General features: G+C 62.7%; 78 protein-coding genes and 1 pseudogene. 23 read left to right on the forward strand and 56 right to left on the reverse strand.

Going from position 1 to position 87,259, the window contains the following annotated elements; translation table 11 throughout:
- Together WC509_04610 and hutH are read right to left on the reverse strand one after the other, a co-directional pair.
- Nucleotides 1-1,384 (reverse strand): hypothetical protein (locus WC509_04610; GenBank protein MFA5006723.1); only part of this gene is annotated, 1,384 nt, incomplete at its 3' end.
- The gene (hutH, locus tag WC509_04615; GenBank protein MFA5006724.1) at nt 1,377-2,903 is read right to left on the reverse strand and encodes a histidine ammonia-lyase; all 1,527 of its coding nucleotides are present in this window, start codon (nt 2,901-2,903) and stop codon (nt 1,377-1,379) included. The genes WC509_04610 and hutH, both read right to left, overlap by 8 nt.
- Before the next feature lie 218 nt (nt 2,904-3,121).
- Between hutH and WC509_04620 the strand changes: the two genes are divergently transcribed.
- Complete coding sequence (locus WC509_04620) at nt 3,122-3,430, forward strand: YerC/YecD family TrpR-related protein (protein MFA5006725.1); 309 nt, start codon at nt 3,122-3,124, stop codon at nt 3,428-3,430.
- A 10-nt stretch (nt 3,431-3,440) separates the two neighbouring features.
- Here the strand turns inward: WC509_04620 and WC509_04625 are convergent, their stop codons facing one another.
- The 9 genes from WC509_04625 to WC509_04665 form a co-directional block, all read right to left on the reverse strand.
- Nucleotides 3,441-3,821, reverse strand: a complete 381-nt coding sequence (locus WC509_04625) for a hypothetical protein (GenBank protein ID MFA5006726.1) — start codon at nt 3,819-3,821, stop codon at nt 3,441-3,443.
- Entirely contained in the window at nt 3,818-4,867 is a 1,050-nt protein-coding gene (locus tag WC509_04630; GenBank protein ID MFA5006727.1) for an oligopeptide/dipeptide ABC transporter ATP-binding protein, read from the reverse strand. Before WC509_04630 ends, WC509_04625 begins: the two co-directional genes overlap by 4 nt.
- Nucleotides 4,864-5,859: an ABC transporter ATP-binding protein gene (locus WC509_04635; protein ID MFA5006728.1), complete on the reverse strand. Its 996-nt coding sequence runs from the start codon at nt 5,857-5,859 to the stop codon at nt 4,864-4,866. The genes WC509_04630 and WC509_04635 overlap by 4 nt, the downstream gene beginning before the upstream one ends.
- Entirely contained in the window at nt 5,844-6,854 is a 1,011-nt protein-coding gene (locus WC509_04640; protein MFA5006729.1) for an ABC transporter permease, read from the reverse strand. Before WC509_04640 ends, WC509_04635 begins: the two co-directional genes overlap by 16 nt.
- A complete protein-coding gene (locus tag WC509_04645) occupies nt 6,851-7,849 on the reverse strand; it encodes an ABC transporter permease (protein MFA5006730.1) in 999 nt (332 codons plus the stop codon). The genes WC509_04640 and WC509_04645 overlap by 4 nt, the downstream gene beginning before the upstream one ends.
- A complete protein-coding gene (locus tag WC509_04650) occupies nt 7,846-9,708 on the reverse strand; it encodes an ABC transporter substrate-binding protein (protein ID MFA5006731.1) in 1,863 nt (620 codons plus the stop codon). Before WC509_04650 ends, WC509_04645 begins: the two co-directional genes overlap by 4 nt.
- Nucleotides 9,709-9,823: 115 nt before the next feature.
- The gene (locus tag WC509_04655) at nt 9,824-10,483 is read right to left on the reverse strand and encodes a hypothetical protein (GenBank protein ID MFA5006732.1); all 660 of its coding nucleotides are present in this window, start codon (nt 10,481-10,483) and stop codon (nt 9,824-9,826) included.
- A 69-nt stretch (nt 10,484-10,552) separates the two neighbouring features.
- The gene (locus WC509_04660) at nt 10,553-11,668 is read right to left on the reverse strand and encodes a hypothetical protein (protein MFA5006733.1); all 1,116 of its coding nucleotides are present in this window, start codon (nt 11,666-11,668) and stop codon (nt 10,553-10,555) included.
- Nucleotides 11,669-11,735: 67 nt separating this feature from the next.
- On the reverse strand, nt 11,736-13,061 hold the full coding sequence (locus tag WC509_04665) for a hypothetical protein (GenBank protein ID MFA5006734.1): 1,326 nt from the start codon (nt 13,059-13,061) through the stop codon (nt 11,736-11,738).
- Nucleotides 13,062-13,334: 273 nt separating this feature from the next.
- Between WC509_04665 and WC509_04670 the strand changes: the two genes are divergently transcribed.
- On the forward strand, nt 13,335-14,627 hold the full coding sequence (locus WC509_04670) for an L-serine ammonia-lyase, iron-sulfur-dependent, subunit alpha (GenBank protein MFA5006735.1): 1,293 nt from the start codon (nt 13,335-13,337) through the stop codon (nt 14,625-14,627).
- A gap of 148 nt (nt 14,628-14,775) precedes the next feature.
- Here WC509_04670 and WC509_04675 read toward each other — a convergent pair whose 3' ends face one another.
- From WC509_04675 to WC509_04740, 14 genes are all read right to left on the reverse strand, one after another.
- On the reverse strand, nt 14,776-16,644 hold the full coding sequence (locus tag WC509_04675) for a hypothetical protein (GenBank protein ID MFA5006736.1): 1,869 nt from the start codon (nt 16,642-16,644) through the stop codon (nt 14,776-14,778).
- Nucleotides 16,645-16,796: 152 nt separating this feature from the next.
- Complete coding sequence (locus tag WC509_04680; GenBank protein ID MFA5006737.1) at nt 16,797-17,480, reverse strand: DUF4956 domain-containing protein; 684 nt, start codon at nt 17,478-17,480, stop codon at nt 16,797-16,799.
- Nucleotides 17,470-18,198, reverse strand: a complete 729-nt coding sequence (locus WC509_04685) for a polyphosphate polymerase domain-containing protein (protein ID MFA5006738.1) — start codon at nt 18,196-18,198, stop codon at nt 17,470-17,472. The genes WC509_04680 and WC509_04685 overlap by 11 nt, the downstream gene beginning before the upstream one ends.
- Before the next feature lie 2 nt (nt 18,199-18,200).
- Nucleotides 18,201-19,928 carry a carbohydrate-binding domain-containing protein gene (locus WC509_04690; GenBank protein ID MFA5006739.1) on the reverse strand — a complete coding sequence of 576 codons (1,728 nt, stop codon included), beginning with the start codon at nt 19,926-19,928 and terminating at the stop codon, nt 18,201-18,203.
- 157 nt (nt 19,929-20,085) lie between these two features.
- Complete coding sequence (locus WC509_04695) at nt 20,086-20,820, reverse strand: OAM dimerization domain-containing protein (GenBank protein MFA5006740.1); 735 nt, start codon at nt 20,818-20,820, stop codon at nt 20,086-20,088.
- A complete protein-coding gene (locus tag WC509_04700; protein MFA5006741.1) occupies nt 20,817-22,376 on the reverse strand; it encodes a lysine 5,6-aminomutase subunit alpha in 1,560 nt (519 codons plus the stop codon). Before WC509_04700 ends, WC509_04695 begins: the two co-directional genes overlap by 4 nt.
- Complete coding sequence (locus WC509_04705) at nt 22,373-23,470, reverse strand: hypothetical protein (GenBank protein ID MFA5006742.1); 1,098 nt, start codon at nt 23,468-23,470, stop codon at nt 22,373-22,375. The genes WC509_04700 and WC509_04705 overlap by 4 nt, the downstream gene beginning before the upstream one ends.
- Nucleotides 23,362-24,627, reverse strand: coding sequence for a lysine 2,3-aminomutase (ablA, locus tag WC509_04710; protein MFA5006743.1), 1,266 nt, complete (start codon nt 24,625-24,627; stop codon nt 23,362-23,364). The genes WC509_04705 and ablA overlap by 109 nt, the downstream gene beginning before the upstream one ends.
- Before the next feature lie 6 nt (nt 24,628-24,633).
- Entirely contained in the window at nt 24,634-25,674 is a 1,041-nt protein-coding gene (locus tag WC509_04715) for an L-erythro-3,5-diaminohexanoate dehydrogenase (protein MFA5006744.1), read from the reverse strand.
- The gene (locus WC509_04720; protein ID MFA5006745.1) at nt 25,671-26,498 is read right to left on the reverse strand and encodes a 3-keto-5-aminohexanoate cleavage protein; all 828 of its coding nucleotides are present in this window, start codon (nt 26,496-26,498) and stop codon (nt 25,671-25,673) included. Before WC509_04720 ends, WC509_04715 begins: the two co-directional genes overlap by 4 nt.
- A gap of 4 nt (nt 26,499-26,502) precedes the next feature.
- Entirely contained in the window at nt 26,503-26,886 is a 384-nt protein-coding gene (locus tag WC509_04725; protein ID MFA5006746.1) for a hotdog domain-containing protein, read from the reverse strand.
- Nucleotides 26,883-27,533, reverse strand: a complete 651-nt coding sequence (locus tag WC509_04730; GenBank protein MFA5006747.1) for a 3-oxoacid CoA-transferase subunit B — start codon at nt 27,531-27,533, stop codon at nt 26,883-26,885. The genes WC509_04725 and WC509_04730 overlap by 4 nt, the downstream gene beginning before the upstream one ends.
- Before the next feature lie 4 nt (nt 27,534-27,537).
- Complete coding sequence (locus WC509_04735; GenBank protein MFA5006748.1) at nt 27,538-28,179, reverse strand: 3-oxoacid CoA-transferase subunit A; 642 nt, start codon at nt 28,177-28,179, stop codon at nt 27,538-27,540.
- A 1-nt stretch (nt 28,180) separates the two neighbouring features.
- Nucleotides 28,181-28,603, reverse strand: a complete 423-nt coding sequence (locus WC509_04740; protein MFA5006749.1) for a MaoC family dehydratase — start codon at nt 28,601-28,603, stop codon at nt 28,181-28,183.
- A gap of 936 nt (nt 28,604-29,539) precedes the next feature.
- Here WC509_04740 and WC509_04745 point away from each other — a divergent pair.
- Complete coding sequence (locus WC509_04745; GenBank protein ID MFA5006750.1) at nt 29,540-29,995, forward strand: nucleoside deaminase; 456 nt, start codon at nt 29,540-29,542, stop codon at nt 29,993-29,995.
- A 7-nt stretch (nt 29,996-30,002) separates the two neighbouring features.
- Nucleotides 30,003-31,199 carry an NADP-dependent malic enzyme gene (locus tag WC509_04750; protein ID MFA5006751.1) on the forward strand — a complete coding sequence of 399 codons (1,197 nt, stop codon included), beginning with the start codon at nt 30,003-30,005 and terminating at the stop codon, nt 31,197-31,199.
- A gap of 61 nt (nt 31,200-31,260) precedes the next feature.
- On the opposite strand, the gene WC509_04755 is transcribed toward WC509_04750, so the two are convergent.
- From WC509_04755 to WC509_04850, 20 genes are all read right to left on the reverse strand, one after another.
- A complete protein-coding gene (locus tag WC509_04755; protein MFA5006752.1) occupies nt 31,261-32,244 on the reverse strand; it encodes an ornithine carbamoyltransferase in 984 nt (327 codons plus the stop codon).
- A gap of 4 nt (nt 32,245-32,248) precedes the next feature.
- Nucleotides 32,249-33,472: a YgeY family selenium metabolism-linked hydrolase gene (locus tag WC509_04760; protein MFA5006753.1), complete on the reverse strand. Its 1,224-nt coding sequence runs from the start codon at nt 33,470-33,472 to the stop codon at nt 32,249-32,251.
- Nucleotides 33,473-33,476: 4 nt separating this feature from the next.
- Nucleotides 33,477-34,832, reverse strand: a complete 1,356-nt coding sequence (locus WC509_04765) for a pyridoxal-phosphate dependent enzyme (protein ID MFA5006754.1) — start codon at nt 34,830-34,832, stop codon at nt 33,477-33,479.
- On the reverse strand, nt 34,829-36,085 hold the full coding sequence (locus tag WC509_04770) for a threonine synthase (GenBank protein MFA5006755.1): 1,257 nt from the start codon (nt 36,083-36,085) through the stop codon (nt 34,829-34,831). The genes WC509_04765 and WC509_04770 overlap by 4 nt, the downstream gene beginning before the upstream one ends.
- A 1-nt stretch (nt 36,086) precedes the next feature.
- A complete protein-coding gene (gene ade / locus WC509_04775) occupies nt 36,087-37,796 on the reverse strand; it encodes an adenine deaminase (protein ID MFA5006756.1) in 1,710 nt (569 codons plus the stop codon).
- A 28-nt stretch (nt 37,797-37,824) separates the two neighbouring features.
- The gene (locus tag WC509_04780; protein ID MFA5006757.1) at nt 37,825-38,661 is read right to left on the reverse strand and encodes an FAD binding domain-containing protein; all 837 of its coding nucleotides are present in this window, start codon (nt 38,659-38,661) and stop codon (nt 37,825-37,827) included.
- On the reverse strand, nt 38,658-39,131 hold the full coding sequence (locus WC509_04785; protein MFA5006758.1) for a (2Fe-2S)-binding protein: 474 nt from the start codon (nt 39,129-39,131) through the stop codon (nt 38,658-38,660). The genes WC509_04780 and WC509_04785 overlap by 4 nt, the downstream gene beginning before the upstream one ends.
- Nucleotides 39,118-41,217, reverse strand: a complete 2,100-nt coding sequence (locus WC509_04790) for a xanthine dehydrogenase family protein molybdopterin-binding subunit (GenBank protein MFA5006759.1) — start codon at nt 41,215-41,217, stop codon at nt 39,118-39,120. The genes WC509_04785 and WC509_04790 overlap by 14 nt, the downstream gene beginning before the upstream one ends.
- Before the next feature lie 29 nt (nt 41,218-41,246).
- Nucleotides 41,247-42,323 (reverse strand): 4Fe-4S binding protein, encoded by a 1,077-nt coding sequence (locus WC509_04795; GenBank protein ID MFA5006760.1) that lies wholly within the window; start codon nt 42,321-42,323, stop codon nt 41,247-41,249.
- On the reverse strand, nt 42,320-43,624 hold the full coding sequence (locus WC509_04800; protein ID MFA5006761.1) for an amidohydrolase family protein: 1,305 nt from the start codon (nt 43,622-43,624) through the stop codon (nt 42,320-42,322). The genes WC509_04795 and WC509_04800 overlap by 4 nt, the downstream gene beginning before the upstream one ends.
- On the reverse strand, nt 43,621-44,925 hold the full coding sequence (locus tag WC509_04805; protein MFA5006762.1) for an amidohydrolase family protein: 1,305 nt from the start codon (nt 44,923-44,925) through the stop codon (nt 43,621-43,623). The genes WC509_04800 and WC509_04805 overlap by 4 nt, the downstream gene beginning before the upstream one ends.
- A 10-nt stretch (nt 44,926-44,935) precedes the next feature.
- The gene (locus WC509_04810) at nt 44,936-45,412 is read right to left on the reverse strand and encodes a nucleoside-triphosphatase (GenBank protein MFA5006763.1); all 477 of its coding nucleotides are present in this window, start codon (nt 45,410-45,412) and stop codon (nt 44,936-44,938) included.
- 62 nt (nt 45,413-45,474) lie between these two features.
- Entirely contained in the window at nt 45,475-46,104 is a 630-nt protein-coding gene (locus tag WC509_04815) for a hypothetical protein (protein ID MFA5006764.1), read from the reverse strand.
- Between the two features lie 10 nt (nt 46,105-46,114).
- On the reverse strand, nt 46,115-48,424 hold the full coding sequence (locus WC509_04820; GenBank protein ID MFA5006765.1) for a molybdopterin cofactor-binding domain-containing protein: 2,310 nt from the start codon (nt 48,422-48,424) through the stop codon (nt 46,115-46,117).
- The gene (locus WC509_04825; protein MFA5006766.1) at nt 48,421-48,873 is read right to left on the reverse strand and encodes a 2Fe-2S iron-sulfur cluster-binding protein; all 453 of its coding nucleotides are present in this window, start codon (nt 48,871-48,873) and stop codon (nt 48,421-48,423) included. The genes WC509_04820 and WC509_04825 overlap by 4 nt, the downstream gene beginning before the upstream one ends.
- Entirely contained in the window at nt 48,857-49,666 is an 810-nt protein-coding gene (locus tag WC509_04830; GenBank protein ID MFA5006767.1) for an FAD binding domain-containing protein, read from the reverse strand. Before WC509_04830 ends, WC509_04825 begins: the two co-directional genes overlap by 17 nt.
- A complete protein-coding gene (locus tag WC509_04835; protein ID MFA5006768.1) occupies nt 49,656-50,234 on the reverse strand; it encodes a nucleotidyltransferase family protein in 579 nt (192 codons plus the stop codon). Before WC509_04835 ends, WC509_04830 begins: the two co-directional genes overlap by 11 nt.
- A 181-nt stretch (nt 50,235-50,415) precedes the next feature.
- Nucleotides 50,416-51,348 (reverse strand): carbamate kinase, encoded by a 933-nt coding sequence (gene arcC, locus WC509_04840; protein MFA5006769.1) that lies wholly within the window; start codon nt 51,346-51,348, stop codon nt 50,416-50,418.
- Nucleotides 51,349-51,407: 59 nt separating this feature from the next.
- Entirely contained in the window at nt 51,408-51,872 is a 465-nt protein-coding gene (locus tag WC509_04845) for a hypothetical protein (GenBank protein ID MFA5006770.1), read from the reverse strand.
- 51 nt (nt 51,873-51,923) lie between these two features.
- A complete protein-coding gene (locus tag WC509_04850; protein ID MFA5006771.1) occupies nt 51,924-52,481 on the reverse strand; it encodes a GNAT family protein in 558 nt (185 codons plus the stop codon).
- Nucleotides 52,482-52,565: 84 nt separating this feature from the next.
- Here WC509_04850 and WC509_04855 point away from each other — a divergent pair, with 84 nt between their 5' ends.
- Complete coding sequence (locus WC509_04855) at nt 52,566-53,294, forward strand: hypothetical protein (GenBank protein ID MFA5006772.1); 729 nt, start codon at nt 52,566-52,568, stop codon at nt 53,292-53,294.
- Here the strand turns inward: WC509_04855 and WC509_04860 are convergent.
- Nucleotides 53,284-54,315 (reverse strand): SIS domain-containing protein, encoded by a 1,032-nt coding sequence (locus WC509_04860; GenBank protein ID MFA5006773.1) that lies wholly within the window; start codon nt 54,313-54,315, stop codon nt 53,284-53,286. The genes WC509_04855 and WC509_04860 overlap by 11 nt on opposite strands.
- Nucleotides 54,316-54,494: 179 nt before the next feature.
- Between WC509_04860 and WC509_04865 the strand changes: the two genes are divergently transcribed.
- Nucleotides 54,495-55,250 (forward strand): hypothetical protein, encoded by a 756-nt coding sequence (locus tag WC509_04865; GenBank protein MFA5006774.1) that lies wholly within the window; start codon nt 54,495-54,497, stop codon nt 55,248-55,250.
- A 51-nt stretch (nt 55,251-55,301) separates the two neighbouring features.
- On the opposite strand, the gene WC509_04870 is transcribed toward WC509_04865, so the two are convergent.
- The 6 genes from WC509_04870 to WC509_04895 all read right to left on the reverse strand — a co-directional run bounded on the left by WC509_04870 (nt 55,302) and on the right by WC509_04895 (nt 62,705).
- Complete coding sequence (locus WC509_04870; protein MFA5006775.1) at nt 55,302-56,606, reverse strand: MFS transporter; 1,305 nt, start codon at nt 56,604-56,606, stop codon at nt 55,302-55,304.
- Nucleotides 56,603-58,480: a beta-L-arabinofuranosidase domain-containing protein gene (locus tag WC509_04875; GenBank protein ID MFA5006776.1), complete on the reverse strand. Its 1,878-nt coding sequence runs from the start codon at nt 58,478-58,480 to the stop codon at nt 56,603-56,605. Before WC509_04875 ends, WC509_04870 begins: the two co-directional genes overlap by 4 nt.
- Complete coding sequence (locus WC509_04880) at nt 58,473-59,168, reverse strand: hypothetical protein (GenBank protein ID MFA5006777.1); 696 nt, start codon at nt 59,166-59,168, stop codon at nt 58,473-58,475. The genes WC509_04875 and WC509_04880 overlap by 8 nt, the downstream gene beginning before the upstream one ends.
- A gap of 29 nt (nt 59,169-59,197) precedes the next feature.
- Entirely contained in the window at nt 59,198-59,734 is a 537-nt protein-coding gene (locus WC509_04885) for a QueT transporter family protein (protein MFA5006778.1), read from the reverse strand.
- A gap of 57 nt (nt 59,735-59,791) precedes the next feature.
- Nucleotides 59,792-61,261, reverse strand: coding sequence for a leucine-rich repeat domain-containing protein (locus WC509_04890; protein ID MFA5006779.1), 1,470 nt, complete (start codon nt 61,259-61,261; stop codon nt 59,792-59,794).
- A gap of 145 nt (nt 61,262-61,406) precedes the next feature.
- Nucleotides 61,407-62,705: a hypothetical protein gene (locus WC509_04895; protein MFA5006780.1), complete on the reverse strand. Its 1,299-nt coding sequence runs from the start codon at nt 62,703-62,705 to the stop codon at nt 61,407-61,409.
- Between the two features lie 184 nt (nt 62,706-62,889).
- On the opposite strand from WC509_04895, the gene WC509_04900 reads away from it, so the two are divergent.
- From WC509_04900 to kduD, 8 genes are all read left to right on the forward strand, one after another.
- On the forward strand, nt 62,890-63,639 hold the full coding sequence (locus tag WC509_04900; GenBank protein ID MFA5006781.1) for a glycoside hydrolase family 88 protein: 750 nt from the start codon (nt 62,890-62,892) through the stop codon (nt 63,637-63,639).
- 79 nt (nt 63,640-63,718) lie between these two features.
- The gene (locus WC509_04905) at nt 63,719-64,369 is read left to right on the forward strand and encodes a bifunctional 2-keto-4-hydroxyglutarate aldolase/2-keto-3-deoxy-6-phosphogluconate aldolase (protein ID MFA5006782.1); all 651 of its coding nucleotides are present in this window, start codon (nt 63,719-63,721) and stop codon (nt 64,367-64,369) included.
- Complete coding sequence (locus WC509_04910; GenBank protein MFA5006783.1) at nt 64,366-64,830, forward strand: YhcH/YjgK/YiaL family protein; 465 nt, start codon at nt 64,366-64,368, stop codon at nt 64,828-64,830. The genes WC509_04905 and WC509_04910 overlap by 4 nt, the downstream gene beginning before the upstream one ends.
- A gap of 2 nt (nt 64,831-64,832) precedes the next feature.
- Nucleotides 64,833-65,855, forward strand: a complete 1,023-nt coding sequence (locus WC509_04915) for a sugar kinase (protein ID MFA5006784.1) — start codon at nt 64,833-64,835, stop codon at nt 65,853-65,855.
- Nucleotides 65,852-66,562 (forward strand): helix-turn-helix domain-containing protein, encoded by a 711-nt coding sequence (locus tag WC509_04920; GenBank protein MFA5006785.1) that lies wholly within the window; start codon nt 65,852-65,854, stop codon nt 66,560-66,562. Before WC509_04915 ends, WC509_04920 begins: the two co-directional genes overlap by 4 nt.
- Entirely contained in the window at nt 66,555-67,376 is an 822-nt protein-coding gene (locus WC509_04925) for a sugar phosphate isomerase/epimerase family protein (protein ID MFA5006786.1), read from the forward strand. Before WC509_04920 ends, WC509_04925 begins: the two co-directional genes overlap by 8 nt.
- A gap of 1 nt (nt 67,377) precedes the next feature.
- Complete coding sequence (gene kduI, locus WC509_04930; protein MFA5006787.1) at nt 67,378-68,214, forward strand: 5-dehydro-4-deoxy-D-glucuronate isomerase; 837 nt, start codon at nt 67,378-67,380, stop codon at nt 68,212-68,214.
- A gap of 22 nt (nt 68,215-68,236) precedes the next feature.
- Nucleotides 68,237-69,007 carry a 2-dehydro-3-deoxy-D-gluconate 5-dehydrogenase KduD gene (gene kduD / locus WC509_04935; GenBank protein ID MFA5006788.1) on the forward strand — a complete coding sequence of 257 codons (771 nt, stop codon included), beginning with the start codon at nt 68,237-68,239 and terminating at the stop codon, nt 69,005-69,007.
- Nucleotides 69,008-69,066: 59 nt separating this feature from the next.
- Here the strand turns inward: kduD and WC509_04940 are convergent, their stop codons facing one another.
- Nucleotides 69,067-69,783 (reverse strand): prolyl oligopeptidase family serine peptidase, encoded by a 717-nt coding sequence (locus tag WC509_04940; protein ID MFA5006789.1) that lies wholly within the window; start codon nt 69,781-69,783, stop codon nt 69,067-69,069.
- Nucleotides 69,784-69,930: 147 nt separating this feature from the next.
- On the opposite strand from WC509_04940, the gene WC509_04945 reads away from it, so the two are divergent.
- The 6 genes from WC509_04945 to WC509_04970 all read left to right on the forward strand — a co-directional run bounded on the left by WC509_04945 (nt 69,931) and on the right by WC509_04970 (nt 75,664).
- Nucleotides 69,931-70,545: a TetR/AcrR family transcriptional regulator gene (locus WC509_04945; protein ID MFA5006790.1), complete on the forward strand. Its 615-nt coding sequence runs from the start codon at nt 69,931-69,933 to the stop codon at nt 70,543-70,545.
- Nucleotides 70,526-71,392, forward strand: a complete 867-nt coding sequence (locus WC509_04950; protein MFA5006791.1) for an ABC transporter ATP-binding protein — start codon at nt 70,526-70,528, stop codon at nt 71,390-71,392. Before WC509_04945 ends, WC509_04950 begins: the two co-directional genes overlap by 20 nt.
- Nucleotides 71,385-72,101, forward strand: a complete 717-nt coding sequence (locus tag WC509_04955) for an ABC transporter permease (protein ID MFA5006792.1) — start codon at nt 71,385-71,387, stop codon at nt 72,099-72,101. Before WC509_04950 ends, WC509_04955 begins: the two co-directional genes overlap by 8 nt.
- 4 nt (nt 72,102-72,105) lie before the next feature.
- On the forward strand, nt 72,106-72,909 hold the full coding sequence (locus tag WC509_04960; GenBank protein MFA5006793.1) for a hypothetical protein: 804 nt from the start codon (nt 72,106-72,108) through the stop codon (nt 72,907-72,909).
- A 15-nt stretch (nt 72,910-72,924) separates the two neighbouring features.
- Nucleotides 72,925-73,062 carry a hypothetical protein gene (locus WC509_04965; protein ID MFA5006794.1) on the forward strand — a complete coding sequence of 46 codons (138 nt, stop codon included), beginning with the start codon at nt 72,925-72,927 and terminating at the stop codon, nt 73,060-73,062.
- Between the two features lie 130 nt (nt 73,063-73,192).
- Nucleotides 73,193-75,664 (forward strand): FAD-dependent oxidoreductase, encoded by a 2,472-nt coding sequence (locus WC509_04970; protein ID MFA5006795.1) that lies wholly within the window; start codon nt 73,193-73,195, stop codon nt 75,662-75,664.
- Between the two features lie 415 nt (nt 75,665-76,079).
- Here WC509_04970 and WC509_04975 read toward each other — a convergent pair whose 3' ends face one another.
- From WC509_04975 to WC509_04985, 3 genes are all read right to left on the reverse strand, one after another.
- Nucleotides 76,080-76,685, reverse strand: a complete 606-nt coding sequence (locus WC509_04975; protein ID MFA5006796.1) for a hypothetical protein — start codon at nt 76,683-76,685, stop codon at nt 76,080-76,082.
- A 17-nt stretch (nt 76,686-76,702) separates the two neighbouring features.
- Nucleotides 76,703-83,509, reverse strand: a complete 6,807-nt coding sequence (locus tag WC509_04980; GenBank protein MFA5006797.1) for a DNRLRE domain-containing protein — start codon at nt 83,507-83,509, stop codon at nt 76,703-76,705.
- Between the two features lie 528 nt (nt 83,510-84,037).
- The gene (locus tag WC509_04985; protein ID MFA5006798.1) at nt 84,038-84,268 is read right to left on the reverse strand and encodes a hypothetical protein; all 231 of its coding nucleotides are present in this window, start codon (nt 84,266-84,268) and stop codon (nt 84,038-84,040) included.
- Between the two features lie 982 nt (nt 84,269-85,250).
- On the opposite strand from WC509_04985, the pseudogene WC509_04990 reads away from it, so the two are divergent.
- The 3 genes and pseudogenes from WC509_04990 to WC509_05000 form a co-directional block, all read left to right on the forward strand.
- A pseudogene (locus WC509_04990) lies at nt 85,251-85,520 on the forward strand (helix-turn-helix domain-containing protein).
- The gene (locus tag WC509_04995; protein MFA5006799.1) at nt 85,484-86,482 is read left to right on the forward strand and encodes an IS3 family transposase; all 999 of its coding nucleotides are present in this window, start codon (nt 85,484-85,486) and stop codon (nt 86,480-86,482) included. The pseudogene WC509_04990 and the gene WC509_04995 overlap by 37 nt, the downstream one beginning before the upstream one ends.
- 165 nt (nt 86,483-86,647) lie before the next feature.
- Nucleotides 86,648-87,259, forward strand: a 612-nt coding sequence (locus WC509_05000) for a hypothetical protein (GenBank protein MFA5006800.1), incomplete at its 3' end; no start/stop codon positions are given.

The following is an 87,259-nucleotide window of genomic DNA, read 5'->3' on the forward strand; positions in this document are numbered from 1 at the left end:
TCGCGAGATCCTCGTCCTTGCCGGAGAGGCAGACCCAGCGGAACGGGCCGTAGCCGTAGTCGAACAGCACCGGACCCATGATGTCCTCGACGTACGAGGGGAGCGTGAAGCCGTCCTTGTCGTCGAAGCCGTTCCGATAGAGCCCGGGGGCACCGGCGTCCGCCGCCGCCTTCAGGAAGCTGTTCCCGTAGTCGAAGAAATAGGTGCCGCGATCGACGAGCGCGCGGATCGCCGCCAGATGGCGGAGGAGGCACGAATCGACGCGGCGGACGAACTCCGCCTTGTCCTCGGAAAGCAGGCGCGTGCGTTCGGTGAAATCGATCCCGGCCGGGCAGTAGCCGCCGTCGTGGACGGCGTGGCAGCTGGTCTGGTCGGAAAGCAGGTCGATCTTCTCGCGGTTTCGGACCGCGTGCTCCAGCAGGTCGACGACGTTGCCGGCGTAGGCGAGGGCGAGCGGACGGCGGGCCAGGACGGCTTCACGGGCGAGCGCGAACGCCTGTTCGGGCGTGTTCGCGACCCCGTCGACCCAGCCTTGCGAGAGGCGCGTCGCGATCCGCGAGGCATCGACCTCGGCGACGATCCCGACGCCGCCGGCGATCCGGACGGCCTTGCCCTGGGCGCCCGACATCCCGCCGAGACCGGAGGAGACGAAGAGGATGCCGGCGAGGTTCGCGTCTTCCGGAATCCCGAGTTTCGCCCGCCCGGCGTTCAGAAGCGTCGAATAGGTCCCGTGGACGATGCCCTGGGGACCGATGTACATGAAACCGCCGGCGGTCATCTGGCCGTAGTTCGCGACGCCGAGGGCGGCGGCGCGGTGCCAGTCCGCCTGGTTGTCGTACTGCCCGACCATCAGACCGTTGGTGATCGAGACGCGCGGCGCGGTCCGCGTCGCGGGAAAAAGGCCGAGCGGATGCCCGGAAAGGAGGACGAGGGTCTCGTCCGCCCGCATCCGTTCGAGATAGAGGCAGATCAGGCGGTACTGCATCCAGTTCTGGCAGACCTGGCCGGTCTCGCCGTAGGTGACGAGTTCGTAGGGATAGAGCGCGGTCTCGAAGTCGAGGTTGTTGTCGATCATGACGCGGACGGCCCGGGCCTCGAGGATCCCGCGATAGTCGTCCACCGGACGCCCGAAGATCCGTCCCTCGGGACGGAAGCGGTAGCCGTAGATGCGGCCCCGCGTCAGGAGTTCCTCGAGGAATTCGGGGGCGATTTCGCCATGCCATTCCTCCGGGACGTAGCGCAGGGCGTTCTCGAGGGCGAGGCGGATGTCCGCCTCGGAGAGGGTGAGTTCGCGCTTGGGAGCGCGCCGGATGCCCGAAACGAAGGTCGCGGGCGGCGGCAGGGTCGGGTAGGTCTCGCGAAGGGAGGGGACGGTCCTATTCATCGCAGGGTTCGCCCCCGTAGACCTCGCGATCGTAGTCCTCCGACCGGAGGAAGCCGTCGGCGGCCTCGATCAAGGGATACATGACGACGTCGCTTTCGACCTTCGGGATCCGGCGGCGGAACGCCGCGTGGGCCTTCGTCGTGAAGGCGCCGAGTTCCGCGGCGGGTCGCAGGTCGATCGCCTGGCAGGCGGACATCGTCTCCATCGCGATCACCTTGCGGACGTTTCCGACGATCTCGAGCGCCTTGCGCGCGGCGATCGTCCCCATCGAGACGTGGTCCTCCTGGTTCGCCGAGGAGGGAATCGAGTCGACCGAGGCGGGATGGGCGAGGACCTTGTTCTCGGAAACGAGCGAGGCGGCGCTGTACTGCACGATCATGAAGCCGGAATTGACGCCGCAGTTGGTCCCGAGGAAGGGCGGAAGCCCCTCCGAGAGCTGCGGGTTGACGAGCCGCTCGAGCCGGCGCTCGGAGATGTCGGCGAGTTCGGCGACGGCAATGCCGAGATAGTCGAACGCGAGGGCGAGCGGCTGGCCGTGGAAGTTGCCGGCGGAGACGGCGTCGCCCGCGTCCGGGAAGACGATCGGATTGTCGGTGACGGCGTTCATTTCCGCCTCGACGATGCCCTTCACGTAACGGAAGGCGCCGAGCGAGGCGCCGTGCACCTGCGGCGCGCAGCGGAGGCTGTAGGCGTCCTGGACGCGCTTCTCGCCGGGCCGGGTCAGATGCTTCGATCCCGCGAGGTTCGCGAGGATTCGTTTCGCCGAATCGATCTGCCCCGACTGGTTGCGGAGCGCATGGACGCGCGGATCGAGCGACGCGGGAATCCCGCCGAGAGCTTCGAAGGTGAGGCTGGCGGCGAGGTCGGCCTGGCGTGCGAGCCGGAAGCAGTCGTAGAGCGCGAGGGCGCCGATCGCGGTCATCGCCTGCGTGCCGTTGATGAGCGCGATTCCCTCCTTCGCGCCGAGCGACTCGATCGGAGCGACGCCTTTCTGCGCAAGCCCTTCGAGCGCGGGCAGACGCTTTCCGTCGACCCACACCTCGCCGAGGGCGAGCAGCGGCAGGCACATCTGCGAAAGCGGCGCGAGGTCGCCGGAGGCGCCGAGCGAACCCTTCTCGTAGACGACGGGAGTGATCCCCCGGTTCAGGAATTCGACCAGCTTCAGGACCGTCTCCGGGCGGACTCCCGAATAGCCCTTCACGAGCGCGTTGACGCGCAGGAGCATCATCCCGCGCACGGCGTCGACGGGAAGCGGGTTCCCGACGCCGCAGGCGTGGCTCATGATCAGGTTCTTCTGGAGGAGGCCGACGTCGCGCTTCGCGATCTTCACGTCGGAGAGCTTTCCGAAACCGGTGTTGATCCCGTAGACGGGAGTCCCGGCGTCGGCGACGGCGTCGACGAAGGCGCGGGCGATTTTCGTCCTTTCCATGCTGTCGGCGGAAATGGCGACGCCTTCGTTTCTGCGGGCGACGCGGATGAAACCTTGGAGATCGAGATCGGATCCGTTCAGATGGAGCATACGTTCACCTCGTGGTCGGGCGCAGCGCGCCCCGTTGTATGATAGCACCTTTCGCCCGTCCGCGCAAGCGCTTACTTTCCCGCACGACGTGCGGAAAGGCCGGCGGAGACCGCCGTATGGCGAAGATTCTCGTAAAGTTCCCGTCGGGTTCTTGACAGCGGAAAACCGTGCGTTTATACTGAAATCAGCGATGAAACGATGAAACGGGATGAGATGGAATGCCTTATGAATCGAAGTTGGCCTGCGCCGACGCCGACACCTTGTTCGAAGCGATCCTGAGCCTCAGAAACGCGGAGGAATGCTACCGCTTTTTCAGCGATCTCTGCACCGTCAAGGAACTCCGGGACATGTGCCAGCGGTTCCATATCGCGAAGCTCCTCGACCAGAAGGTCTCCTTCCAGATCATCATGAGCCAGATTCCCGCTTCGACCGCCACGATCGGGCGGGTGAACCGGTCGCTCAAGTACGGCGAGAACGGCTATCAAATCGTGCTGCCGCGTCTCAAGAAACCCGCATCGGGCCGATAGGCCCTTTTTTTTATGCCTCGGCGCGGAGGATCCGGGCGAAGCGGACGCCGAGCGCCGTGATCGCGACGCCGACGGCGAGCGTGACCGCAAGCGAGACGATCGTCGCGAGCGGCTCCGGTTCCGGGGTTTCGGTCAGGACCGCGACGATCCGCCACCCCAACAGCGGCAGGAAGGCCGAAAGCGAAAGGTAGACGCCGCGGAAGACGGGCCGGGCCGCGGGTCGGCGGGCGACGACCCGGCGGCGCAGGATCGCGAACAGGAAGATGCCCGCGTGCATCGCCGCCAGCACGAAGAGGAAGAGCGGGAAGGCGACGAAGCGGAGAAGGGTGACGCCGCCGACGACCAGCGTCGCCGCGGCAGCGTATCGCGCGAGCGCGGCGCGATCGGTCACTTCGCGGCTCCGGGTTTCGCCACCGGCCGGTCAAGACCGGCCCCGCGGGCGGTGTCGTCGAAGCCGCTGACGAGATGGCAGGCGACCGTATGGTCGGTGCCGACCGACATGACCGGCGGCGGGACGTCTTTGCAGCCTTCCATCGCGAACGGACAGCGCTGCCAGAACCGGCAGCCCGCCGGCGGATCGATCGGGCTCGGAATGTCTCCCTGCAGGATCACGCGATGGCGCTTCTCCTCGGGACGGACGTCGAGGATCGCCGACATCAGCGCCTTGGTATAGGGATGGCGGGGCGATTCGTAGATCTCCTCCACCGATCCGGCCTCCATCACCTTGCCGAGATACATGACGACCATCCGGTCGCAGATGCTCTTCACGACCGCAAGGTTGTGGGAGATGAACACGTAGGTGATGCCGAGCTTGTCCTGAAGGTCGATCAGAAGGTTCAGGATCTGCGCGTGGACGCTCACGTCGAGCGCCGAGACCGGTTCGTCGCAGACGAGGAACTTCGGCTTCATGATGATCGACCGGGCGATGCCGATGCGCTGCCGCTGCCCGCCCGAAAAATCGGACGGATAGCGCGGGAGGTCTTCCTCGGAGAGGCCGACGAGGGCGAGCGTCTCGACGACGCGCGCCCTGATCTCGTCCTCCGTGAGGCCGCCCTGGACGACGAGCGGTTCGGAGACGATCGCCTGGACGGTGAAGCGCGGATTAAGCGAGGAGAACGGATCCTGGAAGATCATCTGCATGTTCCTCCGGAGTTCGCGGAAGGCCTTCCGGTCGAGCGCGTTCAGGTCCTTCCCGAGGAAGGTCACCCTGCCGGCGGTCGGCCGGACCATGCCGACCATCGCGTTCGCGATCGTCGACTTGCCGCATCCGGACTCGCCGACGATGCCGAAGGTTTCGCCTTCGCGTACCGAAAGGGAGACGTCGGTGACGGCTCGGACCTTGCGCTTGCGGGAAAACGGCAGCCCTCCCTTGACCGGGAAGTCGACGGAGATTCCGTCGAGGTCGACGATGACCGGCCGATTGTCCTGTTCGTTCATGGGCGATCGACTCCCTTCGCGAGGAGCGGATACCAGCAGCGGAGCTGCCGTCCGTCCGGAGTCTCGAGCAGCGGCGGCACGTCCTTCCCGCAGAACGCGGTGGCGCGCGGACAGCGCGGATGGAAGTAGCAGCCGCGCGGTTTGTGGAGCGGGTGCGGAACCGTCTCGGGGATCTGGGTGAACTTGCGCTTCTCGTCCCCGAGTTTCGGGACCGAGGCGAGCAGCCCCTTCGTATAGGGGTGCTGGGGGGCGTTGAAGAGGTCGTGGACGGTCGCGCGTTCGACGATCCGGCCGCTGTACATGACGTAGACGACGTCCGCCGTGTTGGCGACGACGGAGAGGTCGTGGGTGATCAGGAGCTGGGCGACGTCGTGCTTCTTCTGCATCTCGTTCAGGACGTCGAGGACCTGTGCCTGGATCGTCACGTCGAGGGCCGTCGTCGGCTCGTCGGCGATGATCAGCTTGGGCATGCAGGCGAAGGCCATCGCGATCATCACGCGCTGGCGCATCCCGCCGGAAAGCTGGTGCGGATAGCTGTTGGCCCGCGATGCGGGTTCGGGGACGCCGACCAGTTCGAGCGCGCGGATCGAGGCCTTGCGGGCGTCATGCGCGTTCATGTGCTCGTGGCGGATGTAGAGTTCGTCGAGCTGGCGGCCGATCGTCATGACGGGGTTCAGAGCGGTCATCGCGTCCTGGAAGATCATCGCCATCCGCTTTCCGCGGATGTCCTGCATCTTCGCTTCCGAGAGGTCGCGGAGGTCTTCGCCGTCGAGCGTGAGCTCGTCGACCCTGACGACCGCCGGCGGCGTCGAAAGGAGCCGCATGACGGCGAGCGCGGAGACGCTCTTGCCGCATCCGGATTCGCCGACGAGGGCGACGCATTCGCCCTTGTGGATGTCGAGGTCGATGCCCTCGACGGCGCGCAGCACGCCCGCCGGGGTCGGGAAGACGACCTTGAGGTTTTTCACCCGAAGCATCAGTTCCCGTTCCATGGCCGGTTCCCCCTTTCGGCGTCCATCTGCGAGAAGACTTCCTCGAGACGGGCGTTGTCGAGATGACGGAACAGCTTGAAGAGACCGTTCGACTGCTTCATCCGCGGGTTCAGCATCTCTTCGAGGGCGAGGCCGATGCGCATGAAGCCGAAGACCGCGAGGAAGATGCCGATGCCGGGGGCGAAGATCCACCACCAGTGGCCGAAGAGGAGGGCGCCGCCGCTCTGGGCCTCGGCGAGCATCTTGCCCCAGCTGATCGCGGTCGGGTCGCCGAGTCCGAGGAACGACAGCCCGGCCTCCGCGACCATGATGCCGGCGCAGGAGAGCGCCGTCGACATGATGAGCAGGTGCGAGACGCCGGGGAGGATGTGGCGGAACATGATCCGGGCGCGGGACGCGCCGGCGAGTTCGGCCGCCTTCACGTAGTTCGCGTTCTTGAGGACGAGCACGAGCGAGCGGATCACGCGGGCGAGCCCGGTCCAGCCGAAGGCGGCGAAGATCGCGATGATCATGAGGTAGCTCCGTCCGAAGAGGTTGGTGAGGACGATGATGAGCGGCAGCGTCGGGATCACGAGCAGGATGTCGACGACGCGCATGATGACGGTGTCAGCGACGCCGCCGGAATAGCCGGCGAGGATTCCGAAGAAGGCGCCGATGAAGGCGATCGCGACGCCCGTCGTGATGCCGATGAGAAGCGAGACGCGGGTGCCGTAGATCAGCATCGAGAAGATGTCCTGGCCGGTCGTGATGGTCGTCCCGAGGAGATGTTCGAGGCTCGGGGCGAGGCCCTTGGCGGCGCGTTCGGTGACGTCGTACGGATCGTAGGGGGCGATCCACGGCGCGAAGACCGCGCAGACGACGAGGAGGGCGACGATCAGAAGGCCGACGCGACCCTTCGGGTGGCGCCAGACCGAGCGGAGGAACCGTCCGATCGGGGCGAGGAAGCGGAGGATCGCGGAACCCGCGGTCCCGAGCGTGCGGACGACGGCCTTCATCGGCGGTCACCCACGGTGACGCGCGGGTCGAGGAGTCCGTAGACGAGTTCGGTGACGAGGTTCGCCGCGATCGCGACCGCCGACATGAAGAGCATGATGCCCATCATCAGCGGATAGTCGTTGGTGGAGTTGGCTTCGAGGAACAGCGTGCCCATGCCGTTCCAGTTGAAGATCTGCTCGATGATGACCGCGCCGCCGATCAGGCCGCTGATCGACATGCCGAGCGAGGTGACGATCGGCAGCATCGCGTTCCGGAGGATGTGCTTGTAGAGAACCGTGCGTGGGGTCAGGCCCTTGGCCTTGGCGGTGAGGATGAAATCCTCGTTGGTCACCGCGATCACGCTGTTGCGCGTGCTCTGGCCGTAGGCGACGATGCCTCCGACCGCCATCGACAGGATCGGCAGGGCGGCGTTGTTCATGACGACCTTGATCGCATCCCAGCTCCAGTCGAATTCGGCGACCATGTTCGGGTTGGTGTAGGCCGGGAAGAGTTCGAACTCGAAGCCGAGGTAGAACGTCAGGATGAGCGCGATGAAGAACGCCGGCAGAGCCGTCGTGAAGGTCGAGGCATTGAGGAGGAGGGTATCCTGCCATCGCCCCCGCTTCCAGGCGGCGAAGGCGCCGATCAGGATTCCGAAGAAGAGGCTGATGACGAGGTTCGTGACCGAGAGCGCGAGCGTCCAGGGAAGGCGTTCGGAGATCAGGTCGGACACCCGCGGAGACCCCGAGCGGAACGACGTGCCGAGGTCGAACCGGGTGAGTCCCTCGAGATAGTTCAGGTATTGCTGGAAGACCGGCACGTCGAAGCCGTACTGCTCCCGGGTGGCCTGCTTGACGATCTCGTACTCGATCTCGGTCATGTTTCCCTGGGGCGGGTAGTACCGTGCGGCCGGGTCGTCGACGCCGAGCCGCGGGATGAAGAAGTCGAGGGTGATGACGACCGCGAAGACGAAGATCGCATAGAGGACGCGCTTGAGGACGTAGATCCGGTTCATGACGCATCCCTCCGTTCCAGGTTCTGCAGCGTATCGGTGTTGAAGACCGTGCTTCCCCGAACCGTGACGTATCCCTGGTAGCGGTCGGTCCGGGCGATCGAGAGGACGTTCGAGCAGTAGAGCGGGACCTTGTAGTATTCGTCGGCGATCATCGACTGGATCGCGAGGATCAGCTCGTACTTGTGCTCGAGGTCGAGCGTCGTCCGCATTTCGCGGATCAGGGCCGTGAGGTCCGGATCGCCGAAGCGGCCGTAGTTCGACGACGTTCCGAGCGTGACGAAATGGGCGAGGTACATGATGTCGAGGTTGGAGATCGTGAACGTGACCCCCTGGATCGTCATGTCGAACTTGGAGTTGTACAGGTACGTCTTCTCGGGACTCGAGCCCTTGGAGGCGAACTCGACCTCGATGCCGATCTTCTGAAGCTGGACCTGCAGGAAGGCGATCGTCTCCTGTTCGCCGACCGATCCGAGGATGTCGAAGGAGACGCGGGCGCCGTCCAGGGTGCGGTAACCCTCTTCGTCGCGCGTCGGCGCGACCTCGTCGAGGAGGGCGTTCGCTTCCGCGATCCGCGCCTCGAGCCCTTCCGGAAGGAGGATCGCGTCGGGGTTGTAGATCAGCGGGTTGGCGGTGCTCATGAGGCCGGCCGCGACCGTCGTCCCGGATCCATTCAGGATCCGCGAGATCAGTTCGTCCTGGTCGATCGCAAGCGCGATCGCGCGGCGGACGCGCACGTCGCCGAGCAGGTCGCGGATCGGATTCTTCTCGCCCGCGACGGGATTCACGTTCATCACGAGCGTCTGCAGGAACAGTCCGGGTGCGTTCGAGACGAACATGTGCTCTCGCTCTTCGAAGAGCGAGAGGTAGTTCGTCGAGATGGCGCTGTCGAGCAGGTCGATGTGACCCTTGAGGAGCGCGTAGATCGCGACGTTCAGCTCCTGGTAGAGGATGAACTTGATCGTGTCGACCTTGTAGAGCGCCGACCCGTCCTCCGCCGTCAGGGCGTAGTCCGCGCGGCGCTCGAGGACGATCACCTGCGCGTTCGACCGGTCGGCGTCGAGGACGTACGGTCCGCAGCCGACGGGATGGCCGTATTGCGCGAGCGTCGCCGCCGTCGGGTCCTTCGAGTTGAGCTGGTTCGTCGGCGTCACGATCGGTTCCCAGATGTGCTCCGGAAGGATCAGGATCGTCGAAAAGAGCGTTGTCACGGCACCCAGGACCTTGTTCACGTGGAGGTACAGGACGGTGTCCCGTTCTTCCTCGGAGATGGCGTAGCCCATGTCCGCGGCACCGTGGCCGTAGGTGAAGATGCCCTGTTCCACGAGCGTGCCGGAGGAGTATCCGTGCTGCAGGTCGCTCGTCCAGGCGAGCGCCCCCGCATGGTTGGACAGGGTGTTGTTGGTGGCGATGTCGAACGTGTAGTACACGTCCTCCGCCGTCACCGGCATCCCGTCGCTCCAGGTGAGCCCCTCGTTCAGGACGACCTTCACGGGAAGATAGGTCTTGTCCGCGGCGCCGTAGATGGCCTCGACGCGGTCGTAGTCGACCGAACCGTCTTCGCGGAGGAGCGGCTCGCCGGCATCGTCGACATAGTACCATTCCTTCGCGATCAGGCCCTCGAACAGGCCGGTCTCCTCGTTGTAGGTGAACAGGGTGCTGTAGAGCATGCTGGCGATCGTCGGGGCGATGCCGTCGCGCGACAGCCATGGCATGAAGGAGACGGGGAACGAAGAGGCGACCACGCCGGCGTAGAGCGTGTTCGAGGCGTCGGTCCGCCGTTCGTACTCGCTTGCCTGGCAACCCGCCGCGCTGAAGGCGAGAAGCGCCGCGAGGACGAGGAGCGCGCATTTGCGTTTCATGGGGATCGCTTCCTTCCTGGATAAGGGATTGCGCACGGGCCGGGGAGGAAAAGGCAGAATCCCGAAAGAACGAGGTTCTGCCTTCTGCGCGGGGCTTCGGTGCGGGGTTGTCGGGTCACTTCTGGTACGGATATTCCATCTGGGTGCCGAAGCCGTCCTTCGTCACGCAGTTGTCGTAGATCTCCTCGATCCGGAACACGTAGGCGGGATAGCGGAGCCAGCGGTTCATGTCGGGACGGTGGTAGACGTCGTGCTGCGCGTTCAGAAACTGCTGGTAGATCTCGCGCTTGCCGGAATCGGTCTCGTCGTGGATCTCCATCTTGCCGCGAAGCTCGTAGCTGATCATCGGCGGCTGATAGAAGAGCATCGTCGCCTCCGGATTGGCCTTGTAGTTGGCGTAGCTGTGCTTCTTCGCCATCTCGAGCGAGCCGATGCACGTGAAGTCGACGCGGTCGCGCGCTTCCGGGCCGTACATGTACTTGACGAGCAGGGCAAGGCCGCGGTCGCTGTATTCCTTGTCCTCGGGCGTCCAGCTCCGGATGTGCTCCATGTAGGCGGCGAGAGTCTTCTCGAGGTATTCCGGCTTCGGCATGAAGCCGATGCCCTTGATCGAGGCGTTCAGGCCGGCGGGGCCGTGGGAGATCAGGGCCGGGTCGTGGGAACAGAACGAGAGGAACATCTTCTCGTTGGACATCTCTTCCTTGTTGACGAGTTTCATGACGGTGTTCGCACGGGTGTGGAACGCCCAGTTGAAGAAGCTTTCTGCGGTTTTCATAGGATCCTCCTGTCGGTTATGGTGTGAGGCGCGTCCGCGCGACGGCGCGGACGCGTCCCGTGTGTTCGGTTATTCGACGACGACCGGTTCCGGAATCGCCAGCGTCCGGTCGGCGCGGCTGCCCATCGAGGACGCCTTGACGTTCAGGGTGAGGCTGCCGTCCGCATGGATCGTGCCGGGAAGGGCGGTTCCGCCTTCGGGGGTGATGGTGATGACGAGACCCTCGACCGTGAAGGTGCCGACCTCATCGAAGGTGTAGGGCTCTTCACCCATCATGAAGTCACTGTGGAACGCGTAGTTGCCGAGGACGTCGAAGGTGATCGTGTACTCGTAGACGACTTCGGATCCCATCGCGGACACGGTATGGGTGCCGGCGTAGGCGGTGTCGTAGGAAAGCGCGGTGACGGCGACGGTGCGGAGCGCTCGGCTGCCCATCGAAGAGGCCTTGAGGGGCAGGCTGAGCGTGCCGTCCTCGCCGATCGTGCCTTCGGCGGCGTCGCCGCCGTCCGGCGTGAGCGTGATCGCCAGGCCGGTGGCCGCATAGGTGCCGACCTCGTCGTAGGTGTAGGTCTCCTCGCTCATCACGAAGGCGCTGTGGAAACTGTAGGTGCCGTCGAGCGAAAGGACGATGTAGTAGTGGTAGACGACGGGGGTGCCCATCGCCGAAACCTCATGCGAACCGACGTAGTAGAGGTCGAATTCCAATTCGGTCGGCGCGAGCGTGCGCAGCGCGCGGGATCCCATCTCGGAGGCCTTGACGGGGGCGGAGATGGATCCGTCGGGGGCGACCGTGCCGGTCGCGGCCGATCCGCCTTCCGGCGTCATCGTGAGCACGTCTCCGGCGACCGAGTACGTTCCGGTCTCCTCGAAGCTGTAGGCTTCTTCGCCCATTTCGAAGACGCTGCGGAACGCGTATGCGCCATCGGCGAAGATCAGGACATAGTGGTAGACGACTTCGCTTCCCATCGCGCTGACGGTATGCGATCCGTAGTAGTTGCCCTCGACGACGGCGTCGGCGACGGTGGTGGTCGACGGGACCGTGGTGGTCGTGGTCGGCGCGGTGGTGGCGGTCGTGACGGCGGCGGTGGTGGACGCGGTCGTCGACGGTGCGGTCGTGGTCGTCTCGCAGGCGATCATCGCCGCGCAGAAGACGAGCCCGAGTAACAACATGATTGCCTTTTTCATCTGTTTGATCCTCCCGATCTATTTGTATTGTTTTCAGCCTTGGGGACAACGTTCCGCGACGGGACCGTCATTTCTTCAGGATGAAGCCGTAGGTGACTTCGCCGACGACGAAGTTGACGTTGAGTCCGGACGAGGAGATCACGCACTTGGTCGTGACCGCGCCGAACTTGAGGTTCACCGAGAGCGGGAAGCCGCCGACGGTGAAGGTCCCGGACTGTTCGAGGACGGCATCGCCGCCGGCCGCGGGGGTGATCGCGACGGTGTAGGTGCCGTCGGCGGCGAGGACGACGACGCCCTCGTAGTCGACTTCCTCGACGGTCGTCGTGCCGGTGAAGATGCCGTTCACGTAGTCGTGGTAGCCCTTCACGGAGGCGGAACCCGAACCGTCCGCCGCATCCGGCCATTCGACGGTGAGGACGTATCCCGAGAGCGTTCCGGTGCGCGAAGCACCTTCGGAAGGCTGGAGGGTGATCGCCGTGCCGGAGACCGCGAAGGTGCCCGTTTCGGTCCAGGGCGTCCCTTCCGGTTCGCCCACGGAGACCTGGTAGCCGCCGAAGCGGTCGAGCGCCACGACGACCCCGAGGGATCCTTCGGCGGTCATGCCGAGATAGGTTCCCGCATAGGCGTTGGTGGTGGCGACGCGGAGATGGCGCGACTCGCGGGCGGCCATCTCGGAGGGTTTGATCGCGACGTCGAGGCTGCCGTCCTGATTGATCGTTCCGGTCACGGTCTCCCCTTCCTCGGGCGTGAGCGAGAGGGTCGATCCGTCGACGGCGAAGACGCCGGACTCGTCGTAGACGTATTCCTCCCCGCCGGTCTCGAAGGTGCTCTGGAAGGCGTACTGGCAACCGCTCTTGAGACTGAGCGTGTAGTCGTACTCGACCGATCCGCCCATCGCCTCGACGGTATGGCTCCCGGCGTAGACGCCGAGCTGACTCTCGTACATGATGATCATCGCGTAGAGATGGTAGACGATTTCGGGGTTCTCCTCGTCCACGACCTCGTAGTGCAGGTTCGACGACCCGTACGGCAGCGCCGTGGCGAAGAGCAGGTTCCTGCCATCCAGGTGGAAGGTGCTCGTCTTCGGCGTTTCGGTGGTCGAATCGCTGTAGAGGAACATGTAGGTGTCGCCCATCGAGCCGATCGTGCCGTGACCCTTGTCGACGGTGAAGGTGCGGTCGGGCGAGAGCTGGAAGGTGTCGTCCTCCGAGATCCGCAGGTAGACGACGAGCGGCATCCCGAGGTTGGTGATGTCGATCTCGTATTCGCCGACGAGCGAAGGCCTGCCGGTGGTGGTGACGGCTTCGGTGGTCGTCTTGCCGCAGGCGGCGAAGGCGAGAAGCGCGAAGACGGCGAGAAGGAACGCAAGGAAGCGGTATCCTGTGGATTTCATGGTGACGGTCTCCTTTCCCGATCGCCGGACGCCCGTGACGAAGGGCGGCCGTGCGAAGCATCTGCTTTTGCGATAACACTACACCACGTGCGGGTGCGTGTCAATAATGTACGGAAAAATCGGTTCCCGATCGGGCGCAATCGCCGTCACCGTGTTACCATAGTGCTATGCCCGACGCCCTTTTCGCCCCCGGCGTTGACGGAGGGTGGCAACCGTGTTACGATGGAAGGCGGTTCCGACGCTTCCACCCCGGTCGGAACGGGAGGATCCCCGATGACCGGCACGAACCATGAACAGGCTTTCCTGGAACTGCTTCAGACGGAGATCGTCCCGTCGATCGGATGTACCGAGCCGGTCGCGATCGCCTTCGCCGCGGCCCTCGCCCGGCGCAGCTTCCACGCCCTTCCGGAACGCATGCACGTCCGCGTGAGCGCCAGTCTCTACAAAAACGCGCGCAAGGCGGTCGTCCCCCATACCGAAGGTCTGTCCGGAGTCGCCGCCGCGGCCGTCGCCGGTCTCGTCGGCGGCCGTTCCGAACTGGGACTTCGCGTCCTCGAGACGATCGGCGAATCCCATCTCGAGTTCATCCGGAAGTATCTCGAAACGCCCTTCTGCGCCGTCGAGGTCGACTCCGCCGATGCCGACTTCTCCTGCATCGTCACGCTCTGGTCGGGCGCGCGCAACGCCTTCGTGGTGCTCCGCGGATCGCACACGAACGTCGAACGGATCGAGGTCGACGGCGTCGTCCTGCCGACGGAACGCTTGGCCGACCCGATCGTCGGCCGGCGCTCCGACGTCTTCCGCGACGTCGCCTTCCGCGACCTGTACGAGTTCGCGAAGACGGTTTCGCTCGAACGCATCGAACCGATCGTGAAACCGCAGGCGGAAGCCAACATGAACATCGCCAGGGTCGGCCTCGAGCGCACCGAAGGCGCGCGTCTGGGCACGCTCTATCCGACCCTCGACCCGTCCCTCCTCGGCCGCATGAAGGCGGCGACCGCCGCCGCCATCGAAGCCCGCATGGCCGGCGCCCCCCTTCCCGTCTACATCAACTCGGGATCCGGCAACCAGGGCATCTCGGCTTCCGTCCCGATCGTCGTCTATGCGGCCGAATCCGCCATCCCCCGCGAACGGCTGATGCGCGCCCTCGTATTCTCCAATCTGGTCGCCCTCTACCAGAAGGCCCAGGTCGGAACGCTTTCGGCCTATTGCGGCGCCGTCGGCGCCGTCGCCGCCTCCGCCTGCGGCATCGTCCTGATGAACGGCGGCACGTGCGACGAGGCCGCCGCGGTTCTCGAGGACACCCTCGCGATCACCGCCGGACTGGTCTGCGACGGCGCGAAGGCCTCCTGCGGTGCGAAAGCCGCGCTCGCGCTCGAGGCGGCGGCCGTCTCCGCCGCGCTCGTGCGGCGCAAGGGGACGTTCGAGTCCTCGGAAGGAATCATCGGCCCCTCGGTCGAGGACACCGTCGGGACCGTCGGGAGAATCGCGCGCGAAGGCATGGCCGACGTCGACAAGGTTCTCGTCGACGCGATGTGCAGCCGCGACGGCATCCGTTTCCGCTGACCCTCCGGACGCACGGCTCGACGACAGGAAAAGGCGACCTCGCCAGGAGGTCGCCGGTCCGATCGCCCCGTCCCCGGACGGAGTCGACGGGATGAATCCGATCCATCGAAAGAACGCACGCATCGGCGACCGATGCGTGCGTTCTTTCTCATTCGGGCATGTGGATCATCAGCGGGCGCAGGAGCGCATACCCTCCCGACTGCCACGCGATGACGATATAGTAGTCCCCCGGCTCGAGATACACCCAGGAAGAGGCGAGATCTTCCGCGACGAGTTCGCCGGACGCCGTGAAAAGCGGCATCGCCGGAATGCTGCGGTCGTAACTCGGCACGTTCATGTTCCAAAGGATGTTGTACATCAGGGCGTAGTTCCCGGCGACGGTCACCGTGAAGCGGAACCGGACTTCCGGATACGTCGGACCGAGCATCGCGACGGGGGGCGTCGACCCGTTCGGGGAGGACGCCTCGACGACGGCCATCTCCGGCATCTGCGCGTAGTCGGTCGCCGCCGGTCCGCTCGGCACGAAGTCGACCGCGATGCGGTAGGCGAAGGTCTTCGAATGCGCCGACAGGCTCAGGATCACGGGTTGTCCTTCGATCACCGGCAGAAAGGTGCCGTGTCCGATCCCGATGTTCCAGGCGAATCCGTTGTACCCGACCCGGACCGAGACGCTGACGCCGCCGTAATCGACGCCGCTCAGGACGTAATATCCTTCCTTGCCGGACACGTCGAGAAGCACCGCGTCGCTTTCGTCGAGGCCGCTTTCGAACGCGCCGTCGATGTAGCCGTCGTCGTCGATGATCGGTTCCGCGATCGTGCCGACGTCGGCTTCGGGTACCTTCTCGATCGCGATCGTGTACTTGTCGGAGACGATGACGCGGGCGTTGAACCAGTAGTCGCCTTCCGCCTCGACCCGGAAGAAAGCAGGATTCCGCTCGATGCGGGTTCCGTCGCCGTCGAGCACGTACTCACGGACGAATTCATCGGCGTTGACGTGCCCCAGGGCGTAATATCCCGGCGTAAGGTGCATCCCGATCCAGTTGTCGCGGCCCTGACGCAGATAGGCTTGGACCCCGTCGCCTTCCGCGTAGGTCGTGAGCGCGTCCTCGATCCTGGAAGGAGCGTAGACGTAGTAGTCGGCGGAATCGTAGGCGAACCGTGTGACCGTTTCGGGGTAGGCGACCACGATCGCGTACGCATAATCGTAATAGTAGTACTCGTCGTCCGACATGTCCGCGTCGGGGATCTCGATGCGGTTGATCGCGATGTCGATCGAGAGTGCGGAGGAATCCGCCGAAAACGTGAAGTCGATCCTCGCCTCCGCATCCTCGCCCGGGTCCGGCGCGGACAATCCGAAGGCCTCGACGAAGCGGCGAAACGCCTGTCCGGCACTGACGGACGAGAGCGGCACGAGGAGTCGGTAATGGCCGGCATCGGAAGCCGTCACGATCGCCCCGGGGAACGAAACCGAAAGTTCGTCGCCTTCCCCCGAGGCGTCCGCCAATCCGCCCGGCGAGAGCGGATACGCCGTCGTCGTGAGGAATTCGTCCTGGCATTCGACCTTCAGGAGACGGTCTCCGGATGGTTCGACGAGCACCCACCCGGCGTACAGACCCGTCGCGAGGAAGTGGTAGGTGAGGGAGGAATGGTAGTAGAGTCCGGAAAGGTCTCGTTCCGCAAGGAAATCGATCCGGGCGACGGTCACTCCGATCTTGCTTTCCGTCGATTCTAGCTTGACGCGCATCGACGCCGTCTCGCGCATCGCGGAGTCGTCGGAGTGGGTCGTCCAAAACGCCGCGAGCTCGGCCTCGAACGCCGCCTCGGCCGGCGACATCGTGGTCATGACCTCGGTCGGCACGGTCGTCTGAACGGTGGTCTGAGCGGTGGTTTGAACGGTGGTCGAAGACGTCGTCGCCGGGACGGTCGTCCCGACGGGGGCGGACGTGGGGAACGAAGCGCAGCCGTAGAGCGTCGCTCCGATCGCGGCACAAACGAACGTCGACAGAATCCTTCTCATCGTCCACCTGCGCGGATCGCATCCCGGCAATGCACCCGATCCGCATCCCAGACGCCTTCAGTCTATCATCGATGATTTCGCTTGACAATCGAGTCCCGTGAAAAAGACGACGAATCGGCGAATATCTTCATCCGACGGGTCGTCCCGATCTTCTATTCGGTGACCGAGGCCTCGTACGCCGTCGTCAACATCACGGTGAGGTTGCCGTTCTTGACGCGCAGTTCGTCGATGAACTCCTTCTGGTCGGCGTCGGGCTTCATGTCGACGACGTAGGTAAGTTCGAACATCGTCCCGAATTCGGTCGTCCTGACCTTGTGCAGCTTCGCCTTCTTCGCGAACTTCCGGAAGGTCCTGTCGAACGCGTGGGCGTAGTTCAGGTTCTCGGGGATGACCACCTTCAGCTTGCAGTGGCCGTCGGCCGCGCGGTCGAAGCCGGACAGCGACAGTCCCGCGAGGACCGCCGCGAAGACGACCGTGACGATCGCCGCATAGCCGAGATAGCCGAGACCGCAGGAAAGGCCGATCGCGAGCGTGACGAAGATGTAGGCGACGTCCTTGGTGTTCGTCATCGTCGCCCGGAACCGCACGAGCGTGAAGACGCCGGCGAGCGAGAGCGCCTTGGCGATGTCGCTCTGCACGAGCAGGATCACCACCGCCATCACGGGCGGGAGGAGCACGAGGGTCGACGCGAACGAACGGTCGCAGCCGCCGTCGCGGTGGGTGAAGAGGCAGACGCCCGCGAGCGCGGCGCCGAGGAACAGGCTCGCAAGCAGGATCCAGACGAGGTTGGCGGCGGTGATTTCCGTCATGTCGAGGATGAAGACGCTACTGAACATGGTCGATGTCTCCGTTTCTTCGCGCCGCATAGGCGGCGCCGTATTTCGAGAAGCTGCGGCTGTACGCCTTCAGTTCCGAGAGTTCCCGCGCGAGCCAGAGCGGGTAGTTGTCGGCGGTCTTGATCTCCAGAAGCCAGGTTCCCGGCGGGAGGAGTTCCTCGCCGGCGTCGCCCTCAAGATCGACGGCTTCCGTCCGGACGCGGACGTTTCGGTCGAAGGTGACGCGGATCGAGGGATCGGACTTGCATTCGAGCGCGATCCGGTCGTAGCCGATGTAGTAGTTCGGGCGGACCGGCCGATGGGCGACGAACCAGCCGATCTCGCGCAGCACCTGGCCGTCGAGATAGTCGCCCGCGGCGGGTGCCGCGCCCCGCTCGACGAAGGCGATCGCATCGCGGTACGTCATCGCGACGCGGCGCTTGTTCACGCGTCCGAGCGATTTCTTCTTGATCTCGAGGAAGACGCGGTCGTCCGGCCCGACCGGGATCACATAGCTGCGGAGCCGGAGCTTCTCCTTGTAGGACGGGCGGTCGATCGAGGTGCGGACGACGTCGTTGTCCTCGGTGTCGTAGTAGACGTTGTGGACACGGTAGCAGGAATCCTCGCCGGAATGTCCGTCGTAGGCGAAGCGCTTCCCGAGCGCCGCCAGGAACGCCCGCTTCTGGTCGTCGGTCAGAAGATACTTCCGCTCGTAACGGGAGAAGGTGCGGACGGCCATGGTCAGGGTCTCCCGCCGCCGGAGGAAGTTCCGACGGTGGTGGCGATTGCGGTGATCGTGAAGGTCTTGTAGAGCGTTCCAGACGCATAAGTTCCGCCGGCGGTGACGCCATCGAGCGAGGACGTCGGATCGGTCACAGTGCCGCCGAGATAGACGTTGTAGGTCGTCCCGCGGGCGAATTCCGGGGTGCAGATGACGATCGTCTGGATATTCTTCGACGGCCGGAAGGTGACGACCTCGGTCCCGTCCGCGGTTTCGATCCGCACGATCTTCGCCGAGGCGGTCGTCAGGTTGACGAGCACGCCGTACTGCGTCGATGTCGAGCCGACGTTCTGCGCCATCCCCATCGAGCCGGCGGCGATCAGGATCCCACCGGTCATCGCAAACGAGGAGTCGTAGTCGAGCGCACCGTTGTCGGAGGCGGTCGGTCCGTTCACGATCACGACGCCGCCGGAGATCGAGAGCGCGCCGTTGACGTCGAGGCCGTCGCCGGTAGAGTCGACGTAGACGTAGCCGCCCGAGATGGAAAGCGACGCGTTGCCGGCGGACGCCCGGGGCTGTCCTCCCCAGGGGAACGTACCGGATCCGTCGACGCCGCCGGCGCCGTTGATCCCGTCGTCGGATGCCTTGATGCGGACGGTCCCGCCGGAAACGGCGATCGCGAGCGACTCGAGTCCTTCGTAGGATTTCCGGATGTCGATCTCGCCGCCTTCGATCGACAGCGTCTCGTCCGCGTGGATCCCGTCGTCGTTCGAGGTGATGGCGATCGATCCGCCGGCGACGACGACCGTGCCGTTCGCATGGATCGCGTCGTCCTTCGAGACGATGTCGATGGTACCGCCGGCGATCGCGACGGCGTCCGTCGCCTTGATGCCCTTGCCGGAGACGGTCGCGATCGAGGCGTTGTTCACGCCGGAGACGATCATGAACGTCCCGTCGAAAATCGTGACGGCATGCGATGCGTCGAGCCCGTCGCCGTACGCCGAGATCGTGAAGACGCCGCTTTCGATCGTGATCAGGCCGTTCTCGGCGCTTTCCGCGTTCTCGCAGTGGATCGCGTCGTTGCCGGCGGTCAGCGTCAGGGTCGCGTCCTTGATCGTAATCGAGTCGTTCGCCTTGAGGCAGTTGTTCTCGGCCGTGATCGCGATCGTACCGTTCGTGATGACGAGGTCGTCGTCCGTGTTCAGGCCGTTTCCGACGTTCGCCTCGATCGTCAGCGAGCCGGTGCCGTTGATCGTGACGTCGTCGTTGGAGAAGACGACGCTATGGATGTCGGAGGTCGACCCGGCGCGGTCGGCGAGGCGGTTCGCGGTGCCGTCGGCGAGATTGAGGATGAGCTTGCCGGACTGTTCGGCGAGGATGACCGGTCCGTCGGGACTCGTCAGGTCGCATCCGGAAAGCACCAGCGTCACGGTCTCGTCCTTGCCGGCGGAGACGACGATGTTGCCCTCGCCGGCGCCGGTGATCACGTAGACGCCGCCGGCGTCGATCGATATCGTCGACCCGGCGGGAAGCGTCGTCGACGCTGTTCCGTTGGCGGTCGTGATCGTCACGGCGGTTGTGGTGAAGGTGATGTCGGAGGAGCCGGCGACGGTGGTCACGACGTCCTCGTCGTCCTCGTCGTCGTACGTCGGCGTTCCGGTGAAGACGCCGGCGGTCGTGTCGAGCGAGCAGCCGGCGATTGCGAGCACGATCAAGAGCGATGCGAACAGCAGGAGGGTCTTCTTCATGGGGTGCCCCTTTCGGCGGTCGGAGGACCGTTCCTCCGATTCGTTTCCAGCCCCATTATAGGTTCGGTCTGTGAGAAGACGATGTCGGTTTTGCCAAGGATCGGTGAACATCGTGATGGTTTCATCACAAGAAACGAACAATGAAAAGACCGAGGCGTCAGCCCCGGTCCTTGCGGCGGATCAGTTCGAGGACCGCGTAGGTCGCGACGTCCTCGGCGTACTTCTTCGGTCCGAAACCGGCGTCGTAGCCGAGTTCCTTCGCGAGTTCGTGGGTGATGCGGGCGCCGCCGGCGATCAGGATCACGTCGTCGCGCATCTTCTCGGCTTCGAGCAGTTCGACGAGTTCGACCATGTTCGCGAGGTGGACGTCCTTCTGGGTCACCGTCTGGCTGACGAGCAGGACGTCGGCCTTCAGTTCCCTCGCCTTCTTCACGAAGGCCTCGTTGGACACCTGCGACCCCATGTTGCAGGTCTTCACGTGCCGGTAGCGTTCGAGACCGTAGTGACCCGCGTAGCCCTTCATGTTCATGATCGCGTCGATCCCGACGGTGTGGGCGTCGGTCCCGGTCGAGGCGCCGACGAAGACGACGTCGCGCCCGAGCTTCTCCTCGATCAGGCGTTCGACCTCCTCCATCGACAGCGCCGGGGTCTCGAGTTCGCTCACGGCGATCCGGTCGGGGTCGACCAAGAACGGCGTGCGCCCGTAGACCACGTACATCGAGAAGACCTCGCCCATCGGTTCGCAGTGGACGACGTTCGGGTCGATCATCCCCATCTGCCGCGCGAATTCCTTCGCGCACTCGATGCCCTTCGCCCCCGCCTTCACGGGCAGGGTGAAGGACAGCTGGACCTTCCCGTCGTTGGACGTGTCGCCATAGGGTCGGATGTTCATCGGCGTCCCTCCCTGAGCCGCTCGAAGGCGGCGTTCATGTAGTCCGGATGCTTCGCGACGACGCCTTCGAGGCCCTTCCCGCCGTCGCGGGAGCGCCTGATGTCGGCGAAGTCGCCGCGTTCGAGCGCATCGAAGAGCGAGGTGCCCGCGATCTTCTCGAGCATCGCGCGCGCCTCCTCGAGGACCTGATGGGCCCGTTTCACGACGATTCCGTCGGGAGCGAACCGCAGTTCGTCGTAGATCGCGCCCATCGTGGTCTGTACCATCTTGGCGTTTTCGACGGCGAGGTGGCGGTCGGCGAGGAAGGGCGTGTGGATCGCTTCGGTCATCATTCCGAGCAGGTGGATCGACTGGCCCGTCATCGTCGTCGCGGTGTTGAAGAGCGTGTCCATCGCGTGCGTCTGGAAGATGTTGCCGGTGGAGTGTTTCGTCGGCGGCATGTACTTGAGCGGACAGTCGGGGAAGATCTCGCGCGCCATCTCCGCCTGCGCGATCTCGTAGAGGAAGCCGTTTCCGATCGCGGGATCGATCTCGAAGGCATGTCCGAGTCCCGTCTGTTCGGGAGGAAGCCCCGCCTGGATCGCGAAGCGTTCGTTGATGAACTGGCTGGCGAGAACCGTGTGGGCCTTGTCGACGGCGTCCGAAGTCGTCAGATAATTGTCCTCGCCGGTGTTGATGACGATTCCGGCGTAGGCGTTGAGAGAGCGCGAAAAATGCTGGTCGACGAGCGTGCGTCGCATGTTGATGTCGCGGAAGATGATCCCGTACATGGAGTCGTTCAACATCACGTCGAGTCGTTCCAAAGCGCCCATCGCGGCGATTTCCGGCATGCAGAGACCGGAGGCGTAGTTGACCAGCTTGATGTACCGGCCGACCTTTTCCGAGGTTTCGTCGAGGGCCTTGCGCATGATCCGGAAGTTCTCCTGGGTGGCGAACGTGCCGCCGAAGCCCTCGGTCGTCGCTCCATAGGGCACGAAGTCGAGGAGCGACTGGCCGGTCGAACGGATCACGGCGATGATGTCGGCGCCCGCCTCCGCGGCCGCCTGCGCCTGGACGACGTCCTCGTAGATGTTCCCGGTGGCGACGATCAGGTAGATCTCGCAGTCGCGTTTCCCGAAGCGCCGGACGTAGGCGTCGCGGGTCGCGCGGTTCTCGTCGATCCTTGCGAACTTGCGGTCGAGGTACGGTTTCAGGATCCGCCGCGCCTCGTCGTTTCCGAGAAGCGGATGACCGCAAAGCGTCGCCTTGCCGTCGGCGAAAGCCGAGACGAACGCGTCCAGGTCGAGTCCGATGGCCTTGAGGGCGCTCGCAAGATAGACCGAGACGCCGCGGGAGAGGTCGCCGTGCCTGTTCACGTCATCGACCATCAGGTTGGGGATCGGGACGTCGAACCGGTCGATGCCGTCGACGCCGCAGAGGCGCAGGACGGTACGTTCGACGGCGACGGTCGTGTGCGCGTCGATGAAGGTCTGGGTCGTCTCGCCGATGCGTTTCGCATACGCCCGGCATTCGGCGATCTTCTTCCGGTCGAGGTTGAGCTTGTCGTAGGTTCTCATGCGGATTCCTCCATGACGTCGACGGCCGGAAGGCCGGTCGCGTCGGACAGTGCGTCGAGAAACGCCTCGCGGTCGAAGCGGTGCCCGGCGGGTGAAAACGGGTTGGCGCCGACGAAGAGGACCTTCATCGGGGTCAGGACGCGGATATCGCGCCCGAGCAGAAACAGGTGGCGGAGCGCGTCGCCGTCGGCGACGATCGAAAGCGGACCGCGGACGACGAGGCCGCAATCGTGTCCGGTGCGGCGATCGACGAAGCGGCGGGCGAACGTCGGTCCGAGCGCCTTCGGCAGGTACAGCCAGCGGGCGGCCGGCGGAACGCGGTCGAGGACGGCGTCGGCGGAACCGACCGCGGACGGGACGTCGAGCGGATGGAATCGATGGTCGACGTCGATCCAGCCGATCGCGTCGACGGCTTCGAGGAACGAGAGCGCCGGATCGACGGCGGGGAGCGTGAACTTCGCGACCGCGTATTTCGCGGCGCGGACGACCGCGTCCATCGAGGCCGACAGGTGGGCGCCGGCGACGTAGACCATCGCCTCGCCGGCCGCGGCGTGCGAGCCGCGGGCGAAGGCGCCGTCGAGGAAGATGCGCCTGGCGCCGAGTCCGCGGAGGATGCGGACGATCTCCTCGGTCGCGGAGGCCGTGGACGGACCGCCGACGAGGAGGATCCCTTCGGACAGGACTTCGACCACGACGATCTCGCCGAGTCCGGTCATGATCCCGGTGCGGCGGACGATCCGGGTCTTCGCCTCGGCCGTCCTCAGGCAGTCCTCGGCGGTCGCGCAGAGGGTCCCGGCGGTGAGCCGGATGCGCGGCTTGGGAAGATAGGTGACGGCGTCGAGTTCCTCGCCGTCGAGCCCGACCGAGGTGACGCCGACCGTGACGTCGGAATAGGTCGGGACGAGCGCGTTCAGCACCGTCGTCTTGCCGGCGTTCTTGGCATTGCCGACGATCGAGACGACGGTGTGGTCGCCGACCAGCCGTCTCAGCCTTTCGATGACCGTTCCCTTCTTTCGAGGTGCTTCGGCTCGATCGAAAGTCGCTTGCCCGCCAGCAGGCTTGAGACGCCGTCGTGCGGCTTCTGGTTCGCGCAAAGCTCGCAGTCGCAGGTGTCGTCGTATTCGGCGGGCTCGGTGTAGGTGGTGATGACGCCCTCGTAGTTGCGCAGGACCGTGCGTGACGGCGACATCGAGAGGACGTAGTTGGGCATCACCGGGATCTTCCCGCCGCCACCCGGGGCGTCGACGACGAAGGTCGGGACGCAGAAGCCTGAAACGTGGCCGCGGAGGCCCTCGATGATCTCGATCCCCTTCGAGATCGGCGTGCGGAAATGCTCGATGCCCATCGAGAGGTCGCACTGGTAGATGTAGTAGGGACGGACGCGCATCTGCGCAAGCCGCGTGACGAGCGTGCGCATGATGTTGACGCAGTCGTTCACGCCGCGGAGCAGGACCGACTGGTTGCCGAGCGGGATGCCGGCGTCGGCGAGCTTCGCGATCGCCGCGGCCGATTCCGAGGTGATTTCGTTGTAGTGGTTGAAATGGGTGTTGACCCAGATCGGGTGGTACTTTCGAAGCATCGCGACGAGACCGTCGGTGATCCGGGAGGGGAGCACGACGGGCGTGCGCGTCCCGAGCCGGATGATCTCGACGTGGTCGATCTTGCGGAGTTCGGAGATGACCCACTCGAGCTTCTCGTCGGAAAGCAGAAGCACGTCGCCGCCGGAAAGCAGGACGTCCCGCACCTCGGGAGTCCTCCGGATGTAGTCGATCCCCTTCTCGATCCGCTCCTTCGTCGACTCGCCGTCCTTCTGTCCGGCGAAGCGGCGCCGCGTGCAGTGGCGGCAGTACATCCCGCACATGTCGGTGACGAGCAACAGGACGCGGTCGGGATAGCGGTGGGTGAGGCCGGGGACGGGCGAGTCCTTGTCCTCGTCGAGCGGGTCGGCCATGTCGACGGGGCTCACGTACAGTTCGCCGATCGACGGGACCGACTGCAGGAGGACGGGATCGTCCGGATCGTCGGGATCGATCAGGGTGAGGTAGTAGGGGGTGATCGCCATCCGGAACTTGCCGAGGACGGCGCGAATGTCCTCCTCTTCCTTCGGGGTAAGGGCGATGTACTTCTTCAGCTGCTCGACGGAGGTGACGCGGTTTCGCACCTGCCACTTCCAGTCGTTCCATTCGGCGTCCGTGACGTTCGGGAACAGGATCGCCTTGCGTTTCAGATAGCTGTCGTTCTTGACGAGCATGGGGTGTCACTCCTTTCCGCCGTAGCGCTTCCGGAAGAGCCGGTAGAGCTCGGGCGATTTCCTGATGAGGTCGATCGTGAAGTCGGCGTGTCCGGCGGTGTAGCCGTTTCCGATCATCATCGTGGCGCCGCTGGCGACGCCTTCGGCGCCGAGCGCGGCACGCGAGAACGAGGTCGCCATCGAGAAGAAATAGACGATGCCGTCGTCCCTCGTGGGCAGGATCGAGGCCATCTCCGTACCGGCGACGTTCACCACGTTCACCGTCAGGTCGTACTTCCGTCCGCCGTTGGCCTCGAGCGCCTTCCGGTAGACGTCCATCGGGTCGCGGGCGTCGGCGACGACGATCTCGTCGCAGGCGTGCAGTGCTTCGAGTTCGGGCAGCTGCTTGAGGTCGTTCACGACCCCGACGACGTGTCCTTCGGGACCGGCGTCGAGTTTCGCCTGAAATGCGCAGAGCACGCCCGACTTGCCCGAGGCGCCGAGGATCAGGACGGATGAACCGGGATTCACGAGCCGATGCACCTGCGCCGGCGCGCCGGCGACGTCGAGCGCGGACATCACGACCTTCTGGTCGAGGTCGGCGGGAATCTTCGCGTAGATGCCGGTGGAAAACAGGATCGCGTCGGCGTCGACGTCGACCTGGTCGTTCTCCATGTGGATCTTCCTGATCGAACGGATCGAGAGCGGCGTGAGCGAGAGCGACACGAGCGTCGCGATCCGGTCGCCCGGCTTCGCCTTGCCGGGGAAGGCGGACCCGACCTCCCTGACCGTCCCGAGAAGCATCCCCCCGGATCCGGTCACGGGATTCTGGAGTTTCCCGCGCCGCGTGACGATGTCCATGATCATCTCAGCCATCTTCTTCTCGTCGCCGCCGCAGGCTCCCATGATCTGGTGGAAGCTCGCGGAATCGACGTTGAGCGTCTCGACGGCGATCAGGAGTTCGTTCTCGCGGATCGGCAGGCGGTTGTCGAGGACGTCCGCCGCCTGGGGCAACGCCCCGGCGGGCGACAGGACGCGGTGCGTCCCGTAAGGACATGGTTTCGTCATCGTCTTCCCTCCATTCCCAGGATCCTCCGCGCCTCGACGGGCGTGGCGACGCGGCGTCCGTGGCGGACCGCCATCGCCGCGACCTTGGCGACGAGCTGCGCGTTCGAGGATGCGAGCACGCCCTTCTCGACGTACAGGTTGTCCTCGAGGCCGACGCGGACGTGGCCGCCGTCGGCGATCGCGAGTTCCGCGAGCGGAAACTCGTACCTACCGATGCCGGCGACGCTGTAGGTGGCGTCCGCCGGGATGCTTTCGCGGAGGAAGCGGAAGTCGCGTTCCTCGCCGGTCATCCCGCCGTTCACGCCGAGCACGAACGAGAAGTGGAAGGGCGGCTTGACGAATCCCTTCCGCGCGAGCCGGAGGACGGTGTCCACGTGCCCCTTCTCGAAACATTCGAGCTCCTTCGCGACGTGCGCGTCCTGGAGCGCCTTCGCGAAGGCGATGATGTCGTTCTCGGTGTTGACGAAGATGTCGTCGCCGCCGAAGTTGAGCGTACCGCAGTCGAGCGTCGCCATCTCCGGGGAAAGCGAGACCGGCTGGAGCCGTTCGGCGCGTGACATCCCGACGGCGCCGCCGGTCGAGACCTGGACGATGACGTCCGGCGCGGCGGCGCGGATCGCCTCGATGATCTCCCGGAAGCGCGCGGCGTCCTGGGTCGGACGGCCGTCGTCGGTGCGGGCGTGCAGATGGATCACGGAGGCCCCCGCCTCCGCCGCACCCCGGGCCGCCTCGGCCAGTTCGGCGACGGTGTAGGGGACCGCCGGGTTCTGTTCCTTGGTCACTTCCGCGCCGGTGACGGCGCAGGTGATGATGAGCGGTTCCAAGGCTTCAGCCCTGCCGCTGGCAGCCCTTCGGGACGACGCAGGTGCCGACCGCGGTGACGCAGAGGATCGGCTCCTCGAGGGCGTCGGCGGCCGACGCCGAGAGGTCGGGACGGGCGGCGACGACCTTATGGAGCGCGAAGGCCATCTTGCGCGAGGTGTTCCCGACGGCGACGATCTCGGCAGTGACCTCGACGAAGTCGCCGGCGCGGAGGGGCGCGAGGAACTCGACCGATTCGTAGGCGCGGAAGAGACCCTCGTCGCCGTCGTGGCGGATCAGGAGTTCGGTGGCGGCGTCGCCGAAGAGGGCGAGCGCCTTCGCGCCGTCGACGAGGTTTCCGCCGTAATGGGCGTCCTGTTGGGAAAGACGCATCCTGAGTGTCGTTTTCATGCCTTTTCGACTCCTTTCATGGGGACGACGCCGTCGACTCGAAGCGGCGCTTCGGTGAGGGCGACGACTTCCGCGACCGTATGGTCGGGATGGACTTCAAGCAGCCGGAGGCCGCCTTCCTCGACGGCGATCACGGCGAGTTCGGTGACGATCAGGTCGACCTCGCGGCGCGCCGTGAGCGGAAGCGCGCACCTCTTCAGGATCTTCGGCCTGCCGTTGTTGGTGTGGGTCGTGGCGACGATGACCTTCTTCGCGCCGACGACGAGGTCCATCGCCCCGCCCATCCCGGGGACCTTCTTGCCCGGGATGATCCAGGACGCGAGCGAACCTTCGGCGTCCACCTCGAGGGCGCCGAGGACGGTGACGTCGACGTGGCCGCCGCGGATGATCGAGAACGAGAGCGTCGAATCGAAGAACGAGCCTCCCGGGACGATCGTTGCGTGCTGGCCGCCGGCGTTGCAGGAACCGGTCGGGGTTTCCGAGAGCGGTCCGATCCCGATGATGCCGTTCTCGCTCTGGAGCGTGACGCGCCTGTCCTTCGGGATGAAGTCGGCGACGAGGGTCGGCGTGCCGATGCCGAGGTTGACGAGGTCGCCGTCCTCGAGTTCGAGGGCGATGCGGCGGGCGATGACGAACTTGTCTTCCATGGCCTCAGTCCTCCAGAACGTAATCGACGAGCGGGTGGGGGACCACGACGTACTCGGGGTCGAGGGCGTCCTTGATCTCGTACGGTTCGGCCAGAACGACGGCCGCGGCCGTCGCCATCACCGGATTGAAGTTGCGCTGCGAGCCGCGGAAGGAAAGGTTCCCGAAGCGGTCGGCGATCGCGCCGCCGAGAAGGGCGACGTCGGCGCCGAGCGGCTCCTCGAAGAGCCATTCGCGCCCGTTCGCCTCGATCGTGCGCTTGCCTTCCTGGACGACGGTGCCGAGCCCGGTCGGGGTGAGCACGCCGCCGAGACCGGCGCCGTGGGCGCGGATCCGTTCGGCGAGCGTCCCCTGGGGGACGAGCTCGACCTTCATCGAACCCTCCTGCATCATCCTTCCGGCGGACGGATTGGTGCCGATGTGCGAAGCGATCAGCTTCTTCACGCGGCCGGCGACGATCAGGCGGCCGACGCCGCGATCCTCCCAGCCGCCGTCGTTGGCGATCACGACGAGGTCCTTCGCGCCCGAGGCGAGGAGGGCCGAGACGAGCCGTTCCGGCGATCCGTTGGCGAGAAAACCGCCGACCATGACGGTCATCCCGTCGCGGAAGAAGCGTCCGAGTTCATGCGATGTCAGAAAACCTCTCATGCTATTCCCCCTTCGGCGGCATGATCACGGCTTCGCCGACGATCACCGTCTCGCCCTTCTGGTTGACCGCGACCGTATCGAGGATCACGCGGTTCTTCTCCGGAATCAGCTCGCGCACCGTCACCGTCGCGGTGACCGCGTCGCCGAGATAGACCGGCTTCGTAAACTTGAGCGTCTGGTGGGTGTAGATGCTGCCGAGCCCGGGCAGCTCGGTGCCGAGGATCGCGCTGAAGAGCGAGCCGACGAGCATGCCGTGGACGATGCGCGCGCCGAAGACCGTGTCCTTCGCGTACGCTTCGTCCATGTGGGCGGGATTATGGTCGCCCGACACCGCCGCGAAACCGGCGACGTCCGCTTCCGTAAACGATTTCGAGAGCGACGCGGTGTCGCCCACGCGCAGGGTTTCGATCGTCTTTCGATTCATGGATATCCGCCTCCTTGAAAAAAATAAAGCCGTCATGTCGTAACCATGACAGCTCTTCATCCGAACGATGACAGCGGCGGAAACGTGGGGTCCGACGCCTGGCGCGGCCGGACGGACCCGGTCGTGCCACCGACGACGTCGCCCTTCGGCCGACGCGTCCGGGATCCGTCCCGTTCGCATCGCCGGCCTACCCGCGACGCCGCACCTCTGCGATGCGATGCAGTTTTATCGATGCCGTAACCATCATAACACGGGGTGAAAGCGTTGTCAACTGCGCGCAGGCGCAAAAGGAAGGCGGAACGGTCCGCCGGAACCGTTCCGCCTGTGACGCCAGATGACGTGGGCGAGGGGTGAAGCAAAGCGATCGTGATGCGATGACGTCGGACGTGCTCTGGGTACTGACGATGGATCGATGCTGAAGCGTTCCCTGGATCGTGTTCGGTGGTTCGCTTGCGAGATTCTCCGGCGGCCGGGTCGGAAGATTCCCGACGGTGCGATCGACGTTCAAGCGATTGATCTGGAAAAGCCAAACCATGGATCGTTCCGAAACAGATGCGTTCTGGTTCTGGATCGTCATCCGGTTCCCCTCGTGAGGACTTGCGACCGCGGGCCCCCCCGCGGTTTGTCGTGAAGCGAGAAGCGACGTGGATCCTTGCATGATGCGATCGTCCGACGGGGATGCGGAGGCACCCCTCGACTCTCTTATACCAAACCTTTTCGGAAAAATCCATACCTTTGCGCAAAAAAGTTGCGTGGACGGCGAGATTCGTATCATAGATACGATCGCGACGGTCGCAAATTCACGGAAACGCCGCGACGGCCCCGCACGCGACCCGACGGGATCGAAGGATGGACGGTTTTCACCGAATGGCGAAGACAATCCGCTCGTCATTTGGTATAATGTAAGCGCAACCATGAACCGAAAGGGTGAACCGCATGAACAAGTACATGAAGACCGCGATCCGCGAAGCCGAAAAGGGCATCGCGGTCAATGACGGCGGGCCGTTCGGCGCCGTCGTCGTGAAGGACGGGAAGATCGTCGCCAAGGGCCACAACCGCGTCGTCGTCTCGCACGACCCGACCGCCCACGGCGAGATCGTCGCGATCCGCCGCGCCTCGAAGAAGCTCGGCACCTTCGACCTCTCGGGATGCGAACTCTACAGCACCGCCGAGCCCTGCCCGATGTGTCTCTGGGCGATCTACTGGGCGAACATCGGGAATGTCTACTACGGCTGCACCGTCGCCGACACCGAGAAGATCGGTTTCCGCGACATGGAGTTCTACAAGATGTCGAAGAAGGCGCTCCAGCAGAAGATGACGATGATCGACCGCGACGAATGCCTTTCGCTTTTCGACCAGTACAACCGGCTCGAAGCCAAGACGAACTACTGAGGGACCCATGGCCGACAAGTCCGAAGCGCTCCTGCTCCACGAACGGCTGCGCGGGAAGATCGAGGTCGCACCCCGGATCGAGATCGCCGACCGCGCCACCTTGTCCCTCGCCTACACCCCCGGCGTCGCCGAACCGTGCCTTCTGATCCAGAAGGATCCCGACCTTTCCTACCTCTACACCCGCCGCCACAACACCGTCGCCGTGATCACCGACGGCACCGCCGTCCTCGGCCTCGGCGACATCGGCCCCGAGGCCGGGATGCCGGTGATGGAGGGCAAGGCGCTCCTTTTCAAGACCTTCGGCGACGTCGACGCGATTCCGCTCTGCGTCCGTTCGAAGGATCCCGACGAGTTCGTGCGATGCGTTTCCCTCCTCGCCGGCAGCTTCGGCGGGATCAACCTCGAGGACATCTCCGCCCCGCGCTGTTTCGAGATCGAACGGCGCCTGAAAGCGATCTGCGACATCCCCGTCTTCCACGACGACCAGCACGGCACCGCCGTCGTCGTCGGCGCCGCCCTGCGAAACGCCCTTAGGGTCGTCGGAAAGGACCTCGCGTCCGTCCGCGTCGTCGTGAACGGCGCCGGTGCGGCCGGCACCGCGATCGCGGAGTTTCTGCTCGACCTCGGCGTCGGCGACGTGATCGCCTGCGACCGCCTGGGGATCCTCTTTCACGGCGACCCCGCGCTCTCCCAAGCCCACAAGGCGCTTGCCGCGAAGACCAACCGCCGCGGACTCCGGGGGACGCTTCGCGATGCGCTCCATGGCGCCGATGTCTTCATCGGCGTGTCCGTGCCCGGATGCGTCGATGCCGCGATGGTGCGCTCGATGAACCCGGGTGCGATCGTCTTTCCGCTCGCCAATCCGATTCCCGAGATCACCCGCTACGAAGCCCTCGCCGCCGGTGCCGCGGTCGTCGGCACCGGCAGTTCGAAACATCCCAACCAGATCAACAACCTCCTCTGCTTCCCCGGCATCTTCCGCGGCGCGCTCGACGTCCGCGCCCGCGACATCGACGCCGGGATGATGGTGGCCGCATCGTTGGCGATCGCCGATTCCGTCCCGCTCGAAATCCTCTCCCCGGAATCCGTCATCCCCTCGCCGCTCGACGGAACCGTGCACGCCCGCGTCGCCGCGGCCGTCCGCGCGGCGGCGATCCGTTCCGGCGTCGCCCGCGCCCCGTACGATCCGGACGCGCTCCGCTGAAGAAACGAAAACAGGTTCGATCCCCTTTCGGAGACCGAACCTGTTTTCTTCATGTGGCGGTCTACTTGTCGCCCATCGTCAAGGCCATGACGGCCTTGGCGGTGTGAAGCCGGTTCTCGGCCTCCTGGTAGACGATCGAGTGCGGTCCGTCGATGACGGAGTCCTCGACCTCGTTCCCGCGGTCGGCGGGGAGGGCGTGCATGTAGGAGACGTCCGGCTTCGAAAGCGCGATCATCGCTTCGGTGCACTTCCACGACTTGTTCTTCACGAGGTTCTCGTCGACGACCTGCGTCGAGGTGTTCGCGACCCAGGATCCCCAGTTCTTCGGGATCACGACGTCGGCGCCCTCGTAGGCTTCCTTCATGTCGTGGGTGATGCGGAAGGAGCCGCCGTTCTCGAGCGCGTTCTTCCGCGCCTTCGCGATCGCCCAGTCGGGGAGCGGATATCCCTCCGGATAGGCGAGGGTGACGTCCATCCCGTAGCGCGGGAAGAGCAGGATCTGCGAAAGCGGGACCGAGATCGGCTTCTTGTGGGTGGTCGCGAACGCCCAGATGATCGAGACCTTGAGGCGTTTCGTTTCGCCCTTGACCTCCTGGATGGTCATCAGGTCGGCGAGCGCCTGCATCGGATGGTAGAGGTCGTCCTGGAGGCTCATGATCGGGACGGTGGACCACTTCGCCATCTCGCGGAGGTACTTGTTCCCGACCTCCCAGAAGCAGTTGCGGCAGGCGATGCCGTGGCCGTAGGAGGAGAGGATGATGGCGGTGTCCTTGGCGGATTCGCCGTGGGACACCTGCATCATCGAGGTATCGAGGAAGGTGGCGTGTCCGCCGAGCTGGGCGAGACCGGACTCCATCGAGTTGCGGGTACGGGTGGACTGCTCGAAGAACATCAGAAACGCCGTCTTGTCGGTGAGGTAGGGGGTCGGGACGTTACTGCGGAAATCGTGCTTGAGCTCTTTGGAGACCTCGAGCAGCTTGTCGATTTCGGGCTTCGACCATTCCTCGAGGGTGATGAAGTGTCTTCCTTTGAACAGGGGTTGCATGACGCTATTCCTCCTTGCGGCCCTTGAGGCCGTCCATGTAGACGCCGGGGAGCGCGGCGTAGAACGCCGCCGCCTTCACGAGTTCGTCCTTGTAGGTCTTTTCGTTCGGGGCGTGGGCCTCCTCCTCGCGTCCGGGTCCGAACCCGACGCAGGGGATTCCGTGCCGTCCCATGATCGTCACCGCGTTCGTCGAGAAGGTCCACTTGTCGACGACGGGCTTTTCCTCGAAGAGGCGCTCGTAGGCGCCGACGGCCGCCTTCAGGACGGGATGGTCCTTCTCGAGGACCCACGTCGGGAAGTAGCAGTCGGTCGGATAGACGAGACCGGTGTACGACGGCCGGTCGTACCGGTACATCTCGACGACCGCGCCCGCCCGCCTGACCGAGGGCAGGTCGCGGATCTCCTGAAGCGCGCTCTCGTAGGTCTCGCCGGCGGTGAGGCGGCGGTCCACCGAGATCGCGCAGCCGTCGGCGACGGCGCAGCGCGAGGGCGAGCTGTGGAAGATTTCGGAGACGGTGAGCGAGCCCTTCCCGAGGAAGGGGTCGTCCTTCAGCCGGCCGTGCAGTTCCTGCAGTTCGAGCAGGATCGGCGCCATCTTGTAGATCGCGTTGTCGCCGCGCTCGGGGGCGCTGCCGTGGCAGGAGACGCCGCGGGTCGAGACTCGGATCTCCATCCGGCCGCGATGCCCGCGGTAGATCCGGCAGGCGGTCGGTTCGGTGATCACGACGAATGCGGGGCGGATGCCCTCGCGTTCGATCAGGTACTGCCAGCAGAGGCCGTCGCAGTCCTCCTCCTGGACCGTGCCGGTGACGAGGAGGGTGCAGTCGTCCTCGAGCCCGAGGTCCTTCAGGATCTTGCCGGCGTAGACCATCGAGGCCATCCCGCCCTCCTGGTCCGAGCCGCCGCGGCCGTAGACGCACCGTTCGTCCTCCTTGCCCTCGTAGGGGTCGAAGGACCAGTTGCGGATGTCGCCGATCCCGACGGTGTCGATGTGGGCGTCCATCGCGATCAAGTGCTTTCCGCGGCCGATCCGCCCGAGGACGTTGCCCATCGCGTCGATCCGGACTTCGTCGAACCCGACGTCCTCCATCTCCTTCGCGATGCGGAGGACGACTTCGCGTTCGCCGCACGATTCGGAGGGAATCCGGATCATGTCCCGGAGGAACCGGACGATGTCCGGACGGTACGTTTCCGCCAGCCGGCGGATCGATGCATAGTCGCGCTTCACGATGCTACCTCATCGCGCGGATCTTCGCGTCGTAGTCCGCGATCTTGCGGTACTCGTGGTCCCAGAACGAGGGATTCCGCATCGCGTCCAGATACTCCTTCGAATAGCCGAAGGGGAGCCAGTCCTTCTCCTTCTGGGCGAAGAGCCGCTCCTTCGCGGCCGCGCCGCGGACGTCGAGGATGCCGTCGGTCCCGGCCTTGAGGAAGATGTCGCGGAACCAGCGGCGCAGCACGAACGGCGCCGTCTCGAGGACGCGCCGATCGAGGTCGGCGATCACCGAGTCGTAGCGGTCGAAGCCGTCGGTGGCGATCGTCACGACGTTGTCCTCGGGGCCGAGCTTCAGATACTTCGCCATCTTGATGGCGCCGAGGATGTTGCAGACGGAGGAGACGCCGAACAGTTCCCTGAGACCTTCGGCGGTCGTCCGCGAGATGCCCGCCTCGACGAGAACGTCGGGGGCGTCGTGCAGGACCTTGAGTCCCTTCACGCAGTCGTCGTCCGCGATCGTCGCGACGAAGTCGGTGTTGAGGACGTTGTGGATCAGCGTGCACATCTTGTCGCCGATGCCCTCGATGCGATGCTGGCCGCGGCCGCCGTCGGTGAGCGTCGAGCATTCGTACGGCTCGAGCGCGACCACTTTGGCCTCGGGGAAGGCCTCCTTGATCGCATCGCCCGCGGCGAGCGTCCCGGCGCTGCCGGGAGCCGAGGTGAAGCAGGCGATCCGGCCGTTCCCGACGCCCTTCACGGCCTCGATGCAGGAATGACCCGTGACGTGGCGGTGGAAGCGGTAGTTCGGCATCAGTTCGAACTGCGCGAGCGAGCGGTTCTTCGGATCCTTCTTGAGTTCGTAGGTCCGTTCGAGCGTGAGGATCACGTCCGACTCGGTGCCCGGGGTGAGGTCGAGCTTCGCGCCGTAGCGGCGGATCCGCTCGTAGCGCTCCTTCGACATGTTGTCGGGCATGATCACGATCGCGTCGTACTTCATCAGGTTGCAGATGTAGGAGACGCCGATCCCGAAGTTGCCGGTCGAGGGACCGAGGATCGTGTGCGTGCCAGGGACGATGTCGCCGTCGACGCAGCCCTCGATCAGGGTCGCGTAGGCCGGACCGACCTTGTGCGATCCCGAAGGAAAGGTCTTTCCGAGCAGGACGACGACGTTCGCGTCGACGCCCGTGAGCGCCTTCGGCAACACGATCTTCTGGACCCGGTTCTTGGCGTCCTTCCAGGTGATGTTGAACAGGTTGATCGGATCGAGTTCGTTCTCGGTCTTGGCCGAGAGCGCCCTGGCCCGGACGGCCTTGTCGGCCTTCTCGGGGTGAAGCATCTCCTCGTAGGTGGGACCGTAGGGGATCTTGTTCATTGCGCATGCACCTCCGCATGATGTCTGTCGATATAGTCTATCAGGGCTTCCAGGTCCGGTTTCAGGAGGATCGGGGAACCCACGGCCCGGGCGGCGTTCGCCGGGTCCTTGAGGCCGTTGCCCGTCATCGCGCAGACGACGGATTCGCCCTTCTTCACGAGACCGCGGGCGACGGCGGCCTTCAGGCCGGCGAGGCCGGCGACGCCGGCCGGTTCGCCGAAGATTCCCTCGGTCCTTCCGAGGTCCTTCATCATCGCCAGGATCTCCTCGTCGGGGACGGAAATCCAGGTGCCGCCGGAATCGCGCACCGCCCGCATCGCCTTGACCGGGTTGCGCGGGATCCCGACCGCGATCGAATCCGCGATCGTGTCCTCCTCCGCCTCGCGGAGCGGTTCGTTCTGCTCCCAGGCGTCGACGAACGGCCGGCAGCCGGACGCCTGGACGCCGAGGATCTTCGGGATCCGGTTCGTGAAGCCGAGCCGGAAGAGGTCGTAGAAGCCCTTGTACAGTCCCGCGACCGTGCAGCCGTCGCCGACCGCCACCACCGCCCAGTCGGGAACGTCCCAGCCGAGCTGTTCGGCGATTTCGAGCGACATCGTCTTCTTGCCCTCGACGAGATGCGGGTTGATCGCGGCGTTCCGGTCGTACCAGCCGTAGTGGCGGATCGCCCGCTTCGACAAGTCGAAGGCGGCCTTGTAGTCGCCGTCGACCATGATCACGGTCGAGCCGTACGCGAGAAGCTGGTTGAGTTTCCCGACGGGTGCCCGCCGCGGAACGAAGATGACCGAGGAGAGGCCCATCCGGGCCGCCTGACCGGCAAGCGAGGAGGCGGCGTTCCCGGTCGAACTGCAGGCGACCGTACGGGCGCCGAGCGCGAGCGCGTCGAGCACCGCGACCGCCGAGGCGCGGTCCTTCATCGAGGCCGTCGGATTGACGCCCTCGTCCTTCACGTAGAGGACGTCGAGACCGAGGTCGGCGCCCAGGCGTGTCGCCCGGTAGAGCGGCGTGAAGCCGGTCCGGAGGGTGCGTTCGTGGCCGTCGCCGACGATCGACAGAAGCGGCAGGTAGCGCCACATCGTGCGGTCGGGGTCGGCCGCAAGCGTCGCCTTCGTGAAGGTCCTCGCGATCGCGTCGTAGTCGTAGCGGACGTCGAGCACGCCCTGTTCGCCGCAGGCGGGACAGACGTGCAGTCCGGGATCGTAGGGATGTCTTCTTCCGCACAGGGTGCATTCGAGGCATAGGATCTTCGCCATGTCATTCCTCGATCGGCACGAGCCGGAAGAGCGGGACGTCGAACAGTCCCATGTCGGTGAGCTTGAGTTCCGGAATCACCGGAAGCGAAAGGAACCCGAGCGCGAGGAACGGATCCTCGAGGCTCGCGTCGACGCCCATGGTGCGCACGACCGCGCGCATCGCCTCGAGCCGTTCGACGACGACGGAGGCGTCCGCCGTGGTCATGATCCCGCCGACTTCGAGCGGCAGGCATTCGGCGACGGCGCCGTCCTTCACGACGGCGATCCCGCCGCCGATCGCGACGATCCGCTCGACCGCGAGGCGCATGTCGCGGTCGGAATCGCCGATCACGATCAGGTTGTGCGAGTCGTGGGCGATCGTCATCGCGACCGCACCGCGCTTCAGGCCGTAGCCTTCGACGAGGCCGAGGCCGACGTTGCCGGTGCCGCGGTGACGTTCGATCACGGCAAGCTTGAGGATGTCGCGGGCGGGGTCGTGGACGTAGATCCCGTCCTTCCGGTCGACGACGCGGACGAGTTTCTTGGTCGAGGCGTTGGCGGTATCGAGGCCGATCACCTTGACCGCGTCCCTGCCGAGCCGGAGTTCGAAGGAGACCTTCGCCGGATCGACGCGGACGGTGTCGACGACGCGACCGTCCCGGACCGTCGGGACCTCGAAGAGGGCGACCCGGTCGCGGGCGACGAGGACGCCGTCCTTGAACACCAACGACGGGACCATGGCCTTCAAATCGTCGATCACGACGAGGTCGGCGCGATAGCCCGGGGCGACCGCCCCGCGGCCCTGCAGGCCGTAGCAGCAGGCCGTGTTGAGGGTCGCCATCCGGATCGCGTCGACCGGATCGACCCCCGCCTCGATGGCGAGCTTGACGTTGTGGTTGATGTGGCCTTCCCGACGGATGTCCTCGGGATGCTTGTCGTCGGTGCAGAAGGTGACGCGGTGGCGGTTTTTCTCGTTCACCGCGGGAAGCAGCGCGAGCAGGTTCTTGGTGTGCGATCCCTCGCGGAGATGGACGTACTGCCCGAGTCGGACGCGCTCGGCGAGTTCCGCCGGGGTGCGGCACTCGTGGTCGGTCCGGATCCCGGCGCCGACGTAGGCGCAGAGGTCCTTGCCCGTCACGGCCGGGGAATGCCCGTCGACCGGGCGGTTCCCGACGGCGGCGATCTTGGCGAAGATCTCCGGGCCGCCGGAAAGCACCTGCGGGTAATCCATCACCTCGCCGAGGCCGAGCACCGACGGGTCGCCCGCGAGCGCCGCGACGTCCTCGTGTCCGATCGTCGCGCCGGCGGTCTCGAAGACGGTCGTCGGCACGCACGAGGGGATCATCATGAAGACGTCGAGCGGGACCGTGGCGGCGGCCCGGATCATGTAGCGGACGCCGTCGACGCCGCGGATGTTGCCGATCTCGTGCGGATCGGCGACGACCGCGGTCGTTCCCCAGGGCAGTACGCAGCGCGCGAACTGGGGAGGCGTGAGCATCGAGGACTCGATATGGACGTGGCCGTCGATGAAGCCGGGGCTCAGGTACCGCCCCTCGAGGTCGATCTCCTCGACACCGTCGTACGACCCGAGGCCGACGACGACGCCCTCGGCGACGGCGACGTCGCAGAAGTCGATCGTGCCGGAGAAGACGTTGACGACGTGCGCGTTCTTCAGGACCAGCGGGGCCTTCTCGAGACCCCTGGCGAATCTGACGCGTTCCGGTTTGCCCATGGTTCCCTCCCTGGTGAAGCCTGGTTGACTAGAGACTCCCGATGAAGTCGGAAAGCAGGTTGAGCGCGACGGTGCGGCGGTAGTCCGCCGTCGAGCGCTGGTCGTCGATCGGCCGGATCGCGACGCCGTAGGTCTCGCGGATGCGGGGCAGTTGCCGCTTCAGCTCCTCGAGGGAAAGCCCGGTCGCCGACTCCTCGATCTTCGCGTCGCGCACGACCGTCGGACCGACGGCGCCGAACGCGACCGAAAAACGGGTCACGACGCCGTCGTCGACCTTGACGAATCCGGCGAAGGCGACCTTCGCGATCGCGTCGGCCTTGCGGCCGCCGACCTTCTCGAAACGGACGGTCGCGCCGTCGTCGGAGGGAACGAGGATCGCCGTGATCAGCTCGTCGGGACGGAGGACGGTCTTTCCCGGGCCGGTCGAAAAGCCGACGACCGGAACGGTGCGGACACCGGAGGCGCTCTCGAGCCGCACGACGGCGTCGAGACACGCCAGCGCGAGCGCCGGGTCGGCCGCCGGGGAGGCGTTCGCCAGGTTGCCGGCGAGGGTCGCGGCGTTGCGGATCCCGGGGGACGCGGTCACGCGGATCGCGGCCTTCAGGAGCGCCGGGACGAGCGGATGGACGAGCAGTTGCGAAAGCGTCGCCGTCGCGCCGATCTCGACGAGACCCGCGTCCACGCGGATACGGGAGAGTTCGGACAGGTTGGCGACGTAGACGGCGCCTTCCGCGATCGCGGGCGACACGCCCGCCCAGCGGCGGCGCTTCACCATCAGGTCGGTGCCGCCGGCGACGACGGGGCCGCCGCCGATGGCGAGGAGTTCGAGGGCTTCGCGCCTGGATCCGGGAATCGCTTTGTTCACCACAGCCCCTCACCGTCCTTCGACGCGCGCAGGACGGCGCGCACGATCATGCGGTAGCCGGTGCAGCGGCAGAGGTTGCCCGAGAGGGCGTCGGCGACGGCCGCTGCCGTCGGATGCGGGTCGTTCGAAAGCAGCGCCTCGGCCGCGAGCACCATTCCGGGCGTGCAGAAGCCGCACTGGACCGCGCCTTCCGACAGGAAGCTCGCTTCGATCACGCGATAACGTTCGGATTCGCGGAATCCTTCGATCGTGACGATCCTGCGTCCGTGCGCGTTCGCGACGGGGACCATGCAGCTGTTGTAGAGGGCGTGGTCGATCAGGACCGAGCAGGCGCCGCATTCGCCCTCGCCGCAGCCCTCCTTCGTGCCGACGAGGCCGAAGTCGATGCGGAGGACGTCGAGCAGGCGGCGGGAGGCGTCGCCGTCGTAGACGACGTCGCGGTGGTTCAGGTTGAATTCAACGCGTGCCATGTTCGATCAGCTCCATGATCGATTCGGGCGTCGCCGGAATCGATGAGATTTTCCTTCCGATCGCATGTTCGATCGCCGCCGCGACGGCGGGGGCGCCGCCGACGAGGGTGAGTTCGCCGAGGCCCTTCGCGCCGAAGGGACCGAAGGCGTAGGGATTCTCGATGAAGACCGTATCGGCCGGACAGACGTCGACCGCGGTCGGGATCATGTAGTCGGTGAGGTTCTTCTGACGGACGCGGCCGTCCTTCACTTCCATCCGCTCGAGGTAGCCGTAGGCGATGCCCTGCGTGAGGCCGCCGTCGGCCTGGCCTTCGGCGAGCAGCGGGTCGATCGCCGTGCCGGCGTCGTAACAGCTCCAGACGCCCTTGAGGTCGACCTGGAAGGTGCGCCGGTCGACTTCGACCTCGACGGCGACGACACCCCACGAATACGCCGGATAGGCGTCGCCAAGAAAGCGCTCCTCGTCCCAGACGATGCCCTCGGGCTGGACGTAACGTTCCTCGACGGACTGCGCCGACCCCTCGGTCCACTCCTCCTTGAGGCGGAGCGCCGCGCGGGCAAGCAGTCCGCCGACGATCATCGTCGTCCGCGAGGCGACCGTCGGCCCCGAATCGGGGGCGAGGTCGGTGTCGGGATGCGGGAAGACGACCGTTTCGAGCGGTCGGCCGAGGACGGCGGCGACGATCTTGGAGAGCGCCGTCGCCGCGCCCTGTCCCATGTCGACGGAGGCGATCCGGATCGTCACGGTCCCGGCGGAATCCTTGTCGAGGCGGACGCGCGCCTTGATGTGGTCGGCTTCGCCGCTGCCGGTGAAGCCGCAGCCGTGGAAGAAGACCGAAAGGCCGATCCCCCTCCAGGCGTCGCCTTTCTTGAACTCGCGGACCTTGCGGCGGTAGTCGGAGCGTTCGAGGACGCGGTCGATCATGCCGTCGACGAGGATCGGGTCGCGGTAGAGGCCCGACGTCGAGGTGAGGTCGCCGCGGCGCGCCAGGTGGCGGCGCCTGTAGGCGATCGGGTCGACGCCGGCGCGGGCCGCGAGGTGACCCATGAACATTTCGACGGCGAAGAACATCTGCGGCGCACCGAACCCGCGGAACGCGCCGGTCGGAACCGTATTGGTGAGGTATGCGGTCCCCTCGACGCGAAGATGCGGAACGGTATAGGCGCCGGTGGCGGCGATGAGCGCGCGCGAGAGCACCACTCCGGAGAGTCCGAGGTAGGCGCCGGCGTCGATCGCGACCGTTGCCATCAGGCCGACGACGCGGTCGTCGCAGTCGAGCGCCGCGGTCAGTTCGATCGTGGAGGGATGCCGCTTGGTGGTCGTCTCGACGTCTTCGGTGCGTTCGTAGAGGAGCGAGACCGGTCTTCCCGTCTTGCGGACGGCGACCGCGACCTGTGCACCCGTGAGGGAGGGGAACTCTTCCTTCCCGCCGAAGGCGCCGCCGGTCTCGGCCTGGATCACGCGGACCCGGTCCTCGGCACAGCCGAGCACGCCGACGACGGCGTTCTTGACGTAGTAGGGACATTGCATCGATCCGACGAGGGTGACCTTGCCGCCGTCCTCGGGATAGCCGACCATCCCCTGGGGTTCGATGTACGCCTGTTCCTGGTATCCGGTGGAAAAGGATTCGCGAACCGTGCGGACGGCTTCCGCGAACGCCTTTTCGGGATCGCCCTTGGAGTAGGCGTACCGCGCGCCGGCGACGACGTTTGCGAAGACCGGGACGTCCTCGCGGTAGCGGACGACGACGCGCGCGGCGAGGTCGAAGACGACCGCGCGGTCCGGTCCGCAGACGAGCAGGATCGGTTCGCCGATGTAGCGCACTTCTCCGTCGGCGAAGACGGGCATGTCCTTGAAGATGATCCGGACGGCGTTCTCGCCGGGGACGTCGGCCGCGCCGACGACGAAGCAGTCCTGCGGAAGCGGCGGCACGGCGATCGACAGGATCTCGCCCTTCGCGATCGTCGACCGCACCGTCCTGGCGTGGAGAACGCCCGCGATCGGCAGATCGCCGACGTATGTCGCGCGTCCGGCGATCTTGGCCGCGGCGTCGCGACGGACGACGGTGTCATGGATGTCGTTCATCGGGAACCCCCCTTTCGACCGGATTCGCTTCAACGGAGCGCCCGGGTCGGGCATTTGGCGATGCAGAGACCGCAGCCGAAGCACTTGGCGGCGTCGACCTCGATCCTTTCGCGCAGCTCGAGTGCGAAATACGGACAGACGCGGACGCACAGGCGGCATTTCGTGCACTTCGCCTCGTCGAGGACCGGCGGAACCGGTTCGTAGGAGACGGAAGCGTCGAGCCGCGTCGCGGCGACCTCGGCCATCGAGGAAAAACCGTACTTGGCGAGCGCTGCCGGCATGTCCCCCACGATCTTCGCGTAGAGGTCCTTCCCGCGGAGCAGCGCCCCCGAGAGCATCTGCGTCGCCGAAGCGCCGGCGAGCAGGAACTCGAGGACGTCCTCGGCGGACTGGATCCCGCCGACGCCGATCACGGTGAGTTCCGGAGCGGCGGTCTTGATGCGCCGCACGGCGGCGAGGGCGAGGTTCTTGATGACGGGTCCCGAGGTCCAGGCGTAGCCGTCGGCGTTGCCGTAGCGGATCCGCCGGGTCGCGAGGTCGACCTTCATCGTCGGGCCAAGCGAATTGATCGCGACCACCCCGTTCGCGCCGTTCTCGCGGATCGTGCGCGCGAAACCGGCGACGTCCGGCAGATGCGGACTCACCTTCATGTAGATCGGCTTCTTCGTGCGGGCGCGGATCGCCGCGACCGTCCGGCCGATCACCGCGAGGTCGGTGCCGACGTAGTGGGTCGAGACCTCGAAGGCGTCGGCGAACCCGTCGAGGGCCGGAATCAGGACTTCGATGTCCTCCTTCGAGTAGCCGACGGAGACGATGAGCGGGCGATCCTTGACCGCCATGTAGGCGGGAAGGAAGTCGTCCGTCCAGCGGCTGAGCGGATGTTCGCTCCAGAGCTCCGAGTTCATCGCGTAGTCGCGGTCGCCGTAGATGCACGGACGCGGGATGACGGGGGCCTTCGTCGAGATCGTCTTCGTGACGACCGCGCCGAGGCCGGAATCCCTCATGAAGCAAAGCTTCTCGAAATCGCCGACGAGCGGACCCGATGCCGGCATCAGCGGATTGGCGAGCGAAAGCCCGTCGAAGGTGACCCTGAGGTTGTCGTTCATCGCTGTTCTCCTTCCCGGGCGAGGCGGTCCCAGACCGCCTGCGCCTTTTCCCTGGATCCGGCGGCCGCGGCCGCGACCGGGTCGTCGAGCGTGAAGTCGGCGACGACCTGCCGGCCGTTTACGAAGACGTGGCGCGGCCGAAACGCCGGCGCCATTCCGAAGACGAAGTGGCCGAAGGCGTTGCGAGGGCCGATCGGTGTCGGCCCGGGGTAGTCGGCGACGAGCAGGTCGGCCGCCGCGTCCGGCTCGATCCGGCCGAGGCGGATTCCGAACAGCGACGACATGAAGTCGTAGGTGTTCAGGACGACGCGAAGCGTGTCGGCGAGGCCGAAGGCGGTCGGCATCCCGTCACGGTGGTTCATCGAAAAGCCGAGGGCGCGGATCTCGACGGCCGCCGAGGCCGACATCCCGTCGTCGCCGAGGATCGTCGGGATTCCCCGCGCGAGCATCCCCGCGACGTCGGGCAGACCGACGCCGTTGTTCATGTTGGACGTCGGGTTGACGGCGACGGTCGCGCCACGCGCCTTCAGGAGCGAAAGTTCGCGCTCGTCGCAATGGACGCAGTGGACGTAGAGCGATCCCGGGCCGACCATCCCGAAGCGGTCGAAGCGTTCGACGACGGACGTGCCGTGACGCGAGCGGGTCATGGCGACGTCTTCCGCGGATTCGGCGGCGTGGACGTGGACGGGGAGATCCCCGCGGACGGCCGCGACGCGGCGGAGGGTGTCGTCTCCGAGGGACATCGAGGCGTGCAGACCGAACATCGCCGCCGACCGTCCGGGACGGACGCGTTTGGAAAACGCGAGGTTCTCGCGGATACAGGCGTCGACGTCGAAGCGGTCGGAGGTCTCGAAGCAGAACGCGGCGCGCATGCCGGCGACGTCGACGATCGCGTCGCCGAGCGCCGCAAGCGACCCGTCGATCGCGCCCGAGGCGTGGTGGTCGACGATCGCGGTGACGCCGTTTCGGAGGTAATCGGCGGCGGCCGCCGCGCCCGAGGCGTGCACGGCCTCGAGGTCGAGGTTCCGGTCGAGCTTCCACCAGAGCTGGTCGAGGATGTCCTGGAATCCCTGTGGTGCGAAGGGGACGGACATTCCGCGTGCGAAGGCCGAATAGACGTGCGTGTGGCCGAGGACGAGTCCCGGCATCAGGATCGCGCCGCGGGCGTCGACGACGGTCTCCGTTCCGGGGACGTACTCCGACATCGGTCCGACGGCGCGGATCCGGTCGTCGAAGCGGACGTAGGCGTCTTCCCGCCACGAGATGAAATCGAAGAGGTTCGCGTGGACGACGGCGGTCATCGTTTCGTCCCTCCTTCCACATATCTTCCCGACGTGCCGAGGAAGCGGCCGTCCCTGACGGCGAACCGGCCCCGGACCATCGTCGCCGCGATCGACGCGGAGACTTCGGTTCCGAGCCAGAGCGAGTGTCCCCGCGAATGGTCGGAGGCGATCGTCCCCGCCCCCGGGCGGACGAACACGAAATCGGCGTCGGCGCCGACGGCGATCGTTCCCTTGATTCCGGCCAGTCCGAAGCATTCGGCCGGATGCGCCGTCATCTTCGGGATCACGGCGTCGCCGAACCGGTGGTGAAGGACCCGGAAGGCGTGTTCGACGCCGCCGATCCCCATCGGGATGTCGCGGAGCAGGGATTTCGTCTTCTGCTCCCGGGTAAAGGGGCAGTGGTCGGTGCCGATCGCGTAGACGTCGTCGAAGCCGGCCGCGAGGCGGTCGCGTTCGGCGGCGGAGCGGAGCGCCGGCGCCATCGCGTAGAGCGCTCCGTCGGAAGAGGCGAGGTCGTCTTCGGTGAAGGCGAAGTAGTGCGGGCAGCTCTCGACGAAGAAACGACGGCCGAGGAGCGCGGGATAGCGGGTGCGAAGGGCGTCGAGGGTCGCCCCCGAGGAACAGTGGACCATGTAGAGGGTGCCGCCGCGACGCTCGACGAACGACGCGAGCTTGAGCGCTTCCGCCGTCTCGCCCGCCGCGGGGCGGCTCTTCGGGAGGTCCCGCGCGGTGAAGCCGTCCTCCATCACGATGCGGGTATCGTCCTCGATGTGGGCGAGGACGACGAAACCTTCCCGTTCGGAGAGTTCGAGGAGCCTCTCGATGTCGGAATCGAAGGTCCGGCGTCCGGAATCGGAATAGGTCGTGAACAGCTTGAGCGAGCGGATCCCGAGCGAAAGCATCGTCCGCACGTACCGTTCGAGGTCGCAGCGCGGATTCTTGATCGTGGCGTGGAAGCGGTAGTCGACGACGGCTTCGCGCGCCTCGCGGCGCCGGTCGGCGAACGCCCGCTCGAGCGCCTCGGGGGTATCCGTCGGCGAAAGGAAGTCGATGAAGGTCGTGACCCCGCCGAACGCGGCCGCAACCGAACCGGACCGGAAGTCGTCCGCGGAGCGGATCCGGCCGAGGTCGAGGTCGAAATGGACGTGCGGGTCGATGAAGCCGGGGAGCACGCGCAAACCGGCGGCGTCGAACGTCTCGAGGGCGGGTTCCGGGGACGGCCCGACGGACGTGATCCGTCCGTCCCGGACCAGGAGGTCGGTCGCGACGTCGGCGTCGCCGAGGCGGACGAGGCCGTTTCTGATCAGCAGGTCGTTCATGGCGGACCCCCTAGATCGAGTCGACGACCGTCGCGTTGCGGAAGCCGTAGCGGGCGATCGCGCGTTCGACGAACTCGTCGCGGACGACGAGGACGAGGTCGAGTCCCGACGCCGCAAGCGCCGCGATCGCGTCGTCGAATCCGGATCCTGAGAGTTCGAGCTCGCCGATCTCGTCGAAGTAGATCGGGGAGGTGCGGGCGGCGACCATCTCCGTCAGTTCGCGGACGACGCGGTCGTAGGATTCTCTTGCGAAGAGGTACGGACCGATCTCGCAGGCGACCGCGAGGCCTTCGGGTTCGAAGCCGCGGCGATGCACGAGCGGGATCTCGACGCCGGTGGAGAGCCGCCTGGCGTCGTAACCGCGGACGTGCCTGCCGGCGAGCCGCTTGATCATCGCGAAACCGTCGCCTTTTCCGGATTCGGCAAAAAGCGACGTGAGTTTCGTGGTCTTGCAGGAGTCGATGCCTCCCGTGACGATCGTGACCAAGACGGCCACCCCCTTCGGACGGTTAAGAAGAACGCCAAGGCCCGGGGCGATTGGCGTCGGAATCAGGACAGAAGATAGGTCGCGGCGAGCGCGAGCGCGGCCATTCCGGCCGCGAACGCCGGTTTCGCGAACGGGCGCGTCACGGTCTCCGGCAGACGGCCGGCGAGGCGGTCGACGAAGATCCAGACGGCGCCGGAGGCGAGGCCGTTGTAGACGATGAACTCGAAGAGCGTGTCGAAGCCGGCAAGCTGGCCGGACCAGATCCCGAAGCCCCAGTATTCGACGGACAGCGCGAGGATGAAGGCGACGCGCCAGCCGAGCGAGGCGGAGAACTGGAGTTCGATGCGGCGCCATTCCGTTCCCTTCGAAAGCGCCGGAAGGAGCGCCGCCATCACGGCAGCCTCGAGGACGATCGAGAGCATCGGGTTGGCGACCCGGAGCGGATTCATCCCGGGAATCAGGAAGTCGACCGACTTGACGAGCGCGGCCATTGCGCCGACCGCGACGGCGGCGCCGCGGTTTCCGGTCTCCTTGCGGAAGCGGACCAGGATCGCCGCGCCGATCGCCGGCATGACGATGCCGGAGAGGTAGTCGTGGACGAGATGCAGGACGTAGCCGAGGGTGGCTTCGAGCAGACCCCAGAGGGCGCCGTAGGCGACGACCAGGATCGCGATCTTGAGGTTCTTGTTCATGGGTTCCTCCTTATTTCGCCTGACGGGCCTGGAGGCCGCGCCAGATCTTTTCCGGGGTGACGGGGAGTTCGCGGATGCGGACGCCGACGGCGTGATAGATCGCGTTCGCGATCGCCGCCGGCGGGGTGTCGATGCCGATCTCGCCGACCGACTTCGCGCCGAAGGGGCCGGACTCCTCGTAGGAGACCGCGAACTCGGTCGTGAGCTTCGGGATGTCGAGCCGGGTCGGGATCTTGTACTGGAGCAGGTCGTTCGGACTCGTCCGACCGTCCTTGGCGTAGCCCGGCTCCTCGAACATCGCGATGCCGAGGCCCTGGACGATCGCGCCCTCGACCTGGCCCTGCGCCAGCTTCGGGTTGATCGTGGTGCCGCAGTCGACGACGGAGACGTAGTCGATCAGGTCGACCTCGCCCGTCTCGGTATCGACCTCGACGGTCGCGAACCCGGCCATGAAGGGCGGCGGCGACTTGTGGCCGACGAAACTGCCGGTGACGCAGAGCTGCTTCTGCCCTTGGTTGTAATAGAGGCGGTTGGCGAGTTCGCGCAGGGTCGTCCGACCCGATTCGGCGACGAATTTCTCGCCGTCGAAGGCGACCTGGTCGCGGGTCGTGCCGAGGACCTCGGCGGCTTCCGCGACGAGCGCCTCCTTCATCTTCCGGGCCGCGCACAGGACGGCGTTGCCGGAGACATAGGTGGTCGAGGAGGCGTAGGCGCCGGTGTCGAACGGCGTCACGTCGGTGTCCGAGGAGGTCACGACCATGCGGTCGAGGGTGGTGCCGAGTTCCTCGGCGGCGATCTGGGCGAGGACCGTGTCGCTCTTCTGGCCGATGTCGGTCGCGCCGACGAGGAGGTTGTAGAAACCGTCGTCGTTCAGCTTGATCGTGGCCGACGCCATGTCGATCAGGGGGATGCCGCTGCCCTGCATCGCGATCGCCATCCCGACCGCGCGGACGCGGTTGCGGGCGACGATGCGGCGCGGGAAATTGTGCGCCCAGTCGCTGAGCTCGGCGCCGCGGTCGACGCAGAACGGCAGCTTGCAGGTGTCCATCGTCATCGCGGTGCCTTCGGTGCCTTCGCCCATGATCGCGAAGATCGGCGAGGTCTCGCCCTCGCGCATCATGTTCTTCCGGCGGAACGCGAGCGGATCGCACTTCAGTTCGGCGCAGAGCTCGTCGACGGCCGATTCGAGGGCGAAGTTGCCCTGGATCGCGCCGTAGCCGCGGAACGCGCCGGCGGGGGTGTGGTTGGTGTAGGCGACGATCCCGCCGAAGCGGACCGCGTCGACCTTGTTGTAGAGCGGGAGCACCTTCGATCCCGTCACCATGAAGACGGTGAGGGCGTGTTCCCCGTAGGCGCCGGTGTCGGAGAGGACCTGGCAGTCGATCGCCTTCAGGGTCCCGTCCTTCATCGCACCGAGGGTCATCTCGATCCGCATCGGATGCCGCGTGTAGGAGGATTCGAAGACCTCCTTGCGGGTGAAGACCAGCCGGCACGGCCTGCCGGTCCGGATCGCGACGGTCGCGACGGCGAGTTCGGCGGCGATCGCCTGCTTCCCGCCGAAGCCGCCGCCGACGCGCGGCTTGATCACGCGGATGTTGGCGATCGGATAGCCGAGCGCCTGCGAGAGGATCCGACGCACGTGCATCGGCGTCTGCGTCGTCGCGTGGATCACGAGTCGGTTCTGATGGTCGAAGCGGGCGTTGGCGGCGTGCGGTTCCATTGCGACGTGGGCCTGCGCGGTGGTGCGGTAGGTCCGTTTCACGACGACGTCGCACGTCTTGAGGACGGCGTCGACGTCGCCGACGTTCATCTTGTAGGAGGCGGCGATGTTCCGTTTCGGTTCGAAGCCGATCGGGAACATCTCGTGGATCTCCGGTTCCGGATGGAGCACGGAGGGATTGTCGACGGCGGTGTCGAGGTCGAGGACGGGCGTGAGGAGCTCGTACTGGACCTTGATCGCGGCGATCGCGGCTTCGGCAGTCCGGACGTCGGACGCCGCGACGATGGCGACCTCGTCGCCGACGTAGCGGACGTATTCGTCGAGCACGAACTTGTCGTGCGGAGACGGTTCGGGATAGCCCTGTCCGGCGCGGGTGAAGGGGACGCGCGGAAAATCCTTGTGGGTGAGGACGAGTTCGACTCCGGGAATCGCGCGCGCTTCGGTCAGGTCGATCGCGACGATCCGGGCGAAGGGGTGCGGACTCCGCAGGATCTTGACCGCAAGCGACTGCGGAGCGGTGAAGTCGTCGGTGTAGGCCGGGCGGCCCATCATGATCGCCTTTCCGTCAAGCGACGGCAGCGGCTTGTTCACGACGTTCATGGACGTTCCTCCAGATAGCGCCGGATCGCGGCGAGCTGCGACTGGTACCCCGAGCAGCGGCAGAGGTTTCCGACGAGCCATGTGCGGATCTCGTCGTCGGTCGCGTCCGGTTTCGTCGTCTTGAGCGCATACACTGCGAGCGCAAGCGAGGGATTGCAGTAGCCGCACTGGTCGGCGCCCTCCTCGCCGAAATGGCGGGCGAGGCGTTCTGCCTCGGCGGCGATGCCCTCGACGGTAGTCACCTTGCGGCCGTCGGCGCGGATCGACAGGAACGAACAGGACGGCACGGGACGGCCGTCGACGAGAACCGTGCAGACGCCGCATGAGGTGGAGTCGCAGCCGCGGCGGACCGAGAGCCAGCCGGCGTTGCGGAGCGTGTCGAGCAGGTAGTCGCCCGGTTCGACGTCGAACGGGCGGGACAGACCGTTGACTTCAACGCGGATCAGCATCGAAGGTCACCTCCTTCAGGGCGCGGAAGAGATGGTGTTTCGCGAGCATGCGCCGATACTCCTCGGAAGCGCGCCCGTTGGATCCGAAGTCGAGTTCGCCGAGGGCGTCGCCCACGGCCTTCTCGAGGTCGAAGACCGAAACGGGATGGATCTCGTTCAGCCGCTCGGCGGCCGCGGTCGCGAGCCTCGCGACGCCGGGGCGGGCGCCGACGGCGATCAGGTAGAGGCCGTTCACGTTCGTGACGGCGAGGTTGAGGATGGCGAAGTCGAGGCGGGTTCTGGCGATCTTGACGAAAGCGCCGCGGCCGTTGCGCCGCGGGATCGAGACCGCCGTGAGGAGGTCGCGGAAATTCGTCTTCCGCGCGACGTACTCCGCGAGTTTCATCGGTTCGTGCTTCTGGAAGCGGAGCGTGGCGTCCATCGCGAGGAGCGCGGTCAGGAGGTCGGAGAAGGCGTAGCCGCCCATGACGGTGCCCCCGAGGGTGGCGACGTCCTGGACGTTGATCCCCATCACCCGGCGGCAGGTGGTGGAAAGCAGGCCGCCGTACATGCCGGAAAGGACCGGATCCTCGGCGACCGCGGAGAGCGTCGCGAGCGAGCCGATCTCCACCGTACGCTGGTCGGCGACGATCCGATCGAGGCCGAGGCCGTCGAGCAGGACGGCTGTCTGGATCTCCTTCAGGGTCAGCTTGATCCAGGCGCCGCCGCCGATCGGAACGGCGTTCTTGTCGGCGAGCAGGACCTTATAGGCTTCTTCGGCGGAAGCCGGTCTTACGACGTTCTCAATCCGCATCAGGGTGTTCCCCTCCTTCGTTCGTGAGCTTGCGATAGTCGTCGAGCGAGTCGACGTCGATGAGGATGCCGGGATCATCGGTCGGAACGCTCGTGAAGCCTTCCCGGTCGCGGAAACCGCGGAGACCGTCGGGTCCGCGGTAGGCGAGCAGGGGCGTCCTGAGCCGCGCCGCGATGAAGATGGGGTGACCCGTCTTTCGGCGGTAGATCGGGACGCGGATATCGCCGGTCGCGGAAAGGATCTTTGCCACCGTCGACGGTTCGATCAGCGGCATGTCTCCCGGCAGGATCAGGACGTCGCCGGTCGTGGCGCCGACGCCGCAGCGGACCGAGTCGAACATCCCGTTCTCGAAGAGCGGGTTGCGGACGAAGGTCGTCTTCGGGCGCCCGGCGAGGGCCTCGACGATGTCGTCGTGGAAGCGGCCGGTGACGACCACGATCGCGTCGCAGAAGGGCGAAAGGACGTCGACCGCGCGGGCGACGAGCGGCACGCCCCGGTAGGGTAGGGTCATCTTGTTCATGCCGGCGCGGCTCGAAAAGCCGCCGGCGAGGACGATTCCCTGAGCCATCTTCGGCCCCTCCTTCCGTTACAAGCGCTTTCATCCGAAGTGTAAAAAAAATAAGTGCGCGGCGTGACGGGCGGTGTCTCCCGATTTGAACGCTATTATATCACCGACGCATTTATTTTTCTATATCGTTTCGAATATTAACTGATCTTTTCGCGCCGCGCGTGCCGTGTGCACGACCCGGTCAGCGCTCGATCCGCGTTCCCGAACGGCCTTCGATCGCCTCGGCGGCCTTCTCGAGGGCGCAGATCACGGCGACGCGTCCGGCCTTCCCGGCGGCGAAGCGGACCGCCGCCTCGACCTTCGGCAGCATCGATCCCCTGGCGAAGTGCCCCTGGGCGATGAAGTCCTCGGCCTCGGTGATCGAGAGCCGGTCGAGGTCGATCTGGTCCGGCCGACCGTAGTTGAGCGAGACGCGCTCGACCGCGGTGAGGATGAAGAGCATGTCGGCGTCAAGCAGGTCGGCGAGCGTCTGGGAGGCGAAGTCCTTGTCGATGACGGCGGAGACGCCGAGATGGCCGGCGCCGTCCTTCACGACGGGGATCCCGCCGCCGCCGACGGCGACGACGACGTAGCCGGCGTCGACGAGGGTGCGGATCATCGGCAGTTCGACGACCGCGACGGGTTTCGGACTCGGAACGACGCGGCGATAGCCGCGCCCGGCGTCCTCCTTCATGACGTAGCCGCTCTGGGCGGCGAGCCGCTCGGCGGCTTCCTTCGAATAGAAGGCGCCGACCGGCTTGGTCGGATTGCGGAAGGCGGGGTCTGCGGGATCGACCTCGACCTGGGTGACGACGCTCACGGCCCGTTCGGCCATCCCGCGCTCCGCGAGTTCGCGGTTCAAGGCGTTCTGGAGGTGGTAGCCGATGTATCCCTGGCTCATCGCGCCGCATTCCGGAAAAGGCATCGGATGCGAAAGCGCCGAAGCCTTCGCGGCGGTCTCGAAGGCGAGGTTGATCATGCCGACCTGCGGGCCGTTGCCGTGGGTGACGACGACCTGATGGCCGCGCGCCACCAGTTCGGCGATCGGCTTGACGGTGGCCCTGACCAGTTCGGACTGTTCGGCGGCGTGGTTCCCGAGGGCGTTGCCCCCGAGGGCGATGACGATTCTCTTCATGGTTTCTCCCGGCGTCCGCTGACCGCGGAGCGCTCCATTATATCACGTGCGTTACCCGATTACAACCGTTCGATGGGGAACAGAAGCCACATCCGTTCCTTCAGGTACATCTCCTGGATGGCGCCGACGAGATTCCACCCCTGCTCGGCGAAGACGACCCCGAGCGTGTGGCGGTAGACGTCGGCGTAGGTCTCGATCGTCGCCGGAACGCGGACGTAGACGAACCCGGGAACGCGCCAGACGGCGAACCCGAGCGCGTCCATGTACCGGTCCGACTCGACCCCGACCATGTAGCGGCCGTCCTCGCCCCAGGGCTGGAACTCCTGGGCGAGGTCGGTCATCGCGCCCCAGACGTGGATCCGGCCGCGGGCGTCGGGGCGCGCGAGCGTCTCGAGTTTCCCGAAGCCGGCGTTGAATTCCTCCCACAGCGGCGGGATCCATTCGCTGGCTTCCCCGGCCGGCCCCTGGCCGTCGCAGCCGACGAGGAAGAAAGCCTCTTTCACGAACAGGTCGTATGCGCCCATGCATTCCTCCGCGGCTCCATCGCCGCCCGGTCCGTTCCGTCTTGTCCTTGCCTAATGTTCGTTCAGACGCATCGCGCGGCGGACCGCCTCGAAGGCGGTTCGCGAAAGTTCGTAGTCGACGCTCGTGCGCTTGCGTCCGCGCTGGTCGGTCCAGCAGTCCTTGTTCACGGCGAGTTTCCGAAACCCAAGCTTTTCGTAGACGTGCTGGGCGCGGACGTTCTCGATCATCGTGTCGAGCACGATCTTCTCCAGGTCACGCTGGTCGAACAGGTACTCGATCAGGACCACGAGCGCCTGCGGCCCGATGCCCATGCCGTGGTATGAGAAGTCGCAGATCTTGACGCCGATCTCGGCGACCTTCGCCTCGATCCGGTAGTTCATCTCGCCGATCGGCACGCCGCCGAATTCGATCATGAGGCGCCTCCTGAGAGGTTGGATCAGGGCCGACTCGGCGCGAAGTTCGGCGGCGAGTTCGAGCGGATCCTTGCGGATTCCGTCGGGATAGCCGGCGTGTTCCATGACCTTGCCGTTGGCCCACCAGGAGGAAAGCAGATGGGCGTCCATTTCATTCGCGTCGCGGACGACCACGACGCCGCTTCTCAGCCGCATAGGGGGATTCCTCCTTCCGGACGCGCGGATCGGGGGATGCGGGCGCGTCGAATGATGGTAGAATAGGACGAGGGGGCGAGATCGATGAGGTCGTTTGAGGACATCAAGGATCGGATCGAAAGCGACGGGTGGAAGCCGGAAAGCATCGGCACGCTGTCCGAGCAGACCGCCCACCGCGCCATCAAGTACTGGATCAGCCCCGACCCGACGACCCACGAGGTCCGCCTCGGGGGACGGATCGCGGACGTCTTCGCGGACGGTCGCGTCTACGAGGTCCAGACGCGGTCGTTCTTCTCGATCAGAACCAAGGTCGAGGCCCTCCTCCGGGAGTACCCGGTGACGGTCGTCTATCCCGTCGTCCGCCGCCGAACGATCCATACGATCGGCGCCGACGGCGTCCTCGGGAAGGGGCGGATCTCGCCGAAGCGGCACGATCCGTCGCGGATCCTCGCGGAACTGCACGGATTCGCCGGCCTCGTCGGACATCCCGGTCTCGACTTCATGACGGTCGCCTTCGACGCCGCCGAATATCGCGTCGCATCGAATCGGGACGCGCGGTCTCCGCGCGGCCGGGTCGACCTCTATCCGCGGGGGATCCCGGAGGTCGGTCGATACGCGGGTCCCGCGGACTTCGCGGCGCTGTTGCCGCCCCTTCCGGATCCGTTCACGGTCAAGGACCTCGGGAAGGCGCTTCGGATGAGCGTGACCGACGCCGGCAGGACCGCCCTCTTCCTTCGGGAGGCGGGGATCGCCGAACTGGTCGGCAGGCAGGGCAGGGCATTTTTATACCGTATCGTCGCCGTCACTTTGTGACGGTGACTTTTTTCAATCCGCGGGGGGCGTCGGGATTCTGCCGCCGCGCGGCCGACAGCCGGCAGGCGAACAGTTGCACCGCCGCCGCGAGCGCGAAGGGCGCGACCGTCTCCGGAGCCCTTGGAAGCAGGACGCGGTCGTCGAGGCAAAATCCGGGATCGTCGGTGAAGACCAGGACGCGGGCGCCGAGCGCACGCAGATCGCGAAGCATCGCGTCAGCGTCCGGCATCGTGACGCCGGAAGGCGCGAGCAGGATGAAGACGGCGTCCTTTTCGGCGAGCGCGAAGGGACCGTGGCGGAAGTCGGGAAGCGAGTAGGAATGGGCGAGCACATAGCACGACTCCTGGAGCTTGAGGGCGAGTTCGTGGGCGATCGCGAGATGGTAGCCGCGCGCCAGGACGAAACAGGACCGCATGTCCGCGAGGCCTTGCGCGAAGGCGTCGATCGGGGCGGTCTGCGCGAGCGTCCGGGCAAAGAGGGCGGGGGCCGTCGCGAGCTCCTCCTCGAGGACGTGATCGTCCGCGAGGATCGCGGTCAGGATTCCGAGCGCAAGCAGTTCGGCGGTGAAGGTCTTGGTCGCGGCGACGCTTTCCTCGACGCCGACGGCGAGGTCGACCGCATATCCCGCGGCGCGGGCGACGGGCGATCCAGGAACGTTCGTGAGCGCGATCGTGACGGCGCCCTGGCGGGTCGCGGCGGACAGGACGGCGGCGACATCCTCCGCCTGACCGGACTGGCTCGCGCCGACGACGAGTTTGTCGGCGAAGTCGGGTTCGCGGCCGTAGAGGGTCGTCGCCGACGGGGCGGCGAAGGCGACGGGAAGTCCGGCGCGGGTCTCGATCAGGTACTTGAAGTAGACGCCGGCGTTGTCGGAGGATCCGCGTCCGGCGAAGACGACGGCGCGGACGCCGCGGCGGCGAACCTCGGCGGCGGCGGGGGCGAGGGCGGCGCGGTACGCCGCGAAGGCGCGTCTCAGCCTGTCCGGGGTTTCCTCGATTTCCAGTTCCATGCGGGTTTTCATCGGAGTCCACCTCGGGCGCATCTGCATATCTTTATTGTATCTTCAAGGGCGCCGGAAATCAACAACACCGGCGCGACGAACCGCCGTCGACCGTCGATTTTCGCATCCTCGGACGGCGAAACGTGGTACAATGGTGTCAAAATGCGGATCGCCGCGGCGATCCTTTCCGGGAGGCTTCCATGTTCTCGACCCTGCATCTTCTCATCCTCGCCATCTGTGCCGTCATGATCGTCGCCGTCGTCGTCTATTCCGTGAAGAAGCGCGTACCCGTCCGGTCGATGCTCACGTTCATGGTCGGCGTCACGATCTACGGCGAACTGATGAAGGTGTTCTCCCGGATCGACGTCGCCGGCGGCGCAGCGCTTCTCTCCGTCGAATTCTTGCCTCTCCATCTCTGCTCGATCCAGATCTTCGCGATCTGGTATCTGCGCTTCTTCAACAAATCCGCCGAACGCGAGAAGACGCTTCTCGCCTTCATGTACCCGACGATGCTCGTGGGCGGCCTCGCCGCCCTCCTGATCGCGACCGTCAATCCGATCTCCTTCGCCAATCCCGAGATCTTCGAGTACTTCGTCTATCACGCGATGGTCGTCGCCTTCGGCCTCTACATCGCGCTTTCGAAGCAGGTCGATTTCACCTGGCGCCGGCTTGGCAAGACGATGGTCCTGCTTCTGATCCTGTTCTTCTTCTCGATCTACACGAACTCGATGTTCTCCACCGGCGGCGTCGCCACGAACTTTTTCTATTCCGCCCAGCCGCCGATGCCGGGCCTGCCCTATCTGAACTTCTCCTTTTTCGGACGGACCCTCGCAGACGAGAAGCTCGGCTGGATCTGGTATCTCGCGAAGATGTGCTTCCTCGGACTCGTCGCGATGCTCGCCTGCTACGCGCCGTTTCTGATTCGTCGAGGAACGACGAGACGGACGAACGCCTGAACCTCCTTGAAGATGATAAAAAAACGTCGGACGCATCCGACGTTTTTTTCGTCATTGGGAGTCGCTTGCGAGCGGCGGTTCGACCTTGTCCCGCCGGAGCATGAACCAAAGCGGCACGAGGGTGAGGACGCAGACGATCGCGGCGGCGAGGAAGATCGCCGGTGTCGGGAGGTCCTTGACGACGCCGAACTCGACGAAGGTCTCGCCGTTCCCGCGGATCACGCTCGAACCGATGAACGGCCCGACGATCATCGGGATCAGAACGAAGAAGATCATGCGAATTCCCTGAAACCGCCCGGCCTTCCCGAGCGGGGTGCGGTCGCGCATCTTCGCGTTCAGGACGCCGGTGAAGACGAGGTTTCCCGACATCATCACGAACCCGGCGATCCCGACGAAGAGCGGGTCGCGGGCGATCCAGAGCAGGACGAGACCGACCGCCATGACCGAAAGCGAAGGAAGGAAGTAGCGGTTGATCGTCGCGGCCGACACCTTCCGCGTGACGAGGATGCCCGCGATCGAGGCCGCCAGAATCACCGCGCCGAGGAGGATCGCATAGGCCTCGACGTCGAGATATTCGACGATGTAGATGATGAAGTAGGGCATGTAGACCTGGCCGGCGGTCGTGAAGACCGCGAGCGTCAGAAGGATCAGGTAGAGGGTCGGATTGGCCTTCACCGTCGACGGCAGGAAGCCGTGCGCGACGGTGCGCCAGTAGTGGCCTTCCGACGGTTTCGCCCGGTCTTCCCTGATCAGGAAGAAGCCGGCCACGCCGCCGGCGGAGACGAGACCGCCGAGGACGAGGAAGAACGTCGACCAGTCGCCGGACGCGGCGAAGCCGTCGAATCCGCCGAAGATCAGGAGGAGGGCCGTGAGCGGCAGGATCGCGAGGATCCCGTCGACCTTCCCGCGGACGTCGGGGGTCGTGACGTCGGTGACCCAGGCGTTGAAGGCGCCGTCGTTCGCGGTCGACCCGAAGAAGGTCATCACGCAGTCCATCGCGATCACGACCGCAGCCGCGATCAGGGTCGCGTCGCCGTTCGGGAAGAGTTCCGCGGCGGCGTCGGTCGAGATGAAGGCGAAGGCCATCGTCGACAGACCCCAGAGGACGTAGCCGAAGGAGATGAAGGCCTTGCGACGGCCGACGCGGTCGGAGAGCGCGCCCATCACGATCGTCGTGAGGGTCGCGGTCGCGGCGCTCGCCGCCACCATCCAGGCGATGTGGCGCGCGTCGCCGGAGATCGTGTCGTACAGGAACTTGTTGAAATACATGTTCTCGATGACCCATGCGATCTGACCGAACAGGCCGAACAGCAGAAGGGTCGACCAGATGCGGACGCCGAGCTTGTTCTTCTTCATCGTGATTCCTCCAGGGTTGCGAAATGGGTGTAGCGCAGGGGCGAAAGACCGTAGGGATGGAGCGACAGGGGTTCGCGGGTACCGTCAGGGGCGACGCCGGCGACCGTCAGGACGGCGTCGGAGTCGTGGAACCCCGTGCCCGCGGTCGCCTCGAACGAGACCACGACGGCCTCGCCGCCTCGGGTTGAAAGCGAGTGGCGGATGCGCGAAGCGGGCACGAAGGCGCGATCGTGGAAGGGCGGCGTCCCGCCGAGTCGGACCTCGCGGGCCTCGAGGCGTTCGCAGAAGAGGAGCGGTCCGCGGAAGACGCTTCGGGTCCCGTCGGGATTCGTGAGGGTCCGGACGGCGAAGTCGAAGCGGACGGAAAACGCGTCGCCGGTCTTCATGCCGTCCGAGAGCGCGAGGACTTCTCCTTCGAAGGGGGTCCCGTCGACGGTCGCGGCGGCGCCGAACGGGCGTCTGAGACGAAGTGAAAGAGGCATCCCCGAAACCGTTTCGACGCGGATCCGGACAACGTCCTCGAACGGGTAGCCGGACTCGACGACAACCGTCGCCGAACCGGTCGGCGCGACGAGTCGGTAGGTGCCTGCCAGAATCAGGAACAGCGTCGCCCCGGCCTCGTCGAGCAGCATCGCGGTCGCCGCCGCCTTGGGGAACCCCTGATGCATGTTGGCGGCGCAGCAGCCGTAGTTCGGGGCGACGCCGAAGATCGTCGAGCGCGGCCCGGAATCGTAGAAGCGGCGCCGTTTCACGGTCGCCTCGGGCTGATCCGTCTGCTGCAGGTACTGGTGTGCGCAGAGGTCTTCCGTGAGGGTCGCCGGAAGCGTGTTCCAGAGAAGCCGCTCGAGCCGGTCGGCGACCGTGACGTCGCTCGTGAGCGCAAGCGTTTCGCCGAGCGAATGCATCAGTTCGACGACCGCGCACAGCTCGATCCCGCGGTCGGGACCGGGACCGTCGAGATGCTCGTCGGAGGAAAACGCGCCGGCGGCGGTCCCATGCCTCGTGGCGATCGCGTCGAGCGCCGAAAGGGCCGGTTCGGCGGACGGCTCGCCGGCAAGGAAGGACTCGTAGACGGGATACTTCACGGCCATCGCGAGGTTGACGCCATGGGTCGTCAGATAGAGCACGTTTCCCTTCTTCGCGTTGTCGCGCCGGATCGCCGCCGCGCTCCGCCGGTCGGGACGGGGATGACGCTTGGCGATGCCGTCGAGCAGGGCGAGGATCGGCCTGACGGCCAGGAAGAGGGTGCGGTTCAAATACCTGCCGGTCGGTTCCGGATAGGGAAACGACCGGAAGAACGCCGCCCACGGGTAGGTGAGCCGGGACAGCGTCCGGAGCAGTTCGAGATGACGGGGATCCCCGGTCGCCTTCGCGACGAAGAGGATCGCCGGAAACGCTTCGAGACCGCGCGCGTACCCCCAGAACGCCGGGGGACGGGATTCGATATGGTCGACCATGTGGTCGCAGAAACGGACGAGGAACCTCCGCGCCCGTGCCGAATCCGTCGCCTCGGCGTATTGGACGACCGCCTTGAGGGCGACGAAGCGCGGCCACCAGTCGTCGTTCACCGCAGGCCCGAAGAAGCCGTCCGGACGCTGCGAGCCGAGGATCGCGCCGATCCATTCCTCCATCTTCGCCGACAGCGACGGATCGCGGGTCAGAAACGCCAGAGGCACGAGTCCGTCGAGGTAGTAGGGTCCGCGTTCCCAGCTCTCGCCCGATCCGCCAAGCCAGGCGGAGTCGGGTCCGACGTCGGGGAACACGTCGGACAGATGTCCCGTCAGACCCGCCGCCTGCTTCAAAAGCAGGTCGCCGATCATTCCGGCGGGATCGATGGCGGTCAGGGGGAGACGCCTGTAGCGGGAATCAAACATGGAGCGTCGACTCCTTTCTCGCATGGACGGCGCCGAGCGCGAGCAGCGCAAGCGACGCAGCGTAGAACAGCCACGCGAAGTTGAACGAGGATTCCCCGAGGATCGCAAGGATCGATCCCGGTTCGAGGACGAAGTATCCTTCCGAAGTTCCGACCGAGAGCAGGATGAAGAAGTCGCAGAGGATCAGGAAGACGATCCCGGTGAAGGCGAACGGATCGCGGCGGCGCGCCCGGAACGCGACGACCGCGTTGAAAAGCAGGAAGGAGGCGTAGAACGGCGTCAACAGGGAGAGCGCGTCGACCGGCATCGACAGCGCCAGCGGCACGGCCGTCAGCGCGATCCCGAGGGCGATGCGCGCCGGCAACGTCGTTCTGGTCGACAGCGACGCCAGCCGGTCGAGACGGGCCGCGTGACAGGACTGGGAAACGAGGAAGCAGGCCAGCGCGGGTATCCTGAACGGGCCGACGGCGACCAGGAGGAAGTCCGCGACCGCCGTCAGGAAGAGACCGAAGACCGCGAGCAGACGGTCGACGTCGACGCCCCTTCGGAGAAGCGGATAGGAAAGCGCCGAGAGCACGGACAGGTATTGGAACAGGCGCGTCCAGACGCCTTCGGTGAACCATAAAAAAGCGACGGCCAATGCCGTCTGGATCGCGATGAAGGTCAGAGGAGCGGACAGCCTCTTCATGCCCTGGAACACCTCCGGGGGGGTGCGGGTCAGTCGTTGTCGCCGGCGGCTCCGGAGCGGGCGTCGGGATCGATGAGCGCCATGAAGGCGCGGTTGCGTGAAAGGGCGGCGAAGACCGGAACGCCGGCGAAGGTGACGACGACGAGTTCGCCAAAGGCGACGGTGATCGCGGTGTAGAGGAACGGCAGGCCGAGTGCGAGATGGAGCTCAATCCCGACGAGCAGACCGTTCGCGAAGACGGGAAAGAGCGAGGCGACTCCGAGCGCGATCCAGTCCCGTCCGAAGAAGCGGCGGTGGCGACCGACGAGGGCGATGCCGGTGACGGCGAGGATCGTGCCAACCGTGCCGAAGGTGACGTCGAAAAGCATCGTCGGGCTCGCCAGATTGGCGATGGCGCAGCCGATCACGAGCGGAATCGCATAGTCCTTCCGGAAGAAGACGAGCAGCACGAGCAGTTCGGCGATGCGGAACTGGATGTCGCCGTAGGAGATGAAGCTGAAGGCGAGCGTGAGGCCGACGTAGGCGGCCGCGACGAGACCGAGTTTGGTGATCTTGGCGATGGACATGGCGGTTCTCCTTGTTTTTTTGAAGGGATGGTTAGGGCAAGGAACATCCCGGGGGGATCAGGACGTGCGGTGGTTCCACACGACGGGACGGTTGTCGGAATTCCAGAGCGAATCCCAGGTCGACGGCTGACGTGCCGCCACGCAGTAGATCGTGAGCGCGTCGCAATCGACGAACGCATCCTCCGACACGACCGTGACGCTGGCGGGAATCACGATCGCCGACAGCGCGATGCACCGGTAGAAACTCTGGTGGCCGATCGTCTTGAGCGAAGCCGGCAGCACGATCGAGGATAGCGCGGTACATCCGGAGAAGGCGTACATCCCGATGTCCGTGAGCCGGACGGGCATGATCACCGCGGTCAGCGCGACGCAGTTGCGGAAGGCCTTGGTTCCGATCGCGAGCATGAGCGAATCGTCCTCGAAGACGACCGCGGCGAGCGCGCGGCAGTTCTCGAAGGCGCTGTCCTGGATTCCCTTGAGGCGTTTCGGCAGATAGATCTCCGCGAGCGAGACGCAGCCGTTGAAGGTGAAGCTCGAGATGATGTCGAGGAAGGACGAGAGCGTGACCGTCTCGAGCGCGGCACACCCCGAAAAGGCGCCGGTACCGAGCTTGCTCAGTTTCGTCGGGGCGAGATCGGCTGCGACGAGCGACACGCAGTCGCGGAAGACCTCGAGGCCGATCTCGACGAGTTCGGCCGGAAAAGTCACGGACACGAGGTTGTCGCAGCCGTAGAATGCGTAGCCGTAGATGCGAAGGACCGCATCGGGAATGACGATCGCGGTCAGCTGGTCCTGGTCGCGGAAGGCGTCGAACCCGATGTAGGAGGTGTTCACCTCCAGGGCGATCGTCTCCCCCGGAGCGATCGTTCCGCGATATTCGAGGAAATAGTCGCCGATGTAGTTGTAGCCGTCGGGCAGCGACGCATACCAGGGCGTTCCCTCGAAGGCGTTCTGGCCGACGTAGCGGGTGTTCGCCGAGAAGGCGATCGTCGACAGCGCGGTGCAGTCCGCGAAGGCGCTGGCGCCGATGGCGGCCTTGGTGAGCGTCAGGTCGATCGACGTCAGTCCGGTGCAATGCGCGAACGCGAAGTTCCCGATCGACGACAGGATCTTCGGGAACGCGACCGTCGTGAGCGACGTGCAGCGTCCGAAGGCGAGCTGCTCGATCGTGGCGAGCCCCTCCGGAAACGCGATCTGCGACAGCGACGTGCAGCCTTGGAAAGCCTGTTCGCCGATGATCGAAAGGAAGGCGGGCAGGGTCACCGAGACGAGCGCGGCGTCGTTCATGAACACCGACTCGGCGATCGTCGTGACGTTGATCTCGTCGATCGAATCGACGATCACCGCCGCGGTCGACGAACGGTCCCACTGGATGACGGTGTAGTAGAGTCCGCTCTCGCTCAGTTCATAGGTGACGCCGTCGATCGTCGAAATCCGCGAGCGGGTCGAGGCCGTGGTATTCTCGGTGCATCCGACGAGCTGGAGCGCGAGCAGAAGCGGAATGAGGACGCGGAGCAGTCTTTTCATCATCGACGGTTCACCTGTCGCGCGGCGCCTTTGAGGCGGCGTTTCGCCGACATCTGCTATCATAGCATGATTTTGCCATTCCATCAATCGGTCGCCGCGATCTTGCGTGAACAATCGCTTGCGTTTCGTTTCGATGGGATCGCGTTCAGCGCTTGATTCCCTTGATCTTGAAATAATGGAGGAACTCAGTGCGGTACATCCGCTTCCAGCCGGCGCCGTCCGCCTTCGTGCGGGCGCACGGCATGAACGAAAGGTATCCGGGCTGGTTTTCGTCATAGTACCCCGGATCGGGCTCGCCGAAATAGTGCGGCTTCTCCATCGCATTGTCGTTGAAAAGCCCGATCAGCGGGAACTCCCAGCAGAGTTCCGGCTTCACCTTCCACGGATGGCAGTCGTTTTCGGTCGCGGCCTTCTGGAGCGAGCATTCGCCCGAGGGGAGCGCGAAACAGCACTTGGTGTGCGTGAAATGCTTCGGAAAATCGGACCTGTTGAAAACATACGGAACGCGGACGGTGCGTTTTCCATGGAACAGGAAGCCCCATTCGCCCTCCTCGAGGAAAGTCTCCGGAACATGAGTGAAATAGGAAGGGTGCTCCTTCATGAAGGCGCGGATCCGCTCTTCCTCCGGACTCGTGACGTAGACGCCGTCGTAGCAGCATCGGCCGTCGCAGCGGGCACAGTCCATGGTCGACATCCGCGGTTCGTCGGGCAGATCGGGAAAGATGGTCGCGTCTTCGGCCGCGATCGCCGACAGAATCGGGTCGACATGGATTTTGACCCACGCTTCGGCCTCGGGGGATGCCGTCCGATGTAGGGCTCCGGCGACGAGTTCCGGCGCACCGTCGACGCCGTCGACGAGCGCCAAAAGCCGCTCGAGACGGTGACCGTCCGCGGATTCGCCGCTCAGGATCGATGCGGACAGCGCGAGCGTCGCCAAGGCGGGTCGACGGTTTTCGTCGATCTCCTCGTCGAATTCGCCGATCGGTTTTCCGACGATTGCGCAGGCGGCGCAGAAAAACGCCGACGCGAGGGCGGATAGGTCATCCCAGCCATGCGCCGAAGCGGCGCGGGAGAGATTGGAAAGACGCATCGAAGAACCGTGGTCTCCAAAACGGGCGAGCGCCAGTTCCCGCCATATCCGTCCATAGAGAAGAAGACGTTCGAATCCCGCTTCGCGCGCCTTCGACAAACCATCCTCATATCCCTGAAACGCATCCGAAAGGCGGGCGCGGATCTGATCGAGATTGGCCATCGCGATCGTACCCGAAGCCGTCGATGAGAGGACGGTCCGCTCGCGGTCCGCGATCACGGAGGCCTCCCCGATGCGGCCGAGCCCGACGCACGCCGACAGAACCACGGCCGGATCCGGATGCCCGAGCAGGTCCCGATGCCGTCCGGCGTTGAACATCTCGCAAATCTGAACGGATCCGAATGCGTCCCTCATCTCGTCCTTCTCCTCCGGTGCGGTCTTACCGCGCTCCTGAACCATTATACCAAATCGCACCCCCGGCGACAACCGTCGGCATGCGGATGACGTCCGTTGCGATTGCCGGTTGTGTACGCCGGCCGGATGGTATAGAATTAGAATGAACACCCCCTCCATGAAATCTGGGAGAAAGGACCCATCCATGTCCGAACTCGAAAGTTACCTGAAGCAGCGCCTGCACGCATTCAACCCTTATCACGCCGACCGCGGGATGACCTATGAGGACGGTCTGCTTCTGATCGTCGCGAACGGATACCGCAGGATGACGGGCGACGCCGAATGCCTCGCCTTCCTCCGCGGCTACCTCGAGGGCCACATCGCCCCCGACGGCACGATCCGCCACTACGGCCCCACGGAGTTCAACATCGACAACATCCTTGCCGGAAACGTCCTCTTCGACATGGCCGACCTCACCGGCGATTCCCGGTACGGCCGTGCGGCCGACGCCTTGCGCGATCAGCTCGAACGCCATCCCCGGACGCGGTCGGGCAATTTCTGGCACAAGCGGTGCTATCCCGACCAGATCTGGCTCGACGGGCTCTACATGGGACAGCCGTTCCGCACCATGTATGCGTTGCGACACGACGAGCAGGACGTGCTCGACGACGTCGTCCGTCAGGTCAAGACGGTCCGTCGACTGCTCTGGGACGATGCCCGCAAACTGTACGTTCACGCGTGCGACGAGGAGCGTCGGATGCCTGTCACGTACGCCGAAAACCCCGAACCCGGACTGCCGGCGATGATGTCGCACCTCGAACCGATGCGGAAGGCCGGCTGGTTCTTCCGGTACGTCGACCGCGTCGTATTCGATGACGTCGTCCTCGCGGGCGCCGAGGGTCCCGCAACGACCCTGATCGACGTCGCCGACGCTTCCGGCGTCCCGACCCGTTGACAAAATCCGCTTCACCGTCTATGATGGGGTCAAGCCCCGTTCCGTCCGCTCATGCGGACGGTTTCCCAGGAGGAACGTCATGTCCAAGCAAGCCATCCTAGAAAAGATCGTGTCCGGCGGCGTCGTCGCCGTCGTCCGCGCCCAGTCGGAGGACCAGGCCGTCCGGATCGCCGAAGCCTGCGTCCAAGGCGGCATCGCCGCCATCGAGATCACCTTCACCGTCCCCGGCGCGCCCGCGGTCATCGCCGCGCTCTCCGCCCGCTTTTCCGCCGCGCCGCTTCTGATCGGCGCCGGCACCGTGCTCGACGCGACCGCCGCCGATGCGGCGATCGCCGCCGGCGCCCGCTTCCTCGTCGGACCGAACTTCGCGCCCGAAGTGGCCCTCAGGGCCGCGGCAGCGGACGTCCCCTACCTCCCCGGCACGCTCACGCCGACGGAGATGGCCGCCGCAATCGCGGCCGGCTGCACCCACCTCAAGCTCTTTCCCGGATCCGCCTTCGGACCTTCCTACGTGAAGGCCGTCAAGGGGCCCTTCCCCCATGTCGAGATCATGCCCACCGGCGGCGTCTCGCTCGAGAACGTCGGCGAATGGATCAAGGCCGGCGTCTTCGCCGTCGGCGTCGGTTCCGAACTCACCGGTCCGGCGAAGACGGGCGACTACGCGGGCGTCGAACGTCTCGCGCGCGAATTCGTCACGGCCGTGAGGGACGCCCGCGGAGGCAGACCGTGACCGTCGACCATGTCGGTCGGATCGGCGCCTATGCGCCGCTTCTGCCGGCGCTCGCCGCGATCGCGGCGTTCGTCGAAATCTCCGATCTGTCCGCCCTGCCCCCCGGACGCCATCCGCTTCCCGACGGAATCGTCCTGATCCGCGAGGACTACCTGACGCGACCTTTCGCCGAATGCACCCTCGAAGGCCACCGCCGCCACGCCGACCTCCAGCTCGTGCTCTCGGGCGAGGAAGCCATCGGCTGGCTCCCGATCGCCGGAGCGGGATTCGTGATGGCGGTCCCCTACGACGCCGAGAAGGACGTCGAGAAGTACCGCGCCGCCGACGTCGTCCGCGTCGGCCTGCCCGCGGGAACCTTCGCGCTCGTGTTCCCCGCGGACCTGCACATGCCCAAACTGTCGTTGGCAACGCCGACCGCCGTCCAGAAGGCGGTCTTCAAGATACCGCTCCGGGAGGAATGACCATGGCCAAGATCGTCACATTGGGAGAGATCATGCTCCGCCTGTCGACGCCGCAGACGTCCCGCTTCGTCCAGGCGGACCGTTTCGACGTCCACTACGGCGGCGGCGAGGCGAACGTCGCCGTGAGCCTGTCGCGGTTCGGACACCACGCCGTCTACGTCACGAAACTGCCGCAGCACGAGATCGGCCAGGCGGCCTTGGACGCGCTGGCGCGCTACGGCGTCGACACGTCCCGGATCGTCCGCGGCGGCGACCGCATCGGCATCTATTTCCTCGAGACCGGCGCCTCGATGCGCCCCTCGAAGGTCCTGTACGACCGCGCGGGAAGCGCGATCGCGCTCGCCGATCCGTCCGAATTCGACTGGGACGAGATCTTCGCGGGCGCCGACTGGTTCCACTGGTCGGGGATCACCCCCGCCCTCGGGAAGAAGGCGGCGGACCTCACCAAGGCCGCCTGCCAGGCCGCGAAGCGCCTCGGCGTCACCGTCTCGTGCGACCTGAACTACCGCAAGAAGCTGTGGACTCCGACGCAGGCGCAGGCGGTCATGAAGGACCTCATGTCCTACGTCGACGTCGTCGTCGGAAACGAGGAGGACGCCGAACTCACGCTCGGCTTCAAGCCGAAGGGAACCGACGTGACCAAGGCGCACCTCGACGCCGAGGACTACCGCCGCATCTTCGGCGAGATGCGCGCGGCCTTCGGCTTCAGGACCGTCGCCTCGACGCTCCGAGAGTCCTTCTCGGCGAGCCACAACGGCTGGAGCGCGGCGATGCTTCAGGGCGATTCGTTCTTCGTCTCGACAAGGTACGACATCGAACCGATCGTCGACCGTGTCGGCGGCGGCGACGCCTTCAGCGCCGGACTGATCCACGGCCTGCTCACGAAGACGCCGCAGGCGGCGCTCGAGTTCGCGGTCGCCGCAAGCGCGCTCAAGCACACGATTCCGGGCGACTTCAACCTCGTCGACGCGAAGGAAGTCGAGGCGCTCGCCGGCGGCGATGCCTCCGGACGGGTACAGCGATGAAGGACAACCGCTCCGTCAACCGCATCCTCACGATCCTCGAACTGATCGCCAAGCACGACGAGGGACTCACCCTCGGCCAGATCTACCGCGCCCTCGATCTGCCCAAGGCGACCGTCTACGATTTCCTCCAGACGCTCTACCGCGCCGACGCCATCTACTACAAGGATCCGCGCCTGAAGAACTACGTGATCGGTTCGAAGATGTTCGCGATCGGCTCGGTCTACACGAAAAACTCCAATCTGATCGAGGCCGCGCAGTACGAACTCAAGGAATACGCCGCGCGTCGCGGCCGCACCGTCTGCATCGCCAAGCGGATCAACGACAAGTTCGTCTACGTCTTCAAGCATCAGCCTTCGACCTCGCCGATCAACCTCGCCGAGGAGATCGGCAGCGTTTCGCGCGACTTCACCACCCATCCGGTCGGCCGCTGCTTCGCCGTCTTCGACAAGAAGGTCGCCGACCCGTCGCTCCCGAAGTTCGACGAATACCTGCAGGCCCGTTTCGTCCATTGCGACAACGAGGAAGGCGGGCACGTCTGCACCATCGCCGTCCCGGTCTGGAACTTCGAGAACCGCGTCTGCGGCGTGATCTCGGCCTCCTCGCTCGCCTACGAGAACGGCGACCGCGACGCGTCCGCCGAGGAACTCGTCGTCATCGCCGAGCGCATCTCCCGCAAACTCGGCTACCTCGGCGACTTCCGTGAATAGGATCTGCGTCCGCGCCCACGACCTCGGCCGCCTGTCGGCGGCGGAACTCGCGTCGCGGGCGAAGGCGATCGGCTTTACGGGCGTCCAGCTCGTGCCCGAGAAGGCGCTTTCCGAACCGTTCTCGACGAGTCACGCCGAGGCCGTCGCGCGCGCCCTGGACGGCCTCGAGGTGACGATGCTCGGCGGCTACTTCAATCCCGTCCATCCCGATCCCGACATCGTCAGGGAAGGCATCGTTCGGTTCCGGCGGATGCTCGACGCGAGCGGCCCCCTCGGCGCCCTCTACGTCGGTACCGAGACCGGATCGCTGATGGGATCCCCGTGGGGATACGTTCCGCGGAACCACGCCCCCGAGACGTTTTCCCGCGTCGTCGACGTCGTCCGCGGTCTTGCGGACTACGCCGGTTCCGCCGGCGCGACCGTCGCGATCGAGGGCGCCTGGGCCCACGTCGCCTATTCCCCGGAGAAGGTCAGAGAACTCCTCGACGCCGTCCAGAGCCCGAATCTGAAGGCAATCGTCGACCTCTTCAACTTTCTCAATCCGGCCAACCACGAGGATCGCGACGCGATCTTCGACCGCTGCCTCGGCGCGCTTTCCGCCGACATCGTCGTCTTCCATCTGAAGGACTACGTCTTCGCGGACGGCGTCCTCAGCCAGGTCGGCCTCGGAAAGGGCCTCATGGATTTTCCGTCCATCATGCGCCGCATCCGCGCCGCCTGTCCCGACGCCCGCCTCGTCTTCGAGGGCGTCGTCGGCGACGACCTCCAACCCAGCTTCGACCTGATTTCACGACTTCTTCACGAGGTGAACTGACATGACGTTCGACGTCCGCTACAACAACCATCCCGAAGATTCCAGACATTACGACACCGCGACCCTGCGGGCGCGCTACCTGATCGAGCGCGTCTTCGTCCCGGGCGAGCTCGCCCTCGCCTATTCGCACCACGACCGGATCGTCGCCGGCGGCGCGATGCCGCTTGAAGGCGCGCTCGCGCTTCCCGTCTCGAAGGACCTCGGCACCGCCTTCTTCCTCGAGCGGCGCGAACTCGGCCTGATCAACGTCGGCGGTCCCGGCGAGGTCGTCTGCGACGGCGTCGCCTACGGCCTTTCGCATCAGGACGGCCTGTACGTCGGCGCCGGCACGAAGGACGTCGTCTTCCGTTCCGTCGACCCCGCGGACCCCGCGAAGTTCTACCTGAACAGCGCCCCCGCGCACAAGTCCTATCCGACGGTCCACATCCCGCAGGCGAAGGCCAATCCGCGGAAGGCCGGAGCGCCCGCCACGGTGAACGAGCGGACGATCTTCCAGTACGTCCATCCGGCCGTCTGCCAGAGCTGCCAGCTCGTGATGGGGTTGACCCGGCTCGCCCCCGGCTCGGTCTGGAACACGATGCCCTGCCACACCCACGAGCGCCGCATGGAGGTGTACTTCTACTTCGGCCTCGCGAAGGACCAGCGCGTCTTCCACATGATGGGCGAGCCTTCCGAGACGCGCCATCTCGTGGTCGCGAACGAACAGGCGGTCATTTCGCCGTCCTGGTCGATCCATACCGGCGTCGGCACCGCCCCCTACGCGTTCATCTGGGGGATGTGCGGCGAGAACGTCACCTTCGACGACATGGACTTCGCGTCCATGGACGACCTCCGATAGAATCGGAAAAGGAGAACAGACCATGAGCATCCTGAAGCAGTATCAACTCGATGGGAAGGTCGCGATCGTCACCGGCGCCTCGACCGGACTCGGCCAGGGCATGGCACTCGGCCTCGCCGAAGCCGGCTGCGACGTCGTCGGCGTCGACTACGTGGCGATGCCGGATACGAAGGAAAGGATCGAAGCCCTGGGGCGGAAGTTCCACGGCATCGTCGCCGACCTCGTCTCGATCCATCCCGACGGGCTCGTCAGGATCGTCGACGAGGCCGTCGCCGCCTTCGGCCGCATCGACATCCTCGTGAACAACGCCGGCATCATCCGCCGCGAGGATTCTCTCCAGTTCTCCGAGAAGAACTGGGACGACGTGATGAACATCAACGTCAAGACCGTCTTCTTCCTCGCCCAGGCCGCCGCGAACCGGTTTATCAAGCAGGGGACCGGTGGGAAGATCGTCTCGGTCGCCTCGATGCTCTCGTACCAGGGCGGAATCCGCGTCCCATCGTACACGGCCTCGAAGTCGGGCGTCAAGGGGATCACGATGACGATGGCGAACGAATGGGCGCAATACGGCATCAACGTGAACGCGATCGCCCCCGGCTACATGGCGACGAACAACACCGCCGCCCTGCGCGACGACGAGAAGCGCGCCGGCCAGATCCTCGAACGGATCCCGGCGGGCCGCTGGGGCACGCCCCGCGACGTCGCCGGCGCCTGCGTCTTCCTCTGCAGCGAGGCCGCATCCTACATCCACGGATTCACCCTCGCGGTGGACGGCGGCTGGCTCGCGCGCTGACCCCATGATATAAAACAGGCCGTTCCGGGCGATCCGGAACGGCCTGTTTCATGGGGCGGTCAAAGGGTTTTGAGCCACGCCTCGAGGAGCGGGAACCAGGTGGCGACGTGGGTGTTTTCCCGCGCATAGGCGCGCTGGTCGCCTTCGTCCCACGGAGTCGTGTCGTCGGCGAGCGCAAGCCCGTGGACGCCGTGCGGGAAGAGGTGGGCCTCGACGGACACGCCTTTCCTCCGGCAGGCGGCGATCAGCCGGAGGCTGTTCTCGACGGGGACGCCGCCGTCGTCCATCGTGTGCCAGACGAAGAGCGGGGGCATCGCCTTCGGGACGTGTCTCTCGAGCGAGACCGCGCGGAGCCGGGCGGGCGACCTGTCGTCGCCGAGAAGGTTGTCGATCGAGCCGTGGTGTTCCCAGCGGGGGTCGCTCGTGACGACGGGATAGGCGAGGATGACGCCCGAAAACAGCTTCGGGCGGCGTTCGGCGAGATGGAGGGCGAGATGGCCGCCGGCGGAGAAGCCGATCACGAAGAGCCGGTCGATCCGCGGATCGGCGGACAGACTCTCCGCGACGGCGATCGCCTCGTCGATCACGTCCGGATGATAGAGACGGACGTGGCGATACTCGAAGACGGCCGCATGGAAGCCGAGAACCTGGAAACGGCGCGCGATCGGGAGCGATTCGCGCGCGGACGTGAACCAGTATCCGCCGCCCGGCATGATCAGGACGGCGTCGCGCTTGCGGTGGTCGAGGAAATGGGGGATCAGGACGTTTGTGTCCATCGGAAGCCTCCTCAGTAATCTATATATTTATATATAGTATCTCACGTTTCGGCGGATTTACAACGAAAATCGCATTTCGCCCTTGACGAACGTCCGATCCGGGCGTATGATGGAATTGACCATGTGGTCATTTCGGGAGGAATCGCGATGGGAAGGGACGAGACGGGAAATCGCATCCTGCGTTCGGCGCTCGCCGAATTCGCGCGCCACGGCTATTCGGGCGCCTCGACGAACGCGATCGCGGCCGCCGCCGGGGTTGCGAAGGGATCGATCTTCAGCCATTTCGGATCGAAGGCGAAGCTGTACGCCGCCGTGTTCCACGCGGAGCTCGACCGGATGCTCGAGGAACTCGACCGCTTCGACGCCGGTCCGAAGGCGCCCGTGTTCGAACGGATCGTCGACATCCTCTCCTGGAAGGCGCGCTATGCCGCGAACCATCCGGAAGCGACGCGGGTGCTCCTCGACGCCTTTTCCGATCCGCCGCCGGAAGCGGCGGAGGAGATCGCTTCGCGTTACGCGGATCTCGGGAAGACGAGTGTCCGCCGGTTCTTCGGCGACCTCGACTGGAACCGCTTCCTGCCCGAACTGTCGCGCGAAGACGTCTACCGCACCCTCGAGACCGCCGCCGCCGGGCTGCAGGCGGCCTATGTCCGCCCGGGAATGGACCTGCAATACATGGAATCGATCCGCGACCAGAGCGTCGCGTTCATGAAAACCGTCGTACGGGGAATGGAGAAGCATGATGGACAAGATGGCGTTTGAGATCAGGGATTTGACGTTCAAGTACCCCACCGCGAAGGAGACCACCATCAAGGGCGTGTCGTTTGCGGTGAAGGCCGGCACGATCTTCGGCCTGCTCGGACCTTCGGGCGCGGGCAAGTCGACCACCCAGAAGATCCTCGCGAAGCTGCTCTGGGACTACCGGGGCGAAGTCTCCTACTTCGGCAGGGACCTGCGGAGTTTCGGGAAGGAGTTCTACGAGCGCGTCGGCGTCGGCTTCGAGATGCCGGTGCACTTCAACCGCCTGACGGCGCGCGAGAACCTCGCGTACTTCTCCGGCCTGTACAAGACGAAGGTCGACTACATGGCCCTGCTCACCCGCGTCGGCCTCAAGAACGACGCCGACAAGCCGGTCGGGGAGTATTCGAAGGGGATGAAGGTGCGCCTCAACTTCGTGCGGGCGCTTCTGAACGATCCGGACTTCCTCTTCCTCGACGAGCCGACGAACGGCCTCGATCCGGCGAACGCGAAGATCCTGAAGGACATGATCCTCGAGATGAAGGCCGCCGGCAAGACGATCTTCATCACGACCCACCTGATGGGCGACGTCGAGCAGCTCTGCGACGAGGTCGCCTTCATGACGAAGGGCGCGATCTCCGAGGTCTCCTCGCCGCGCGCGCTCAAGCTCCGCTACGGCAAGAAGGAGGTCGTCGTCGAGACCCTCGCGGATTCCGCGACGATCCGCCGCACCTTCCCGCTCGAGAGCCTCGGAACCGACGAGGGTTTCCTCGAAACGATCCGCGCGGGGCGCGTCGTCACGATCCACTCGGGCGAGACGACGATGGAGGACATCTTCATCAGGGTGACGGGCGAGGCCCGCTATGAATAACTTCTTCCGCCTCCTGAAGGGCGAGTTCCTCCGACTGGTGAAATACCGGATCGTCCTCTTCGGCCTGATCGTCTCGGCCATCTGGGTGCTGATCCTCGCGCTTTCCGCGAAGGCGGAGGCGGAGATGCTCTTCCCCTACCTCGTGACGATGGACACCGGCATGATGTCGATCGTCCTGCTCGGGGCGTCCTACTACTTCGAACGCCAGGAGGGGACCCTGAAGACGCTTCTTGTCGCGCCCGTGACGGTGACCGAGGTGCTCGCGGCGAAGGTATTCGCCGCGATCCTCACGGGGATCCTCTCCTCGGTCGTGATCATGCTCGCGGGCTGGATCGTCCACGGGATGACCGTGAACGTCCTCGGAATCCTCTTCTACACGATCCTCGCCGTCTTCGCGCACACCGCGCTCGGCTTCGTCCTGGCGCTCGCCTCGAAGGACTTCATGAGCTTCCTCCTCCGCTACATGGGACTCGTGATCCTGTTCGTGGTGCCGATGTTCCTGGTCCCGCTCGGACTCCTCGAGGGCGGCTGGCGCTATCTCGGGATGCTTTCGCCGATGTACGCGACCGAAGTCCTGATCGGCAGCCTCTTCGAGACGGCCGAGACCGCCGAACTCGTCGTTTCCGCCGTCTGGCTCTTCGTCCTCGGCGGCACCGTCTATCCGTTCATCGTCTACCGCCGCTTCCGCGCCAAAGCGATCGAGGGGTGATATCGTGGCACGCTACGCGAAACTGCTCAAGTACGAACTGAAGACGATCCTGCACGACCCGATGAACGCCTTCATGCTCTTCTACCCATTCCTCATGCTCTTCATCATGGGATGGCTCCTCCCCGCGATCCTCGATCGAAGCGGCGCCGCCTCGAACGCCCGCACGATCACGCTTCTGATCGGTTTCGTCGTCGCGATCGCGCTCGGGGGCTACATGATGGGAGCGCTCCTCGGCTTCTCCCTGATCGAGAACAAGGACGAGAAGACGCTCTGGTCGATCGCCGTCACGCCGGTGACCGTCGCCGGATACGCCTGGTTCAAGACGGCGTACGCCTTCGTCTTCGCGATCTTCGGGAACCTGGTGATGACCGCCGGGATGAAACTCCTCTTCGCCGAGGCCTATACCGTCGAGTACGGCGGAATCGCCGTCGGCCTCTTCGACTCCCTCTCCTATGGGGAACTCGTCGTCTTCTCCGTCGTCGCAAGCCTGATCGTCCCCGCCGTCGGCGCCGTCTTCGCCGGCGTCGCGAAGAACAAGATCGAAGGCTTCGCGTTCGTCAAGACCGGGGCGATCGTGGTGATGATCCCGATCCTCGCGCTCCTCGACTCGCTCCAGGGATGGAAGCAATACTTCCTCGGGCTCGCGCCGAACTTCTGGCCGGTCAAGGCTCTGCTCAACGTCGCGCTCTCGAGTTCGAACGCGGCCGACCTCTCCTTCTGGTGGTACATGGCGATCGGCGCCGTCTATCCGATCGCGCTCGGGATGTGGGCGATGGACGCCTTCATCCGCAAGTCAGGTCTCAAGTGAAGGAGGAATGAAGCCATGCTGTGGTGGCATTACGTCCTGATCGGCGTCGTCGTCCTCGGACTCGGCGCCCTCAAGTTCTTCGCCTGGCAGCGGATCAAGACCAACCGCGCCGGCAAGCAGGAACGAGAAACCCGCCGACCGGACGAGGATTGACGTCCGCCCGCCGACGCGTCCCCCGCGGACGCGTCTTTTCTTTGGACGCGCACGCAGAATGCGCGTCTTTCTTGACACGCACGGATTTTGTAGTATAGTTTTGATGTAGACTTTCATCGGAGGTACCATCATGCCAAGAAAAATCCTCGTCGTCGGCGGCGTCGCGGGCGGCGCGACCGTCGCCGCGCGCCTTCGCCGTGTCGACGAAACCGCTTCGATCGTCGTGATCGAGCGCGGCGAATACATTTCGTTCGCCAACTGCGGTCTGCCCTACTACATCGGCGGCGTCATCCGCAACCGCGAGAGCCTCATCGTCCAGTCGGTCGAGGAGATGACCGCCAAGTTCTCCCTCGACATCCGCACCCTCGAGGAGGTCGCATCGATCGACCGCGCGAACCATGCGGTCACGATCCGGAAGGCGGACGGCTCGACCTACGTCGAGACCTACGACAAGCTCGTGCTCTCGACCGGCGCGGCGCCGGTCTTCCCGCCGATCCCGGGGATCCGCGACGCGAAGAACCTCTTCACGCTCCGCACGATCCCGGACACCGACGCGATCCATGCGTTCGTCGAGACGAAGAAACCGCGCCGCGCGGCCGTCATCGGCGGCGGCTTCATCGGCCTCGAGATGGCCGAGAACCTGCACCGCCTCGGCATCGACGTCACGATCGTCGAGATGGCCGACCAGGTGATGGCGCCCGTCGACTACGAGATGGCGGCGATCGTCCACCAGCACATCGCCGACCAGGGCGTCACCCTGATCCTCAAGGACGGTGTCAAGGCCTTCGAAGCCGAAGGCGGACGCGTCGTGCTTGCGAGCGGACGCGTCGTCGAGACCGACCTCGTCATCTTCGCCGTCGGCGTCCGTCCCGAGAACCAGCTCGCCAAGGCGGCCGGACTCGCGCTCGGCGCCCGCGGGGGCATCGTCACCGACGCCCGCATGAAGACCTCCGATCCCGACGTCTACGCCGTCGGCGACGCCGCCGAGATCACCGACTATGTCGGCGGCGGAAGGACGATGATCGCCCTCGCCGGCCCCGCCAACAAGCAGGCGCGGATCGTCGCCGACGACATCTGCGGGATCGAGGACCGCTACGAAGGCGCCCTCGGAACCGCGGTCGCGAAGGTCTTCGACCTCACCGTCGCCTCCACCGGCCTGAACGAAAAAGCGCTGAAGGCGCAAAACCTCCCCTATCGGGCGCTCCATACCCATCCGGGTTCGCACGCCGGCTACTATCCCGGCGCCGAGACGATTTCGATGAAGCTCCTCTTCCATCCCGAGACCGGCGCGATCTACGGCGCCCAGGCCGTCGGCGGCGAAGGCGGATGCAAGCGCATCGACGTGATCGCGACGGCGATCTACGCGAAGCTGAAGGTCTCCGACCTCGCGGACCTCGACCTCGCCTACGCCCCGCCGTACTCGTCGGCGAAGGATCCGGTGAACATGCTCGGCTACTACGGCGAGAACGTCCTGTCCGGCCTCGACGCCACCTACCAGTGGCACGAGGTCCCGGCGCTTTCGGAAGCCGGCGCGTTCTTCCTCGACGTCCGCGAACCGGTCGAGTTCGAACTCGGCGCGATCCCCGGCGCGGTGAACATCCCGCTCGGATCGATCCGCGAACGGATCGGCGAACTGCCGAAGGACCGGACGATCCACGTCTACTGCCTTTCCGGGATCCGTTCCCACTCCGCCCTCCGCATTCTCGCCCAGAACGGCTTCGCGGTCAAGAACCTGGACGGCGGATACAAGACCTGGCAGTGCCTCTACGGCACCTGCGAACCGGCCGTCAAGGCCGAGATCGAAGACTCGGGCGCGATGAAGCCCGAACTCGTGAAGGAGGTCCAAGCGACCATGAAGGAAGCCGACGTCATCCTCAAGGTCGACGCCTGCGGGCTCCAGTGCCCCGGCCCGATCGTCCAGCTCTACAAGGCGATGAAGGACATGAAGGAAGGCCAGGTCCTCGAGATCACGGCCACCGATCCCGGCTTCCTCAAGGACATCGGGGCGTGGGCCGCGAAGACCGGCAACACCCTCATCTCCGCCGGCGCCGAAGGCAAGGTCGTCACCGCCAAGCTCCAGAAGGGCGCCGCCGACATCGCCAAAAACAAGGACGTCGCCGTCTCCGAATCGAAGAACGGGACCACGATCGTGGTCTTCTCGCAGGACCTCGACAAGGCGATCGCCGCCTTCATCATCGCTTCCGGCGCCGCCTCGATGGGCAAGAAGGTCTCGCTCTTCTTCACCTTCTGGGGTCTCAACATCCTCCGCAAGCCGAAGCGCGTCAAGGTGAAGAAGACCTTCATCGAGCGGATGTTCGGGTTCATGATGCCGCGCGGCGTCGACAGGCTTTCGATCTCCAACATGAACATGGCCGGCATGGGTCCGATGATGATCAAGGGCATCATGAAGAAGAAGAACGTCGAATCGCTCCAGTCGCTGATGGCGAACGCGCGGGCGATGGGCGTGAAGATCATCGCCTGCGCGATGTCGATGGACATCATGGGCATCAAGAAGGAAGAGCTGATCGACGGCATCGAGATCGCCGGCGTCGCGACCTATCTCGGCGACACGACCGAGGCGAACCACAACCTCTTCATCTGAAGCGAAAGAAAATCCTTCCATGCGGCGATGCCGTCGCGGAAGGATTTTTTCGACCCAGTCAATGGCAGGGGATGTCCTGACAGACGAGGTGCGTGGTGTTACCCTGATTGCTCGAAAATATGCCGGAAAATATAGGGAAGTAACATATTTTCGGCCAAAATATGTTCTGTCAGACAACGTTTAAATATAGGCGTAAACATATTTTCACGTAAATGTTGTGACAACCATGTTGAGTGGTTTTACCCTGATTGCTCGAAAATATGCCGTAAAATATAGTGCAGTAACATATTTTTGGGCGAAATATGTTTCTACACTCCAGACCCGTTGTGCTGATGTAACATATTTTGACCGAATATGTTTATAAATACAGCTAATAATATGGAAGTAAAGATTGTTTTTTCAAAATCAACCCAGCTCAGTTAGCGATTGTTTTTAACAAGCTTCTAAATTTAAATGCAATGTACCATCTCGTCTCAGTATCCGAATAATTGTCCCCCCACATTACCCAATATCCTACATTTCCCACGACCGAATCTGAATGATAGTAATATGTGTTCGGTTCATCATCTATATTGTTGTCAAACAATTCTTGGTACGTGTCTGAACTTCCTTGAAAATCAAATGCAACTAGTTCATTAACCTCGGTAATAAAAGACAAAATAGCTTGATACTTTGAAAAATCGAGTAGGTTGTTTTTATCGAAATTAAAGTAGAAGAATTCCGATCGAAAAGCTCCGAATCCACCAGTGTCATTTAGAAAATGAAATATGACTAATTCATCATCATTGTAATATGATATGCTAAATCTGTTAACATCATCAACAATGACCATTCGAGTAAAATCAAAGCCATAATCGCTCACTAACGAACTAATATTATCTAGATAGTAGTTATAGTATCCATCCATAAAATCCGTATCAGTGATATCCCAACAGCTTGAGTCTCTATACTGACTATCAAAACATCCCGCACAAGATATACTGACTAGTATAAGTATCAGAATGCTGACTATCCTTTTCATTTACTTCACCTCCCCCACTAAGGTATCATATTTCCAAAGAACCTAAATATAAAGGTACGTGCTGTTTGGGGATTTTCAAAATCTACGTACTTAGTATTTGATGAAGGAAACTCATTATCCGAAATTCCTAACCAATCATGAAAGAAATAATATGCTTGATCATGGTAGTTAAATTCCCTAAGCATTTGTCCTTCGGTCCAGTTCTCGCATAATGAACCTGCGTTATCTCCATATTCACGCAGATACCTTATATATGCAAGTTTTTCAGCCTCACTCAACCCAATAGTATTTCCGTCAGCAATAACTGAAGAGTATTCTTCACTCGTCATTGCGCCTATATCATTATTGTCATCAATGAAATTTTCAGTTTGAACTATTTCGGATATATTTGAAGCAACAGCGTATATAACTGTTGCTGCGGCTACAACTCCAATCCCAACGGCAGCAATGGCCACAGCTACAACTGCAACAACAGCCACAGCAACAAGTGCAAGTTTCAACCAACTTGGTATATAACCTGTTATGTCTATATACATTACTGGATTGTTAGCACAGTAGGTGTACATGTTGGTAGAAAGAATGTTCCCTGTTTCTCCAAGCAAGCCGTCCCCATTGAGGAATCTGCCAATCTGAGGATTGTAGTAGCGGCTGTTAAGGTAATACATCCCGATATCGGAGTCATAACGATATCCTCGATACGTATAAGGATTGTAGAAGGATACTATGCCTCCTGATGTGTCTGAAACAACAGTCGTATTGCCATAGGCGTCATAACGGTATTTCACGATCGCCGCGAAGGATTCGTCGACGATGGTCGTGATGTCGCCCTGCTGATTGCGAAGATAGAAGTATTCTTGCCCCGGAGTGGAGTCGTTGACGTTCAAATCGCCGTTGAAACTGATGATCTTCCCATCGTAATCGTATGTGAAGAGCAACCCATAGGTTCCATTGGTTTCATAGACGACCTTGTCATCGATTAATTCGTAGTCGATCCGTTCCGTTTGCGACCAAGCGTAGTTCACCCAGGACGATTTGATTTTCGCCGTTCGATAGCCTTGATCATTGTACTCGAAATCGACTTTGTATAATGGGCCATACGATCCGATCATCACAATAGAGGCGAGTTGCCTGCCATCCCACACCAAGGATGCATAATTGTATGTCGTGCTGTTGAACTTGAAATTGGTGATCTGCGTCGGATTTCCTTGCCCGTCATAAGTCAATACATGGGAAACGGAATTCCCACCAACCATTGTAACATAACTTGCGAGTTGATCCAACCATCCGGTCGAATATTGATAGGTCGTAGATGCCGATGCGGCGATCGTGCTCGTTGCAAGATGGCCGACGTTGAATCGAACGTTGAAGCTTACATCGATGCCGTATGTCGGCGATTCCGCCGTATACGTTGCTGTATAGAATCCTTTCCTCAGCGTGTCGAAGTTCGTCGATTGTATATCGGTCTCTGCCGTATAATAGACGCCGGTCGAGTCGTCCTTATATCGGAACGTCAATGTCGGATAGTCACCACCGATTTCCGCGGACTTGACGGTGGTATACGGATAAATGCTGTTGTAGTAAGGGATTACTGATCGGGAGCCGTTGTTCACCAAGGAAGACCCGGGAACGCTTGGTGCGGTTGTACGATACGCAAGGTTCGAAGCTGTATAATACTGATAAACCGATGTTCTATTCCCTCTGCTGTCGTAACTGTAAACGGTCGAGTATGTTCCGGTTCCCACAACATAATAATCTTCTATCACCAGTTGATTAAGCTCGTCATACTGGTAATAATTCGTCGTTTTCAGCGTCGTTCCTTCGCTATACGAAACTTGAATGATGTTCCCAAGCTCGTCATACAAATAGGAGTATGTATATTCGGTACCCGTGATGTCGATAATGTCATATTCGATCTTTGATACTCTCGTCGTGTTTCCGACGAATGTGAACTTCTGCTGAATCTCAACGCTATCAATCAAGAGTGAGATGTAACTTAGTCGATATAATCCCTCTACCTCGTAATGATAATTTTTCAAAATATCATTTCCGGATATCGTGTCATACTCCGTATTATCATACAGAGACGAAATCTGGGTGCAGACATCCTCTTCATCATATAGGAAACATTCGTTGTAGCGATAATTCGTTGTGCTTTCGGTATCGTTGATGTCAAAATGAAGGGACGTAAGATTCCCTTGATCATCATAAATGTAGTCTGTATCATTTCCAGATTCGTCGGTCACATGAACAAGTTGATTGGATGAATTATACGTATAATACTCGCTGCCGGCAATCACACCGTTTCGATAGACCGAATAAACCGCAATCCGACCAAACTGATCATACTCATACCCAAACCGCGTCACAAAGTTGGTTGGTGATGTCGAGTTGGCAAATTGAATTTGCGATATTTGATTTAGGTCGTTGTAGATAAGTTTGATGATATCGCCATTGCCGTATGTTTGCGTTGACATCAATCCTGAATAATATGTGCCATCCATTTCGTAAGTATATGTCATCAACGGCTGAGTATTGACATATACCGTTTCCATTCGCCCTTGTGAATCGTAAGTGATGTGATATGAGAAGTTGGTGTCAAGGATGATGTAAGACAAACGATCTGATGTATCGTAAATATACTCAACCTTTGCATCAGTTGATGATTCTGGATCGGTGTACTCGCCAACTGAACGCACTTCGCTTAACGTACCGTCATTATTATAAATGTAATGAGTGTCCTGTCCTTTTGCATTTTCGATAGCTGTGAGTAATCCGGTTAGGTAATCATTGGTATACTCTGTCGTCTTTCCGAATTCATCTGTTGTCGATCCAACATATTGAGATAGATGAACGAATGCAGTTGACGTCGTAAAATAATCGTCCTCATCGCCCACCCGCATTGAAGATACTTGTCCGTAGCTGTTGTACGTTGGAGTAGAACTGACGTTGTTATATCCGACTTGATCTACAACATTGTCATTATCTGAGGATACTTCCACGATCGTTCCGTCAGGCATCGTAATTTGCTCTGGATTTTTTCGGAAATGCAGCGTATCATCGTAAGAGTATTCGGTGACATCGCCCGTTGAGGTTATGATTCGTTCAATTTGACCTTGGCTATTATACTCGTAGTTTGTTGAGTCGCTTTCGAGGAAAATTTGTGCACCGTCAAAATTAACCTGCCCTTCGCCTTGATACTCGATGAACAGATTCACAAATCTGAAGTACCCCTCTGGAACAGGAATGGTCGCATATGTATACTGCCATCCAATGACGGATGGATCAAAATTCACATAGGATCGTCCAACTAGCAAATCACCAGTTGTTTCCGGGCCGTATTGTCCGACATTCGACATGAAATCGACACGGATGCGAAAGTACCGATAGTTTTGGTCCAGATAGGCGCCTGACGATAATGTCGTCGGAGTCCCGTTTGAATAAGCCCAACCGCCAACGATCATCTCTCCACGTTGGTGGAGATATGTCGTATCCGCATATTGTTGCATGAATGCCGTCGCCCATCTGGCTTCGGTGGCGCTACCGTCTATGATCGCTCCATAATCGCCTAGAATGTCTTCATAGATTCCATCAGTAAATGAACTGATCGGTACTCGATCGACTTGAACAAAGCTCGTGTACCAACCCGCAAAGTTTCCACTCGTATCACCAACCTCGAATGATGGATTATCCAACATATTTGCTCGAGTATCAATAAATCCTTCCACGATTTGGAAATTATCGTAATATGCATGCCCATATGCGTGATTGAATAGCGATATGGTCACAGGCGTGTTCTCGGCTGTCACATAGAACGTAATTCCTATATCCGACCATTCACCATTATTGTCGATGAAGTCGCTCTCTTCTTCGATCGATTGCCAAGTGACGGACGCGTACACCAAGACGTCAGAATCGGTCTCGTTTTTAATGAATCCAATCAGCGAATACGCTCCTATATCCAGCGTTACTGTCTGTTCAAGATGAACGTCATCGGTTGAGTCCCCAACATTGATCTCGCCCGCATAGCCACCCATAAGGGCTTCTTCTTCATCGCGTAGATATTCGGCCTCCACCGAAGCGCCACCTTGGGCGTCGATCATTAATTCCCAATCGCAGCCATCGGATAATGTATTGTATTCAAATCCTGAATTTATGATTGGATTGTAATTCGTGAGTTGAGGATTCGATTTCGAGACTAACTTATGATTGTTTTGGTAGTTAGGCGTGCCATCCGATTGAGTATAGATGCCGTTATATGTCGTGATGTCACTGAAAAGGTTGATGTAGTGGAAAAACTGCGTATTGCTATTGCTATCGATGATGTTGACTGTGTGCCCATAATCATCGAATTTGTAAATGACATAATCATCCGGGTCTTCGCTACCAGAATCCCTTGTGATGGTTGTTATCTTCTGTGCATAGGTGTATGTGACGAGTCCAAAAGCGCTCGTGTCGTAAGCCGATGAAATCGTCGCCACTTTATGAGTAGCGGAGAACGAATATACGATATGTTCTTCTGAAGGAATTAACGCCCCTGTCAGTCTGTATGAGGTATCATAAACATAATTCACCTCATCATAGGTCGTCATGGTTTCACTCGAAAGATAGTTTTTCCTGTATTGCACGACGTTCGGAGCGAATCCGGATATCGAATCGTTGTCAAAGTACAATACTGTTTCGAGATCTCTCAATGATCCATTCGTCTGCTTCACTTTCAATGTTGCACTTTCCAAAACACCTGCTACCGAATATGTTATGACGATTTGGTTCCCAGATTGATCTGTAATCTGCGTTACTTTATCTAGGGCGGATGAATTTCGAGCTATTGTCAATGATAGACTTGTAGCGGGATCCAAAATGCTATCAAGATAATAATCTGTTCCGAAGTTATATTTAACTTGATCATCAGTCAAAATATACTGGTTACCAAAGTATCCGTAAGCATATGCTCTTACAAGCACATTCCCTGAGCCGTCTTCCGCCAAATAACAATAATCCACCTCGGGTAAGGCGGGATTGATTCGTTCATCGCAACTTGACTGAGCGTGATAATAGACCTTGTTCCCAGTGTAGTCTGTCAAATAGTAGAGCGCAAGAGTACTGTCATATCCTAGTTTATTGTTATAGTTGATATTCCATCCCTTTCCATAACCCACATCAGTAGTTCTCGCGAGAATATTGTATGCGAATGAAAGAGAGAGAGATTGCTTGTCGGTGCCGAATGCAATATCGTCCCGAACATAAGTCAAATAACCGGTTCTGTCCGAAACGTACCCAGTTCCTGCGAGTCCGACATCTTGAGAACTATATGTCCAAAAGTCTTTTAATCCCGCGGGATCTATATATCCGATTTCGACGACGGGTTTTAATCCTGCAACATCATCGTATCCTAGAGAATATACCCGATTGTTCGCGCCGAAATCGTACTTGTCTTTGATTGTGAATCCTTTTGTCGTTGTGGAGCCAGTTGCTTGCCAGGCGATGACAGCGGAAGTAATATCAAATATATACTTGCCATTCGTATCTGTCACATGAAAATCCGTCATACTTGTTGAATGACTAGGTTTTGTGTTCCAAGTAACGGTTGAAGACGTGAAAGTTGTGTTGTTCGCGTATAGACCAATGACTCTTCCGGCGGTATAGTTTGCCGTATCTCTCGACAGGGTAAGGTATGAGTAGGTGATGACTTTATCCATCACGCTTGTCGGTAATATAAAGTATAACAACCCTCTATACTCTGCCGTTGATGTCGTGCCGGAGATCCAAATGTAATCACTCGTCGAATAGTTCGTAGTCGGGTTGGCTTCTGACACATATGTGTCATAAATCGACATCGATTGAACCGCGCTGCTAATTATCGGGTCTATTGTAACAGGATAGACCGCGGTTTTCATCCATTCATCATCTGGAATGATTGTGACGGAATATTCGCCTTTCTTGACTTCTTGTACGACAAGAGCAACTTTGTCGGATGCATTCGATGCGCTATCGTACATCACCAACGGATCAAAATGAAATACTTCCTCACCTTCAGAAGTAACAAACGCATAATTCGTCTCGTCAGTTATAACCAACAAGAGTTTTCCTGTCGTATACGTAAATGATAAAGAGAAATTCGTGATATACCGATCAACGATGATGTTTTCTTTGACTGAGTCACTATTGACAGTATACTGGATGTCAACGCCAACGAATACATCGTCATAAAAAACGCTTCTGGATATCTTCGTCAATTGCTTTATGTCTTCGGACGGTGCTACGTCTGTTGAGATCGTCGATGAGGTCCGTTTTGCTCCCTCGATTTCCCACTCGATATCATAATCGGAGAGTGACAACTTGATTGGTTTGTTCGAATCCAGCTTATTCGGAAAACGAATACCGATTTCGTTAGCGAGGTTAGCGTATGAGTCGCTTTCGACATCGTATATAAGAGTGTTGTCGATATCCTTGTACACGCCGTTGCTCAGATAATGGATCACTTCATCATATATCGCAACGATGTAAGTTCCGTCCTTCTTGATAAATGTCTTTGTATTCGGAGAGCGGAGATCGACGATTTCTGACTTGATATCGACCGCTGAAACATCAAAATCCTCATCCTCAGTAGTCCTGTAGACGACCTTGTCGTCCTCTTCATTCTCAACATCCTGGGTTTGTTCAGTGAAATCATACACATTCCCATACACGCGTTGAACTGGAACACAGGAACTGCCGATGGTGAAAATCACAAGTAGAATCGCCACAAACTTAGCAATTCGCTTTTGAATCGCGGACAACAAAAGATAGTATTCGTTGCTCATGGTTCTATTGAACATATTCTTCATTTTGAATGCCCCCGCGACCCGATCTGGTCGCTCTTCCCTCTCTTAACATCGTTTCATTCCAAATAAAAAACAGGCGCACTATGCCGTACTCCATCCGGTCTCGCGTCTGCATTTATCGTCATGTCCTTGCCGGATGTCTTCACCGTCAATGATCATTCAATGAGATGTATCGCTTGCATTCCATTTGCTATTCATGATATCTCGGCATTTTTTTGTTGTCAATACATAAATCTATAAGGGTTGCTGACAAATGAGGTTCAACAGAATTCGCAAGGTTCATCATCGAAAACGAGGTCGATTTGATTTGATTCGGGGGGCCTGCGTTTCGATACAGCCCGAAACGGAGAAAAGGAAGAACATGCTTAAGGTTCATCACGATATTCACAAGGCCTATGAGTGTATTCTGTGATTCCGGATGCCTTGTAATCAGCTCGGCGAGGCTGTACCGGGTTTGGGAAACTCCGATCGCCCCTTCAATCTCCAGCCTTTTCACGAAGTCTTCCTTCACCGGCGCTTCGTCCGTCGGATTCAGTTCGTGCTTCGGCCTCTCGAGCAGTCTGCCGGAAAAGCCCGGATGCCTTGTTTCCTGCAATACGCCTTGTTGTCTTTCGTTAGGTCGATCTTGTCGGTACGGAACGACACCGGATACACTCCATGCAGTTCCCTGTATCGTTCGACGATTGCCTTCAACGTCAGACTCTCGTTAATGATGTCGAAGAAGATCTCGGCAATGTAGATGCAGCCGTTCACCTTGCTCAAGGCGACCTTGGGCCCAAACTCGCAAGGCGCCCCCGCCCTCCCGCGGACGATGCATCGGATGCGAGGTCGAAGCTGACATACGGTCTGATTGCCGTTTGTTGCTCGAAGATCGTTTTTAGGTCGACAATTCTATGGTTTGGTCTTCATTCAAGGCAAAAAAGCCGCATTGGACTCTCGTTTCGATCGTTTCAATGTTCCTTTTGATGTCTTGGAGCTGCTGACGCAGTGATGTACGCCGGGTTTTGGCTGTCAGCCGTTTCGCCTTGGCATACTTCAGATTGTCCGTTCGCGCTTCATCGCGATACGTTTCTTGGCTTCTATACTTCTTGTGACAATTCATGATACTCATCGATGATCTTTCCGTCTTTTCCCGATCTTGATTGACAAGTTGGTGATAGGTCGGATACGTGACGTTCACCGGGAACGCCGTCACATCAATCGGTAGCGAACCTTCATATCTCACTTCCGGCTTCGATTTCCGACCGACTACCTTATGATGTTTCAAGAATATTTCGATGAGTTCCTTCGCGATCTCGATCCCGATCAGTTGGCGGTATTTTATTTCATAAGCGAGGCATCGAACGGCAGATCCATCATGAATTCGTCCATTCCCAGAAAGTACTGAAGCATCGGAGTAACCATCATGACTTCGAGCGTTTCCTTATCCGATGTTCCTCTGCCGGTCTGGATGATCAGCGTCCCCTATCGCGTCCGTTCCAGATCCGACAATTCATCCTCAATTTCCGCTCACGGAATCAGTGCTTCCAGGGCGAACCACTTGCTATTCACTTTGATCAGATTCTGTGGAAACAACTGAATGTTGAAATGGTAAGATGTTGGTAGACACATAAAGAACCCTTATGTGTTCATCAACATCTTTTTCATTTTGTCTTTTAAGTGATTGTCCCCTTTGTTTTTTTGTCATTGTATCATTTAGGGAACGTGTGTGATAGAGTGAAATCGAACCGAGGAGGATATCAACATGGGGAGACCAAAGGGCGGCACGAACCGCTACTGGAGCAAAGATGCAAAGCTGACAATCATCAAAAAGGTTCTCGCCGGCGAAATGGGTGTCAAGCAGGCGGGGCGTGATGAAGGAATCAGCTTTGGGATGATCAGCAACTGGCTCAAGCAGTATCGGGTAGGCGGGGAAGCGGCGCTGGAGAACAAAAAGAAGCCGGGAAATCCGCTGACCAAATATGCGAAGCGAAAAGAATTGACCCCGATGGAGCAACTCGAGTACGAGAACATGAAATTGAAAATCGAGAATCTGCGGTTAAAAAAAGGCTACACCAACGAGGAGGCGGATCAGGCCAAAAAGCAACGATCCGGCAAGAATTCGAAATCGTCCAAGAGTTGAGTGGAGAGTATGGACTCGCGTCACTGTGCGAGGTCATGGACGTCTCGCGGAGCGGATACTACCGCTGGATGGGAAGGCGCGGCGAATCGAACCGATACGAGAACAATCGGGCGCTCCTCGGCAATCTCGTGATTGCGGAGCACAAGCGTCACAGAACGTACGGATATCGCCATCTGGCGAAGGAAATCCGGATCATGACGGGCTGGGTCTTCTCGAACTGGCTGTGCCACAAGGTATGCAAGGGGCTCAAGATCCGTTCGATCGCACGCAAGCCCCGCGTCGCGACGAAGGGAGAGGAATCGCTTCAATATCCGAATCTGGTCCAAAACCGGTGGGTCGCCAACGGTCCGTTCGAAATCGTCGTTTCGGATACGACGCAGCTCCACTCGAGGGGAAGGAAACTCGACTTGAATCTGCATTTCGACACATTCAACAACGAAATCGTGGCATATGACGCCGCCAAAAGCGTGAGTGGCAATTCGCAGCCGAATCATCTGGCGGCGCTCCGAATACTCCTGGCGTGCAAGAAAAAGCGCGGATACGCCGAGTGCGAAACGATTCTGCATACCGATCAAGGGACCATCTACGGATCCCATGCGTACGCCGAAGCCCATCGTGGAAAGCATATCACTCAGTCGATGTCCAGAGCCGGTACGCCGACGGACAATCCGATCGCCGAGTCGATGATCGGTTGGATCAAGGACGAACTGTACAAGGATTTCGGCTTCGCCACGACAGAAGACCCGTACCAGGTCCTGAAAGTCTTTGTCCATTACTTCAACAATCTGCGCCTGGCGTATAATCTGGGATATAAAACCCCCGTTCAGTACAGGACCGAACGGGGGATGAAATGAAGATCATGCATTTATGTGTCTACTAACCATTGACTCGTTCAATGTCGAGTCGTTTTTCGGTTCTGGTCTGCATTTTTTCCGATGAGATTAGGATGCTTATGTTTCTGATAGAAGTCATAGGGAACCTTCCGTTTATACTCTCACAAATGCCGGTTATATCCTTGATTGAGCGATGGTTTTTATTTCAACAGTTTAGCATACAAGCACCTGTATGATGAACTTGGAAACATTATTCAAGTTTCGTATAGCGAAGGAACGACGCTGAAAACAACGAATTATTACCAGTATGACGAGCTCAATCAACTGGTTGTAGAAGATTATTATGTTGTAGGAACCGGAACATACTCGACCGTTTACAGTTACGATGACAGAGGAAACAGAACATCGGTTTATCAGTATTATGCAGCTTCGAACCTGGCGTACCGTGCGACTGCACCGAGTATTCCCGGATCTTCCTTGGTGAACAGCGGCTCCCGATCAGTAATCCCTTACTACAACAGCATTTATCCGTATACCACCGTCAAGTCCGCGGAAATCGGTGGAGACTATCCGACATTGACGTTCCGATATAAGGACGACTCGACAGGCGTCTATTATACGGCAGAGACCGATAGACAATCGACGAACTTCGACACGCTGAGGAAAGGATTCTATACAGCAACGTATACGGCGGAATCGCCGACATACGGCATCGATGTAAGCTTCAACGTTCGATTCAACGTCGGCCATCTTGCGACGAGCACGATCGCCGCATCGGCATCTACGACCTATCAATAT

This window comes from Candidatus Izemoplasmatales bacterium, from assembly GCA_041649275.1.
Classification (GTDB): domain Bacteria; phylum Bacillota_I; class Bacilli_A; order Izemoplasmatales; family Hujiaoplasmataceae; genus UBA12489.

What these genes read in the sequence shown, in the direction of transcription:
- hutH (MFA5006724.1), bottom strand. Translation starts at nt 2,903, where the DNA reads ATGCTCCATCTGAACGGATCCGATCTCGATCTCCAAGGTTTCATCCGC.
- WC509_04620 (MFA5006725.1), top strand. Translation starts at nt 3,122, where the DNA reads ATGCCTTATGAATCGAAGTTGGCCTGCGCCGACGCCGACACCTTGTTC.
- WC509_04630 (MFA5006727.1), bottom strand. Translation starts at nt 4,867, where the DNA reads ATGAACGAACAGGACAATCGGCCGGTCATCGTCGACCTCGACGGAATC.
- WC509_04635 (MFA5006728.1), bottom strand. Translation starts at nt 5,859, where the DNA reads ATGGAACGGGAACTGATGCTTCGGGTGAAAAACCTCAAGGTCGTCTTC.
- WC509_04640 (MFA5006729.1), bottom strand. Translation starts at nt 6,854, where the DNA reads ATGAAGGCCGTCGTCCGCACGCTCGGGACCGCGGGTTCCGCGATCCTC.
- WC509_04645 (MFA5006730.1), bottom strand. Translation starts at nt 7,849, where the DNA reads ATGAACCGGATCTACGTCCTCAAGCGCGTCCTCTATGCGATCTTCGTC.
- WC509_04650 (MFA5006731.1), bottom strand. Translation starts at nt 9,708, where the DNA reads ATGAAACGCAAATGCGCGCTCCTCGTCCTCGCGGCGCTTCTCGCCTTC.
- WC509_04655 (MFA5006732.1), bottom strand. Translation starts at nt 10,483, where the DNA reads ATGAAAACCGCAGAAAGCTTCTTCAACTGGGCGTTCCACACCCGTGCG.
- WC509_04660 (MFA5006733.1), bottom strand. Translation starts at nt 11,668, where the DNA reads ATGAAAAAGGCAATCATGTTGTTACTCGGGCTCGTCTTCTGCGCGGCG.
- WC509_04665 (MFA5006734.1), bottom strand. Translation starts at nt 13,061, where the DNA reads ATGAAATCCACAGGATACCGCTTCCTTGCGTTCCTTCTCGCCGTCTTC.
- WC509_04670 (MFA5006735.1), top strand. Translation starts at nt 13,335, where the DNA reads ATGACCGGCACGAACCATGAACAGGCTTTCCTGGAACTGCTTCAGACG.
- WC509_04675 (MFA5006736.1), bottom strand. Translation starts at nt 16,644, where the DNA reads ATGAGAAGGATTCTGTCGACGTTCGTTTGTGCCGCGATCGGAGCGACG.
- WC509_04680 (MFA5006737.1), bottom strand. Translation starts at nt 17,480, where the DNA reads ATGTTCAGTAGCGTCTTCATCCTCGACATGACGGAAATCACCGCCGCC.
- WC509_04685 (MFA5006738.1), bottom strand. Translation starts at nt 18,198, where the DNA reads ATGGCCGTCCGCACCTTCTCCCGTTACGAGCGGAAGTATCTTCTGACC.
- WC509_04690 (MFA5006739.1), bottom strand. Translation starts at nt 19,928, where the DNA reads ATGAAGAAGACCCTCCTGCTGTTCGCATCGCTCTTGATCGTGCTCGCA.
- WC509_04695 (MFA5006740.1), bottom strand. Translation starts at nt 20,820, where the DNA reads ATGAACATCCGACCCTATGGCGACACGTCCAACGACGGGAAGGTCCAG.
- WC509_04700 (MFA5006741.1), bottom strand. Translation starts at nt 22,376, where the DNA reads ATGAGAACCTACGACAAGCTCAACCTCGACCGGAAGAAGATCGCCGAA.
- ablA (MFA5006743.1), bottom strand. Translation starts at nt 24,627, where the DNA reads ATGCTCGTCAAGAACGACAGCTATCTGAAACGCAAGGCGATCCTGTTC.
- WC509_04715 (MFA5006744.1), bottom strand. Translation starts at nt 25,674, where the DNA reads ATGACGAAACCATGTCCTTACGGGACGCACCGCGTCCTGTCGCCCGCC.
- WC509_04725 (MFA5006746.1), bottom strand. Translation starts at nt 26,886, where the DNA reads ATGAAAACGACACTCAGGATGCGTCTTTCCCAACAGGACGCCCATTAC.
- WC509_04730 (MFA5006747.1), bottom strand. Translation starts at nt 27,533, where the DNA reads ATGGAAGACAAGTTCGTCATCGCCCGCCGCATCGCCCTCGAACTCGAG.
- WC509_04735 (MFA5006748.1), bottom strand. Translation starts at nt 28,179, where the DNA reads ATGAGAGGTTTTCTGACATCGCATGAACTCGGACGCTTCTTCCGCGAC.
- WC509_04740 (MFA5006749.1), bottom strand. Translation starts at nt 28,603, where the DNA reads ATGAATCGAAAGACGATCGAAACCCTGCGCGTGGGCGACACCGCGTCG.
- WC509_04745 (MFA5006750.1), top strand. Translation starts at nt 29,540, where the DNA reads ATGAACAAGTACATGAAGACCGCGATCCGCGAAGCCGAAAAGGGCATC.
- WC509_04750 (MFA5006751.1), top strand. Translation starts at nt 30,003, where the DNA reads ATGGCCGACAAGTCCGAAGCGCTCCTGCTCCACGAACGGCTGCGCGGG.
- WC509_04755 (MFA5006752.1), bottom strand. Translation starts at nt 32,244, where the DNA reads ATGCAACCCCTGTTCAAAGGAAGACACTTCATCACCCTCGAGGAATGG.
- WC509_04765 (MFA5006754.1), bottom strand. Translation starts at nt 34,832, where the DNA reads ATGAACAAGATCCCCTACGGTCCCACCTACGAGGAGATGCTTCACCCC.
- WC509_04770 (MFA5006755.1), bottom strand. Translation starts at nt 36,085, where the DNA reads ATGGCGAAGATCCTATGCCTCGAATGCACCCTGTGCGGAAGAAGACAT.
- ade (MFA5006756.1), bottom strand. Translation starts at nt 37,796, where the DNA reads ATGGGCAAACCGGAACGCGTCAGATTCGCCAGGGGTCTCGAGAAGGCC.
- WC509_04785 (MFA5006758.1), bottom strand. Translation starts at nt 39,131, where the DNA reads ATGGCACGCGTTGAATTCAACCTGAACCACCGCGACGTCGTCTACGAC.
- WC509_04790 (MFA5006759.1), bottom strand. Translation starts at nt 41,217, where the DNA reads ATGAACGACATCCATGACACCGTCGTCCGTCGCGACGCCGCGGCCAAG.
- WC509_04795 (MFA5006760.1), bottom strand. Translation starts at nt 42,323, where the DNA reads ATGAACGACAACCTCAGGGTCACCTTCGACGGGCTTTCGCTCGCCAAT.
- WC509_04800 (MFA5006761.1), bottom strand. Translation starts at nt 43,624, where the DNA reads ATGACCGCCGTCGTCCACGCGAACCTCTTCGATTTCATCTCGTGGCGG.
- WC509_04805 (MFA5006762.1), bottom strand. Translation starts at nt 44,925, where the DNA reads ATGAACGACCTGCTGATCAGAAACGGCCTCGTCCGCCTCGGCGACGCC.
- WC509_04815 (MFA5006764.1), bottom strand. Translation starts at nt 46,104, where the DNA reads ATGAACAAGAACCTCAAGATCGCGATCCTGGTCGTCGCCTACGGCGCC.
- WC509_04820 (MFA5006765.1), bottom strand. Translation starts at nt 48,424, where the DNA reads ATGAACGTCGTGAACAAGCCGCTGCCGTCGCTTGACGGAAAGGCGATC.
- WC509_04825 (MFA5006766.1), bottom strand. Translation starts at nt 48,873, where the DNA reads ATGCTGATCCGCGTTGAAGTCAACGGTCTGTCCCGCCCGTTCGACGTC.
- WC509_04830 (MFA5006767.1), bottom strand. Translation starts at nt 49,666, where the DNA reads ATGCGGATTGAGAACGTCGTAAGACCGGCTTCCGCCGAAGAAGCCTAT.
- WC509_04835 (MFA5006768.1), bottom strand. Translation starts at nt 50,234, where the DNA reads ATGGCTCAGGGAATCGTCCTCGCCGGCGGCTTTTCGAGCCGCGCCGGC.
- arcC (MFA5006769.1), bottom strand. Translation starts at nt 51,348, where the DNA reads ATGAAGAGAATCGTCATCGCCCTCGGGGGCAACGCCCTCGGGAACCAC.
- WC509_04845 (MFA5006770.1), bottom strand. Translation starts at nt 51,872, where the DNA reads ATGGGCGCATACGACCTGTTCGTGAAAGAGGCTTTCTTCCTCGTCGGC.
- WC509_04850 (MFA5006771.1), bottom strand. Translation starts at nt 52,481, where the DNA reads ATGCGGCTGAGAAGCGGCGTCGTGGTCGTCCGCGACGCGAATGAAATG.
- WC509_04855 (MFA5006772.1), top strand. Translation starts at nt 52,566, where the DNA reads ATGAGGTCGTTTGAGGACATCAAGGATCGGATCGAAAGCGACGGGTGG.
- WC509_04860 (MFA5006773.1), bottom strand. Translation starts at nt 54,315, where the DNA reads ATGAAAACCCGCATGGAACTGGAAATCGAGGAAACCCCGGACAGGCTG.
- WC509_04865 (MFA5006774.1), top strand. Translation starts at nt 54,495, where the DNA reads ATGTTCTCGACCCTGCATCTTCTCATCCTCGCCATCTGTGCCGTCATG.
- WC509_04870 (MFA5006775.1), bottom strand. Translation starts at nt 56,606, where the DNA reads ATGAAGAAGAACAAGCTCGGCGTCCGCATCTGGTCGACCCTTCTGCTG.
- WC509_04875 (MFA5006776.1), bottom strand. Translation starts at nt 58,480, where the DNA reads ATGTTTGATTCCCGCTACAGGCGTCTCCCCCTGACCGCCATCGATCCC.
- WC509_04880 (MFA5006777.1), bottom strand. Translation starts at nt 59,168, where the DNA reads ATGAAGAGGCTGTCCGCTCCTCTGACCTTCATCGCGATCCAGACGGCA.
- WC509_04885 (MFA5006778.1), bottom strand. Translation starts at nt 59,734, where the DNA reads ATGTCCATCGCCAAGATCACCAAACTCGGTCTCGTCGCGGCCGCCTAC.
- WC509_04890 (MFA5006779.1), bottom strand. Translation starts at nt 61,261, where the DNA reads ATGAAAAGACTGCTCCGCGTCCTCATTCCGCTTCTGCTCGCGCTCCAG.
- WC509_04895 (MFA5006780.1), bottom strand. Translation starts at nt 62,705, where the DNA reads ATGAGGGACGCATTCGGATCCGTTCAGATTTGCGAGATGTTCAACGCC.
- WC509_04900 (MFA5006781.1), top strand. Translation starts at nt 62,890, where the DNA reads ATGTCCGAACTCGAAAGTTACCTGAAGCAGCGCCTGCACGCATTCAAC.
- WC509_04905 (MFA5006782.1), top strand. Translation starts at nt 63,719, where the DNA reads ATGTCCAAGCAAGCCATCCTAGAAAAGATCGTGTCCGGCGGCGTCGTC.
- WC509_04915 (MFA5006784.1), top strand. Translation starts at nt 64,833, where the DNA reads ATGGCCAAGATCGTCACATTGGGAGAGATCATGCTCCGCCTGTCGACG.
- WC509_04920 (MFA5006785.1), top strand. Translation starts at nt 65,852, where the DNA reads ATGAAGGACAACCGCTCCGTCAACCGCATCCTCACGATCCTCGAACTG.
- kduI (MFA5006787.1), top strand. Translation starts at nt 67,378, where the DNA reads ATGACGTTCGACGTCCGCTACAACAACCATCCCGAAGATTCCAGACAT.
- kduD (MFA5006788.1), top strand. Translation starts at nt 68,237, where the DNA reads ATGAGCATCCTGAAGCAGTATCAACTCGATGGGAAGGTCGCGATCGTC.
- WC509_04940 (MFA5006789.1), bottom strand. Translation starts at nt 69,783, where the DNA reads ATGGACACAAACGTCCTGATCCCCCATTTCCTCGACCACCGCAAGCGC.
- WC509_04945 (MFA5006790.1), top strand. Translation starts at nt 69,931, where the DNA reads ATGGGAAGGGACGAGACGGGAAATCGCATCCTGCGTTCGGCGCTCGCC.
- WC509_04950 (MFA5006791.1), top strand. Translation starts at nt 70,526, where the DNA reads ATGGACAAGATGGCGTTTGAGATCAGGGATTTGACGTTCAAGTACCCC.
- WC509_04955 (MFA5006792.1), top strand. Translation starts at nt 71,385, where the DNA reads ATGAATAACTTCTTCCGCCTCCTGAAGGGCGAGTTCCTCCGACTGGTG.
- WC509_04965 (MFA5006794.1), top strand. Translation starts at nt 72,925, where the DNA reads ATGCTGTGGTGGCATTACGTCCTGATCGGCGTCGTCGTCCTCGGACTC.
- WC509_04970 (MFA5006795.1), top strand. Translation starts at nt 73,193, where the DNA reads ATGCCAAGAAAAATCCTCGTCGTCGGCGGCGTCGCGGGCGGCGCGACC.
- WC509_04975 (MFA5006796.1), bottom strand. Translation starts at nt 76,685, where the DNA reads ATGAAAAGGATAGTCAGCATTCTGATACTTATACTAGTCAGTATATCT.
- WC509_04980 (MFA5006797.1), bottom strand. Translation starts at nt 83,509, where the DNA reads ATGAAGAATATGTTCAATAGAACCATGAGCAACGAATACTATCTTTTG.